This window comes from Bacillus sp. B1(2022), assembly GCF_040259625.1.
Lineage (GTDB): Bacteria > Bacillota > Bacilli > Bacillales > Bacillaceae > Bacillus > Bacillus velezensis.
Genome location: NZ_JANIFO010000003.1, coordinates 57672 through 173014, shown reverse-complemented (window position 1 = coordinate 173014; position 115343 = coordinate 57672). Strand labels below are relative to the sequence as shown.

The 115343-nt window shown below is 44.6% G+C and carries 78 protein-coding genes and 2 pseudogenes (2 of these 80 cut by a window edge); 19 read left to right on the top strand and 61 right to left on the bottom strand.

Annotated features, from left to right (window positions below; all coding sequences use genetic code 11):
* Positions 1–1079, bottom strand: the 5' portion of a protein-coding gene (gene typA, locus NQS30_RS06990) for a translational GTPase TypA (protein WP_015239792.1). It extends 760 nt beyond the left edge of the window; the window shows 1079 of its 1839 coding nt (coding positions 1–1079); it begins with the start codon at positions 1077–1079; its stop codon lies beyond the left edge, outside the window.
* A gap of 111 nt (positions 1080–1190) precedes the next feature.
* On the opposite strand from typA, the gene NQS30_RS06985 reads away from it, so the two are divergent.
* Together NQS30_RS06985 and NQS30_RS06980 are read left to right on the top strand one after the other, a co-directional pair.
* Positions 1191–1379, top strand: a complete 189-nt coding sequence (locus tag NQS30_RS06985; RefSeq protein WP_003154504.1) for a YlaF family protein — start codon at positions 1191–1193, stop codon at positions 1377–1379.
* 309 nt (positions 1380–1688) lie between these two features.
* The gene (locus tag NQS30_RS06980; protein ID WP_085341973.1) at positions 1689–2306 is read left to right on the top strand and encodes a hypothetical protein; all 618 of its coding nucleotides are present in this window, start codon (positions 1689–1691) and stop codon (positions 2304–2306) included.
* A 38-nt stretch (positions 2307–2344) separates the two neighbouring features.
* Here NQS30_RS06980 and NQS30_RS06975 read toward each other — a convergent pair whose 3' ends face one another.
* Together NQS30_RS06975 and NQS30_RS06970 are read right to left on the bottom strand one after the other, a co-directional pair.
* Positions 2345–2638: an anti-sigma factor family protein gene (locus tag NQS30_RS06975; RefSeq protein ID WP_025284687.1), complete on the bottom strand. Its 294-nt coding sequence runs from the start codon at positions 2636–2638 to the stop codon at positions 2345–2347.
* Positions 2635–2769 (bottom strand): annotated as a pseudogene (locus NQS30_RS06970) (RNA polymerase sigma factor); the annotation flags it as partial. The pseudogene NQS30_RS06970 and the gene NQS30_RS06975, both read right to left, overlap by 4 nt.
* A 366-nt stretch (positions 2770–3135) precedes the next feature.
* Here NQS30_RS06970 and NQS30_RS06965 point away from each other — a divergent pair.
* Positions 3136–4701: a M4 family metallopeptidase gene (locus tag NQS30_RS06965; protein WP_025284686.1), complete on the top strand. Its 1566-nt coding sequence runs from the start codon at positions 3136–3138 to the stop codon at positions 4699–4701.
* Between the two features lie 51 nt (positions 4702–4752).
* Here the strand turns inward: NQS30_RS06965 and NQS30_RS06960 are convergent, their stop codons facing one another.
* The 3 genes from NQS30_RS06960 to NQS30_RS06950 all read right to left on the bottom strand — a co-directional run bounded on the left by NQS30_RS06960 (position 4753) and on the right by NQS30_RS06950 (position 6311).
* Positions 4753–5205 (bottom strand): GNAT family N-acetyltransferase, encoded by a 453-nt coding sequence (locus tag NQS30_RS06960; protein ID WP_060561733.1) that lies wholly within the window; start codon positions 5203–5205, stop codon positions 4753–4755.
* Positions 5192–5989 (bottom strand): inositol-1-monophosphatase, encoded by a 798-nt coding sequence (gene suhB, locus NQS30_RS06955; RefSeq protein WP_007409670.1) that lies wholly within the window; start codon positions 5987–5989, stop codon positions 5192–5194. Before suhB ends, NQS30_RS06960 begins: the two co-directional genes overlap by 14 nt.
* A gap of 133 nt (positions 5990–6122) precedes the next feature.
* Positions 6123–6311: a hypothetical protein gene (locus tag NQS30_RS06950; protein WP_007409669.1), complete on the bottom strand. Its 189-nt coding sequence runs from the start codon at positions 6309–6311 to the stop codon at positions 6123–6125.
* 236 nt (positions 6312–6547) lie between these two features.
* Here NQS30_RS06950 and NQS30_RS06945 point away from each other — a divergent pair, with 236 nt between their 5' ends.
* Complete coding sequence (locus tag NQS30_RS06945) at positions 6548–7180, top strand: DUF1054 domain-containing protein (RefSeq protein WP_007409668.1); 633 nt, start codon at positions 6548–6550, stop codon at positions 7178–7180.
* 34 nt (positions 7181–7214) lie between these two features.
* Here NQS30_RS06945 and NQS30_RS06940 read toward each other — a convergent pair whose 3' ends face one another.
* Positions 7215–7481: a UPF0223 family protein gene (locus NQS30_RS06940; RefSeq protein WP_007409667.1), complete on the bottom strand. Its 267-nt coding sequence runs from the start codon at positions 7479–7481 to the stop codon at positions 7215–7217.
* Positions 7482–7660: 179 nt separating this feature from the next.
* Between NQS30_RS06940 and NQS30_RS06935 the strand changes: the two genes are divergently transcribed.
* Entirely contained in the window at positions 7661–9133 is a 1473-nt protein-coding gene (locus tag NQS30_RS06935) for an aminotransferase class I/II-fold pyridoxal phosphate-dependent enzyme (RefSeq protein WP_076424075.1), read from the top strand.
* A 47-nt stretch (positions 9134–9180) separates the two neighbouring features.
* On the opposite strand, the gene NQS30_RS06930 is transcribed toward NQS30_RS06935, so the two are convergent.
* Both NQS30_RS06930 and NQS30_RS06925 read right to left on the bottom strand, forming a co-directional pair.
* Positions 9181–9300, bottom strand: coding sequence for a GapA-binding peptide SR1P (locus tag NQS30_RS06930; RefSeq protein WP_003154518.1), 120 nt, complete (start codon positions 9298–9300; stop codon positions 9181–9183).
* Between the two features lie 113 nt (positions 9301–9413).
* The gene (locus NQS30_RS06925; RefSeq protein ID WP_094032414.1) at positions 9414–10214 is read right to left on the bottom strand and encodes a polysaccharide deacetylase family protein; all 801 of its coding nucleotides are present in this window, start codon (positions 10212–10214) and stop codon (positions 9414–9416) included.
* 247 nt (positions 10215–10461) lie between these two features.
* On the opposite strand from NQS30_RS06925, the gene NQS30_RS06920 reads away from it, so the two are divergent.
* Complete coding sequence (locus NQS30_RS06920) at positions 10462–10836, top strand: hypothetical protein (protein ID WP_007409664.1); 375 nt, start codon at positions 10462–10464, stop codon at positions 10834–10836.
* Between the two features lie 47 nt (positions 10837–10883).
* Here the strand turns inward: NQS30_RS06920 and lpdA are convergent, their stop codons facing one another.
* The 14 genes from lpdA to NQS30_RS06850 all read right to left on the bottom strand — a co-directional run bounded on the left by lpdA (position 10884) and on the right by NQS30_RS06850 (position 70672).
* On the bottom strand, positions 10884–12296 hold the full coding sequence (gene lpdA / locus NQS30_RS06915) for a dihydrolipoyl dehydrogenase (protein ID WP_007409663.1): 1413 nt from the start codon (positions 12294–12296) through the stop codon (positions 10884–10886).
* 4 nt (positions 12297–12300) lie between these two features.
* The gene (gene pdhC / locus NQS30_RS06910; RefSeq protein ID WP_012117474.1) at positions 12301–13629 is read right to left on the bottom strand and encodes a pyruvate dehydrogenase complex dihydrolipoyllysine-residue acetyltransferase; all 1329 of its coding nucleotides are present in this window, start codon (positions 13627–13629) and stop codon (positions 12301–12303) included.
* 123 nt (positions 13630–13752) lie between these two features.
* The gene (pdhB, locus tag NQS30_RS06905) at positions 13753–14730 is read right to left on the bottom strand and encodes a pyruvate dehydrogenase complex E1 component subunit beta (protein WP_059367064.1); all 978 of its coding nucleotides are present in this window, start codon (positions 14728–14730) and stop codon (positions 13753–13755) included.
* A 3-nt stretch (positions 14731–14733) separates the two neighbouring features.
* Complete coding sequence (gene pdhA, locus NQS30_RS06900; RefSeq protein WP_007611171.1) at positions 14734–15849, bottom strand: pyruvate dehydrogenase (acetyl-transferring) E1 component subunit alpha; 1116 nt, start codon at positions 15847–15849, stop codon at positions 14734–14736.
* A 470-nt stretch (positions 15850–16319) separates the two neighbouring features.
* Entirely contained in the window at positions 16320–17411 is a 1092-nt protein-coding gene (locus tag NQS30_RS06895) for a serine hydrolase domain-containing protein (RefSeq protein WP_082997962.1), read from the bottom strand.
* A gap of 32 nt (positions 17412–17443) precedes the next feature.
* The gene (locus NQS30_RS06890) at positions 17444–21295 is read right to left on the bottom strand and encodes an alpha/beta fold hydrolase (RefSeq protein ID WP_124693054.1); all 3852 of its coding nucleotides are present in this window, start codon (positions 21293–21295) and stop codon (positions 17444–17446) included.
* A gap of 50 nt (positions 21296–21345) precedes the next feature.
* Complete coding sequence (locus NQS30_RS06885; protein ID WP_144463970.1) at positions 21346–28737, bottom strand: SDR family NAD(P)-dependent oxidoreductase; 7392 nt, start codon at positions 28735–28737, stop codon at positions 21346–21348.
* On the bottom strand, positions 28737–34448 hold the full coding sequence (locus NQS30_RS06880; protein WP_218791621.1) for a type I polyketide synthase: 5712 nt from the start codon (positions 34446–34448) through the stop codon (positions 28737–28739). Before NQS30_RS06880 ends, NQS30_RS06885 begins: the two co-directional genes overlap by 1 nt.
* 18 nt (positions 34449–34466) lie before the next feature.
* Entirely contained in the window at positions 34467–41471 is a 7005-nt protein-coding gene (locus NQS30_RS06875; RefSeq protein WP_218791620.1) for an SDR family NAD(P)-dependent oxidoreductase, read from the bottom strand.
* On the bottom strand, positions 41464–50172 hold the full coding sequence (locus NQS30_RS06870; RefSeq protein ID WP_218791619.1) for a type I polyketide synthase: 8709 nt from the start codon (positions 50170–50172) through the stop codon (positions 41464–41466). Before NQS30_RS06870 ends, NQS30_RS06875 begins: the two co-directional genes overlap by 8 nt.
* 47 nt (positions 50173–50219) lie before the next feature.
* Positions 50220–54992 carry a type I polyketide synthase gene (locus tag NQS30_RS06865; protein ID WP_218791618.1) on the bottom strand — a complete coding sequence of 1591 codons (4773 nt, stop codon included), beginning with the start codon at positions 54990–54992 and terminating at the stop codon, positions 50220–50222.
* Positions 54992–67249 (bottom strand): SDR family NAD(P)-dependent oxidoreductase, encoded by a 12258-nt coding sequence (locus NQS30_RS06860; RefSeq protein ID WP_218791617.1) that lies wholly within the window; start codon positions 67247–67249, stop codon positions 54992–54994. The genes NQS30_RS06865 and NQS30_RS06860 overlap by 1 nt, the downstream gene beginning before the upstream one ends.
* Before the next feature lie 21 nt (positions 67250–67270).
* Positions 67271–69577, bottom strand: a complete 2307-nt coding sequence (gene fabD / locus NQS30_RS06855) for an ACP S-malonyltransferase (protein WP_167340641.1) — start codon at positions 69575–69577, stop codon at positions 67271–67273.
* Between the two features lie 456 nt (positions 69578–70033).
* Positions 70034–70672 (bottom strand): YkyA family protein, encoded by a 639-nt coding sequence (locus NQS30_RS06850; protein WP_167340984.1) that lies wholly within the window; start codon positions 70670–70672, stop codon positions 70034–70036.
* Positions 70673–70916: 244 nt separating this feature from the next.
* Between NQS30_RS06850 and NQS30_RS06845 the strand changes: the two genes are divergently transcribed.
* A complete protein-coding gene (locus NQS30_RS06845; RefSeq protein WP_007409651.1) occupies positions 70917–71096 on the top strand; it encodes a YjcZ family sporulation protein in 180 nt (59 codons plus the stop codon).
* A 112-nt stretch (positions 71097–71208) separates the two neighbouring features.
* On the top strand, positions 71209–71763 hold the full coding sequence (gene def / locus NQS30_RS06840; RefSeq protein WP_003154544.1) for a peptide deformylase: 555 nt from the start codon (positions 71209–71211) through the stop codon (positions 71761–71763).
* A gap of 34 nt (positions 71764–71797) precedes the next feature.
* On the opposite strand, the gene NQS30_RS06835 is transcribed toward def, so the two are convergent.
* Positions 71798–72571: a Cof-type HAD-IIB family hydrolase gene (locus NQS30_RS06835; protein WP_015239775.1), complete on the bottom strand. Its 774-nt coding sequence runs from the start codon at positions 72569–72571 to the stop codon at positions 71798–71800.
* A 354-nt stretch (positions 72572–72925) separates the two neighbouring features.
* Between NQS30_RS06835 and NQS30_RS06830 the strand changes: the two genes are divergently transcribed.
* Complete coding sequence (locus NQS30_RS06830) at positions 72926–73135, top strand: DNA-dependent RNA polymerase subunit epsilon (protein WP_003154548.1); 210 nt, start codon at positions 72926–72928, stop codon at positions 73133–73135.
* Between the two features lie 5 nt (positions 73136–73140).
* Complete coding sequence (rnjA, locus tag NQS30_RS06825; RefSeq protein ID WP_007611151.1) at positions 73141–74808, top strand: ribonuclease J1; 1668 nt, start codon at positions 73141–73143, stop codon at positions 74806–74808.
* 33 nt (positions 74809–74841) lie between these two features.
* On the opposite strand, the gene ade is transcribed toward rnjA, so the two are convergent.
* The 5 genes from ade to NQS30_RS06800 all read right to left on the bottom strand — a co-directional run bounded on the left by ade (position 74842) and on the right by NQS30_RS06800 (position 80020).
* A complete protein-coding gene (gene ade, locus NQS30_RS06820; RefSeq protein WP_043021212.1) occupies positions 74842–76575 on the bottom strand; it encodes an adenine deaminase in 1734 nt (577 codons plus the stop codon).
* Positions 76576–76723: 148 nt separating this feature from the next.
* Positions 76724–77389, bottom strand: a complete 666-nt coding sequence (gene ktrC / locus NQS30_RS06815) for a Ktr system potassium transporter KtrC (protein WP_003154554.1) — start codon at positions 77387–77389, stop codon at positions 76724–76726.
* A 40-nt stretch (positions 77390–77429) separates the two neighbouring features.
* Positions 77430–78257, bottom strand: coding sequence for a gamma-glutamylcyclotransferase family protein (locus tag NQS30_RS06810; protein ID WP_015239773.1), 828 nt, complete (start codon positions 78255–78257; stop codon positions 77430–77432).
* A gap of 1 nt (position 78258) precedes the next feature.
* Positions 78259–79563 carry an ATP-binding protein gene (locus NQS30_RS06805; RefSeq protein WP_007409646.1) on the bottom strand — a complete coding sequence of 435 codons (1305 nt, stop codon included), beginning with the start codon at positions 79561–79563 and terminating at the stop codon, positions 78259–78261.
* A 172-nt stretch (positions 79564–79735) separates the two neighbouring features.
* Complete coding sequence (locus tag NQS30_RS06800; protein WP_003154557.1) at positions 79736–80020, bottom strand: transcriptional regulator AbhA; 285 nt, start codon at positions 80018–80020, stop codon at positions 79736–79738.
* A 270-nt stretch (positions 80021–80290) separates the two neighbouring features.
* On the opposite strand from NQS30_RS06800, the gene mreBH reads away from it, so the two are divergent.
* The 3 genes from mreBH to NQS30_RS06785 all read left to right on the top strand — a co-directional run bounded on the left by mreBH (position 80291) and on the right by NQS30_RS06785 (position 82837).
* Positions 80291–81298, top strand: a complete 1008-nt coding sequence (mreBH, locus tag NQS30_RS06795) for a cell shape-determining protein MreBH (protein ID WP_003154558.1) — start codon at positions 80291–80293, stop codon at positions 81296–81298.
* A 71-nt stretch (positions 81299–81369) separates the two neighbouring features.
* Positions 81370–81504, top strand: a complete 135-nt coding sequence (locus tag NQS30_RS06790; protein ID WP_003154559.1) for a protein YkpC — start codon at positions 81370–81372, stop codon at positions 81502–81504.
* Between the two features lie 100 nt (positions 81505–81604).
* Positions 81605–82837, top strand: coding sequence for an aminopeptidase (locus NQS30_RS06785; protein ID WP_007409644.1), 1233 nt, complete (start codon positions 81605–81607; stop codon positions 82835–82837).
* Positions 82838–82868: 31 nt separating this feature from the next.
* On the opposite strand, the gene NQS30_RS06780 is transcribed toward NQS30_RS06785, so the two are convergent.
* Positions 82869–83777 carry a ketopantoate reductase family protein gene (locus NQS30_RS06780; RefSeq protein ID WP_218791616.1) on the bottom strand — a complete coding sequence of 303 codons (909 nt, stop codon included), beginning with the start codon at positions 83775–83777 and terminating at the stop codon, positions 82869–82871.
* 112 nt (positions 83778–83889) lie between these two features.
* Positions 83890–85509 (bottom strand): ABC-F family ATP-binding cassette domain-containing protein, encoded by a 1620-nt coding sequence (locus tag NQS30_RS06775; RefSeq protein WP_007409642.1) that lies wholly within the window; start codon positions 85507–85509, stop codon positions 83890–83892.
* A gap of 162 nt (positions 85510–85671) precedes the next feature.
* Between NQS30_RS06775 and NQS30_RS06770 the strand changes: the two genes are divergently transcribed.
* Positions 85672–85941, top strand: coding sequence for a hypothetical protein (locus tag NQS30_RS06770; protein WP_015239771.1), 270 nt, complete (start codon positions 85672–85674; stop codon positions 85939–85941).
* 37 nt (positions 85942–85978) lie between these two features.
* On the opposite strand, the gene sipT is transcribed toward NQS30_RS06770, so the two are convergent.
* The 14 genes from sipT to NQS30_RS06700 form a co-directional block, all read right to left on the bottom strand.
* The gene (gene sipT / locus NQS30_RS06765; protein WP_369719103.1) at positions 85979–86596 is read right to left on the bottom strand and encodes a signal peptidase I sipT; all 618 of its coding nucleotides are present in this window, start codon (positions 86594–86596) and stop codon (positions 85979–85981) included.
* 94 nt (positions 86597–86690) lie between these two features.
* Complete coding sequence (locus tag NQS30_RS06760; protein ID WP_015239770.1) at positions 86691–88595, bottom strand: PTS fructose transporter subunit IIABC; 1905 nt, start codon at positions 88593–88595, stop codon at positions 86691–86693.
* A gap of 14 nt (positions 88596–88609) precedes the next feature.
* Entirely contained in the window at positions 88610–89521 is a 912-nt protein-coding gene (gene pfkB / locus NQS30_RS06755) for a 1-phosphofructokinase (RefSeq protein WP_007611129.1), read from the bottom strand.
* Positions 89518–90273, bottom strand: a complete 756-nt coding sequence (locus tag NQS30_RS06750) for a DeoR/GlpR family DNA-binding transcription regulator (protein WP_007409639.1) — start codon at positions 90271–90273, stop codon at positions 89518–89520. Before NQS30_RS06750 ends, pfkB begins: the two co-directional genes overlap by 4 nt.
* A 282-nt stretch (positions 90274–90555) precedes the next feature.
* Positions 90556–91749 (bottom strand): ABC transporter permease, encoded by a 1194-nt coding sequence (locus tag NQS30_RS06745; protein ID WP_020955752.1) that lies wholly within the window; start codon positions 91747–91749, stop codon positions 90556–90558.
* Entirely contained in the window at positions 91746–92438 is a 693-nt protein-coding gene (locus tag NQS30_RS06740) for an ABC transporter ATP-binding protein (protein ID WP_007409637.1), read from the bottom strand. The genes NQS30_RS06745 and NQS30_RS06740 overlap by 4 nt, the downstream gene beginning before the upstream one ends.
* Positions 92439–93575 (bottom strand): efflux RND transporter periplasmic adaptor subunit, encoded by a 1137-nt coding sequence (locus NQS30_RS06735; protein WP_060561748.1) that lies wholly within the window; start codon positions 93573–93575, stop codon positions 92439–92441. It lies immediately after the preceding gene.
* A gap of 1 nt (position 93576) precedes the next feature.
* Positions 93577–94275, bottom strand: a complete 699-nt coding sequence (gene yknW, locus NQS30_RS06730; RefSeq protein WP_085341956.1) for a YknW family membrane protein — start codon at positions 94273–94275, stop codon at positions 93577–93579.
* Positions 94276–94598: 323 nt separating this feature from the next.
* Complete coding sequence (moaD, locus tag NQS30_RS06725) at positions 94599–94832, bottom strand: molybdopterin converting factor subunit 1 (RefSeq protein ID WP_218791615.1); 234 nt, start codon at positions 94830–94832, stop codon at positions 94599–94601.
* Positions 94829–95299 carry a molybdenum cofactor biosynthesis protein MoaE gene (locus tag NQS30_RS06720; protein ID WP_218791614.1) on the bottom strand — a complete coding sequence of 157 codons (471 nt, stop codon included), beginning with the start codon at positions 95297–95299 and terminating at the stop codon, positions 94829–94831. Before NQS30_RS06720 ends, moaD begins: the two co-directional genes overlap by 4 nt.
* Positions 95300–95821 carry a molybdopterin-guanine dinucleotide biosynthesis protein B gene (gene mobB, locus NQS30_RS06715; RefSeq protein ID WP_007409631.1) on the bottom strand — a complete coding sequence of 174 codons (522 nt, stop codon included), beginning with the start codon at positions 95819–95821 and terminating at the stop codon, positions 95300–95302.
* Positions 95782–97074 carry a molybdopterin molybdotransferase MoeA gene (locus tag NQS30_RS06710; RefSeq protein WP_069007530.1) on the bottom strand — a complete coding sequence of 431 codons (1293 nt, stop codon included), beginning with the start codon at positions 97072–97074 and terminating at the stop codon, positions 95782–95784. Before NQS30_RS06710 ends, mobB begins: the two co-directional genes overlap by 40 nt.
* 17 nt (positions 97075–97091) lie before the next feature.
* Positions 97092–98111, bottom strand: coding sequence for a molybdopterin-synthase adenylyltransferase MoeB (locus tag NQS30_RS06705; protein WP_007611113.1), 1020 nt, complete (start codon positions 98109–98111; stop codon positions 97092–97094).
* A gap of 51 nt (positions 98112–98162) precedes the next feature.
* Positions 98163–98765 (bottom strand): molybdenum cofactor guanylyltransferase, encoded by a 603-nt coding sequence (locus tag NQS30_RS06700; RefSeq protein WP_025284661.1) that lies wholly within the window; start codon positions 98763–98765, stop codon positions 98163–98165.
* 145 nt (positions 98766–98910) lie between these two features.
* Here NQS30_RS06700 and NQS30_RS06695 point away from each other — a divergent pair, with 145 nt between their 5' ends.
* On the top strand, positions 98911–99903 hold the full coding sequence (locus tag NQS30_RS06695) for a coiled-coil domain-containing protein (protein WP_043021218.1): 993 nt from the start codon (positions 98911–98913) through the stop codon (positions 99901–99903).
* A gap of 20 nt (positions 99904–99923) precedes the next feature.
* On the opposite strand, the gene rok is transcribed toward NQS30_RS06695, so the two are convergent.
* Both rok and NQS30_RS06685 read right to left on the bottom strand, forming a co-directional pair.
* On the bottom strand, positions 99924–100520 hold the full coding sequence (rok, locus tag NQS30_RS06690) for a transcriptional regulator Rok (RefSeq protein WP_012117447.1): 597 nt from the start codon (positions 100518–100520) through the stop codon (positions 99924–99926).
* 452 nt (positions 100521–100972) lie between these two features.
* Positions 100973–101431 carry a TlpA disulfide reductase family protein gene (locus tag NQS30_RS06685; RefSeq protein ID WP_095353001.1) on the bottom strand — a complete coding sequence of 153 codons (459 nt, stop codon included), beginning with the start codon at positions 101429–101431 and terminating at the stop codon, positions 100973–100975.
* Positions 101432–101717: 286 nt separating this feature from the next.
* On the opposite strand from NQS30_RS06685, the gene NQS30_RS06680 reads away from it, so the two are divergent.
* Entirely contained in the window at positions 101718–102524 is an 807-nt protein-coding gene (locus tag NQS30_RS06680; RefSeq protein ID WP_218791613.1) for a mechanosensitive ion channel family protein, read from the top strand.
* 33 nt (positions 102525–102557) lie between these two features.
* On the opposite strand, the gene NQS30_RS06675 is transcribed toward NQS30_RS06680, so the two are convergent.
* The 14 genes and pseudogenes from NQS30_RS06675 to fadH all read right to left on the bottom strand — a co-directional run bounded on the left by NQS30_RS06675 (position 102558) and on the right by fadH (position 112856).
* A complete protein-coding gene (locus tag NQS30_RS06675; RefSeq protein WP_003154596.1) occupies positions 102558–102803 on the bottom strand; it encodes a YkuS family protein in 246 nt (81 codons plus the stop codon).
* Between the two features lie 60 nt (positions 102804–102863).
* Positions 102864–103988 carry an N-acetyldiaminopimelate deacetylase gene (locus NQS30_RS06670; RefSeq protein WP_046702332.1) on the bottom strand — a complete coding sequence of 375 codons (1125 nt, stop codon included), beginning with the start codon at positions 103986–103988 and terminating at the stop codon, positions 102864–102866.
* A 70-nt stretch (positions 103989–104058) separates the two neighbouring features.
* Positions 104059–104769 carry a 2,3,4,5-tetrahydropyridine-2,6-dicarboxylate N-acetyltransferase gene (gene dapD, locus NQS30_RS06665; protein ID WP_012117443.1) on the bottom strand — a complete coding sequence of 237 codons (711 nt, stop codon included), beginning with the start codon at positions 104767–104769 and terminating at the stop codon, positions 104059–104061.
* Positions 104770–104850: 81 nt separating this feature from the next.
* Positions 104851–105306, bottom strand: a complete 456-nt coding sequence (locus NQS30_RS06660) for a flavodoxin (protein ID WP_124693069.1) — start codon at positions 105304–105306, stop codon at positions 104851–104853.
* 26 nt (positions 105307–105332) lie between these two features.
* Positions 105333–106226, bottom strand: a complete 894-nt coding sequence (locus NQS30_RS06655; protein WP_015239761.1) for a WD40/YVTN/BNR-like repeat-containing protein — start codon at positions 106224–106226, stop codon at positions 105333–105335.
* Positions 106216–106689, bottom strand: coding sequence for a flavodoxin (locus NQS30_RS06650; protein WP_025284659.1), 474 nt, complete (start codon positions 106687–106689; stop codon positions 106216–106218). Before NQS30_RS06650 ends, NQS30_RS06655 begins: the two co-directional genes overlap by 11 nt.
* Before the next feature lie 113 nt (positions 106690–106802).
* Positions 106803–107684, bottom strand: coding sequence for a transcriptional regulator CcpC (gene ccpC, locus NQS30_RS06645; RefSeq protein WP_007611101.1), 882 nt, complete (start codon positions 107682–107684; stop codon positions 106803–106805).
* 140 nt (positions 107685–107824) lie between these two features.
* Positions 107825–108268 (bottom strand): cyclic-di-AMP-binding protein CbpB, encoded by a 444-nt coding sequence (cbpB, locus tag NQS30_RS06640; RefSeq protein WP_003154608.1) that lies wholly within the window; start codon positions 108266–108268, stop codon positions 107825–107827.
* 143 nt (positions 108269–108411) lie between these two features.
* The gene (gene abbA, locus NQS30_RS06635; RefSeq protein WP_007409618.1) at positions 108412–108603 is read right to left on the bottom strand and encodes an antirepressor AbbA; all 192 of its coding nucleotides are present in this window, start codon (positions 108601–108603) and stop codon (positions 108412–108414) included.
* A gap of 140 nt (positions 108604–108743) precedes the next feature.
* Positions 108744–109262 (bottom strand): ribonuclease H-like YkuK family protein, encoded by a 519-nt coding sequence (locus tag NQS30_RS06630; RefSeq protein WP_020955744.1) that lies wholly within the window; start codon positions 109260–109262, stop codon positions 108744–108746.
* Positions 109263–109384: 122 nt separating this feature from the next.
* Positions 109385–109624 (bottom strand): YkuJ family protein, encoded by a 240-nt coding sequence (locus NQS30_RS06625; protein WP_003154613.1) that lies wholly within the window; start codon positions 109622–109624, stop codon positions 109385–109387.
* Positions 109625–110068: 444 nt separating this feature from the next.
* Complete coding sequence (locus NQS30_RS06620; RefSeq protein ID WP_007409615.1) at positions 110069–111289, bottom strand: EAL domain-containing protein; 1221 nt, start codon at positions 111287–111289, stop codon at positions 110069–110071.
* Between the two features lie 141 nt (positions 111290–111430).
* Positions 111431–111927 (bottom strand): annotated as a pseudogene (locus NQS30_RS06615) (hypothetical protein).
* Between the two features lie 164 nt (positions 111928–112091).
* Complete coding sequence (gene fadH / locus NQS30_RS06610) at positions 112092–112856, bottom strand: 2,4-dienoyl-CoA reductase (RefSeq protein ID WP_122503878.1); 765 nt, start codon at positions 112854–112856, stop codon at positions 112092–112094.
* A 144-nt stretch (positions 112857–113000) separates the two neighbouring features.
* On the opposite strand from fadH, the gene NQS30_RS06605 reads away from it, so the two are divergent.
* From NQS30_RS06605 to NQS30_RS06595, 3 genes are all read left to right on the top strand, one after another.
* Positions 113001–113864, top strand: a complete 864-nt coding sequence (locus NQS30_RS06605) for a metallophosphoesterase (protein ID WP_085341949.1) — start codon at positions 113001–113003, stop codon at positions 113862–113864.
* Between the two features lie 74 nt (positions 113865–113938).
* Positions 113939–114433, top strand: a complete 495-nt coding sequence (locus NQS30_RS06600) for a L,D-transpeptidase family protein (protein ID WP_095284082.1) — start codon at positions 113939–113941, stop codon at positions 114431–114433.
* A 75-nt stretch (positions 114434–114508) separates the two neighbouring features.
* A protein-coding gene (locus NQS30_RS06595) for an MFS transporter (protein WP_015239757.1) crosses the window boundary here: on the top strand, positions 114509–115343 show its 5' portion. It continues 458 nt past the right edge of the window; the window shows 835 of its 1293 coding nt (coding positions 1–835); the start codon lies at positions 114509–114511; its stop codon lies off the right edge, out of view.

Below are 115343 nucleotides of genomic sequence, written 5' to 3'. Positions count from 1 at the left end.
ACAACCCATGCGTCAGGTGATGCAGTCGGTTCGACACGAAGACTGACGTCTGTTTGAAGCTGCGCGTTCAGACGCTCTTCAATTTTGCGGGCTGTGACATATTTGCCTTCACGGCCTGCAAACGGGCTGTTGTTTACGACAAATGTCATTTGAAGCGTAGGCTCATCAATGCGCAGAACCGGCAGCGGCTCATGGTGGTCAGCCGGACAAACCGTTTCACCGACATTGATGTCTTCCATGCCCGAAACGGCAACGAGGTCTCCCGCTCTCGCTTCTTCAATTTCCACGCGTTTCAATCCTTGGAAACCGAAGATTTTCGTTACGCGGAATGATTTTACCGTTCCGTCAAGTTTCATCAATGAAACCTGCTGACCCACTTTCATCGTGCCGCGGAAAACGCGTCCGATACCGATACGGCCGACATAATCATTGTAATCAAGCAGCGCCACTTGGAATTGAAGAGGCTCTTCGGCGTTATCTGCCGGGGCAGGGACATGTTCAAGAATCGTTTCATACAGTGATTCCATATTTTCGTCCTGCTTTTTCGGATCCAGACTTGCCGTTCCGTTAATCGCAGAAGCGTAGACGACAGGGAACTCAAGCTGTTGTTCGTTTGCGTCAAGCTCGATGAACAAATCAAGCACTTCATCAATGACTTCTTCCGGGCGGGCAAAATCACGGTCGATTTTGTTTACGACGACAACCGGATTTAAGTTCTGCTCAAGGGCTTTTTTCAGTACGAAACGGGTTTGCGGCATGCAGCCTTCATATGCGTCAACGACTAACAGAACGCCGTCAACCATTTTCATAATCCGTTCTACCTCTCCGCCGAAGTCGGCGTGTCCCGGAGTGTCCAAAATATTAATGCGTGTATCTTTATAGTTAATCGCAGTATTTTTCGCAAGAATTGTAATACCGCGTTCACGTTCAAGATCGTTTGAATCCATTGCGCGTTCGGCAATATTTTCGTTGGCACGGAATGTTCCGGCTTGGTGAAGCAATTGGTCTACCAAAGTCGTTTTCCCATGGTCAACGTGGGCAATAATCGCGATGTTGCGAAGATCGTTTCGAAGTTTCACATTTTCATCTCCTAAAAAAATTAGATAACTTTCATATTATACCACACATCCTCTTTAAAAGCGTTACGTTTTTCTGTAAACTGAAAGTATGACGTTAAAGGGGATGGAAATATGAAAAAATTGAATTGGCTCTTATTATTATTTGCATTCGCAGCAGTCTTCAGCATGATGCTGATCGGCGTATCAATCGCTGAGAAAAGCGCATGGGGCATCATCGGAAGCATTGTTCTCGTTATCGCCATGATGGGAAGCGGTTTCACCGTAAAGAAAAAAATGCGCGAACAGGGACTGCTTGATTAAAAGCATGACCCTTTGCAAAATTCCGTAAACATGGAAAGAAAATATCTAATGAAGCCTGAATCAAAGATTCAGGCTTTTTTACATCCTCAAAACAGGCTGAGATGTAAGGCTTATCTCCCCCGCCGCCTAGTCAGGAAGCCGGAAATGACAGCTCCCATTCTAGTTACATCAGCAGATTCCCTCAGAATATGCAGTCTGAAATAGTCCGGCATCGTTATGCAGAAAATACCATACCTCCTATTTCAATTCCATCATTGTCTTTTTATACTTGTGGCTGTAAGCAAATACACATGACAAGGAGAGAACGAAATGAAAACACCTTTTTTGAAGAAAACCGCTGTAACTGCCGCCGCAACCGCCTCAGCCGCCTTGCTTGCATTCAGTCCGCTTGATTCTGCCGGCGCAAAAACGATTCAGGCAAATGAACCGCATGTCCTGCAGGCTTCCGCAGAGAAAACACCGGAAGACGCGGCAAAACTCATTGACATCATCAGCCAATCGATTTACGAAAAAGACGGTGTCTATTATTTTGACGGCGAAAAAGCGGTTGAATTGGGATTAGATCAAGAACAAGCCCAGATCATTCAAAAGCTGTGGGACAGTTCAACCGAATTTTTAACCGTACTTTCCCAATGTATTGAGAAAACGGACGGCGAATATACATTTAATAAAGAAAAAGCGGTGGAGCTCGGCTTTACGGAAAAAGAGGCCCTTATCGTTGATCAGCTGTTCACCGCTTTTTCCCAAAGTCTTCATATCCTTCAATCTGCGCTGATTGAAGAAGACGGTGTGTATACATTTGATCAGGAACTTGCTGAAAAAGCAGGAGCAGGAAAAAAAGAAGCAAAGCTGTGTGCCGGATTCTTTAATTCACTGCCCCAGGAATTGCTTGAAGGCATTTATACAGCCTTTCATCCGGCTGAGTAAACGGATTAGAACGCCCGGTCATTCAGCCGGGCGTTTTTTTAAATCAGCAGTTTAAGGACCAGCATGATAAGAAATACAGCGCCGAACAAACAGGCTGCTTTTATCAGCAGCTTTCCGTAATACCGTTCCTTAAACCGCCTTTCTTCTTCTGCATAACAGGCTGGCGCCTTCATCTCAGGGCTGCCGAGGTCAAGCGGCTCCTTCATCATATGATATAAACTCCCGCACTTACCGCATGATTCAAGATGGCGGGAAATAAACCGCTCCGTTTCTGTTTCACAATCGCCTTCAATATATAAAGGGAGTAAATCTCTCACTAAACAGCAAGTCATATCTGTCCGTCCTTCCTTTTTTCCCCAAAGTGCTGTTTCAGCTGCATTCTCGCCCTGTACAGGGTGCTCTTCACCTTCGAAAGACTCCAGTCCAAAACATCAGCAATCTCTTCGTAAGACAGCTCTTGAAATACCTGTCGAAATGCTGAATAAAATGACTGAAAATCTCTGACATCTGAAACAATCCTTTTCGTTTATTAAGGCCTCACCCGTTTAGACAAACGGCTATAAAAAAAGTTTTACAGATCGGAACATTTTTCCCCTATCATTTTTCCCGACTTCATTTGTCATTTTTTTCAGAATAAATCGCATCATTCGACTCATGTCTGATTCAACACGTGCCTCTCGGCTTATCCCCCAATGCTGGCCGCCGGAAGCCTTTCCGGGACGATTCTATCAATTCATCAGCGGAGTCTAGTTTTATATTGCAGAATGAGAGAATGCTGGTTTATTATAACAATATAAGTTTTCATTATTTTCAAAAAGGGGGATTTATTGTGGGTTTAGGTAAGAAATTGTCTGTTGCTGTCGCCGCTTCCTTTATGAGTTTAACTATCAGTCTTCCAGGTGTTCAGGCCGCTGAGAATCCTCAGCTTAAAGAAAACCTGACGAACTTTGTGCCGAAGCATTCTTTGGTGCAGTCTGAGTTGCCTTCAGTCAGTGACAAAGCAATCAAGCAATACTTGAAACAAAACGGCAAAGTCTTCAAAGGCAACCCTTCTGAGAGACTGAAGCTGATTGACCACACGACCGATGATCTCGGCTACAAGCACTTCCGTTATGTGCCTGTCGTTAACGGTGTGCCTGTGAAAGACTCGCAAGTCATTATTCACGTCGATAAATCCAACAATGTCTATGCGATTAACGGTGAATTAAACAACGATGCTTCTGCCAAAACGGCTAACAGCAAAAAATTATCTGCAAATCAGGCGCTGGATCATGCTTTTAAAGCAATCGGCAAATCACCTGAAGCCGTCTCTAACGGCAACGTTACAAACAAAAACAAAGCCGAGCTGAAAGCAGCGGCCACAAAAGACGGTAAATACCGCCTCGCCTATGATGTAACCATCCGCTACATCGAACCGGAACCAGCTAACTGGGAAGTAACCGTTGATGCGGAAACAGGGAAAGTCCTGAAAAAGCAAAACAAAGTGGAGCATGCCGCTGCAACCGGAACAGGTACGACTCTTAAAGGAAAAACGGTCTCATTAAATATTTCTTCTGAAAGCGGCAAATATGTAATGCGTGATCTTTCTAAACCTACCGGAACGCAAATTATTACGTACGATCTGCAAAACCGACAATATAACCTGCCGGGCACACTCGTATCAAGCACTACCAACCAGTTCACAACTTCTTCTCAGCGCGCTGCCGTTGATGCGCATTACAATCTCGGCAAAGTGTACGATTATTTCTATCAGACGTTTAAACGCAATAGCTACGACAATAAAGGCGGCAAAATCGTATCTTCCGTTCATTACGGCAGCAAATACAATAACGCGGCCTGGATCGGCGACCAAATGATTTACGGTGACGGTGACGGCTCATTCTTCTCGCCTCTTTCCGGTTCAATGGACGTAACGGCCCATGAAATGACACACGGTGTTACACAGGAAACAGCCAACCTGAACTATGAAAATCAGCCGGGCGCTTTAAACGAATCCTTCTCTGATGTATTCGGATACTTCAATGATACTGAGGACTGGGATATCGGTGAAGATATTACGGTCAGCCAGCCGGCTCTCCGCAGTTTATCCACTCCGACAAAATACGGACAGCCCGACCATTACAAAAATTATCAAAACCTTCCGAACACTGATGCCGGCGACTACGGCGGCGTGCATACAAACAGCGGAATTCCGAACAAAGCCGCTTACAACACGATTACAAAAATCGGCGTAAAAAAAGCGGAGCAGATTTACTATCGCGCACTAACGGTATATCTCACTCCGTCATCAAACTTTAAAGATGCAAAAGCAGCTTTGATTCAATCAGCGCGGGACCTTTACGGCTCTCAAGACGCTGCAAGCGTAGAAGCGGCCTGGAATGCGGTCGGCTTGTAAACAAGAAAAGAGACCGGAGAAATCCGGTCTCTTTTTTATATCTGAAACATTTCACAATGGCTTCACCATGATCATATATGTCTTTTCACGATCGTCTTTTTCAAGCTTAAGCTGTTCAAAGCCGCATTGGCTTAAAAACAAAACCCATTCCTGCCTGTCCAGGGGAACGGCTGAAAACATCGCTTTATGCTCCCCTCTCAGCCGGCCCGCAATCTCTTCAATGACCGCGCGTCCGATTCCTTTCTCTTTTGCTTCCGGAGCGACGGCCACGGTTCCGAGCCACGGTTTTCCGTTTGAAGGCGCCCATTCCAAATGAAAACTGACGGCGGCAGGAGCGCCGTCAATCTCCCATACGAGCCATGTTCCATTGTACATGGAGTATGCAAGCATAAACTCCGCCGCATTTTTTGTTCCGAACTCTTCGTTTTTCCACACCGGGTGTGATGTCGCCAGCTGCTCCAGAAACCCGAGATCTTCTTCTTCAAAATCTCTACCTGTCAGCATGTAAATAGTCGTCAAAGATAATTTTATGTATTGCCGGATTGCCCGCAAGCACGCTGTGGTTGTCTAAAAACGTAAACGGTTCGCCGTCTGTGGTCGTGTAAATGCCCCCGACTTCGTTCAGCAGCACGCAGCCGGCAGCGTAATCCCACGGCGCGAGCCTCATCGTAATGTATGCGTCAATGCGGCCGGCCGCAACACTGGCCAGCTCAAGTGCCGCCGAACCGTAGGAACGCGTTCCTCTGACCCGTTTTACGAGCGGCGCCAAAATACTCGGGTCAATCCTTCTGTTTTCCGTCACCCATGTGGCATTGATTGCAATAATGGCTTCTTCAATGGAAGCTTCTTTTAAAGGAGCAAGCGGCGTGTCGTTCAGATAAGCCCCTTTTCCGCTGAATGCGTGATACAGTTCGTCCTGCATCACATCATAAATTAAGCCGATTTTGCCTTTTCCGTCTTCAAAGATGCCGATGGAGATCGCGAAATGCCGCTTTTGATGGACAAAATTCATCGTTCCGTCAATCGGATCAATGATCCAGACGATTCCGTCAAGGGAGCGGAGCTTATCTCCCTGCCCTTCTTCTCCGAGAATCCGGTGTCCGGGAAAAGTTCCCTGTATACGGTCAATGAAAAAGCGTTCCGTCTCTTTATCAATATTTGTGACTAAATCATTCGGATTTGATTTTGTTTCAATCGTCAAGCTTTCCTGCATGGATTGTCTGATTCTCGTTCCGGCTTCTTTTACCCATTGTTTTGCGATATCATCAATTTCCGTCCAATTTGTCATACCGTGTACCTCTTTTCTATGTATAGCTTATTCTATAGCATACTGATAAAGGCGATGAAAAAGCAAGGAAAATGAAAAAAATGCCTTCTCACGTAAAAACGAACCATTTCCTGCGGTTCGTTTTTACTATTCTTTATCCGTTAAGCCGAATCCATTCTTTTCTGAGACGTTCCAGTTTTCTTTTGCTGAGATCGATTTGATCTGCATTCTCTTTTTGCATGGCCTCATACAGGGTTGCCAATTCATAATCAACCTCTAGTCTCCAGACAGCTACACGGTTATTTTTTTCCTCCCTGAATCCTTCCTTCACCACTTGCCTCATTGTCTTTCGCCCCTTCCAGAGATCATTTGTTAAAAAAGCATCCCATTTTTCCAATTTATTAATGATACTTCTTATATCGTATGGAAACTTATATTCGGCTGTAACAACATTCTTAAAATTGTGTGTTTACCTATTCGTTTTTTACCACCAATCCTCTCGGCTCAAACGTTCTCAATGTTTTTGCGGCCGGCGGCGGCTGTGGTAAAATATGAATACTTACGATAAGGAGGAAAAAGATGACTCAGATGCGTTTTACAAAAGAAGACTTCGATACATTTACAATAGAAGGTTTAGATCCGCGCATGGAGGTGTTAAAAGAACAAGTCCGCCCGAAGCTGACCTTGTTAGGAGAGCATTTCGCACCGACATTGTCAGCATTGACAGGCGATGAAATGTTCCCGCATGTCGCCAAGCACGCGAGAAGATCTGTCAACCCGCCGGCTGACAGCTGGGTTGCCTTTGCCAACAGCAAACGCGGGTATAAGAAACTCCCTCACTTTCAGATCGGTTTATGGGACACCCATATGTTTGTATGGTTTGCCATCATTTATGAATCTCCGATAAAAGAGGAATACGGCAGATTGCTGGAAGCGAAGCAGGAGGACATCACAAAACAGATTCCCGGTCATTTTGTATGGTCGCCGGATCATACGAAGCCAGGGGCGTACAAGCAGTCCGACATGGATCAGGAGCAGCTGAAAACATTATTTGAACGCCTGCAGACAGTGAAAAAAGCAGAGCTTTTGTGCGGCATTCAGCTGCAAAAAGAAGACGTGATCAACATGAACAACAATGAATTCCTGCAAACCATTGAAGATGCTTTTAGGAAGCTTTCCTTTTTATACACACTGACTCAGAAAGTCTCATAACATAAAAAGCGGGCCGATTGCCGGCTCGCTTTGTCTACATTTTGATAATCGCTTGATCTGATTGTTTCGCCTGTTTCACAGTCCGATACGGGGAATAGGTGCTGTCAGCTTCAAATTGGCTGCAGATTTTCTTTTCTTCCGCTTTCCCGGGAACGATTTCTTTAAAGCGGCGGTACGCATTCAGAAGTCTGTCTCGGTCAGCTCCTTTTTCATAGGCGTTTTCCACCTGCTGAAAAAAAGCAATGACATCCACGGCCTCCTCTGTCGTCCAGTCCTCATTCATCGGATATTGATATTCCAAATGTCTTCACTCCTTTATAATCATGCTCAAAATAAGCATCTTCCATAGATCATAAATTGTTCTTTACTTTCTTTCAAGTTCATAATATAATTCATTTGTTTTACGTTTAAAAAACGGGTAATAAAACTGAATGTAATACAAACTAATCCGTAGGTATTATGATAAAGGTGGGAAAACAATTGCCGCAACATGAAACACCCCTGTACAGCGGACTGAAAAAGCACGCGGACAGACAGCCTGTCCAATTCCACATTCCGGGCCATAAAAAAGGCGCGGGAATGGATCCGGAATTCAGACAATTTATCGGAGAAAACGCGTTAAGCATAGATTTAATTAATATCGAACCTCTGGATGATTTACATGCGCCAAAGGGCATCATTAAAGAAGCCCAGGATCTGGCCGCGGAAGCATTCGGCGCAGACCATACCTTCTTTTCCGTACAAGGGACGAGCGGCGCCATTATGACGATGGTCATGGCCGTATGCGGACCCGGAGATAAAATCATCATCCCGAGAAACGTTCATAAATCCATTATGTCGGCCATTGTATTTTCCGGAGCGGTGCCGATTTTTATTCACCCGGAAATTGACGATGAGCTCGGAATTTCTCACGGCATTACGCTTGAGTCCGCCGAGCGGGCTTTGACGGAGCACCCTGACGCAAAAGGCCTGCTTGTCATAAATCCGACGTACTTCGGTGTGGCAGCTGACTTGAGCAGCATTGTAAAGCTCGCGCATTCTTTCGATGTGCCTGTGCTTGTCGATGAAGCGCACGGCGTGCATATTCATTTTCATGATAAGCTTCCTCTGTCCGCCATGCAGGCGGGCGCTGATATGGCAGCCACAAGCGTGCACAAATTGGGAGGCTCCCTGACGCAGAGCTCCATTTTAAATGTGAGAGAAGGTCTTGTTTCCAAAGAAAGAGTACAGTCGATTTTAAGCATGCTGACGACAACGTCAACATCCTATCTGCTTCTCGCTTCACTGGATGTCGCAAGAAAACGCCTCGCTACAGAAGGCCGCGACCTTCTTGAAGATACGATTCTGCTGGCGGATCAGACACGGAAACGCCTCAATCAAATTGAAGGCATCCGCTGTGTCGGCGAAGAAATCACAGGGTCTAAAGCTGCATTCAGTTATGATCCGACTAAATTAATCATTTCGGTCAAAAACCTCGGCCTGACGGGTCATGACGTTGAAAAATGGCTCCGCGAATCATATAATATCGAAGTCGAGCTGTCCGATTTGTATAATATTTTATGTATTTTCACCCCCGGCGACAGAGCGGGAGATGCCGACCGTCTTGTAAGCGCGCTTACAGACATTTCAAAGCAGGCTTCCGACAATGACTATGCTCATCAGCAAACCGAAGTTCTGCTTCCTGAAATTCCTCTGTTAGCGATGACGCCAAGAGACGCGTTTTACGCAAATACGGAAGTCATTCCGTTAAAAGAATCCGCGGGACGGATCATCGCAGAGTTTGTCATGGTGTACCCGCCGGGAATTCCGATCTTTATTCCGGGCGAGATCATTACTGAAGAAAATATCAGCTACATTTTTAAAAACTTGGACGCCGGCCTTCCTGTGCAGGGTCCCGAAGATGCAACGCTTGAAATGATCAGAGTCATCAAAGAGCAAAAAGCCATCCAATAAACATAAAGAAGCCCGAAACGAAATCGTTTCGGGCCTTTTTACGCTTTTTACTCTTCTTCAAGATGACACTGGCATTGTCCGCAGCATGTTCCGTATAACGTCGTGACCTTCTCATCCTCAAAGTAATGAATCGCTTCGTTACAGTCTTGGCAAACAATTGTACCCATCTGTCATTCCCCATTTCTCAGAATTTGAAAACGCTTAATTTTCACTTGTTGTTATTATATTATTATGTCACATTTAATATGTCAACTGATAAATTGTATAACACATTTATTTTTTACGGTCTTTTTATAGCTCGAGGATCAATCACAGTATATCCTTTATGACGCAATCCTTTTACAATGTCCGGCATGGCTTCCGCCGTCCATTTCCGGTCATGCATCAATATGTTGGCCCCGTCCCGCAGATAAGGACTGCTCAGTGTGATATCGGTAAGCGCTTTTTTGGATTGATATTTCTGATCCCAATCATACCCGAAGGTCCAGTTCATTTTCACCATACCTTCTTTTTTTATAAGTCTGTCACTGTAGTCCGTATTGCTTCCGAAAGGCGCCCTGAAAAATGCGGGTTTCTCTCCTATTACCTTTTCAACCGCTTTATTGACGCCAATGATTTCTTCACGTTGTTTTTGTTCGGAAAGATCTTTTAAGTTTTGATGAGTCATTGTATGATTACCGATCATAAAACCTAACTCATGAATATGCTTAAGCGCTTTCTTATTTTCATCTTTTTTCAAAAAATGTCCGTTTACAAAAAAGATCGCTGACGCATTGAGATCGTGCAGTTTGTCCGCAATCTCAGCGGCATGCTGATCAGGCGCGTCATCGATCGTTACCAATGCGATCGGTTTTTTCTCTTTCTGTTCATCCATTTTTTCCACAGAAAAGCTATTCGGATTGATATAGTAACGGGGCTCCGCCTTCTGTTTTTTCTGTTTTTCCTCTTTTGTATGGTGGTTTTCCCGTTTGGCATGATTGGCCGCGGCTTGAGAATGGGGTTTGTTTGTTTGCATCTTTTCATTTGATTGGCAGCCGGCGAGTAAGCACATACATATGACAGCTGCAGCGGCTTTATACATGACAATCCCTCCTGATATGGTTTTGCTCCCAGTATAACGAAAAAACAGCGCTCTCACGAAAAACAATGTGCCTTTTTTACACATCGGCTGCGCAAGTTGTCACACGTATTATTTCTTCATTAAAAACGGTTTCAATTATATAACAATTCAGTAACAAGCCTTAGGTTTTTCACCTCTCGTGATACACTTGATATAGGCTTATAAATGGATGAACCCATATATTATATAAAACAGAGGAGTAAGATAGATGCGCTACCGTACGGTGATTCCCTTTTTTTTGATGCTGTTCGTTCTGTCAAGCTGTTCGGTTTCTACTGTCAGTCCATTCACAAAAAACCGGATCGACAGCATTCATCACACTCAAATCTTGTTTTTTTCCGATGAAAATCATATAGATAAAGAAGTGCCTTATTACGATGCGATTCTTGATTTAGAAAAGAAATATCCCCATCATGTCGATCAAATGAAGGTTTATGACAACAGAAAGGGATGGGAAGAGGAAATCAACACGTTCCCTGCGCTGATGGTGATCAATCATCGGCATGTGGTCATGAAGATTGAGGGATCCGTAAAGAAAAAAGAGGATATCATCAAACCTATGCAGCATGTGCTTGCACAATAAAAACAGCCCCCGCTTTTACAAACGGGGGCTGTTTCTTTGTTACATTATTATTTTACGATATGGATCGGGCTTCCGATTGCTACTTCGGCAGCTTCCATAGTGATTTCGCCCAATGTCGGGTGAGCGTGAATTGTCATTGCGATATCTTCAGCAGTCATTCCGCCTTCGATCGCCAGGCTCAATTCAGAAATCATGTCAGAAGCGCTTGCGCCGGCAATTTGCGCACCGATTACAAGACCGTCTTCTTTACGAGTGATCAGCTTCATGAAGCCGTCAGTTTCGTTAAGAGACAGCGCACGTCCGTTTGCTGCAAACGGGAACTTAGCTGCAACGACTTCAATGCCTTCTTCTTTCGCCTGTGCTTCAGTGTAACCGACAGAAGCCAGTTCAGGCTCAGAGAATACAACCGCCGGAATACCGAGGTAATCGATTTCAGCCGGCTCTCCTGAAATAGCTTCGGCAGCGATTTTACCTTCGTAAGACGCTTTGTGAGCCAATGGAGGTCCGTCAATGATGTCACCGATTGCGTAAATGTTCGGTACGTTTGTGCGGCACTGCTTGTCTGTTTTAATGACACCGCGGTCAGTCATTTCGATACCGACTTGCTCAAGGCCGAGCTCATCAGTGTTCGGACGGCGTCCGACAGTGATTAATACGTAATCAGCATCAACCGTTTTTTCTTCGCCTTTTACTTCGAATGTAACTGTTACGCCGTCAGGTCTTTCCTCAACGCCTTTAGCCATGGCGCTTGTATGGATTTCAACGTTGCCTTTTTTCTTCAGTCTGCGGGTAACGAGAGAACTCATTTGTTTTTCGAAGCCAGGAAGAATTTCATCTCCGCCTTCTAAAATAACCAATTCAGTTCCGAAGTTCGCATACGCTGTTCCAAGCTCAGTACCGATATATCCGCCGCCGATAACAACGAGCTTTTTCGGAATTTCTTTAAGCGCAAGTGCGCCTGTAGAGTTCAGAACGCGTTCGCTATATTTGAAGTTTGGCAATTCGATAGGGCGAGAACCGGTAGCAATGATTGCGTTTTTAAATGTGTATGTTTGCGCAGAGTTCTCATCCATTACACGGACAGAGTTGCTGTCTACGAAATAAGCTTCCCCTTTTATAACATCCACTTTATTTCCTTTTAAAAGACCTGCAACACCGCCGGTAAGCTTATTTACAACAGAAGCTTTCCATTCTTGGACTTTTGTAAAGTCAACCGTTACGTTCTCAGCAGTGATTCCCATGTCATCTGAATGTTTTGCATTCTCGTAACGATGGCCTGCATTGATGAGCGCTTTTGAAGGAATACAGCCGACGTTCAGACAAACGCCTCCAAGAGTTGCTTTTTCAACGACTGTTACTTTTTGTCCAAGCTGAGCAGCGCGGATGGCAGCTACATAGCCGCCGGGTCCCGCACCAATCACAAGAGTATCTGTTTCAATAGGGAAATCTCCTACTACCATAACATTACGCCTCCATTAAAATAAGTTGTGGATCGTTCAGTAAACGCTTGATGTGGTTTAACGCATTTTGTGCAGTTGCTCCGTCAATCATACGGTGGTCAAAGCTGAGAGAAAGAGCTAAGACAGGAGCAGCTACAATTTCACCGTCACGGACGATCGCTTTTTCAGCAATACGGCCGATACCGAGAATCGCAACCTCTGGATGGTTGATAACCGGTGTGAACCATTGGCCTCCGGCAGAACCGATATTTGTGATCGTGCAAGAAGCGCCTTTCATTTCCGCAGGTGCAAGCTTGCCTTCACGCGCTTTTGTTGCAAGGCTGTTGATTTCATCAGAGATTTCGAAAACGGCTTTACGGTCGGCATTTTTCACTACCGGCACAAGCAGGCCTTTTTCGGTATCCGCTGCAATTCCGATGTTGAAGTAATGTTTTTGGATCACTTCATCTGTTTTATCATCAATAGATGTGTTTAAAACAGGGAATTTTTTCAAAGCGGATGTTAATGCTTTGACGACGTAAGGCAGATAAGTCAGCTTGATGCCTTGATCAGCAGCAACTTGTTTGAACTGTTTGCGGTGAGCAACAAGATTTGTTACGTCAACTTCATCCATAAGAGTTACGTGCGGTGCAGTATGCTTAGAGTTCACCATTGCTTTCGCGATCGCTTTACGGATACCGCTCATTTTTTCGCGTGTTTCAGGGAATTCGCCTTCAGGAGCCTGAGCCGCTGCAGGTTTAGCTGTTTCCTGAGGTGCAGCTGTTTCTTGCGGTGCCGCTTCTTGAGCCGCTCCTCCATTTGCAAAGCTGTCGATATCTTCTTTTACAACACGTCCGTTATTGCCTGAACCTGTTACTTTACGGATATCCACGCCTTTTTCACGGGCATATTTGCGTACGGAAGGCATCGCGATCACGCGTTTGTTCGGATCAGCTTCCACTTGGTCCTGCTGTCCTGCGCCGGTTTCTTTTGCAGGCTCTTTAGGAGTCTCTTCTTTAGAGATATCCTGCCCTGCTTCAGCAGACGACTGAACTTGAGCTTCAGTTTTCGCATCTCCTGAATCATGGCTTCCTTTAAATTGAAGATCTTCGTAACCAGGTGCGTCAAACGTAATAATCGTTTGTCCAACAGTTGCAACTGTTCCCTCTTCAACTTTTAATTCTAATACTTTTCCTTTAACAGGTGAAGGAATTTCTACCACTGCTTTATCATTTTGCACTTCAGCCAGAACATCGTCTTCTTCTACCTCGTCGTTCGGCTTAACAAACCATTTTACGATTTCGCCTTCGTGGATACCTTCCCCGATATCCGGAAGTTTAAATTCAAATGCCACAGTTTTCGACCTCCTAGTTGATTAAGCAAATTTTAGTTATGCATTCGCAAGCATTGAACCTAGTAAACAGACTCCTTCATATAAGAGAAAAGGACTCTCTTTACCGTCTTTTATGATGCCTGATTAAAATTCAAGAACTTTTTTCGCAGTTTCAAGAACGTCTTTATGGTTTGGAAGCCATACGCTCTCAGCAAGCGAGAAAGGAAATACTGTATCAGGCGCCGCAACACGCAGAACCGGAGCTTCCAGGCTCAGAATCGCGCGGTCATTGATTTCAGCTACAACGTTGGCAGCGATGCCGGCTTGTTTTTGAGCTTCTTGCACGACAATTACGCGGCCTGTTTTTTCAACAGAAGCAATAATCGTATCAATATCAAGCGGACTTACAGTGCGAAGGTCGATAACTTCAGCAGAAACGCCTTCTTTTTCAAGCTCTTCAGCAGCCTTAAGCGACTCATGAACCATCGCGCCGTATGTGATGATAGAAAGGTCAGTACCTTCGCGTTTCACATCAGCTTTGCCTAGCTCAATTGTGTATTCCTCCTCAGGAACTTCCTGACGGAAAGAACGGTAAAGTTTCATATGCTCTAAGAAAACAACCGGATCATTGTCTCTGATAGAGGCAATCAGCAGTCCTTTTGCATCGTAAGGAGTGGATGGGATAACAACTTTAATACCCGGCTGCTGAGCGATAAGGCCTTCCAAACTGTCAGCGTGAAGTTCAGGTGTATGAACCCCTCCGCCGAATGGAGAACGGATTGTCACCGGAGAAGTCCAGCGTCCGCCGGAACGGTAGCGGAGACGAGCCATTTGTCCTGAGATTGAATCCATTACTTCATATACGAATCCGAAGAATTGGATTTCCATAACAGGACGGTAATCTTGCAGGCCTAAACCGAGAGCCAGACCGCCGATACCGGATTCAGCAAGCGGCGTGTCAAATACGCGGTCCTCACCGAATTCTTTTTGAAGGCCTTCAGTTGCACGGAATACGCCTCCGGCAACGCCTACATCTTCCCCGAAAAGCAGAACGTTTTCATTGTTTTTCAGTTCTGTGCGTAACGCATCAGTGATCGCTTGAATCATTGTCATTTGCGCCATGGCTTACTTCGACTCCTTCGCTTTGTAAATTTCAAGTTGTTCTTTCAAGTTGAACGTCGGCTCTTCAAACATATTCTCAATCAGCTCTGTTACTTTCGGTTTTGATTCGCCGTCAGCCTTTTTGATAGCTTGTTTGATTTCTTCTTTGGCCTGTTCAATCACTTTGTTCTCTTCTTCTTCAGACCATAGTCCTTTGTTTTCCAAGAACTTGCGGAAACGTACGAGCGGGTCTTTTTGCTCCCATTCATTTTCTATTTCTTTCGTACGATATTTAGTCGGATCGTCACCGGACATTGTATGAGGTCCGTAACGGAATGTAAGAGTTTCAATCAGAGTCGGACCTTCACCGTTAATTGCGCGCTGGCGTGCTTCTGCGGTTGCAGCGTAAACGGCAAGTGCATCCATTCCGTCTACTTGAACACCTGTAATACCGACGGCAACTGCTTTTTGGGCAATTGTCTGTGCGGATGATTGCTTTTCTACAGGAGTTGAAATCGCATAGCGGTTATTCTGAACAACGAAGATCGCTGGCGCTTTAAATGCTCCGGCAAAGTTCATTCCTTCATAGAAGTCACCTTGAGAAGCTCCGCCGTCACCAGTGTAAGTAATAGCTACCGCTTTTTTACCGCGCTTTTTAAGACCTAAAGCTACACCTGCGGTTTGGATAATTTGAGCACCAATAATAATTTGAGGTGATAAAGCATTTACTCCCTCAGGCATCTGATTACCTTTAAAATGGCCTCTTGAGAACAGGAATGCCTGGTGTAAAGGAAGACCGTGCCAAATCAGCTGAGGAACGTCACGATAACCCGGAAGGATAAAATCGTCCTGTTCAAGCGCGAAGTGTGATGCAATTTGAGAAGCTTCCTGGCCCGCTGTCGGTGCATAGAAACCTAAACGTCCTTGACGGGAAAGAGAAATTGAACGCTGGTCTAAAATGCGGATATACACCATTCTTCTCATTAATTCCTTTAACTGATCATCTGAAAGATCAGGCATTGCGTCTTTATTTACGACTTCTCCTTCAGCATTTAAAATTTGGAACGTTTCAAACTGCTTATGAATAGCATCAAATTGTTTTTTGCTATCAACAATTGAAGTTTTTGTCTTTGCAGCCATTTTTTAAACCACCTCTTCTTTTGATTTAACAGGGTTAGGATACCGTTTAGCCATCCGTATTAAAAACAGTCTTATCATGCTCTGCAATTCTAAAATTAATCATTCAGAAATTCACATAGCGCTTAAGCAAAGATAATGACGTTTAAACTGTACTAATAAAAAAAGATTTTTTATTAGTACAATATGATCAACAACCATAGTTTACAGTAATTAAACAAAGCCGTCAATCATTTATAACCTCATTTTGAAACCGCTTATAAAACTTAAGATCATATTGCGCCAAACTGTACTATAAAAGACTTTAAACTGTATTATAAAAATGCTCTACTGTACTATAATTAAAAAAAATTACAAAGTGTAAATTAAGTTATTTAACTTAGGGGCGGGCTTTGAAAAGATGCCGCGGGATAAAAACGGGCAGTTAGCAATCGTCCCGCCTGCCGAACAGACGGGACGATGCTTTTGTCTAATTATTCAATACCCGCCCACACGATATTCAGCGGCGTCAGCACGGCATGAGGATGAAACTCGGAAATCGGAGTGAAAAATACATACGTAAAATCTTCGGCTGGATCAGAAAACATGCCGCACCACCCCATTCCAAGATGTGAGAAGGTGCCTTCTGTCATGAAATAATGGTCACCGGCCGGCCACAAATTAATGCCTAAACCAAAGCCGCCTTCCTCTCTGGGCGCTCCGAAGAAGTAAAAAGGAAGACCGGGCTTTATTTGATTTCTCAGCATCGCTTCGACTGTTTTTCTTCCAAGCAGCTTCTTATCTTTCAATCTGCCTTTATTTCTAAACATTTCAGCTAACTTCCAAATATCTCGCAATGAAGAGTACAGACCGCTTGTCGCTTTATTCGGAAAATACGGGTGATGACTTTTTTCCAGCTGTACGCACTCGTGCTCATTGATCACACAAACTTCTTCTTTTAAAGCATCAGGCACATAAAAATACGTTCTTTCTAATCCGAGCGCTTCAATAATATGCTTTGTTACATACTGTTCGTAGGATACGCCTGTTACTTTTGAAATAATGATGCCAAGTATAACAAAGCCGGTTCTGGAATAGTTCCATGCTTCATCCACTCCGTACTCCAAAGGCGTACGAACCAGATAGTTTATCCATTCTTCCTCATTCGTTAAGTCAATGCCTTCAGCCTTTTGAATATCCAGCTCAAAACTTAATCCCGCCGTATGAGTCAAAAGGTGCAAAATTTTAATTTCTCCGAAACCCGGTTTATCAAACGCTGGCAAAATGAGCTTGACCGGCATTTTCAGATCGAGCAAACCTTTTTCGACGAGCTGCATGACGGCTACAGCGGTAAACACTTTTGTCAAAGAACCGATTTCTCTGATTGTATCAAGCTGAAATGTTTGCTTTTCTTTTTGTCCGCCGGTAAATTCCCCTAACGACTCAGCTGCAAAAACCTCACCTCCTCTTGACATCATATAACTCGCACATTGCAGATCTCCATTGTCTATCATCGTCTGATAATGGCCGTTAAGAGCGTTAATTTGTTTCATATCAAATGCCGGATTGCTTAATGTTTGTTTCATTGTTTTCTCCCCCTGTACTGTATGTATCGTTTTCATCCCTTACTTACTGATTTCTTGATGAATTCTGACACCGCTTTATTAAATTCTTCCGGATGTGTGATGTTCGGAAGATGCCCCGCTCCCTTAATTTTCTTTAATTCTGCATTGCTCAGCAGTTTCCGCAGCCTTTTTGTTTCTTTCTGATCAACTACGCTTTCCTTCTCACCCGTAAGGATAAGCGTTCTTGTATGAATGTCTTTTAAAAAGCCGATCGTAGAATAGCCTTCTTGTTGATGTATCTTCATAAAACGTTCAATAGAAGCATTTAAGAATTGATTACTGTATAAACTTTCATATTCATGCGACTTTCCTATAGCTATAAAATCATTTTTCAGTTTTTCCTCGACACTGCTTTCAGGGTCTTCTTCGTATGCGGTGTAACTTCCGGAAAGAATGAGCGTTTTTACTTTTTCAGGGTATTCATAGGCTATCCTCTGCCCTATCATGCCTCCCCAAGAAGCTGCCGCAATGTGGATCGGCCAAGCAACCCCTATCTCGTTCAGCACTTCGATAAAAGTCTGAGCCAGCCCGCTCAGTGTAAAATCGGCGCTCCCCTCACTCAGCCCGTAACCCGGTGTGTGTATGACAATTACATTAAATTGATCTGCCCACTCCTTCATTTGTTCTTTCCACATGTAAGCAGTGGTAGCAAAACCGCAAATCAGTAAAATTGTTTCACCCTTACCGCTCATCAATATTTCCATATGCCGGGCATTTTCTGTGTTTGCCAGAAAATGAACGGTTTCCGTTTCTTCTGTCTGGTAAAAAGCGATGAGTTTTTTTGCGGCATCGCTTTGATTGTGCTGAAGGGCTCCTTTCTTCAGTCTGCTCCAATAATGCAAATAATCGTCGAGATGACGATTGGAAGCCGTGCCGAGTATTCGGAAAGGACTCTCGGCTTCTTCCGTAACGACTGACGAAGCATCAAAATCGGCTGCAATCGCTGAATCTCTTACCAGAGGCGGTGCTGAACGGGCGGATAACGGCTTGAAATCGTTTTGTATTTTTTCTTTTTCTCCGTATAACACGATCAGCTGGTGGCCTCGGCCGAGAAGCGAGTGTTCAAAAGCTTTGATTCCGGCAGTATTTTCTAATGGGTGAAGTCCGTACTCCCTTTTCATAATATCTTGAATGCCGGGATCAACTGACATGCCTCCGTCTTTCCAGAAAGGCCAATTTACAGCGATGGTTTTTCCTGATCTTCCCCCCGCCTTTCTCATACATTCCCTCCACTCGGCAAAATGCTCCAGAAAACGATTGGCGTAAGCGTAATCGGCTTGACCCAGACTTCCGATTTCTGAGGAGATGGAAGAAAACAAAACAAAAAAGTCTAAAGGCATATCTCTGAGCGCTTCATCCAAATGAATCACACCATTGACCTTTGATTGCAGCACCGCTTGAGCTTCCGCGTCTGTTTTATTCATAATGAGAGAGTCTTTTAACACGCCTGCACTGTAAATGACCCCGTTGATTTCGGAAAAATCAGCACGAATTTTTTCCGCTAACTTGATGACCTGCTGCTTATCTGACATGTCAGCCTGGATATAAGAAATGCTTGCCCCGTCATATCGGATGCTGTCTAATTTTTCTTCCATGTCTGCTGTCATTTTCGATCGCCCGGCAATGATAACGCTGGCTCCGTGATTTGCATAAAGAAACGCTGAAATAATCCAGCCGATGCCGCTTAATCCTCCGATGATGAGATACACCCCGTTTTTTGCAAACTTTGCGGCCTTTTGTCCTGTTTGCAGCGAAGCGTCTTTGTATGCTGTCACCCGCCTTTTTTGATCGCCGTCATATTTCACAGCCTGATGATGTCCGGCACTTAATTCATTGAGAAGCAAAGGTGCTTTTTCAATGGTTTGTCTTGAAGAAATCTCAACCGTTTTACACTTTATATTCGGCTGCTCCGCATTCAGCGTTTTAAAAAAGCCTCCAATCGCGGCGTAAACCGGATTTGTATATTGACCCTTGTCATGTACGTACAGAATGTTGATGTTTTCTTTTACTTTTTGATGGATCAAAGCTTTACTCAAATAAAGAATTGAATAAAAGCTGTGAGTCAGATCTAACGCTGCCTCAGTATAAGCTTTTTTTGACAGGTAATGAATGATTGACGCCGGAAATGCTCCGGACTTTTTCATATCTTCTAACAGTCTGGAGTAATGAGCAGACTGCTCCGGATTAAATTTATAATGCTTTTCATTTACCATTTCATATTCAGCGGCGGCTTCCGCATAAATAACATTTTCACTGCCGATGTACTTTCGGATTTCATCACTCAATGAACTGTCGAAATCGAAAATCAGTGTATTTTCCTTAGGTACTTCTCCGGACTTTAATGGCGATTCTATCCATTCTTTTTGTAAATATAAAGATTCAAGCACCGGCTTTTCAGACGGCTCTTTCGTTTGCGTTTTTTCTTTAAAAGCTGCGGCCGGCGTATTACGCACATCATATTTTTCTTCTAAATAAGCCGCTAAATCATGAATATTGTTATAATCAAAAAGCAATGTCGGATACAATTGTGTATCCAATCTTTCCTCGAGCATTTTCGATATATGCAGCAGCTGTTTTGAGTCAAGACCCAGTTCGTAAAAAGATTGGTGTTTGTCCGCTTTATTTGGCGGTGTGTTTGTAACCTCTCCAATAATGGATGACAGCTCATCTGTTAATGTTTTATGACTGTCTTGGTGCTGAACTGTATCAGAGATAGAGTCTGTAATGTTAGCTCCGTATTTCTCCTGCAGAAATTCCGTCAATTCACCGATTGTGGAGTAATCAAATAATAAAGTCGGGTACAGCTTTGAACCTAACATCAGTTCTAATTTTTTGGATAAGTCTAATAATTGTTTAGAATCCAAGCCCATCTCATAAAAGGAAATATCATTCTTCACTGTTTCAGCAGGTTTTTCAATCATGCCGGCTATCTCTTGGATCAAATTATTTCTGATCATTTCTTTATTGTTCGCTACGCTGCCGACCTCTTTAGCTTTTTGGGAATGCTCCAGCCTTTGTATTGATTTTTCATTTCTGACTCTTTTCACACCGAATCGCTCATAATAAAAAGCAAGCTCTCCATCAGGCCTGTATACTTCTATGTCCGCATATAAAATGTCTTTAGAAGGCGGCTGCGTTATACTGGTTTTATTAATATACACAAAACAAGACCCAGTTGTTTTATGCAGTGCCCGGAATGTCTCAATATATATAGGGATAAACGCATTTGTTCCTTCATCCGGCAAGTCTGATGTAAGGATTCCCAACAAGCTGAGAGACCCATCCAAAAATGCGGGATGCATGTAAAAGTCATCTGTATATTCTTTTGAAAGTCCGCTTAAACTGACCTCTCCCAGAATATAATTTTCACCTTCATATACTGTACCTTCCAATTTCATAAAATCTTTATGAATCAGGCCGCCCCTGCGCAAATTACGATAGGCGGATTCAGCATCCGAAGTCCGGACGGCCCCTTTCTTTAATTCTTCGATTGAAATTGTCTTTTCTTTTATCGCATTTTTTCTTATGATTTCCGCCTGCAAGTTGACTGACGCTTCACCTTCCGCCTTTTCAGCGACCCATTTCCTGCTTGTTGTTTCAACAAGCCAGCCGTTTTCTTGTTTCGTAAACTGGAAGGTGACTTTTTTATCAAAATGGACTGACGTCGCAACAGGTTCACGGAATAAAACATGTTTGATTTCAAAACTTCGGGGTGATATCCCTTTCTCAGCTAAAAATCGTGTTATTAAATCCAGATACGTTACGCCGGGTATCGTACGCACTTGATGAAGGACATGGTCTGAAACAATATAATCGTCATGTTTGACTAATACGCTGAACCTCATGCAACTCGACAACCTTTCTTCTTTTACAAAGTAAAGAAACAGAGCAGGTGCTACTCTGTTTCATCAATAATTTCAAGAAGCCGTTTTTTATTCTGTTTGATTTGTTTTTTCCGATTTGAATCCGGCCAGTACTCTTTTCTGACAAACTCAGCAGGCGGCAGCGGAGTTCTGACGGAATGATATGAATCATCCAGGCCGCTTACCAAAAGGTGGGCGTTTGTTCCGCCAAAACCGAAAGCGCTGATGCCCGCCCTCCGTTTTCCATCCTTCCAGCTTCTCAGCTCTGTATTCGGATAAAAAGGCGACTTTTCAAATTCAAAGCGCGGATTTGGCGTTTCACAATTCAATGTAGGCGGGATTTCCTTATGCCATATTGATAAAATCACTTTAATGAAACTTGCCGCTCCGGCAGCGCTTAATAAGTGTCCGATATTGGTTTTCACACTTCCTACTCCGCAAAATTGCGTTTTGTTTGTGTCTCTTCGGAATACTTTTGTCAGAGCCTGAAGCTCAATCGGATCTCCAATCATCGTGCCTGTGCCGTGAGTTTCGACGTAGCTGACTGATCCGGGAGTGATATCGGCTTTTTCAAATGCATCTTGAATAACCTGCTCTTGAAGCTTAGGATTGGGGGTCGTAATTCCCATTGTCGCACCGTCGTTATTAATAGCTGATGCTTCAATGATACCGTATATCCGATCACCGTCAGCTTTCGCTTTCTCCAGCGGTTTTAACAGAACAGCGCCAAAACCCTCTCCGGGTACAAAACCGTTTGCCCTTTCATCAAAAGTAAAACACTGACCGTCCGGCGAAAGAGCTCCTCCTTCTGTTAACATCAGGTAAGGAATTTCATCCAAAAGCAGATCCGCTCCTCCTGCCAGCGCCATCTCTGAATCACCGTTTTTTATGCTTTGGCAGGCTAAATGAATGCTGACTAATGAAGAAGAACAAGCGGTATCAGAAACCATGCTTGGACCGTGAAAATTAAAGAAATGCGACACATGTGAAGCAATAAAGTTTTGACTAAGCCCGACGATGTGGCTGCTGCTTTCTTTCGGCAGTTTGTGACCGTAACCGCCCATTCTGGAACCGACAAATACGCCGACTTTTTTTCCCGATAATTCCGTTTCTTCATAACCGGCATCCCGTACAGTCTGTACACTCGTTTCTAAGAAATGTCTTATCAGCGGGTCCGTTTGGATGGCTTTCTCCTCTTCCATGCGGAAATACTCCGGATCGAAGCTGCCGATTCCATTGATAAATCCTCCCCATTTGCTGATGCTTTTTCCCTTTTGTTTGACCGGAGAGTAATTTTCTTCTATATTCCACCGGGAATCAGGTACTTCTTTAATATGATTCTTCCCTTTTCTCAGATTGTCCCAAAATTCCTCTTTATCAGCCGCTCCAGGGAACTTACATCCGATTCCGATAACAGCTATCTTTGCAGAGGAAGCCGTCTGCGGTTCTGTATTTCGGCTCGTCACAGACTGCATATCTTGCATATCTTGCTGATTGCTGCTTTGAGAATCAGTCTGTTCGATTTGTTTCTTCAACGGCGGCGCCGTCTTACCGATATATTCCGCAAGACCATGAACCGTGTTGTGTTCAAGAAGCACAGTAGGGTCAATTTTTTTCTGAATCATTGCTTCTATTCGATGTATAATGCTGACAAGAAGTATAGAATCCACACCGTATTCCTGAAAATCCGTATTTGGGTTAAGCTTTTCAAGGGGAATGCTCAATTCCTCGGCAAATACGGCAGAAAGTTCACTGACAAGCCCTTCTGAATGATCAAAAGTGTCGGGAGTCTCCTGTCTTCGGACTGGAACCGAAGCTCCGCCGGTTTTATTGATGTTCAGGAGACTGTCTGCATGAAACACTGTTCCTTTTTTCACGATAGGAATGATATTGGCCGATTTTTTCTCCAGTGCATGATACAAAATCGCCAGTCCTTCCCGTGTGGAAAGAGAGTCCAATCCCAATTCATCATATAAAGGACTCGTCACAGTACCCATTCCGACTTCTTTCCAGCTCGGCCAATTGATGGACGTGAAATACGTTCTCCCCTTTTGAAAATGATAAACCGCGAAATAGTCCATATATGCGTTTGCAGACGCGTAATCAGTCATTCCTTTCGACAGTTTGGGTGACTGTGCTGCAATTGATGAAAATAGAATAAAGAAATCCAGCGGCCTATTATTAAAAATCCGCTCCAAATTCTGAAGTCCAGTGACTTTCGGCCCGTACACCGTCTTAAATTCACTCATTCTTTTATGAATAAAGGCCGGATTTCCGCCGCTGTGCAGTCCGGCACAGTGTATGACACCGCTTATATCTTTAAATTCAAGGCTTACTTGGTGAAAGAATGAACGCAGCTTCTCTTCATTTGTGAGAGAACCGCTGTAATACAGATAGTTGACACCTTTCTCTTCAAAACTTTGAAACAGTTTTATATTGCTGACTGTCTTTTCGTCCTGTCTGCCCTCTTTCAGCAAATGATCCCATTCACTTCGCAAAGGTAATGGACGCGTACCCGTCAGCACGAGTTTTTTCACTCCCCGTTTCACCAAATCTTCAGCTATTGCTCTGCCAATGCCCCCTGTCCCGCCGGTAATCACGATGGCTTTATCCGCAGGAAATGAAACAGGCGCGCCGGTATGGATTCTTTCTTCTTCAAAATACGGAACATATCTGACGCCGCTGCGGTAGCATACTTCATTCTCTCCGGTACATTGCGCCCTTTCATTCTCAAAGATTTGTTTCAGCTCATGCGTTTCTTTCATGCTGTCTATATCTATTGTTTTCACATGAACAAAGCCGTATTCCGCAGAAAGGGCTTTCAGAAAAGCCGCTGATTCTGCACCCGTCAGCTTTGGTTTTTCCGCTTTAAATACCTGCAAGCCATTGGTGATTTGTAAAATGGATAATGGTGTTTCCTTTTTACTCCGCTTAATTATTTCTTGTATAAATAAGAATTTACCATATGGGATGCCGTTCTGATTGTCACTCTGGTTTCCGATATCTGAGAAATCAAATATATTTTGGACCTGCCGCTCACCGCCCGAGAAGATCTCACGGATAACGTCGTATGCGTGGTTTTCATCTAATAAAGAACACTCAAACATTTGATCAGAGTGTTTTATAAATGAAGAGTGATGTTTTATGACAATCAGATTCTCCTGATCTATATCCGAACAAATGGTGCGGGCAATTGATTCTGTGTCTTGATTTACAAATGCTACTGTCAGTCCGTACTCTTTTGTTTCGGATGGATTAACAAACGGATTTTCCCTCCATTTTTTTTGCAAGTGATGTTGAAAAGAATGCTGAGGGATCTCTGTCTTCTCAGTCCTGAACGGAACCCAATAACGTTCTTTTGCAAACGGATAAGTCGGAATTGAGATCCGTTTACCCGGCTGCTTTAAATGTTGATGAACGGATTTCCAGTCGATATCCGCCCCCCAAACCCATAATTGAGCCAGCTTTTCCGCTTCACCGTTCTCAATAATGGTCTTTACAAACAATTCACCTGCTGTGCCTTCCGTTAACGCCTTCATTTTTTCAGCAAATGCATCTGCTGATTGCTGATGAACATATACGCCTGGAACTTGCTTGTCACCGCGGCAAAACTCAAATAATTTATCTTTCATTTCTTTAAGAGAGGTACCGATAATCGCCGCTCTGGCCTCCATCGCTTCTCTGCCCGATTGTGTAGTGTATGCCAGATCCCGTAAAACGACGCTTTCCGATTGGCTGCCTTCCATCACTTCATTCGGGAACAGGTTTCTTATCGCTCCGGCATATTCCTTCAATACGTATTCAGTAACCGCTTGAATGGAGGGGCAATCAGTTAATTCATACATCGTGAGTTCAATATGAAACATTTCGTTAATAAAATCCGCCATCCGGCTTAATTCCAAAGGCCCTACGCCAAATTCACTCAGGTGATCAGCAATATTAATTTCTTCCGGATGGATATGAAGCAATTCCGAAACAAACGGTTTGAGTACTTCATACACCTTTTCTTTCATATCAGGCTGCTTATCCTTTACTTCAGGACTTAGTGAACGCTGGATAAAATCTCTCATGTTTTCGGCATACTCAAGAAGACGTTCATTGTCTTTGGCAGATAACAGGACAATATGCGGTTCGTTCTCAACATGTTCTGTTGAGACGTTTGTTTCTTCATATTCTTCTATAATGATATGAACATTCGTTCCTCCCGCTCCGAATGAGCTGATCCCCGCTCTTCTCGGAACAGTTACTGTTTTTCCGTTTTCCTGCAGTTTTGGTTTCTTCCAATCTTGCAATGACCGCTGTACATAAAAGGGAGATGCTTTAAAATCGATATTTGGATTCAACGTCTCCGCATGTATGGAAGGAAACAGTTTTTTCAGTTTCATTTGCAAAAGAACCTTTGTCAAACCGGCAATTCCCGCTGCGGCCTCAAGATGGCCGATATTTGATTTGACAGAACCGATGGAACAATATTGAGTGTGCTCCGTAAATTCCCGAAACGCTTTTGTTAACCCGGTGATCTCAATCGGGTCTCCAAGAGAAGTTCCCGTTCCGTGAGCTTCAATATAACTAATTGTACGAGGGTCAATACAAGCTTTCTGAAGCGCGTCCTGTATCAGTTCAGACTGACCATTTGGATTAGGAACCGTAAAACCGTTTGTTCTCCCTCCGTGATTGACTGCTGTCGCTTTAATCAGCGCATAAATATGATCTCCGTCCCTTACCGCTTCCGCCGCCGGCTTTAAAAGTACGGATCCCACTCCTTCTCCCGGTACATAACCGTCACCGCCCTCGCCGAATGTCCGGCATCGGCCATCACTTGCAAAGAAGCGGCTTTGATTTAATAATGTATATTTATTCGGATGAAGCGTAAGATTGACCCCGCCGGCAACAGCAAGTGTGCTTTCTCCTCTTCGTATACTTTCACAGGCTAAGTGAATGGCGTTAAGAGAGGATGAACACATTGTATCAACCGCCATACTCGGCCCCTTAAAGTTAAAGAAATACGATATTCTGTTTGCTATTGCAGAAAATGGAGACCCGACGGCCAGTTCATTTCCTTTAAGTGATTCTTCAACGCCGAAAAATTGATAGCTTCCATATGTGACGCCTGCAAATACTCCGACCTTTTTGCGGGTCAGATCTGAAGGTTTATAACCCGCATCCTCTATGGTATTGTACACTGTCTCTAAAAAGAGACGTTCCTGAGGATCAAGAAAAGCCGCTTCTTTCGGTGATATCCGGAAAAATAAAGGATCAAACCGGTCTGGATTTTTCAGAAAACCTCCCCACTTATAGCAGCTTCCCTCCAGCATTTCTTTCCGGTCATCGGGAATTTCGCTTACGCAATCCTGTCCATTCATCAGCACATTCTGGAACTCCCTGATGTTTTCCGCACCCGGATACCTGCCGCTGACACCGATAATGGCTATATCAGCAGAAAGGGAATCGGCCGCCATGTGCTCTTTTGAATCTTCTCCTTCAGAGCGTACCGGCGCTTTTGTTTCCACTGGTTTTCTTTTTGGCTTTTTTTGATATGAGACAAGTTCAGATGTGCCGGCCGGTTTCAGCAGTTTCATCATTCGTTCGCTGTGATGACTCAGGAAATATTCAGCTAACTGCGATATTGAATGATATTCAAAAAATAATGTTTTCGACAATCTGCCGATACTTTGCTCCAGCTTTTTGGTCAGACGCATGATCATCACTGAATCAATGCCGTATTTCTCCAGATATTGTTTTTCATCTATGAGTGAGGCCGGTAATTTCAATTCCTCTGACATTATATTTTTCAGATAACTGATGATATTTTGTCTTAATTCATCGTTTTGCAAATCGGCATCTTCCTGCTGGTCTGAATGTAAGCTGATTGTGCCGGCACGCTTCAGCACATCCTCAATCTTTTCTTTACGGCCTTTCAGGGCAATCAGCTGTTCAGATGATTGACACAAGCTGTTCTCCAGAGCCTGTATTCCGTCACCGTCATCTAACGGGTCAAGACCGAGTTCCTGTTTCATGTAGGATATTCCTTCATCGTCAATATTCATCCCGCCGGAAGTCCATAGCGGCCAATTGACTGACACTACCCTTCCGGCAGACTCTTTTGCGGTCATAACTGCTGCATACTGATCCAAACAGGCATTGGCGAAAGCATAGTCACATTGGCCGGCTGAGCCGAAGACTGCCGATGTGGATGAAAACAAGACAAGTAATTCAACTTTCATTTTTTTGATTTCTTCCGCCAGCCACAGCGTGCCATAAACTTTCGAACCTGTGACTTGATCAATTTCTTCTTTTGTCTTTCTTAAGATAAAAGAGTCACGGAGTACGCCGGCACTGTGAAATACTCCATGTAAGGTGCCGAACTGCTCTTTTGCAAAAGCAAACATCCGTTCAGCATCACTTTGTTTTGAAACATCAGATCGGATATATTCAACTGTTGAACCTGAACTTCTTAAATATTCGATCTTTTTCTCCTGCTCTTCAGTTAAATCAGAGCGCCCTGTCAATATGAGATTCGCTTTCCATTGTTCCGACAGATGTTTTGCCAGAATATAACCGAGACCGCCCAGGCCTCCTGTAATCAGATAGTTCCCATGATGTTTCAGCGGCTGGGTTAAATCGAATGAGCCGGCTTTATTATAGCTTTTCGTAAAACGTCTCCCGTTTTCATAGCGCACTTCAAAATGGATATCCCGTTTTTCGTCACACTCTCTCTGATATATATCCGCTATCGCTGGAAGAGCGGCTCCCTCACCCTCTGATTGCGTGATATTGATAATCTGATAGTGAAAATTGGGGTGTTCCTGGTGAACGGTTTTCACCAATCCGCCGAGAGCATGATGCAGCGGCAGTTGTTCTTTATTCTCTGTTTGAAAAATATGCGTCAGCTTTATTATCTTTTTCCATTTTAGTTCAATCAGCGCCTGTGTAATATACAGAAGAGAAAACAATCCGTTTTCCAATTGTTTCTGTATACCTCCCTTACTCATGTCAGCCTGAGAATCAGACCACAAGTGAAGAATCTTTTCGGGCAGCTGATAATGATCATGAATGTATCGGAACAGCTTTAGATAATCGTCTTTTTTCACGTGGTTCATACAAATCGCATCATCATGTAAAACAGCAAATTCTTTTCCGCGGATGACAAACAAGAGAGTACAGTCCTTAAACAAACCGCTCAATTCTTGTATTTGCCGTTCATTTTCTGCAAAAATCAGGAGCAATCCCGTCAAGGGTACGCTCTTCTTACTCGGAATGAACGATTCTGTCCATTCCGGCTTGTAATATAAAAGCGGATGGTTCGATGCCCGTGATTTTTGATTCTGAATGGATGTCACACGGGCATAGCCTTCGTCAGCCGACATTTGTCCTGTTTGAATCAGATCAAGAATATCGCTGAGTTGTTCACGTTTTCCGTTCATCATTCTTCCCCCATTAATTGTTTCAATACAGCCTTCTGATCAATATCATTGGTTTCCAATTGACGCAGGAGACGAATGAGTTCGTCGTCCGTCTGAACAGTGTCTTTTTCATGACCATATCTGAATCTCACATCTCTGCACTCTGCCAGAATGCTTCCGTTTTTATCTGTAAACGTCATATGACACGTTACATCACGGCTGTTCTGCCGGTTCTCTTTTTGAGTATAGACATAAAAATTTTGAGCGAGAGGGTGATAGACATCCGCCGCTCCCATTCCGATCAATTCCGGGAAGGTTTCTCCGCTGACAAAAAACGCACTGGCTTGAATCGCGGACTCAAGCGCTTCAGGAGAGATCGTAAAATTCTCTCTTTTTGCATAAAGCTCATCCGGCAATGAATGAAGCGACAGCATTCCGTCACTGTTTTTCGCTGATTCAATGACAAAAGGCGCTTCAGCAGGATGTTCAGTCATTTTTGATTTGACTTCAGCAATATCAAGCGCTTCAGGAAACATACCGCTTTCAGGCTTAGCAATATGCGCATTTCCCCTGGCAAGACGTACTTTATTCTCATTTTTTGTGTTTGCATATATGTCAAACCGCGCAAAGTCGCGCTCAGGCGTCAGCGTAATCATCAGTTCCCGTATATCAGTTATTCCGTTCATGCTTTCGGTCCACAATAAATCAGTCAATGTATGAACTGGTTGTCCAAATGCCGCCGCTGCATTGACGATAGCCATTTCAGCCAAAGATGCATAAGGGAAAAAGGACACGTTTCCTTCAGACAGACTTAGTGCGAACGGATGATTACGGCTGATTTTTTTCGTGAAACTGAACTGATTAAAATCGGACGTGTTACTCCCCAAGAAAGGGTGAGTCGGCTTACTCACATCCGCTGAAACAAGTGCTTCCCCTTTTTCCGCTATCCAATACCGCTGTTTGATCAGCGGTTGTCCCGGAATAGAAATCCTGCGAGCATTCCGATTCACCTCAAAAGTCTCCCAATCTATCTTTCTTCCATTTACCCATTTGGATGCTGCTTCGGCGTAATCTGAACAAACGTGAGGCATTTCATTGTGAACTTCTGATTCGAATGTATTACCGGTATGACTGAAGTTGCTTTTTTCACCCCTGATATAAGCTGAAAGCTCTTCAGCAATGACCCGCCCGGAATCTGCCACTATCGCCAGCCGTTCTTCCATATGATCGCGTCCCGTCTGAAGTGTATAGGCAATATCCTGAAGACGCAGTTTATGATTGTTATCCTTCGATTCATTTTCTGATAGAAAATCAGCCATAACCTTTGCATATTTTATCAGCCGTTGTTTGTCTTGAGCCGATAAAACAAAGATCACTCGGCCGCTTTGATGATCAAAAGCTTTTGGCGGCTCATACGCTTCCAATATAAGATGCGCGTTTGTTCCTCCTGCCCCAAAAGCGCTTACCCCGGCTCTCAAAGGATGAACAGCATTGCTGTTTTGCGGAATATTCCATTCAGCCGCTTTCCGCTGCACTTGAAAAGGAACCTGATCAAAATCTATAAACGGATTAACAATATCGGAATGCAGAGAAGGAACAAGCTGCTTATTCTTCATTTGGAGAAGCACTTTCGTTACCGCAGCGATTCCTGCCGCAGATTCTAAATGTCCGATATTTGATTTCACCGAACCGATGGCGCAAGGATGGTTCAATTGATAGGAATCTTTCAGTCCTTGAATTTCAATCGGATCGCCTAATGACGTCCCTGTTCCATGTGCTTCAATATAATTGACGGTATTCGGATCAATGTCAGCTTTACGAAGCGCTTCTGAAATGACCTCCGCCTGCGCATCCGGATTCGGTATGGAATATCCGCTCGTCTTTCCTCCATGGTTAACGGCGCTTCCCTTAATCACACCGTATATTTGATCTTGATCTTCTATTGCTTTTTTCAATGGTTTTAACAATACGGCTCCGACTCCCTCACCGGGAACATAACCGCTTCCGTCTTTTCCAAAACTCCGGCATCTGCCGTCACTTGATAGAAACTGTCCCATACTGAGGAACTTATATTTATTCGGATGTATTGACAAATTCACTCCGCCGGCTAATGCCATATCGCTCTCTCCGCAATGTATGCTTTGGCATGCGTAATGAATAGAGGTCAGTGATGAAGAGCACATTGTATCCAGAGCCAAACTCGGACCTTTTAAATGAAAATAATAAGACACCCGATTGGCAATTGAAGAATAGACGGACGCCGGCGAGAAAGCCACTCCATTTTCTTCTCCTTCAAATAGTTGATATTGGCCCCACATTGCACCGACAAATACACCGACTTTCATCTTTTCCAGCATGTTTCTCGGGTACCCTGAGTCTTCAAAACAATGTTTGGCCGTTTCTAAAAAGAGCCTTTCCTGGGGATCCATAAGTTCTGCTTCCCTTGGGGAAATATGAAAGAAAAGCGGATCAAATTGATCGGCTCCGCTGATAAAACCTCCCCACTTGCTGTAAGACTTCCCTTTCATATCTCTGTCTTCGCTGAAGAAATCATCCATATTCCAGCGGTCAGGCGGGATTTCTGTAATACAATCTTTTCCGCTCTTTAAATTCTCCCAAAATTCAGGTAAGTCTTCAGCCATCGGATACTTTCCGCTTAATCCGATAATGGCAATGTCCTCATGCCTTGTATCAGCTGTTTCATTTATTTGGATCTCACGGCTTTCATCCTCTATGAAGGTATCTTGAAGTGCAGATTCCAATTTTTCTTTGTCACCTTTAAACACAATCAGCTGTGATGCGTTCAGAGAGAGTGAATCTTGAAAAGCTTTGATCCCATTGGTTTTACTAAGAGGAACCATACCGATTTTTTGTTTCATCCATTTTTCAGTTTGTTTATCCACTTTCATGCCGCCGTCTTCCCATAGCGGCCAGCCGATGGCTACTGAGACGCCGGAGCGTTCTTTTTTCCGCCTCATTCCTTCACGCCACTCAGCGAAAAGATCGATGAACCGGTTGGCCAATGCGTAATCCGTCTGTCCGATATTCCCGTACATCGAGGTGCTTGATGAAAACATCACAAAGAAGTCCAAAGGTTCGGTTTGCAGCAAGCTGTCCAATAAGACCGTCCCATTTATTTTCGGAGCGATTACTTCCTGAATTTCATCTTTTGATTTTTGAATCAATAAAGCGTCGTGCGTCACACCGGCACTGTGTATCACACCGTTGATTTCTCCGAATTGCCTTTTAATGGTTTTTATGATTCGCTCTGCATCACGGCTATCTGAAAAATCACCTCTTATATATTGAACCGAAGAACCGCCTGCTTTCATTCGGCTGATTTTGTTCTTTTTGTCTTCCGTAAGTTCAGAACGGCCCGCTAAAATAATATTGGCTTTCGTTTGGGCTGCGATATGTTCAGCAAATATAAGGCCTAAGCCGCCGGCCCCTCCTGTAATCATGTATACTCCGTTTTCTTTAAAGGAGAAATCTGAGTTTGGAGCCGGTTCCGCTTCCCGTAAGGCACGGACCCAGCGCACATTTCCTTCATAATAAAGATCGGTTTCTCCCGGATGAGCTTCCGTAGATTCGACTCTGATGATTTCAGCTGTAAGTTCCGTCAACGATGACTTGTCTGAAACTGATATCCCGATTGTCTTAAGGGCCAGTTTCGGGTTCTCAAGCACAATAGACTGCCCTGCGCCATGGACTGAAGCGTAAAGCGGCTGATCATTTTTATGGTCCGCCGGATAAAGGAAAAGCGATACAACCTTTTTTTCCGTCTTGCTGCGCATCAATGCCCGGCTGAAAAAGAATAGCGGATAAGCCCCCTTAGAAAGCTGTTCACTTATTTTTTCCGGGCCGGCAAATGACCCTTCCGGCCACCCGTAAACCACGGTGTCGGGCATTTGCCCCCTTTTTTTCAGATCAGCTGCAAGCCTGTCAAAGTGAGCTTCCTCCCTGTGATCTATCTCATAAACACCGTCTCCGTGATAGGAGAAACGATTCCCTGATAAAACGAGAATGATCTGTGTATTTTCGAATCCATTTTCAGCATTTTCCCGCATAAAATGAAAAAGCTCTCTGTCATATTGAAACAGCAGGCATGTTCTTTTCTTTTTATTTCCGCAATTCGGGTCCCAAGCGGCAGCCTTTTGTCTCCAATGCGGCGTTAAATAGGTCAGAGCCGTATGATTCTCTCCATGATGAAGAGGGAGGTCTTTTTCAACGGAAGTTTTTTCGCCGCTCTCTGCAAAATAGTTTGCAAGTTTTTGAATCGTCGGATACTCAAACAATAAAGTAGGGTACAGTTCCCTGCCTGTTTTCTCTTCCAATGCCTTTACGGCTTGCACAAGTGTTACGGAATCGAGGCCTTGTTCATAAAAACCTTTTACCACAGAGAGTGTTTCAGGGGCAGTCCCTTTGATATCTGCGATCAGCTGCTGAATGTCTCCTTCTGTTATAAGAGCGGAAAGATTTTCGTTCATACTTTCTTTCATGTCAGGCTTTTCAGCTGATTGATTTCGCGTTAAGAAATAACTGGACATTTTTTGATTTTCTTTAATATACGCGGCGAGTTCCCGGATCGTTTTCTGCTCAAACAGGAGTGTAGGATACAGCTGTTCCCCTGTTTTGTTTTCAAGTTCTTTGACAATGGCAAGCAAAGAAGCTGAATCCAGGCCCTGTTCATAAAAACCAATGTCTGTCCTTATGTCACGCAGATCTATATTTGAAACCCCGGATATTAATTCTTTAAGGTGTGTCTCAATGCTTTCGCTTCGATTTATGATTGAATCTTTTCTGATCAGGCTGTCTTTTGGCTGAGAAGCCGCTTCAGTTTCCAAACGAGTCTGCTTCAGATTTTCAATTAAATCTTTTGAGCGAATATGTTTCACAGACAGCCGCGTAAAATAAGCGATCATCTCCCCGTATGCATCGTACAAACCGTAACTTACTTGGATGACATCCCCTGAATCATGATTTTGGTCTTGCTTCTCTATGTACACATAACACCTGTCTTCCAGGCGCTTCGTCATACGGAAAGATTCAATATGAATGGGAATATACGTCTTCATCCGGCTTGCCGGAGATCCTTGTGTAAAATATTCGGGACATGCCTGATAAAGGATCGATATGATGGTAGACGCATCAAGAAAAGTGGGATGCAATTGAAAATAGCCGGTATATTGATTGGCAATTTGGCTGAGCGTCAACTCTGCAAGTACAGAATGATCAGACGCATAAACCTTCCCCAGACTCTTCATAAATTCAAAATGCTCTATATCAACCTTTTTTAAATAGTCATAACATATCTCCATATCAGCTTCACGGGCGGAGGCATGTTTAATTTCATCAATATTGATTGAACTCATGCTTTCCGGGAATTTCTGCATGAGCCTGCAGGTCATATTCTCATCCCAGCTTTCATCCAGAATGCGGTCATCTTTTACCTTTCTGCTCTTCGCCTGAATTCCCCATCCCTGTTCCAATCCCTGAAAACGGATGCGGATTTCTCTGTCAAAGGTATCCGATGTTGCTACAGGTTCCAAATACAAAATATTCTGACATTCGAGTTCTTCAATAGGCAAACCTTTGCTCAGCGCCATACGGTATATCATATCTAAAAATGTGACACCGGGTATAATCCGGGTGCCATGCACCCGGTGATCCCTGACAATATAGTCCGTATGTTTAATTGTTAATGTGAACTGATAGTTTTGATTACTGGCCACCTGTCTCATTCCTTTTCTTTATAATTCTTTGAAATCAAGTAAAGGAATCAGCAATTCTGACTCTTCCTTTTCTGGAGTTTCTCCATTGTCGATCCAGCATTGTTCCTTATTGAATATAATCGGAGAAAGCGGGTGTCTTTTTGTCTCTCCATATCCTAATGTGAGATGGCTGTCGCTCAATATCATATGTGCGTTCGTGCCCCCGAATCCAAAAGAACTGATTCCGGCTCTCAAAACCCCTTTTCTGGGACGCCATTCTTTTAAAGACGTGTTCGGAAAGAATGGCGACTGATCAAATTTAAAACGCGGATTTGGCGTTTTACAATGTAATGTCGGCGGGAGCATCTGATTTTTTATGGATAAGGCAACCTTTATAATACTCGCTATCCCCGCTGCGCTCATTAAATGTCCGAAATTCGTTTTTACGCTGCCTACTCCGCAAAATTGCCTTTCTTCCGTAACCTCCCGGAACACTTCTGTCAGCGCTTTTAATTCAATAGGATCTCCTATCATCGTACCGGTGCCATGCGTCTCGACATAACTGAGAGTATCTGCATCAATTCCGCCTTTTTTCAGGGCTTTTTTTATCACTGCGCTTTGCGCTTTCGGATTAGGTGTTGTCATTCCCATTGTCTGTCCGTCATTATTAACCGCGGATGAGTCAATTACCGCGTAAATTCTGTCACCTTCGGCAAGGGCGTCATCAAGTCTTTTCAAAAGGACTGCGCCGCATCCCTCTCCCGGTACAAATCCATCTGCCTTCTCATCAAATGTATGACATTTTCCTTCAGGTGAAAGCGCCCGAGCCTCACTCAGCATGACGTAAGGCTTTTGATCCAGCAAAATGTCAACTCCGCCCGCAATCGCCATATCTGACTCTTTTAACATCAGGCTTTGACAAGCGAGATGGACGCTGACCAATGAAGAAGAACAAGCCGTGTCTACAACCAGATTCGGTCCTTTCAGATTAAAAAAGTGTGAGATATGCGCGCCTATGAAATTTTGTCCTATACCCACGATCGTATTTTTTGAAGGGGAACCTATTTTGGACATAAACGTCCCGGTCCGCGAACCGATGAAGACGCCGACTTCTTTGTTTGATACTTCTTCTTTTGTATAGCCGCCGTCTCTCAATGTCTGGACACTGACCTCAAGGCATTTTTTGATTAACGGATCAAGCTCTGATGCCTCACTTTTGTTCATATTAAAAAACGCGGGATCGAAAGACTCAATATCTTGAAGAAATCCGCCCCACTTACTGATACTTTTTCCCTTTTCATAGGTGTCAGAGTAGTATGAAGAAATATCCCATCGCGACGCCGGGACTTCGCGGACACTATTTTGTCCTTTCTTCAAATTTGTCCAGAACGTTTCTGTGTCCGGAGCATCCGGAAACTCACAGCCCATTCCGATAATAGCGATTTGGTTCAGACTGGTTTGTTGTATTTGAGATCCGCTGTCCCGTACTTCGGAAGCATTTTGATTTATATGTTGCTCTTTTTTCCGAACCTCAATGTTTTCTGAATCAATTTGAGGACTGATCCCCTCACTTGCAAATAATTCGTTGAAATAGACACCCAGTTGTGAAAAACTCGGATACTCCAGAAAAGCTGATGGTTCAATTTTTATTTGAAATGCAGCTTCCGCTTTTTTGACAAGCTGAACCAGTAAGATTGAATCAACACCGTAATCCGTAAAAGACGTATCCTGATCTAAATTCTCATAAGGTATTTTCAGCTCCGCGGAAAAAATCTCCATTAACTTCCTGATCATAGCTTCATTGTCTCCCTGACCAGAGATCTCTTTTTCTTTAGCATCCGGGTTATTTATAGCAGCTTGAATTCTTGTCTGAAGCAGCTGCTCCAGATTGAATTTCTCCGGATGTGTCTTTGCCGGCATAAGGCAGGGGTATCCGTTTATCGTCATCATTTCATCCAGCATGGCAATACCTGTTTCTGTTGAGTGTGAAAGTAAACCAAGTGCCTGATATGATGGACTGGTCACCTCGCCCATCCCAATGTCCTTCCAGCTCGGCCAGTTAATTGATTGATAATACGTTCTGCCGGCTGCATGCTGATACGCCGCAAAGTAATCCATAAAAGCGTTCGCTGCGGCATAGTCACTTGTTCCGGCGCCTAATAAAGGAAAGGCGCTCGCAACAGATGAAAACAAAATGAAGAAATCAAGTTTGTCATCAATAAAAATGTCATGAAGTACCTGCATCCCCTGTACCTTTGGCTCAAATACTTCTCTTATTTCTTGATCAGATTTATGAATAAAAGCCGGATTCGAATGATTGGCTGCACCAGCGCAATGAATCACCCCGCCGATTTTGCCGAACTTCAGTCTCACCTTTGAAAAGAAGCGTTGTAATGTTTCTTTTTCCGTGAGCGGCCCGGAATACACTTCCACCTGAACTCCCTTTTGATCCAACTCATGCAGCAGTTGTAATTTCGAATAAAGAGATGACTTTTCATCGGTGTCTTTTAACATGCCGGCTATTTTATCAGATTCCGGAAGGTCGGTTACTCCCATCAACACAAGTTTTTTGACTCCCTTGCCGGCATAATGTCTGGCAAGTTCTGCTCCGATCCCTCTTGTTCCCCCTGTAATAATCAGGGTTTGATCCGTACGGCATACTGGCAGACCGGATAGTTTCCGGTTTATTTCCGCTGCATGTAATTTCTCGACGTATGGAATATAACGTTCACCGTTCCGGTAGCAGATTTCACTATACAGCCCGTCAGCGTAAGCTTCATCTGTGATTACCTGTCTCAATTCCGCCGCAGTCCCGACATGACCGTCTACATCTATTGTTTTTGATTTTATCTTTTGATACTCCGCACTCAGCATTTTATATAGTCCGGCTGTTTCGGCTCCGGCTAACGACGGCTTGTCATTCAGAAATGTCTGCAGCCCTCTGGTCACATGTAAAACGAAAAGCTGTTTACGTGTCTTTATGATTTCCTGCAGCAGTGTCAGCTTCCCGATTGTGCCGGTGCGTGCCCCGTTTTGATCACTCCGCAAATCTGACAGGTCAATCATGCCGATGATTTCCGGATTTTCTTCTATGACCGCTAGAGCCGTTTTTTTGGCTTCCCCATCCGAATGATCCCAGTTATCTGCGCAAATGACAGCGGATTCAATCAGAGGATCTGAATCAAACAATTCGAATGCAAGCCGCTCACTTTCACTATTAGCCAGGATCATCACCTGTCCTTTCGTAAAAGCGGAGGGCGCAGCCTTTTGTTTTTTCCACGATTTTTTATATACATCAAATGGTAAGTGAGTCGGTGCGTGTGGCAGACTCTGCGGTACGCCTGTTTTTTTCTGTTTCTGTGCAGCTTTTGCGGCAGGCACCCAATATCTGTTCCGTTCAAAAGGATATGCAGGAAGAGAGACAAGCTTCGGTAATTCCGCAGTGTACATCTCTTCCCATTGAACGTCTCCTCCGTTCACCCAGTGAATGGCCATTTCTCTTGCACTTTTAAAGCGGGCGGCTGACAGGGCATCCTTTTGACCAGCGTCTCGGCGGGCCTTTCCCCTATATAAACCGTTTAACTTATGATCTGACCGCAAATACATCGTCAGCTTATTGCGAAGATCGTCAATGCTGCTAACCTCAACAGCGAGCCGCTCTTCCATAGCGTTTCTCCTGGTCTGCGAGGTGTACGCGGCATCAGCTAGTGACGTTTTTGGCCCCAGTTCATTTATATATGCATCAATCAAGAGTCTGAGCCGTTCTTCATTTTTGGCAGAAAGCAGAATAATTTGCGTCTTGTTGCTCTTTACCGTTTCCATCTTTTCTTCATTCTTATACTCTTCGATGATAATGTGGGCATTAGATCCTCCAGCGCCGAAAGAACTGATGCCTGACCTTCTGGCTTGATTTTGCGGCGTCTCCCAATCGGTCAGTTCAGACTGCACGTAAAACGGTGTTTCCTCAAAATCAATATTAGGATTTAAGTTATCGGAATGAAGGGAAGGAGCAAGCTGTTTATACTTCATTTGCATCAGCACTTTTGTGATAGAAGCAATTCCCGCCGCAGCCTCTAGGTGTCCGATATTTGACTTAACCGAACCAATTGCACAACGATAATCGCTTTTCGAGCTGTGCAAAGCTTTGGTTAAACCTGAAATTTCAATCGGGTCTCCCAAAGATGTCCCGGTGCCATGCGCTTCAATATAACTTATGCTGTCTGCATCAATCCCCGCCTTATCAAGAGTTTCACTGATGACGTTTGCCTGCTCGCCCGGATTTGGCACAGTGTATCCGTTTGTTTTTCCGCCGTGATTTACAGATGTTCCCTTAATCACACCGTAAATCCTGTCCCCGTCAGCCTTCGCGGCAGAAAGCGATTTCAAAAGAACGGCCCCGACTCCTTCTCCCGGCACATATCCGTCTCCTCCCGCTCCAAAGCTTCTGCAGCGCCCATCACTTGAAACAAAATGGTTTTGTGAAAGCAAAGTATATTTATCCGGGTGTAAGGATAAATTCACTCCTCCGGCTATAGCGAGGGTGGATTCTCCTCTTTTTATACTTTCACATGCAAAATGAACAGCAGAAAGTGAGGAAGAACACATTGTATCAATTGCAAGGCTGGGTCCGTGCAGGTCAAAGAAATATGACACCCGGTTTGCGATAGACGAATAAGAAGACAAGAGCGCCTGACGTTCCTCATCATCTGAAGCACCGGCTGCAAATAACTGATAGTGGCTGTAGGTGACACCGACAAATACACCTGTCTTATGCCGTTTCAACTTTTTCTTTGTGTAACCCGCATCTTCAAACGTGTGCCATGCTGTCTCTAAAAATAACCGTTCCTGAGGATCAATTAACTCGGCATCACGAGGCGAAATTGAGAAGAACAGCGGATCGAATTTATCAGCGTCTTTTATAAAACCTCCCCATTTGCTGTCATGACGGGCATTGTCACCTGTGTGATAATATTTCCGAAAATCCCAGCGCTCTTTCGGTATTTCCGTTATACAATCTTTTCCGGAAGAAATATTTTCCCAAAACTGTTCCACATCTTTCGCCATCGGGTAGCGGCCGGCTATACCGATAATTGCAATATCTTCCTCGGAAGGTGCGGATGGTATGCGGGAAACGGAAAGCTTCTGCCGTTTCGCCGGCGCCGAATGATCAATTCGCTGTTCGGCTGCCGGTAAAAACGCCTTCTGCAACTCATGCTGATAGTGTTCAAGAAAATACTCTGACAGCTCTTCAACACTGCTGTATTCAAAGAAAAGAGTCTTAGACACTCTTCCAAAATACTTTTCCAGACGGGAGTTAAGACCTAAAATCGTTAGAGAATCAATTCCGTAACGGTCAAACGTATCCTCGGGTAAAATACTGTCCGCCGGTCTTCCCGTTTCCGCTCCGACGATCTCTGTCAAAAGACGGACCGTTTGCTTTTTCAGATCTTTTTCATGTAATTGCGGCAGATTACTGTTGTTTTCAGGCACAGTCTCTATCTTTTTATGGTCAGTTGAGAGTAATTCACTTATTCTATCTTTGTCTCCGCTGATAACAGCCAGCTGAGAAGCAGAGCGGCTCATACTGTCCTGAAAAGCGGCAAGCCCTGCTTGGGCGGATAAAAGTTCCAGCCCTGCATGTCTTAAAGCCTGCAGCTCTCCCGGCCCGACTGTCATATTGCCCGCATCCCATAACGGCCAATTAATAGAAAGTGTTTTCCCGGGACGTCCCTTAATGCTTCGATACTGGGTGAATCCGTCCATACATCCGTTAGCGAAGGCGTAGTCGCTTTGACCCGCATTAGGCAGAACGGCCGAAAGGGATGAAAACATAACGAAGAAATCTAAAGGCTCTTCTTCAGCTGCTTTATCCAGCCAAACGGTTCCGAATACTTTAGGCGCTATAACTTCTTCTATGCTTTCTTTCGTTTTTTTTATGATAAATGCATCCTTAACAAGTCCGGCACTGTGCAAAATTCCGTTTAATTCTCCGAATGTCTGCTTAATGTGCTTAATCAAAGCGTCCGTCTCTTTTTCCTTTGAAATATCTGCCGGGACATATAAGGCTTCAGCGCCGAGATTTTCAAGAGCACTTAATTTTTGCGCCGTTTCACGGGAGGCCGGGGAACGCCCGGTTAATATCAGCTTGACTTCTGCCTGTTTCGCCAGATATTCAGCAAACAGATACCCGAGACCGCCGGCTCCTCCCGTAATTAAATACACACCGTTCTTTTTTACACTGAAACTATGTTTCTCCCCATCTTCTTTTTTTACTCTTTGAAGCTGCCTTTTATAATAATGCCTCGGCTCATAACAGGTAAAGTGGTCCGTCTTACATTGATTGTTCCATTCAAAAGAGATGACATCTGCAATATGCTGCTTTGTAAACGGCTCGTCAAACATTGATTTCAGCTCTGCAGCCTTACATGTGAAATTCGGATTTTCGGCCTGTACGGTCTTAAGAAAACTTTCAACCGCGTTATAAATCGGCTGAACCTCGCCCTCGGCATTTTCATACAGATACAAAATTTCTGCTTTCGGACAAAGTTTGTTCGCCATGAAGGCCTGAAACATTTGAAACAAGGAATACAGACTTTTATTGAGCTGCTTTCTCATTGCATCTTCTGTATTTTTGAAGAGCCCGGCAGCCAAAAAATGAATAATATGGCGGGGTCTTATATTTTGAGAACGCAGAACCCCGCATAACGCATCATAATCCTCACCTTTTGCAAAGTTCATTGTAAAACGACCGTTCCGGCAATCTTCGAAACGCTCGCCGGAAGTCACGTAAATGAAAGGCGCCTCATAACCTTCAAGCTGTCTCTTCATTACGGTATACATGCTGTCGTCTTCGCAAAAAAATAAAATTGGCTCTTTCGTATGCGGGAATTTTTTACTGCCTTTAAATTCATGTCTATCCCATACCATTTCATATAGATGGGTTGTCCCCAAGCTCTTAATTAATTCCAGCCCTTCTTCAGGCGTCAGGCTGCATTCTTTCACCTTTTTCACGATTTGCTCAATTTGCATCGTTTTTTCATTCATGGAAAAGCAACTCCTCTATCAGCTCTGACGTCTCTTTCGTATTCATCTCACCTGTTTGTGCTTTTTCAAGAAGCGACATGATTTCTCCATCTGCTGTATCTTTATTTGAGTTGTGAAGCTCAGTGTTCGAGAAAGCCTCAGCCTTCTGCGCTTCATCTTTATTTAAATGAATCCAATGTCTGTTCTTACTGAAAGGATAGAGAGGAAGAGACAGTTTAACCGGTTTGAGTTCCTCCTCATACAAGTCTTCCCAGCTGATTTCACAACCGATCGTCCACAACTGAGCCAGTTTGGCCGGCTTGTTTTGCTGAATCAGTGATTGTACATATGCATGACCTTCGGGGCCGCCGAATAAAGGAGCGTACAGACTATCAAAATCCGTTACATTTCCTTCATAAACACCTTGCAGCCTGCTCCCCTGGATGTAACCGTTTAATTTTTCAAGAAGATCTCCTGTATTCGAGCAAGTGATCGCAAGGCGGCATTCAAATGGTTCCCTTCCGGTTTGCAGCGTATATGCTATTTCTTCAAGACTGATTCCGGACTTCTCTCTAAAATTGCCCTTATACGGTTTATCAGCTGATCGATTCCGGATGCTGCTGATATAGCGGCACAGCTCGCTCAGTGTCTTTAATTCCTGAAATATGTCAAGTGATATTTCTGTGCCGTACATTTGGTTTATAAAAGAGATTAATTCGGAATAAGCCAACGGATCAAATCCGAATTCCGAAAGAGGTGTCTTTGCATCTATATCTGCGGTATCTAAACGCAGGATACCCGCTGCCGCTTCCCGAACCGCCTCTTGCAAATCACGTTCCTGCACCTCTTGCTGACTGAATTGAACTGATAGTTCTTCATGTAAAAACGTTGTTAACTCTTTGGCTTTAACCATCAGTCTTTCCTTTGTTTTGGCCGATAGAACAATGATTTGTTCCCGCTCGCCAGTTACTGCTTTATCTTGTCCGTATTCAAATTCTTCCACGATGACATGAGCATTTGCCCCGCCGAATCCAAAGGAACTGACTCCGGCACGGCGCGGAATTTCATTTCCTTTTCGATCTATTAATCTGGCCCACTTCATAGTTTTATTGACAATATGAAACGGTGTTCCGCTTAATTGAATGTAAGGGTTCAGTTCCTTGACATGAAGTGTGGCAGGCAGTGTTTTATACTTCATGGATAGTAATACTTTAATCAGCCCCGGCATTCCAGAGGCGGGCTCTAAATGACCGATATTCGTTTTTACTGAACCGATGCCGCAATATTGATCATGATTCTTTCCTGGATGCGGCTCAAAAGATCCAAACGCTTTTTTCAAGCCTTCAATCTCAATCGGATCTCCCAGTTCTGTCCCGGTTCCGTGTGCTTCAATGTAAGATATCGTATCAACAGGAATATCGGCATTTTTGTAAACAGACGTTAACAGTTCTGCCTGAGCTTCCGGGTTCGGAGCGGTCAATGAAGCAGATCTTCCTCCGTGATTTGCTCCGGTTCCTCTCAGAACTCCGTAAATATTGTCTCTGTCATTCATTGCCGCTTGCAATGGTTTCAATAACAGAACAGCTGCACCTTCACCGCGGACATAACCGTCGGCAAGTTTATCAAACGTCTTACACCGGCCGTCCCTAGACAAAATACCGAGTTTATCAGTATACATATGCGTGACTGGATCTAAAAGCAGCGAAACCCCGCCTGCTACCGCCAGCTCACTTTCACCATTTTGAATCGAGCGCACAGCTCTGTGGATTGCTACAAGACTGCTTGAGCAGGCTGTATCAATGGACTCACTCGGACCTCTGAAATTAAAATAGTGGGATACACGATTGCTGATGAGCGCCTGGCTGTTTCCGGTTCCCGCAAACGCGTGCGCCCCGTCCGAATGCCTCATCAGCAGCTGGCGGTAATCATTAAATTGAATGCCCGTAAACACCCCGATATTTTTGCCAGACAGCTTTGAAGCTTTGTAACCCGCATCTTCTATCGCTTTCCAGGTTTCCTGCAAATAAATTCTGTGCTGAGGATCCATGAGTTCTGCTTCCCGCGGATTAATATTGAAAAACGCCTCATCGAATTTATCGGCATCTGTGATAAAGCCGCCCCATTTCGAATATACTTCGTTGCTTCCTTTGCCTTCGGCGTATTTTTTCCAATCCCAGCGATCCGGGGGAATTTCCTGGATCAAATCTTTTTCATTGATTAAATTGAGCCAAAACTCATCTGCATTTTTTGCTCCCGGAAAAACACAACTCATCCCGATAATGGCAACTGGCTGCTTCTCCGGATGATGGTCAGCCTGTCTTGTTGTCTTTTTTTCAAACGGAAAACTTCGCGGCGGCTTCACGGTTTTCCCCGTGGTTTTCCCAGCGTGCACTACTTTCCTTTTTTCAGAAATGTTTTTTTCTGCATCTGTATTCCCTTTTGCAACAGTACGCAGTTCACTGTTCAGAAATTCTGAAAGAGACTTAATATGGCTGTAAGTAAAGAAAACGGCAGGTGTCAGCTTTAGTTTGTATTTTTTATTCAGTCGGACAGCTAATGTTTTCAAACTGATAGAATCAAAGCCGAGATTGCCGAAATTCTCTGCCGTATCCAGCTGTTCAATGTTAATTTTCAATAATTCCGATACCATTTGCTTCAGTTCTTCCAGGACATTGTCTGTATAAGCCGGTGCTGTATAAGAAATTTCCTCTTGACGAACCGGAAGCGTATTTACTTTTTGATGCGGCAGATCTTTTCTTGCTGGTGTCGTTTCGGCATCCCCGGTAACAACCGAAATTTGCGGGCAGTCACTTGCCAAAATCGTCTCAAAAGCCGCTATCCCTTCTTCCGTTTCCAAATAATCAAACCCGGATGCGGAAAGATATGCTTCTTCAGCTTCTTTGTTTAAATGCATTCCGCCTTTACGCCACAACGGCCAGTTAATCGAAATGCTCTTGCCTTGTCTCTCTTGCCGGCGGCTCTGTTCGGATCTCCAATTTATATATTGATCTTGAAAATAATTGCCCAACGCATAGTTAACCTGTCCAAAATCTCCGAAGACCGAAGAAATAGAAGAAAATACGATAAAGAAATCAAGCGGCTCATCTTTCGTTAATTCATCTAAACATACCGTGCCTTCAATTTTAGCAGTCATGCCATCTGAAAAATCAGCCAGATTCATCTCTGTAAATAACCGATCATCGGCATGACCAGCTGAATGAATAACGCCTTGAATGGAGCCCCAAGTCCGTTTCGTTTCTTCTATGACCCGTCCCATCGTCTTTTGATCTGCGGCATCAGCTTGATAATATACCGCATCTCCTCCAAGCGCCTGCAGCCGGTCAATGTTATGGCGTTTATCAGCTGTTAACGGTGACCTTCCCGTCAATACTAATTTTGCTTGATATTGAGAGGCCAAATATTTTGCGAAAATCAGGCCCAGACCGCCCAAACCGCCCGTTATGAGGTAAATCCCTTCCTGTTTCAGCTGATGAGAGTGCTCTGTATGATTGAATACATAGTCTTTTAATGTCTTAACATACCTCTTGTCATTAATATATTTAACTTCTTCAGCCTGCCGTTCCGCGCCTGAAACCATTTCGTTAAGACAAAATTCAGCCATTTTTTCAATTGATATACGTTCTGAAAAACCGATTGACTTCACATTCTCTGCGGATGGCACCAACATATTTGCCGTTTTTAAACAGCCTGCAAGAGCGCCCGTATACGGATCATTCACGCCTTCTTTAAAAGAGTGAACAAGAAGCAGAGAATGAAGATAAAGAGAGGCGTCACTGCGGGCGCTCAGGGCTTTTAATAAATAAAAAATTGATTCCAGGCCGCTGAGAAGGCGGTCACCCGCGTAAAATGTTTCTCCCGTGTGCAAGATGACATCAGGAGCAACCCCCTTTTTCTCCAATTCTTCGAATAAACGAATGTAATCTGAAGTCACTTCCGGTTTTACACAGAATGTCAGCAGATTTTGATCGGTCTGCCGCTGATCCGGCGTGACGAGAATGACACGGCTGTCTGATTGATTTTTCAGAGCTTCAGCTAATGCTTCATCTTTTGCAAAGACCAGAATTGTTTTTGGCTCCCTATCTTTGATTTCAATCAGAGGGTTTTTTTGATCCCACTTATGCTCATAAAAACGTACATTTTTATTAGGCTTTTCGCCAAAAACCAGCCCGCTCAGCTCCATCAAAATCCCGCCGGCATTGTCTAATACATACACATCATAAGCCGAATCGCTTTCTTCAGTTTGTTCTGCATATACATAAACGGGTTCAGTCTCATGATCAAAAATCGTACATTCCTTAATGTTTTCCGGGAGCTCTCCGGCATTTTCCCCCGCAAGGTATATGACGGCTTGATATACGCTCTCAATAACTTCCGGTTTGATTATGCACCCTTTCGGCCCGGCCTTTGCTTTTATTTTTAAAAGTACCTGTCCGTTCCTGCTGACGCAGTACTCTGCCGCTTTCAGACTGTCACTGCAGCTGTATCCGAATTCGGCAAGCCGCTGATAAAACGCTTCGTACGGTATGCGGTCTGCGCGCTGAGACAGAAACGGCTCAAGATGAACATTTCCGTTCTCGTACGCCCCGCCTTCTAATTCGAGCCGCCCTGAGGAATAAATGGATGAGTCGCTCTGTTTTTCTATAGAATACGATGCACCCTGATTATCCGGGGTTAATACAATCCGGATCTGCTCATTGCTTCCGCTTTGTAACATCGGTTCTCTAAAGGAGAGCTCTGTTAATTTAATAATCGGATTCCCTGAAGCCATCGCTCCGGCAGCTCTCGCCATTTCAATCTGGCTGAGAAACGGAAACATTTCCTTGTCTTGATACTTTGTTTTTATATACAAACCGGTATCGCTTACATTGATAAGAAACTTCTGTGCTTTAAAATCAGATATATTGCATGAAATGTAAGGATGCAGATCGTTATTAACGTTCATCCGGCGGCTTCCCATATTTTGCGCATCTATTCTGCATAGCTCTTTGGCAAATGGATATCCGGGTGCTGATACCCGTCTCAGAGTGTCATCTTTATAAAGTGACGGCCAATCTACCCCGTTACCGCCAACCCAGTATTCAGCAATCTTCAAAAGATCCCTGTTTGCGGCTGCTTCTTCAATTTCAACTTTATTCATCCTTTGAGCTTCTGTTGTGTCTTTGCCGCTTGTAAAAATATGATCCGTCGCGTTTCCGAGAATATAGTCTGTCAGTCTTTTAAGCAATTCATCTCTTGTGGAGGCGATAACAGCCAATCTGTGCGGCATTTCTTCTCTGCCGGTTTGTAAAGTAAATGCTGTATTTCTAAGTGTTTCTAATGGATAATCTCTGGCTGCTATATGTTCTTTTGCGCGTTTTGCGTATTCTGCCAGCCTGTCGGCATTTTTTGCAGAAAAAACAAATAAAAGCTGTTCAGGTTCTTCAGCCGCGAGAGGAGAGATAGCTTCATCCGCAAATTCTTCTAAAATAACATGGGCATTAGCTCCTCCTGCCCCGAAAGAACTGATTCCGGCACGCCTGGGAACGGATGACTCCCATTTTTCGGCACTGTCCGGTACATAAAAAGGTGTTTTTTGAAACGGTATATTTTCATTCAATTCAGCAGAATGAGTCAGTGACGGAACAATCGTTTTATGTTTCATTTGAAGAATAACTTTCGTAATGCCCGCTATGCCTGCAGCAGCCTCAAGATGTCCGATATTTGATTTAATCGACCCGATCGCGCATGTTTTCTTATCGCGTTCGGCACCTGAAAATGCTCTGGTCAGACCGGTGATTTCAATCGGATCTCCTAACGCGGTGCCTGTTCCGTGAGCTTCTATATAGCTGATGCTGTTTGGATCAATAAATCCTTTTTTTAAGGCTCTCGTAATGACCTCACTTTGAGCTTTGGGATTCGGCACGGTATATCCATTCGTCTTAGCACCGTGGTTGATGGCTGTTGCCTTAATAACTGAATAAATCTGATCACCGTCCGCAATAGCCTTTTTTACAGGTTTCAGCAGCACGGCACCTGTCCCTTCTCCCGGCACATAGCCGTCTCCTCCGGAACCGAAGCTTCTGCACCGGCCATCACTGGATAAAAATCCGCCTTGAGTCAGGAGTTCATATTTATGAGGATGAATGGATAAATTGACGCCTCCTGCAATTGCAATTTCACATTCATTCCTGATTAAACTTTCACAGGCAAAATGAACAGCCGTTAATGATGAGGAACACATCGTGTCCAAAGCAATACTTGGTCCGCTGAAATTAAAGAAGTACGATACCCGGTTGGCGATTGATGCATATGAGGAAGAAACGGCCGCTTCGTGACCAACGCTGTACAGCTGATATTGGCCGTACATAACCCCTGCAAAAACACCGACGTTTTTTCGTTCAAGCGTTTTCTTTGCGTACCCCGCATCTTCTATGGTGTGCCAAACCGTCTCTAAAAACAGTCTCTCCTGCGGATCAATTAATTCAGCTTCGGCAGGAGAGATATTAAAGAACAACGGATCAAAATGATACACATCGTCAATAAATCCCCCCCATTTGCTTTGGTTTTTTACTTCGTCGCCCGCCGCAGGCTGATAGTGCAGCCCCGAATCCCACCGATCCTCAGGTATCTCAGTTATACAGTCTTTACCGTTCAATAAGTTTTCCCACAGAGTATCAAGATCATTTGCCATCGGGTAACGTCCGCTGATACCGATAATCGCGATATCATTGTCATGATACTTCTCCTGCTGCACCTGATTTTTCATCTGGATTTTCTGTTTCCCGTTAACTTCGGCTGTCTGTTCATGATCTTTTTTCTTCTGAGATGGGGTGCTGCTCCCGTTTTCTCCTAACCGGAGTTTATGAAGAAGAGTATCCCTGTGCTCCTCAACGAAATACTGTGACAATTCTTCCGCAGTCTGATATTCGAATAACAGCGTTTTTGAGAGCGCGCCGAAATGTTTTTCAAGCTCATTCGTCATATTGATAATCATAACGGAATCAAGTCCGTATTTTTCCAATGCCTCTTCTGCATCTATTTTGTCCGCAGGCATCCTGAATTCTGCAGCAATCACTTTTATGATGAAATCAGATGTTTCAGCTTTCAGTTTCTCTGAATCAAATGATTCGATATTTCTCCCTGTTCCTTCATCTGCCTGAATATTGTCTTTTCGTTCATATAATTGCTGAACATGATTGTCAATTTGCTCATCTCCGTAAAATACAGTAAATTGCGAAAAACCGGAGGACAATGCGACTGCAAACGCTTCTTTACCTTCCTCTTTTTCTAAAGGATAAAAACCCGCCTTTTTCATTGTCTCTACCGTGCGCTCATCCACTTGCATGCCGACTTCTTTCCACAGCGGCCAGTTCAGAGAGAGAGAAATCGTATCAGAATCCCGGGCAGAACGCATATTCATGAAATGATCCATATAACTGTTTCCGAACGCGTAATCAGATTGCCCGACATTTCCCAACACTGCGGAAGTAGAGGAGAAGCAAATGAAAAAGTCAGGATTTTCTTTCTCAACGGCATCATTCAGCCACATCGTACCCAATACTTTCGGTCTGATTACCTGATCGAATTCCTCTCGTGACTTGTTAAGAAGGAAAGAGTCACGAATGATTCCCGCGCCCTGAATGACCCCGTTTACTTTTCCATAAGAAGTTTTGGCTGTTTTGACTACATATTCGGCTTCTTCCTTATTGGTAATATCAGCCTGAACATAAAGAGCTGACGAACCGGCATCCTCTAATCGTCTCAGCTGTTTTCTTATATGATCTGAAAGCGGAGATCTACCTGTTAGAACAAGGCAGCATTTTGTTTGAAAAGCCAAATATTCTGCAAAGGTAAATCCTAATCCGCCCGCGCCTCCTGCGATAATATATACTCCATTTTCTCTCAGCGGCACATCTCCGCTTCCGGAATTTTTTTCGGGTTCATACGTTTTGAGCTGTTTAACATAACGCTGCATGTCTTTATAACGAATCTCTACATCTGAAGGCTGGAAATCACTCAGCTCATTGCGTATGATATCAGCTGCGTGAACAGCTGCTATTGACTGCTCCATCTCAATGCTTTTTGCTGAGATTAACGGATTTTCCAGCTGCAATGTCCGCAAAAATCCGCTTGCCGCCGCGTAAAGAGGCTGTTCTCCAGAAAGATGCGAAAAATATCCATATAACAGCTTGATCGGTTTGCGGCAGTTATTTTTGAAGAGCGCCTGTTGTAGAAAAAACAAAGAATAGACTCCGCTGTCGCATTGTTCACGAATCGCTCTCTCTGTCTTTTCAAACGGCATGTCTGACCACAAATGCACCGCTTCCCGTATATCTGACTTCTCTTCTTCTATAAGCCATCCTAACAGGTTTATGTAATCTCTTTCAGAGCGGGGGTCGATTTCAAATACACCGTCCCCGGTTTTTCGAAACTCTTTCCCCGGCTTAACCAAAATAACCCTTGTATCATGCAATGCAGCAAGTTCTTTACTCACATCTTCATTTTTATCAAATAATAAAAGGCTGCCCTCGCGTCGGCCGCCTTTTACATGAATGCTGAGATCTGTCCGCTGCCAGATCGTCTGATAATATATCGCCTGTCCGTTACCCCCTGCGGAATGAGAACCAAGCTGCTGTATCCGCTTTACTCCTTCTTCCAAAGAAATGATGCCGCTTTCTATGTCAGAAAGTACTTTTTTTCTAATATGACGGGCTTCTTTCATAAAAATCTTCATCCCCTTTACAAATGGCGCTTCCGCAAAATGATAAACTAATCCTGCATACGCTCCAGCGCATAATCTGCTTCCTCCGCAGTCAGTTCGCCCGCTTTTAATTGTCTGAGGAGCTCTTTTACTCTCTCGTTCTTTCCATTGGAATCCGCTGTTGCACGAGTCTGTGCCTCCGCGGAAAACGTTTCTTTTTTACGAATGGTTACATCCTTCAAACCTGCAAGTCTTTCTCCTTGTTCATTAAGCAGCTGAATATCGTAAATAAGCTCGGATTGACCTTTTTGGCCTGTTTTACGCGCATAAACCCAGCATTCTGCTGAAACTTTTTTCCGAATCGTAATCTCTCCTATTGAAAAAGGAACATAAACAGATGCCTCTTCTCTTCCGTCGGTAATTCCGAACAAAGATTGCAGAGCCCCATCAATTAAAGACGGATGCAATGTATAATGTTCAAGAGCATATTCGGCTTCTTTTGGCAGCAATAAGTGTGCAACCGCTTCCGTTTTTCCGCCCCATAAACGTTGAATCGGCTGAAAAGCGCGCCCATACAGGAACCCGTTTTCCCGAAAATACTCGTAACATTCATCTTGTTCACGGACAAAAGCACTTCTGTTTATGATCTCTTGTCTGTCGATGTTCTCTATATCATCATCACTGTAATGATGATCATAATCTAATTCCCCCGTCACAAATCCAGTCCTTACAGCAGCATCCTCGTCAGGTGACATGTTAAATAATATGCTGCCGTCTTTTACGGAAATGTGAGTGTAAATGGTCAGGCTCTCTTGCAAAAGCATGGCCGGTCTGGCAAATATCACGTTTTTTAAACGAGTGACCTTTTTCTTTCGATATGACCGCGTTCCCGCTGCGCATGCCATTTCAAGAAAAGCAGCTGCCGGGAGAATGCTCTTGTTTTTTACGATGTGGTCTTTTAACCAAATCTCTTTTTCTCTTAATGTCGTTTTAAAAAACTGCTGTTCCAGAGTAGATTCATTCGAATCCAGAAGCGGGTGCAGTGAAGACTGCCGCGGCAATATTTCCGGAAATGTTGCACTTTGGTTTCGAGGCACCCAGTAAGACTCCTCAGCAAATGGATATAAAGGAAGCTTGACCTTTTGCGGGGTATATTCTTCATATAACTCTCTCCATTGAATATCAGCCCCGAAAGACCATAATTTTGCAAGAAGATTCAAGTCCTTTGTCTCCATCATCACCTCGAGGAATTTATCTTTCATCTTTTGATCATGAAAGATAAAGACTTTATCAAAATCTTTCGTAACATTCCCTTTGTATACGCCCTCCCCAATTGTTCCTTCAGTACAGAAAGTTCTCAGTTTCTCCTTAAGTTCCGGCAAATCGGAAGCTACAACAGCAAGTCTGTCTTCCATCGGTTCCCTGCATGTCTGCAATGTAAAAGCGATATCAGCTGCCGAGGCCTTTGTCTCCCGCTCTGTGAATTGCAGAAGGCGCCGAGCGTATTCTTTCAGCCTGTCTTCATTTTTGGCAGAGAGAACTGCGGCAAACGGACCGCTTATTGTTTGTGTGTCCGCATGGTTTTGATATTCTTCCACAATGACATGGGCATTTGCTCCGCCCGCTCCGAACGAACTGATTGCTGCTCTCCTGCGGGAGGCGCCTGATTCTTTCCGCCACTCTTCTTCTTTCTGCTGAACGTAAAAAGGCGTCTTTTCAAATCGGATATTTTGGTTCAGCTGTTCCGAGTGAATGGATGGCGCCAATTTCTGATGCTTAAATTGTAAAAGAACTTTTGTAAGGGCTGCTATACCTGCAGCAGACTCCAGATGTCCGATATTAGACTTCACTGAACCTATGGCACAAAATTGTTTATCGTCCGTAAATTTCTCAAACGCTTTTGTCAATCCTGCAATCTCAATCGGATCTCCGAGCGAGGTACCCGTTCCGTGTGCTTCCAAGTAGCTGACGGATCGCGGACTGATGCCCGATTTCTTGAAATTTTCAGCAATCAGCTCAGCTTGTGCATTCGGATTCGGAACCGTAAATCCATTGGTTTTTCCGCCATGATTTACAGATGTTCCTTTAATTACTCCGTATATATGATCCTGATCAGCAATTGCTTTTTCCAAAGGTTTCAAAAGGACGGCGCCCGAACCTTCTCCCGGGACATAGCCGTCTCCGCCCTCTCCGAAACTTCTGCACAATCCTTCGGTGGAAACAAAATTACCTTGACTCAGCCAAAGGTATTTGCTGGGGTGTATGGACACATTAACGCCGCCCGCAAGCGCAATTTCACTTTCCCCTCTTTTAATGCTCTCACATGCCAAGTGAATGGCCGTCAGCGATGATGAACACATCGTATCCAGTGCAATGCTCGGACCGGAGAGATTAAAAAAGTATGAAACCCTGTTCGCAATAGATGAAAAGAAGGAACTGAGCGCAATCGGATTGCCCCGCGCAGTTTCTTCTGCGCCGAATAATTGATATTGTCCGTACATGGCTCCGACAAACACACCGGCTTTCATACCGTTAAGCTTCTCTTTTGTATATCCTGAATCTTCAAACGTATGCCAGGAGGTTTCGAGAAAAATTCGCTCCTGAGGGTCCATCAGCTCAGCTTCTTTATGAGAAATGTGGAAAAACAGCGGATCGAATTGATCAACACCGCTGATAAAACCGCCCCACTTACTGTTGATTTTCCCCTTCTCCATTCTGTCGGGACTGTAATTCGATCTGAAATCCCAACGTTCCTCAGGGATTTCAATAATACAGTTTTTCCCTCCGGCAATGTTTTCCCAGAACTCCTCAAGAGTATCGGAATTCGGATATCTTCCGCTCACACCGATAATGGCAATATCCTCACCCGGCGGAACCATGCTCGGTGCAGCTGCAACCCTCTGCTGCCGATGCTGTTTTTTACTCAGATTTTCTCTTTTCTTTTGCACTCTTGTTACCGGAGCTGCCCCTGCGGACTTAAGCACTTTTTCTTTAAAAGATGTTAGGAAGAAGTTTGAAAGCTCTTCAATGTTCTGATATTCAAAAAAGATTGTTTTTGGAAGATCCCCGAAAGTATCTTCAAGCTTTGAAATAAGTGACATGATCATAAGTGAGTTGATTCCGAATTTCTCAAAAGAGTCCTTCGCATTTATTTTATGAGCTTGGATTTTCAAGACACCGCTGATGATCTTGATTAAATAGTCATTGACTTTTTCTTTCGCAGCGTGTTCCTCTTCTTCATCGTGTTCCGCCGTGAGTGTATCATGATCTGCTGCAGCTGTATTTCTTTGAATAGAAAGCGCTTTTATCATTTTATCCCGCTTTCCTTCTGCAGGCATTAAGCTGGTAAATGAAGACCGCAGCATTTTCAGAAACGCTTCCAAAACAGAGGAAGTTCGCATCGGAGTCATTCCGTATTTTTCTTTTATTTGGTTGATTCCATTGCTGTCGAGACTCATCCCGCCATCTTTCAATAACGGCCAATTGATTGAAAGGGTTTTTCCGTTTCGGGAGAGCTGGGATCGAAGCACTGCAAAACTGTCCATAAAATGATTTGCGTACGCATAGTCACTTTGGCCGGCATTTCCATAAGCGGAAAAAGAAGAAAAGAGAACAAAAAAATCAAGATCTTCGTCTTTTGTCAGCTCATCCAGCCAGATTGTCCCGTAAACTTTCGGTTTCAGTACGTCCGTAAAATCACTGAGACTTTTATTTACAAGAAATGAGTCACGAAGGATGCCGGCAGCATGAATGATCCCGTTTATGCTGCCGTACCGCTGTTTAACGCCGAAAATGAATCGCTCTGCCTCTGTTCGATCTGTGATGTCCGTCCGCTGATATTCAACAATAGAGCCGCTCTCATTAAGCTTACTGATCCGTTCTTTTTGATCAGCGGTTAAAAAAGAACGGCCTGTAAGTATAATCACGGCTTGGTTTTCTTTAGCGATGTGTTCCGCAAACAGCAGCCCGAGTTTTCCCGCTCCTCCGGTAATGATATATATACCGCCTTTTTGATACGTTACAGATCCGTTATCGTGTTCCGGATTATCAATATGCTGCAGCCCTTTCACATAACGGGTATGTGAGTCTATTAAAACCTCACATTCATCCGTTCGAAAGCGCTGTATTTCACTGATTGCAGCATCCCACATCTCGGAAACCGGAGGATTTTTGTCAGAATCCTCATGGCGAATCTGTATGGTTTTCGCTTGAAGCTTGGAGCTTTCCATGTTTACCGTTTTCATGAACCCTCCGACAGCTTCCTGAAACGGCTGATTCAGACCGCTTGTCCAATAAATATGCAATAATGTAACAGGTTCGTTTCTCCGCATTAAAGCTTTTGATAATAAAAAGAGCGAGTTGATCCCTCTGCGAAGAGTTTCATTAACGGATTCTTCAGTGAATTCTCTGATTTCTTCGTTCCATAAATAAAGCACGACATCAGGTGTAAATCCGTTTACAGCCAAATCAGACAGCAGCATTTCGACATGATTTTCATCAGAAGGATTGATTGTGCATCTATTCCGTTCAATTCTATAATCAGAATCGGGCGTTACGAGAATGACACGGTTATGATCTCCATTCATCATCTCGGCATGCTGAAACAGACGGTTATCCTGATCAAAAATCAGCATATTCCCCGGTGCCTGCTGATTCGGCATATCAATGTTATTTGTCCTTACCCAATCGTTCTTAAAAAAAATGGTTGGGGACGGAGCTTGTGATTCCGGCTCCGCCTTTTTTTCCATTTGTTCTTTTCTGTAAGTGCGAATTAGCTCCAGTCCTGCATCAGGAGACATTTGCTGTTCTTCAATTAAGGAAAGTATTTGTTTGATCTGCACTATTTTCCCTCCAGCAGCTGATAAACTTGGTCAGCAGAAAGTTCACCGTTTTTCAATTGTTCTAATAAGAAGAGAATTTCCTGATCTTCATTTTTACGTCCTGCGGTTAATTCTCCCCCGGTCACTTTTCTGACAGAAAAGTCTTTCATGCTCACGGCTATTTCGCCGCTCTCGTTAATAAAATCAATGTTATACGTATAAAAACCGGTTTCTCTCACCGAGACATGGCATCGGGCAGTAAGCGCCCTCTTAATGTGAAGCTCTCTAAGTGAATATGGAACAAATAAGCCGTCTTTCTCATTATCTCTTAACAAAAATGCCGCCGCTTGAAAACCGCCGTCAATTAATGAAGGATGGAGTGTAAAATGTGAAAACCCGTTCGCTAAATGAGCCGGAAGCTCCAATTCTGCCATTAACTCCATATCACCGCGATATACGGCTTTCAACGTTTGAAAACTGCTATGATATGTCAGGCCCATACGACTGAAGCAGTGATAACACTCTTCCCGGCTTATGACAGCCTTACTGCTGCGTTTGAACTTATCAATATCGACATACTCAGCATTGCTGTTTATGTCCCCGAATACTGTTTCACTTTGTGTGCAGATTTGCTGCACGCCATCCGGACCCTCTTTACATATCGTTACGTTCAACTTATCTTGTTTCATTTCCAAGTCGGTATAAATGTGCAGCGTTTTTCCTTTATATAATATAGGTCTGTTCCACATCACGTCTTTTATTTTATATACTTTACTTTCTCCGCTTATTTCCGCACAAACAAGAGCCATTTCAAGCGAAGCGGCTCCTGGCAGCACATAGTCTCCTGAAACAAGATGATCAGTGACGAAAAATTCAGTTCCGGAAATAACAGTTTTAAATGCTTGTTTCTTTAATGTTGAGACATTCTCGCTGATTAATGGGTGAAGACTTTTGCTATTAACCTCGCTTTTGTTCTTTTTCGGGGTGAACCAATAACTCTCTTTTGCAAACGGATAAGTTGGCAGCGGCACTCTATTCAATTTCTTATTGCCGATTGTCTTCCATTCAAACTCGGCTCCATTGGCCCACCATTGTGCGAGCAGCTCCTCTTTTCCGCTTTGAAGAGCCTCCTCAATCATATATTCAGAAACAGCTGTGGGCTCTTCAGTGTTTTCACTTATAAATACGCCTTTTTGCACCTTGCTGTCATCAAGAAAGCTGACGTATTTATCTCTCAGCTCAGTCAGACTCGCTGCACATACGGCAATTCTTTCATTCATTGCTTCCCGGCCGTTTTGTAATGTAAATTCCATGTCACTGGCATTAACGGTCATGTCACCGGCAATCATGCGCTCCAAGTACTGAACCATATGCCGGATATACTCAAGTAATTGATCTTTGGTTTTCGCAGATAAAACAAAAATATGTGTGTTACCGTTGTTTTCCGGCACTTCTTTTTGAGGTTCCCTATATTCCTCTAAAACAATATGCGCGTTCACACCGCCGAATCCGAATGAGCTGACACCCGCTCTCCTCGGCAGATCGTTGTTCTCTTCATCTTTTATCGGATTCCACTTTTGAGCGGTTTCTGTGATATAAAATGGCGTATTTTCCAGTTTGATGTATGGATTGAGTTCTGAAAAATGGGCGAGTCCCGGAAGTTTGCGATATTTAAAAGCCAGTAACACTTTCATCACTCCGGCTATTCCGGCAGCGGTTTCGAGATGGCCGATGTTTGTTTTCACAGACCCGATTCCGCAGCATTTCTGTTTCGCAAAAGGAATGTCCCATTCTTGATATAACGTTTTAAATGCCTTTATGATGCTGTTCACTTCAATCGGATCGCCAAGACTTGTCCCTGTGCCATGCGCTTCTATATATCCCGCAGTGGCAGGGCTGACACCCGCCTTCCGCCAAGCTTCGGTTAATAAGTCCGCCTGTGCGTTCGGATTCGGAGCTGTCAAAGAATTGGCGCGGCCGCCGTGATTTACAGCTGACCCTTTAATCAAACCATATATATGATCACCGTCTGCCTGTGCTTTGCTGAGCGGCTTAAGCAATACTGCAGCCGCCCCTTCACTCCTTACATAGCCGTCAGCGCTTTTATCGAACGTTTTGCACTTTCCGTCTTTGGAAAGCATACCTGCTTTATCAAAAGCTATAAACAGAGTAGGACTTGTCATAATATGCACTCCGCCTGCAATCGCCATTTCAAAATCGCCTCTTTGAATCCCCTCAGCCGCACGATGGAGTGCAACTAACGAACTTGAACAGGCAGTGTCAATCGGTTCGCTCGGACCCGTCAGGTTCAGCTGGTAAGAAATACGATTTGCCAATATACAATGATTTAAACCGGTTGCGGTCTGCGCCTGAACAGAGACGCCATTTTCATTCAGACGTTCAGCATAATCCGTTGTGGCGACCCCTGCAAACACCGCGGTTTTCGTCCCTGCCAAATCAGACGGCTTATAGCCCGCATCTTCTATTGTTTTCCATACAGTCTCCATAAAAATTCTTTGCTGGGGATCCATTAATTCTGCTTCGGCGGGAGAAATCCCGAAAAACAACGGATCAAAACTGTCCGCGCCTTTGATAAATCCGCCTTTTTTTATTTTTGTTCTATTGACGTCCCTGATCGGATCGCCGTCAAACTCTTTCCAGTCCCAACGATCTTCAGGAATGTCTGTAATAATATCCCGCCCTTTTTCAATTCCTTCCCAAAAGTCTTCCAGCGAATCTGTTTGGGGGAAACGGCCGCTTATTCCCACTATTGCAACCGGTTCATTCATATGTCTTTCCTCTTGCCTGGTTTTGTTTTCAGGCTCAAGGGAATGTTCATAGGTTTCCGGCGGAGGCGTGCTGTACAATGTTTTTTCGTCAGCTGCAGAAAAAGATTCTGTCTCAGCAAAAAGGATTTCTCCGTATTGCTCGATTACATAATCAGTTATTTCAGCCAGTGAATTGCATTCAAAGAAAATGGACGGCAATAATTCCGTACCATATTGTTGATTGATTTCATTTCCGAGTCTGGTAAACGTAATAGAATCAAATCCGTACTCGCCGAATGAAGTCTCTTCTTCTATTTCCTTTCTGTCAATCTTCAAAATACTTGACATCATCTTTGCGATGCCCTCAATCAGATTTTCTCTCCGGTCTTTCGCCGCAGATTCATCTGAAGAAAAAGAACCGCAGAGATGAAGCTCCTCGGAATACTCACTCTTTAAAAACTCAAGAAGTTCATTAAAATCAGTAAGACCGAAAAAATCTGACGGCATCATTGATATTCCTAATGTTTCGTTTAATTCGTTGCCCAGCATTGTAAACATAATTGAATCAAATCCGTATTCACTTATCGGCAGTTCAAAATCAAATTCCCGTTCTTCAATTTTTAATACGCCGGTGATGATGCGCGTCAAAGTGCTTTTTAAAGATTCAGTTATTGACAGCTCTTTCGGTTCGTGATTTTCGTCGGCGATTGCCGGATCACTTTTTCCGCTGTCAATCGTTATCATTCGTTCCAGCTTTAATTCATTACCGCTAAATACCATTATTTGATGTTCACACCCTGTCATTGCTTGATCAAATGCTGCAAGGCCTTCCCGTTTTCCCAGAGGCAGCATTCCGAAACGGTCATAAAGGAACTTCTCTGAATGAATATCAATTTGCATACCGCCTTCTTTCCATAAAGGCCAATTAATCGAGACTGTTTTTCCAGGTTTATTTTCCGCCGCTCTCATTTCCGCAAAATAATCCATAAACCGGTTTGCATAAGCATAATCAGTTTGTCCGGCATTCCCGATTATTGCGCTGATAGATGAAAACATAACAAAAAAGTCCAGAGGTTCTCTGTCTGTATACCGGTCAAGCCATATTGTTCCGTAAACCTTGCTGGCCAAAACTGAATCGAGATCCTCTTCACGCTTATTGATGAGTAATGAATCTTTTATCACACCGGCGCTGTGAATAATTCCTTTAACAGGACCTAATTTGTTTTTGACGAGTTTTATCAGGTTATTGACATTTTCCTTATCAGAAATATCGGTTCTTACATAAAAAACCTCTGATCCGTTTTTTTCGAGCTCTTTTACATTGCTTACGGCTTCCTCAGAAAGCTCTGACCTGCCGATAAGGACAAGTTTTATTCTACCTTTTCGCACAAGATGTCTGGCGAAAATCAGTCCCAGACCGCCTGTTCCTCCTGTAATGAGGTAAACTCCCCCTTCTTTTACTTCCATCTTTTCGGGGGGCTCGGCACTTTCAATTTCTGCAGAGTGCTTTACCTGCCTGATTCCATCTCTGTATCTGATTTCTGAAGTATCATCGCTGATGATTGTTTCTTTCACAAGGTTTTTTAATTCAGGCAGACCGGTGTTCAGCTGTAACTGAATTTCGTCGCTTTGTATTTCAATATTTTTACCGGACAACATTGGATGTTCTAAATGAAGCGACCTAAAAAAGCCGCTGATTGCCATTTGATAAGGTAAGATTTGATTTTCCCTTGTGAAAAATACATGTGATATCAGGATTTTATGTCTTGGGATTGTTGCTAACAGAGCTTTCGTTACATTGAAAACCGGCAAAACAGCCTCTTCCAGCTTTTCACGAATGTTATGCTCAATTCCCGTTTCAGGGCTCTTCCCGATTAAAATGACGCGGTCAATTGTCACTTGTCTTTCTTTAAGAATCGCCAGCAATTTCTGATAGCCGTCAAGTTTGACGCTGTTCAATTCAAAGGAATCAGCTTCTTTTTCTTGAAAACTGCTGCCATGGCGGACAAAGATCATGTTCAGGCCGATATCTTTATATGCCTGGCGGATCAGCGGTTCTGATATATCCCGACGGAGTGAAATCACAAGGCAGCTGTTTAAACCGCTGGCTTCAGGCTGATGAAGCAGAGGGGCCCGCTTCCACATATCTGTGTAATACTTAACTGAATGCCGCTCATCCTGAGTCTGCGGTGCAACCCTTAATGCCTTCAACGCTAAGTTTTTTATTTTAAGACTTACAGATCCGTTTTCATCCATAAATAGTATATGAAACCTTTTGACATCATCATGTTGTCTTTCATCGGCAGCTGTAATGTAAGCATAGCCGTTTGCCGAAGGTGCCTGAAGAATCTCCAACTCACCTAATTCAAAAGGCAAATATGCGGTGTGATCGTCTTGCTGACCGAACGTAAACCCTGTTGTGGATTGAAAGATGCCATCCAATAAACACGGTTCCAGCAGCGTGCCGGATTTTTTATGAATGCTCTCAGGAAGTGATATTCGTGCAAGAACAGCATTTTCATGGATAAACAGCTGTTTTATTACCTGAAAGCTGGCTCCATATTCCAAACCGCTCTGCCGGAAATCCCTGTAACACTCAGCGCCGCTGATTAATCTTTTCTGTCCGGTTAACCAGCTGTCCAATTGAAAATGCTCTGTATGAGAGGCATCTTGATCTCCGCATGTGATAATGTTTCCTTGGCAGTGAACTGCCGCTTCAGGGTGCATATCGGTTTTCACCACAAATCTGCCGTCTTTTTGATTCGGCAGCAGATCTATCATTATCGTCTTTTCTTTTTCAACGGTTATCGGAACCGCCCATACAACCTGACTCAGTTTTATGACTGATTTTCCGTACAGCCTCTCTCCCGCTTCTCTGGCCGCTTCGATGATTGCCGCTCCGGGCAGAACCGTTTTCCCATGTACAACATGGTCTTTTACATAATATTCAGAATCCGAAAGCGTTTTATAAAATCGGCACTCACCTGCTGAAAAATCAAATAAAGGAGCTGTACCGGCTGCTGATGTTGTTTGCGCCTTATTTGACACCCACAGTCTGTTTTTTAAGAAAGGGTAAGTCGGCAGGGCAATTTTTCTCGGTTTTCTGCCGGTGCGGAAGTCATCCCAGCTTAAATTGCCTCCTGATACCCAGAATTCAGCCATTTCGGCTAATGTGGTGCTGCCGGATTTGAGCGGAAGATCCGATTGCTGCTGTCTGCGTTTATGATTCAGTTTTTTCCCTCTAAATATTTCGTGATCATCAATTCCATTATAAAAGTGATTTAATTTCAACATCAGATCATCGATATTATTTGAAATGACAGCAAGCCTTTCCGGCATGGCTTCACGCCCTTCAAGAAGGGTATACGCAATATCAGAAAGGTGAAGCGGCTTGTTTGTTCCCGCTTGGTGTAAAAACTCGCCCTGCTTATGACGGGCCTTTTGAAGATATTCCTCCAGCTGTTTTGCTGATTCCCGTAAACTCAGTGAATGCTTGGCTGAGAGTACGATAAGTTCCTCACTTTCCTCACGCCTCGTATGACAGTCAGCAGCAGACTCATACTCTTCCACAAGGATATGAGCATTTGCCCCGCCCGCTCCGAAAGAACTTAATCCCGCACGCCGCGGATATTTGCTGTCAGAATGTTTTTCATTCGCGGGTTTTATCCAGTCGGCGGTTTCCTGCTGGAGGCAAAAAGGTGTCTCTTCCAGATAAAGATCCGGATGCACCCGTTCAGCATGCAGTGTTGCGGCTATTTTTTTATACTTCATTTGTAAGATAATCTTTGTCAGGCCGGCAATACCCGCGGCCGCTTCCAGGTGGCCGATGTTAGATTTAATCGATCCGAGAGAGCAATATGAAACATCTTCGGTATAAGCTCTAAACGCCTTGGTCAGGCCTCGGACTTCAATCGGGTCACCCAGCGGCGTTCCCGTGCCGTGGGCTTCAATAAAGCTGACACTTCTGGCGCTCCAACCGGCCGCTTTAAGAGCTCCTTGAATTAAATCCGCCTGTGCGGCAGGATTAGGCACCGTATAGCCATTTGTCTTTCCGCCATGATTAATTGCCGTTCCTTTAATGACGGCGTACACAGTATCATTATCACGTATGGCATCTTTAAGCGGTTTAAGAATAACAGCCCCGACACCTTCCCCGGGCACGAAACCGTCGCCGCCTTCTCCAAAACTTCTGCATTTTCCCGATTTTGAAAGCATCCCCATCTGACATCGGTATAAATAGTCAGAAGGATGAAGATACAAATTTACTCCTCCCGCAACCGCAACCGAGCACTCACCCTTTGTTAAACTTTGGCAAGCCATGTGAATTGCCGTTAAGGATGAAGAACAAGCCGTATCTACAGGGACACTGGGACCTGTAAAGTCAAATGTGTAAGACACTCTGTTCGCGAGAGACCATGGGAATGAATTTGGAAGTACATCGTTTTTGTCCGTCGGTATTCTTTCGCCGAGCAGCTTGTAAGAATTGGTCGTCACTCCCGCAAATACACCGACATGTTTTTCGGTCTGCTTTCTCAACCCTTCAATGGTATATCCCGAATCTTCAAATGCTTTCCATACGGTTTCGAGAAATATTCGTTCCTGAGGATCCATCGCTTCTGCTTCTCTCGGCGATATTTGGAAAAACAAAGAATCAAATGATTCAGCATTCTTTAAAAATCCGCCCCATTTGCAATAAATTTTCCCCTCATGCGCTTTAGCGGGGTCTGGATCATAGTAGGTCTCATAATTCCATCGTTCTTTCGGAATTTCTGTGATTGCGGTTCTCTCTTTTGATAGAAGCTCCCACAATTCTTCGATATTTTCAGCCCCGGGATAACGGCCGCTGATACCGATTACCGCTATCCCGTCAAGATGTTCTTTTTCCTCCGCCGCAGGTGCAGTGATGTTTTGTTCCGGCCTGGCGGGGGTAATGCTCTGAATCTGTTTTCCTTTTTCCTCCCGTGAAAATAAACGCCCCAGCCGATCCGGATATTCCTTTACAAGATGATCTGCTAAATCTCTGATTGTATGAAATTCAAATAAAAGCGTTTTCGAAATTGCTCCCAGTGACTGCTCCAGCTTTGTGTTGCATTGATGAATCATAACCGAATCCATTCCATATTCAGCCAGATGCACATCTTGATCGATCTCTTCCCGTTCTGCACCGATCTCAGAGGAGATGATATTGGTTAAAAACAAAACTGTCTGATCCAAAATATCGCCTTGAGCCAAAGAAATGGCACTGCCTGTCTCTGTTTCGTCCGTCAAAAATCTCTGCCGCATAAATTGTTCAAAACGCTCATGGTCACCGCAGACTGCAATATTATGCAGCTGACCCGAAGTTACAATCCGCGAAAACCATTGCGTTCCGTCTTCAGCAGGAAGTTCTTCGAGCCCGGAACCATGAAAAAGAGACGTCCGCCCTTGACCTGACAGGTTCGCCCCCATTCCGATGTCTTGCCATAAAGGCCAATTGATTGTCAGCGTGCGGCCGCTGCGCAGAGAATTTTGCCGTTTCTGTTCCCGATATTCGGCAAAATGATCTAAAAAGCCGTTTGCATATGCATAATCACATTGGCCTTCGTTCCCTGCAATAGAGACGACTGAAGAAAAAACGGCGAAAAAATCCAATTCGAGCGACTTCGTTGCATGATCAAGATTCAATGTACCATGAACTTTCGGAGCCATCACCTCTGAAAGTTCCTGCTTTGTTTTTCGAAAAAGCAGCGAGTCTCTGATAACGCCTGCACAATGAATGACGCCATGAAGACCTGCATGCTGATCGGTAATACCGTCAATCATTTTTTTTACCGCTTCTTTATCGGATATATTCGCCTGTATATAATAAACCTTGGCTTTAAAGCTGTTCAGGTATTCTAAATGTTTCTGCTTATCTTCGTTTAAAACAGATCGCCCTGATAGGATAATGGTGGATCTTTCAGTTTTCGCGCAATATTCAGCGACTTTACTGCCAATCCCCCCGAATCCTCCTGTAATTAAATATACTTTATCTTTTTCAGGGTATTGAATGGTCTTTCTGTTTGTTTCTCTCTGCTTCACTAACATCCGTGCATATCTTACGCAGCCTCTGTAAGTGATATGAATATGCCGACCAGGCGCTGTGTTTATTTCTTTATAAAGAATGTCAGCCTTCTCTGGAAATGAAACGGATGCAGAATCATGTTCAAAGCAAACCGTCTTACAATGAAGCTGCGGGTATTCTTGTTTTACCGATTTTAAAAAACCGTTCACACCTTCAAAATACGGCAATTTTTCTTTTTGATCTGCGCTGAATGTATAAATGAACGTTACTTTGTTTATAAGGTTCTCGCTGATTAAAGCCTTAGTCAGATAAAACACGGAATAAATTCCTGATTCGAGTGTTTCTTCCAGTTCAGGCTGTTTTTCAGACCACGTATGCAAAATTGCATCGGGCGCTGCGCCTTTTTCCTTTAACAGACGAATAACACCTTGATAATCTTCGGGACGCTGCCTGTTGATCGTGAAAACACTGTCGCTTATCTGCTCTAAACGCTCACCGGGCATAATAAGATATGCGGACGTATTCTCTCTTTTTTTCAGCTCTTCAAAATAGTCTTTATTCCCGGAGAACAACAAAATAGTACAGGCTTGTCGGCTGCCCGCTTCATTCTCAAGTGCGGTTTCTTTCCATACCGGCGTATAAAGTGCCTGATTCTTCTTTTCTGAAAAAGCCGCGTCTGATTTTACCGGCTGAGGGTTTAAAGAAAATTGAGAGCGCTCAAACGGATAAGGCGGAAGCGGTGCTTTTCTTTTATGATAATCACCTAGTTTCGCCCATTCAATCTCTTCTCCTGAAAGCCACATTTGCATAAATGAATGATATAGAGCCTCATCGGCTGGTTTGTCCGCTTCAAAAGCAGCCGCTTTGTTTAGTTTTGCTGATGGAGGGAGCGATCCGAATTGAAAAACTGAAAAATCAGAAATATTCACATCCGGCTCCGTTCCCTTTTCTTCCGTGTGAAGCGGCATATGGTCAGCTATCTCCTGAGACACGGCATCCATTTGATTGTATTCTGTCATCAACGGAAAACGAGTTTTATCATAAAAACCTGCCGGCTGCTCATTAATACAAGCAACAGCCTGTTTAATTCCGTCTTGCTTTTTCAATAACATGCTCAGAAAAAGTTCTTTAGACAAGATTCCTTCATCCAGTAAATTTAATATTTCCAGAACATAATCATTATTAAAGAATCCATCATAATCTGTTAAATCCCATCTCTTATACAGTCTTCTCATAGAGGCAAGGATAGCCATGATCGCCGCTTCCTCATCAGCCGGCAATGCGTTTCTTTTATCCGCCGTGCGATTCACAATATAAGATAAAATCTCGATTTCCTGAGTCTTTCCCGCTTTATCCCACTCTTCTAAAAACCCTTTAAACGTATATTGGTGCTCAAGAAGCAGCCGTGTTTTCCCGTACAGGCGGTCTGCAAAATCAGCCGGGAAGCTCAGACCGTTCAGCAGCATCCTTACATATTCTTCATTTAATCGAACCGGCGGGTACGTTTTTGAAGTGTACGGATTGACAAATGGAATGGACGGCGGCTTACAGGATATGCGCGAAGGTTTTTCAGCGCCTGTGATTACAGAAATGGCCTTTTCAATTTTGATGATATCCGCTGCTGCAAGAGCGACGTAATATCCGTCTCCGGCGCCTGTAATGAGGCTTGGCTTAAAACCGGATGCCAGGATACTTTTTATGATTTCCGTATTGATAACTAAAGAATACAAGCGGATTTTCTCAGGTGTCCATTTTCTTTTAAATGAACTGTGCAATGTTGGTATACCCTTCAGCACCGGCCTTACGTTCTTTTCTAAATCAGGGAACACCCGTTTCAAAACGGCAAATTGTTTATAACTTTCCCATTTGAAGTCACCGATGGCAAGCGCCCATTCAGAATCTTGTTTCCTCCGAAAACTCAATCCCTCTTTAAGCTGATTTTTAAATTCCTCCTTGCTGCCTGCCAATAAACCAGCCCTGTAATCAAACGATGTCCTCCCCGTTAAAAGGGTGCTGCTGATCACTTCATTTGATATTTTGCAAAATTCCTCTGAATCGTCAGCAAAGGTTCTCCAATGATGTATCATTTGTTTCATGCTTTCTTCACTTTTAGCGGAAAAAAGGAAGGGTACCCTTCCTTTTCTGTCAGATTCGTCTTTTGTATGTATAAATTCTTCGATGATGACGTGAGAGTTGACACCTCCAAAACCGAAGGAGCTGATTCCCGCCCTGAGCGGAGCCCCGTCTGCCGCCTTCCAATCACTTGAATCAAGCGCCGGCCTAAACGGTGTTTTTTCAAACTGTATAATTGGGTTTACCGTATGTACATTCAGGCTTTTCGGCACCCTCCGGTGTTTCATCATCATTAGAACTTTTATCAATCCGGCCATTCCCGCCGCTGCTTCTGTATGACCGATATTTGTTTTCACACTTCCGATCCTGCAATATTGAGTATCCTCAGTATATTGCCGATACGCTTTTGTCAATGCTTCTATTTCTATCGGATCGCCCAGAGATGTACCTGTGCCATGTGCTTCTACATAAGAAACCGTCGCAGCATCGACAGCAGCGTTGTGTAAAGCTTCTGAGATGACCCGGCACTGCGCTTCTGCTCTGGGAGCGGTTATGGAACGGGATTTACCGCCATGATTAACAGCTGTCCCTTTTATGATCCCGTATATATGGTGACCGGCTTTTACTGCATCACCAAGGCGCTGCAGCAATACAACGCCTGCCCCTTCTCCGGGAACGTACCCGTTCGCTGCTGCGTCAAAGGTTTTACATTTGCCGTCAGGACTCAGCATTCTGGCTTTGGAAAAAGAAATATATTTTCCGGGTTGGAAATTCAAGTTTACTCCCGATGCGATTGCATAATCGCTTTCTTTTGTCCGCAATGACTTAACCGCTTCATGTAAAGCAACAAGCGATGATGCACAAGCGGCATTTACAGACATGCTTTTTCCGGTCAAACCGAATGTGTATGAAAGCCGGTTGGAAAGCATAGCTTCGAAACTTCCTAAGCAGGCATAACTGTCGATTTCCGATTCAGCATGACCTGTCTGCCGGTAGTCAGAATTCATAATACCCGCAAAAACAGAAGTGGTTTTACACTGGAGATCCTGCAAAGAAACCCCGGAATCTTCGATGCACCGCCAAGTTTCTTCTAAAAGGATTCTTTGCTCAGGATCCATGTTTTTCGCTTCCCGGGGAGAGATATTAAAAAACTTATGATCGAAATGGTCAGCTTTATGAATAAAACCTCCCCACTTGCTGATTGTTTTGTTCGGTATACTGATATCAGCTGAATAATAAAGATCGGGATCCCACCGTTCAATCGGCACTTCCCGGATGGAATCTTTGCCGCTATTTATGTTTTCCCAGAATTCATGATAATGATCTGCATCGGGGAATCTGCAAGCAACCCCGATTATCGCGATATCCGCACTCTGTTTATTCAAATGAACCATTGGCCTCCACCCGCCCCTTCTTTAGTGTAGAAATAACGTATCCAATCTGCGCCTTAGCAGACTTTCGGTCTCATTCATCAATTTTTCACCAATGTCATCGACATGTCTGTTTCTCCATGATTCCAAATCCGTGCCCTTTACCCAATGATTAAAAGCGCCTAAAGACGGGCCGCAATGAACTTGGAAATTCACCTTTTGTTCTTCCTGCCCTTCCAAAGCAAGCAGACATCCTCTCTGCAAATACCACTTAAATAGTAACAGCATCTTATATTTTTGATTGCGCTCAGCTTTTTGGGCGAGGTTCGGCTGTTTTTCTATTAAGCTTTCGTAGATTTCATCAAAAGTTTTGTTAAAATAATCATTTTCGAGCTGAATCTTTGTCTTTTCATCTATCTCACTCAAAGACTCATATTGTTGGTAGATTTGAAATAATTTATTTGCCCTGACCGGAAACAGCGTGCCCTTTTTCAGCACCTGAACTTTTGTTCCGAACTCAAACAGAGTCTCCGAAGGCGCATAAGCAGTATCGCATATTCCTGTCTCACTCAGCATTTCTTTAACAAAACCGCTTGTTTCGGCTTCAACTGTACATTGATTAATGGATCCCGTCATAATAAAATCAGCGCCCATTAAAAAAGCAGACGCGGCAGACTCGGGAGTTCCGATTCCTCCCGCAGCCCCGACCCTTATCTTCCTTGCGTATTTGTGTGTTTCCATCATTTCATCCCGCAGCTTAACAAAAAACGGCAGCATCGCTGGCAATGAGCCCTGTTCAGTATTACTTCCGCAATCTGCTTCAATAATGATATCGTCTGCTGCCGGAATACGGCTGAGCCACTCCGCCTGCTCTTCCGTCAGCATACCGTGCTGACACATTCTCTTTACGATACTTTGAGGAGGCGGACTCAGAAATGCGGCCGCAACTTCCGGCCGTGAAACTTTGGCAATGATCCGATTATGAGGTATGACCCTGCCGCTTTTGTCTATCTTCAACTGATGCGCTTTGTAATAAATTAATGGTGCGCTGACAGAAAGATACGAAGACGCTTCTATTACTCGTACGTCATGCTTGATATATAAATCTATCAATTCCTTTTCTCTATCTTGATGATCCGGCTCAAATCGCAGATTCATTCCGTAGGGCTGGCCATTTTTGAGTGTCTTCTTAATAGAAATAAGGGCCTGTTCAATTTCCCTTATAGGTAAACCCGCTGTGCCAAAGAACCCCAGCATTCCTTTCTTCCCGAGGCGGATCAGCATTTCAGCGGAAGAGATCCCTCTATGCATCGCACCTGCCAAATACGCGTATGTCAAACCGTAATCTTCTTTGAAAGATTGATCACCCAATCGGGACACCGGTGAAGCTGCACCGCTCTCTATATTTTCGGCCAAGAGGCTATGCTCTTTCCCGCTTTCCGAATTGTCCGTGTTCCCTTCAGAAAAAAAGAGACTGTCTTCCGGCGCACTGATAGTAAGCGGTTCCTCATCTCTTTGTATGGTTTGAATTAATTTAGTCAGAATGTTTCCAGGACCGATCTCTTCAAACACAGTTACGCCTTGTCCCATTAGATACCTGATGCTTTCAGTCCATTTTACCGAGTTTGTTATTTGTTCAATTAAATTCCGTTTGATATCTTCTTGTTTATAAGGTCTTGCCGTATAGTTAGAAATGACTGGGAAATTCAATTCAGAAAAATGAAACTCCTCGATAAATTCCGCAAATTCACGCTGTGCACTTTCCATGAAACGAGAATGAAAAGCTCCGCCGACTTGCAATACGATATAAGCTTTCGCCCCTTCTTTTTCAAAAAAAGAGGCTGCCCGCTTTATCTCTTCTGCAGCCCCTGCTATCACAATTTGTGAAGATGTATTGTAATTGGCGATATCTATTTGGCCGAATTCATACTTTTGAAGTATTTTTTTTATGTGATGCTCATCCAGTCCGATCACGGCAGCCATTCCGCCCTCGGAAGCCTCACTCATTAACTCGCCTCTTTTAGCAACCAGCCGGAGACCTGTTTCAAAATTAAAAACGCCGGCCGCAAAAAGCGCAGTATATTCACCAAGACTATGTCCTGCAACAGCATCAGGGCGTGTATGACCTTCTTTTAAACCCTTTAAATATTGCAGTGCGCTCACTGTATAAATTGCAGGTTGTGTATACTTCGTATCAGTCAGCCTCTCTTTTTCATCTGAAAGGCATAAATCCTTTATGGAGTATCCTAAAATATGATCTGCCTTTTTAATGAGCTCACTGAATTCATCGAATAAGTCTCTGCCCATTCCTTTAAACTGCGCTCCCTGTCCGGGAAAGACGTAAGCAAGCATTTGTTTTCCTCCTGTTCCGTATTTCTGCCGTTTCTTTTCGTTCCGATTTTGATTAACGTTTTTCACTTCAATTTTAAAATTGTCGTTTACTCTCAGCACCCTTACTTAATAAGCGTTACGAAGCAAAATAAAAAAACCTTTATGCCGGATAAAGGTTTAAAAGCAAAAAGCATGTACAAATATCATATCGCCGTAAATATAAATAGATAGAATTTTCTGATAATTAAAATCACATTTTCATTCTGTTTTATATATATCAATATAATAAAAACATTCCAACGTGCCGAAACAACGATTGGTTTTATGTGAATATTTCCCTAAATAAATACTATACCATGATTTACTTGTTGTCAATGGGAAACACACGTATATACCAATTCTTCAGCCGCCTTTTTACAGGCGGCTGAACTCGGTTGTTATCAGTTCATCAGCCCATGCCGATATGCCTTCACTATACTATTTGCGGAATAATAGTTCTTTCTCTTTGTTGTAGTCTTTAGTAAATTGATTGAACTCATCTGCTTGTTTATGCACCTTTTCGTAAACTGAGTTTACTTTGCTGATTTGCTCTTCCAGCTGCGCTAATGTGAGCTTTTTATCTTTAATCAGTTTATAAAGGTCCTTATCAAGTGAAATGGCTTTTTCGTACTTTTTGTACAAAAGATCATAAGATGCATACCTTTTCTCCATTAAAGCGACAGCATGCCCGGCTTTTTCTTTTACTTTCTTATCTTTTATTTCTTGAGAAGTTTTTTTTGCGGATTCAAACGCTTTTTTTGAATCATCAATACTGTCTTTTTCTGCTTTCAGATGTTTTTTTCGCTGATTTGCATTGCTCAGAGCCTGATCAGACAGTGTGACAATTTTCTGGTAATCATCTATATTCAGTTTAACCGCGCTGTCGTATAGCTTATGCTCTTTTTTCTCCAATTTTTCTAATGTTTTCTGCTCTTTTTGAAACGGTTTTTCCGCTTGAACGGCTTTTTCCATCGAGTCATGAAGCGATTCAACCGGATCTTTTCCCCCGCAGCCGGCAAGCAGCATACTTGCGGCGCCGAGCGCTCCGATTCCTGCTAATACCTTTTTTTGAATCATATTCACTTAAAATCCCCCAATCTTGACAATTTCCACTATAGAAGCCCGAACGCTTTTTGACAATAGCTGAGCTGTAATTGGCATGACCGTGTAAAGACGCTTACGGTGCTTTCAAAGAATACTTGCGTAAAAAATTGAGAAAACAGGGCGGATGACCATACATCTTTTTGGCTTTTACATAGTTTATAGTAGACGCCGGCCCTGCTGACAGAGGGTCAGCGTAATTAAAAGAGGAGGTTTTTTTATGTACGGATATGGATTTGGCGGCGGATTTGGCGGCGGTTGTTGCGGCGGCGGATATGGTTATGGCGGCGGTTACGGTTACGGCTGCGGCGGCGGATACGGCCGCACATTCGCATTAATCGTCGTATTGTTTATCTTATTAATCATCGTCGGTGCCGCTTATTTAGGCTGCGGCTGCTGACATTATACACCATGAACATCGGCCGGCCTGCTATGGCCGGCCAATTGTTTCGTTGCGCCACGATAAAGAAATTCGCTATAATTTACATATTAAGCTTTAGGAGTGAAGTTTCTTGATTACTATGGAAAATATTGTACGCGACGGACATCCCGCGCTCAGAGAGATCGCTGAAGAGGTTCAGCTTCCCGCTTCTGACGAAGAAAAACAGCATCTTGCTGATATGATTGAGTTTGTGAAAAACAGCCAAAATCCTGAATTAGCCGAGAAATACAAGCTTCGTCCGGGCGTCGGTCTTGCCGCTCCCCAAACAGACGTAAAAAAACGGATGATCGCCGTCCATGCAGAAGATGCGAAAGGCACTTTATACAGCTATGCTCTTTTTAACCCTAAGATCGTCAGCCACTCAGTGGAAAAAAGCTACTTGACGAGCGGAGAAGGCTGCCTGTCGGTAGACGAACCCATTCCCGGCTATGTGCCGCGCTACGCCCGCATCCGCGTAAAGGCGGTGACGCTTGAAGGAGAACAGATTGACATCCGCCTCAAAGGTTTTCCGGCCATTGTGTTTCAACACGAAATCGATCATCTGAACGGCGTGATGTTTTACGACCATATCGATAAAGAAAATCCGTTCAAAGAACCTGAAAACGCCATTGCCATTGACCGTTAAAAATAACCGGCACTTCCCAAAGTGCCGGTTTTCTTTATTTCAAAAGGCCCAGTTCTTTGACGGCCCAGCTGATTCCCTCTTCATCCACCGGCTTTGTGACGAAATCGGCGGCAGCTTTTAATTCCGGAACCGCATTTCCCATCGCCACCCCGGTGCCGACAAAACGGATCATCTCAAGATCATTTAGTCCGTCGCCGAATGCATAAGTGTCACTTACGCCGTACGGAAGCCGCTCAAGCACTCTTTTAATGCCTTCCGCTTTTGAACCGCCTTTCGGAAGCACATCCGTTGACAATTCATGCCAGCGGACATAATCAAACTCCGGAAAAGCGGCATATGCTTTTTCTTCATGTCCGCGGCAGAATAAAAGCAGCTGATAAATTTCTTTTCCTTTATAAAAAGTTTCATCAACTTCGGGATAAGGCGCTTTCAGACTGCCGATTCCTTCCGAGACGTGCGGATGTCCGGGGACGGTCGTTTTCATCGTGTCTTCCGCCATAAATACGACGGGGTGCTCCCCTTCTGCCGCCTGCTTTAATAAACGCGCAACCGCATCTTCAGGAAGCGGATTTTTATAAATGACCTCACCTTCAAAAACGACATACTGGCCGTTGTATGAAATAAATGATTCAATCTCCAGCTCTTCCAGAATCGGTTTTACCATAAACGGGGACCTTCCGCTGGCGATAAAAACGTGATGGCCAGCCTCTTTAAGCGCCTTCACGGCGTTTCTTGCGCTATCGGGAATATGTTTATCATGGTCATAGATCGTGCCGTCAATATCAAAAAAGATCAATTTTGGTTTCATGTCAATTTCTCCTTTTTCCCGTTTATCAGTCGTGTCTTTTTCAATATCATCATACAGAAAGTTTTTCTTCCGGAAAACCGCCTTGATGAAATTCCAGTTTTACCCACGAAAACAAATTCATTTTTTCCGCATACTACTGCTATAAAGGGCTTTAAAGGAGGTATACGATGCTGCGCCGATTACGGAAGAAACTCAGAAGACAGTGGGGCGGAATGCTCCGGAAAAAAGTCATCGCGTAGAAGGGATCTTTCGTTTTTTGAAAGTCCCTTTTTTGCTCGAGACTTTCCTTATAATCCGTTTTCGAATATAATAGAATAAGCGAGTCTAACATACGGCATTTAAGGAGAGATTTGGATGATTTATAAGGTATTTTATCAAGAGAAGGCTGACGAAGTACCTGTTCGGGAAAAAACAGATTCACTTTACATTGAGGGCGTTTCAGAACGGGACGTCAGAACGAAACTGAAAGATCAGAAATACAACATTGAATTTGTTCAGCCTGTGGACGGTGCTTTTTTAGAATATGAGAAGCAGAGCGAAAATTTTAAAGTATTGGAGTTATGAGCGGAATGAAATTTGTAAAAAATGACCAGACTGCCGTTTTCGCCCTCGGCGGATTGGGCGAGATCGGGAAAAATACGTACGGGGTGCAGTTTCAGGATGAAATTGTACTGATTGATGCGGGAATCAAGTTCCCGGAAGATGAACTTCTCGGCATTGATTACGTAATCCCCGATTACACGTATTTAGTAAAAAATGAAGATAAAATTAAAGGTCTGTTTATCACCCACGGTCACGAAGACCATATCGGCGGTATTCCGTACCTGCTCAGACAAGTAAATATTCCCGTTTACGGCGGTAAACTCGCGATCGGCTTACTTCGGAATAAACTTGAAGAGCACGGGCTGTTAAGACAGACCAAATTAAACATCATCGGTGAAGACGACATCGTGAAGTTCCGCAAGACGTCAGTATCCTTCTTCAGAACGACACACAGCATTCCGGATTCATACGGAATCGTCGTCAAAACACCGCCGGGCAATATCGTACATACCGGGGACTTTAAGTTCGATTTCACACCGGTAGGCGAACCGGCAAACTTGACAAAGATGGCTGAAATCGGGAAAGAAGGCGTTCTGTGCCTGCTTTCTGACAGTACAAACAGTGAGGTTCCTGATTTCACCATGTCAGAACGCCGCGTAGGCGAAAGCATTCACGATATTTTCCGAAAAGTGGACGGCAGAATTATATTTGCGACATTCGCTTCGAATATACACCGTCTTCAGCAGGTGATTGAAGCAGCCGTTTTAAAAGGCAGAAAAGTTGCCGTATTCGGACGCAGTATGGAATCGGCTATTGAAATCGGACAAAATCTCGGCTACATTACCTGTCCTAAAAATACGTTTATTGAGCATAACGAAATCAATCGTTTGCCTGCCAATAAGGTAACAATTTTATGTACGGGAAGCCAAGGTGAACCGATGGCGGCGTTATCACGCATCGCTAACGGGACGCACCGGCAGATTTCCATTAATCCCGGAGATACGGTCGTCTTTTCTTCTTCTCCGATTCCCGGAAACACAATCAGCGTAAGCCGCACCATCAACCAGCTGTACCGTGCGGGCGCAGAAGTCATTCACGGTTCATTGAATGACATTCATACATCCGGACACGGCGGACAGGAAGAGCAGAAATTAATGCTCCGCCTGATCAAACCGAAGTTCTTTATGCCGATTCACGGTGAGTACAGAATGCAGAAAATGCACGTCAAACTCGCGACTGATTGCGGGATACCTGAAGAAAACTGCTTTATCATGGATAATGGCGAAGTGCTGGCCCTCAAAGGCGAAGAAGCCGCTGTGGCAGGCAAAATTCCGTCCGGCTCCGTTTACATTGACGGAAGCGGAATCGGTGATATCGGCAATATCGTGCTCCGCGACCGCCGCATTCTTTCAGAAGAAGGCCTTGTTATCGTTGTTGTCAGCATCAATATGGACGACTTTAAGGTTTCGGCGGGGCCTGATTTAATCTCAAGAGGTTTTGTATACATGAGAGAATCCGGTGATTTGATCAATGACGCGCAGCAGCTGATTTCGAACCATTTGGAGAAAGTAATGGATCGGAAAACAACGCAGTGGTCCGAAATTAAAAACGAAATTACCGATACGCTTGCTCCGTTCCTATACGAAAAAACAAAACGCCGCCCGATGATCCTTCCGATCATTATGGAGGTCTAAAAAAAAACTGCACTCATTACGAGTGCAGTTTTTTTATTGCAGCGGAATATGCTGAAAGGCTTTGACATCAAACAGACCGGCTGCTGTCATTTTAATATCCGGAATCACCGGAAGCGCTAAAAACGATAGTGTGAGAAACGGATTGAAATCACCGGTGAATCCGAGCAGAGGAAGCTTTTCATGAAGCACGCCCAAGCTGTCATTGACCCATTCCGCCGACTTATCAGACAAAAGCCCGGCGATCGGAAGCGGAACGGAATGAAGCAATTCTCCGTTTTTCACGGCTGTTAATCCTCCTCCGGTGTCACGGAGCCTGTTGATTGCTTTTGCCAAATCGGCATCGTTTGTACCGACGGCGATGATATTATGGGAATCGTGAGAAATGGTTGTGGCGATGGCGCCTTCTTTTAACCCGAACCCTTGTACAATCCCGAGTCCTATCATTTTTTCGCCGCTGTGCCGCTCTGCGACGGCGATTTTTAATAAATCATTTTCTGTATCAGGACAAAACGCGTCAGCAGACGGTGCAGGCACTTCTTTTTTTCTCGTCTCCAAATGATTCGGTATCATTTCGATTACATTCATTTTCTTGCCCTCTTGAATCGGTATATGAAAATCCGATTCAGTCAGCGGCGCTTTCAGCCGCACTGTATCCAACAGCGCCTGGTCCGGCGAATAGGAACCGGCAGACTGTTCATAAACCGTGCGTCCGTTCTCGGCAACGGTCCGGCCGGCGACCATGGTCTTCGTGACGGCAGCCTCCCGTACATCTGAAATAAACAGCAGATCTGCGTCAAAACCCGGCGCTACCGCCCCTTTTGTTTCAAGACCGTAGCACTCAGCCGCATTTAAACTGGCGAGCTGATACGCAAGGAATGGATCAAGTCCCGCCTTTATCGCCATTTTGACTTGGTGGTTCACACTTCCTTCTGAAAGCAGATCATCTACATGCTTATCATCCGTGCAAAAGAAAAAGCGCCGCGCGTTTTTTTCATTCACCGCCGGCAGTACATTGAGCGTATTTTTTGCCACCGATCCTTCGCGCAGCATGACATACATTCCCCGTCTGATTCTGTCCAGCGCTTCTTCTTTTGTCGTCACTTCATGATCATTTGACACCATTGCGGTTCTGTATATATTGATGATATCTGAAGACAGTCCGGCTAAATGCCCGTCGATCCGTTTTCCGTGACGCTTGGCATCAAGCAGTTTCTGAAGCATATCCTCTTCACCTTCCGCCACAGACACATAATCCATTACTTCCGCAAGTCCGAGCACCTCTTTCTCCTGATAAAAAGGCTTTAAATCCTCGGCTTTTAATACGGCTCCTGAGCGTTCAAAGCTAGCGGCGGGAACACAGGAAGGAAGCATGAAACGGATGTTCAGCGGCGCCTTTTTCGCCTGCTCTATCATAAAAGAAATGCCTTTTGCTCCGGAAACGTTCGCAATTTCGTGAGGATCAGTAATGACAGTAGTCACTCCGTGTGGGAGGACGGCTTTAGCAAATTCAATCGGAGTAACCATAGAGGACTCGATATGAACATGTCCGTCAATAAAGCCCGGAACGATCATTTGACCTTCTGCATCAATGACTTCTTCCCCTTCATATTCGCCCAGCCCGACGATCACTCCGCCCGTAATGGCGATATCTGCAGAAATCCATTCCTGGTTAAATACATCCATGATTTTTCCGTTTTTAATGACGGTATCGGCTTTTTGTCTGCCGGCTGATGCATTCAGCCGTTCAGCCAGTGTTTCTTTGTTCAAAATGAGGCCTCCTCTTTTTCTTTATATGGTACAATATGCTATCGGATCGCCTGATCATAGTCAATAAAAATTGCAGAAAATACCGCTTACACGATAAATGTCTTTCTATTCTGACATAATAAAAGACCGTCCTTTTACGGACGGCTTTTCACTTTGTGTGAAGCACTCTTTTTTCAAATCGGGAAATGTCCGTAAGAGAGCCGATAACGATGAGAATATCTTCTTTTTGGATCATTTCAGTCGCCAGCGGAGATACGATCACTTCTTTTTCTCTCTTGATGGCCACGATATTAATGCCGTACTTCGCCCGGATGTCCAGATCAAGCAGTGTGTTGCCCGCAAGCCTGCTGTTGGCCACGATCTCCACAATGCTGTGTTCGTCGGACAGCTCCAAATAATCAAGCACATTATTTGATACGATGTTGTGGGCGATGCGTTTTGCCATATCACGTTCAGGGTGGACGATGTGATCGGCCCCGATTTTCGCAAGCACTTTCTCATGATAATCGTTCTGCGCTTTAACAGTGATCGTGTTCACGCCGAGTTCCTTTAAGATCAGCGTCGTTAAAATGCTCGCCTGTATATTTTCGCCGATTGCCACAATGACGTGATCAAAGTTGCGCAGCCCTAAGTTTTTCAGCACCGATTCATCGGTTGAATCGCCGATGACCGCGTGTGATGCGATTTTGGCGTATTCATTTACTTTATCTTCATCAATATCCATCGCCATGACCTCAAGGCCTTCTTCACTTAATGCTTTGCAAATACTTCCGCCGAAGCGTCCGAGACCGATAACGGCAAACTCTTTTCTCATAACAGTACTCCTTTAAACAATATCTCTAATAGGAATAGTATCACATTTTCGGCAATGAGTTCATATAGCGTTTAAGCTTTTCTGAAAAGGCGGGCGATAAATACAGGTCCGCTCCGCGTTCGATTTCTTCCTGATAGTGACCCGGAGGCGCAATTTCCTCAGCTTTATCAAGAACGAGAAACGTCAGGACGCCTCTGTATACACGGCCGCCGGCACACACTTCTATGAACGCGGGACGGTATGTGTGGTTATCAACACCTTCTCTTTTGTACAGATAGGTTGCCGCTTCAAACGGGAGCTTGTACAGCACGCCTTCAGTTCGTCCCCCGTCTTCAACAAGATCGGCTCTGGAACCGTCAGGACGCCTTAATGTGAATCTCGTCGAATACCCTTCAACAACCGCCCCTCCGACCGGCTCAGCAAAAAAGTGGTCGACCCCCGCCTGTTTAAACCGGGCATTGTCCATACAGGAGCCGTAAGCGAAATAATAAACCGGACTGTCATCCTCCCGTTTCATAAAACGGTATTCTTTCCAGTCTCCGCTTTTGATACGGCTGAATGAGGCACACTGGTCGGGCTTTACGACATATGCGAAGGCGGTTTTATTCCCGGCATCCGTCGTCACGGCAACCTCTTTTCGATCAAAATCAGCATAATACGCATCCAGCTTACGGATCATCTGATGATCTGTTTCATACAATTCCCCGTACACAAAAGCTGTTTCTGCTAAAGACGCCGCAGGCTGACCTTTATCCGTTTCGTACAGCACGCCGTTTATCGCAGCCTGCTCGCACACACACGGAGCGCCTTTCAGCAGTTCATGGTTTTCTTCACGCTTCCGTAACAAACCGTATACAAAAAGAAGCAAGTTATTTTTCCTCCTTTTGGACAGCAGCCGCTTCTAACGGCAGAATCACCTGAAACGTACTGCCTTCTCCATTTTTGCTCTTAATGTTAAGTTTACCATTATGCTCCTTCAGAATTCGTAAACAAATCGGAAGCCCGAGACCCGTTCCCTGATCTTTTGTTGAGAAAAACGGTTTCCCGATGTTTTCAAGCTTTTCTTTCGACATGCCGTTTCCTTCATCCTGTATGCTGATCACCGCGTATTCTTCATCCCGTTTTGTATAAATATGAATATTCCCGCCGTCAGGCATCGCTTCAATCGCATTTTTAATAATATTGATAAATACCTGTTTCAGCTGGTTTTCGTCACCGTTGACCATACAGGACTCAGTCTGCCTGAAATCCTTCTCAATTACAGTGTTCGACAGCACCGCGTTCGTGTCAAGAAGCGTCGCCACCTGCCGTAAAATATGGTTGAGATGATGAGCGGTAAACGTCACGGTCTGCGGCTTGGCGAGCAGAAGCAGCTCCCCCAGCACAAGGTCAATCCTTTTAATCTCCGAAAAAATAATATCAAAATAATCCGTTCTTTCCGGATACTGGGCTTTCATCAGCTGGAGAAAGCCGCTGACTGACGTTAAAGGATTTCTTACTTCATGGGCGATTCCTGCCGCAAGCTCCCCGGCAATGGCCAGCTTTTGAGATTGCATGGCAAGGCGTTCGTTCGTTTCCAGAAGCTCGTCGACCGCTTTTTTCCGTTCACTGATATCAGACATCGTCCCCAGGCTTCCGACAAATTTCTGTCTGCGGTCATAATACAGCTTATAATGGACTTCTCCCCAAAAGATCGAGCCGTCTCTTTTAATATATTTGGCCGTAAACATTCCTGACGGGGACTGCTGCTTGATTTGGGAGATAATATAATCAATGATATGTTTTTCTTTTATAAAATAATCATTATACATCGTACCCATACATTCGCTGATGGAGTGGCCCGTAATCGCCGTCCAGGCCTGATTCAAATATGTAATATTCCCTTGAGCATCCGTCTGAAAAACGATTTCCTGCAGATTGTCCATGATCCGGTTTTTCTCATCTGAAAGCGCCTTTGCTTTCTGCTCGCTGTCCTTCAGCTCCGCCAGCAGCTGCTTTTTATTATCCACATAATAAGCCAGCAGCCAGACGCTGATTAATGTGACGGCGGTAAAGGTGATGTCAACGGGCCAATTAATTGGATTCCGTTCAATCATATAAAATAAATAATCCCAAAACATAATAAAAATCATTGCCAAGATTAAGGAAATGATACGCGCTTGATATTTTCCCATAGTCCCACCTGCCGCTAGCATTTCTACATATATTGTAACATTGTTGACTGCATTATTGACTAAAAAATGATAACTATTCCCAATTAATTGAGCAGGTTCGCTTACTTTTCCCGTGAGTTTTTGCACAAGTTCATAATAAAAGGACGGAATGATGCTCCGCCCTTTTTGCTGATTATGATCTATCTTTTAACGCTTCCTCGATTTCCTCAAGCAGCATTTTCGCTCCTTCAGGACTTAAAATAATTTTGCCGTTGCCGTACTCCTGATTTTCGGGAGTAATTTCCCCCGTCATTAAGCAAATGCCGTGCGGCTTGTATTTTTTTAAGACAATTTTGTCTCCGTCAACAAAAAATTCAATACTATCTTTAATAGCGATATCCAATGCTCTTCTCAATTCAATCGGCATGACAATACGCCCGAGTTCGTCTACTTTTCTTACTACACCAATTGATTTCATAGAAATCCCCTACTTCCTTTAATGTCTCTTCTTTATGTCCAAGGAAAATCCTTCATAAACGTAGACGAAAGGAACGGAGCAAAAGTTTCTCAGCATCCGGAACTGAATGTTTTTTTACAGAAGAAAATCTTTTTGAAATATGGGATACAGACTTTCCCTCCTTTTTTACAAAAACATTTCATTCCCGGCGGAAACCCCCAAAAATCGTGGTTTTTCTCAGAAACTTTAAATGTAGAATCAATTAAATCAGGATAGGGATTGGGTGAAAACATGTTTCAATCAACTGAGATCGGAATCGACTTAGGAACCGCTAATATACTTGTTTACAGTAAAAATAAAGGAATTATTTTAAACGAGCCTTCCGTTGTCGCTGTAGATACAACAACGAAAGCGGTGCTTGCCATCGGAACGGATGCCAAAAGCATGATCGGAAAGACGCCGGGGAAAATCGTCGCCGTTCGGCCGATGAAAGACGGTGTCATTGCTGATTATGATATGACAACTGACTTATTAAAACACATTATGAAAAAAGCCGGAAAAAAAATCGGCATGACTTTCCGCAAACCGAATGTCGTCGTCTGCACGCCTTCAGGCTCAACAGCCGTTGAACGCCGCGCCATCAGTGACGCTGTCAAAAACTGCGGAGCGAAAAACGTTCACTTGATTGAAGAACCCGTAGCCGCTGCAATCGGGGCCGACCTCCCTGTTGACGAGCCGGTCGCAAACGTCGTCGTAGATATCGGCGGCGGTACGACTGAAGTCGCCATCATCTCATTCGGGGGCGTCGTATCCTGCCATTCGATCAGAATCGGCGGCGACCAGCTTGATGAAGATATCGCCTCGTTCGTCAGAAAAAAATACAACCTGCTGATCGGGGAACGTACGGCAGAACAAGTGAAAATGGAAATCGGTTTTGCATTGATCGAACATGTGCCGGAAACGATGGAAATCCGCGGGCGTGACCTTGTAACCGGTCTGCCGAAGACAATCAGACTGCAATCTAATGAAATTCAGCACGCGATGCGTGAATCGCTCCTGCATATTCTTGAAGCGATCAGAGCGACACTTGAAGATTGTCCGCCGGAGCTCAGCGGTGATATCGTTGACCGCGGAGTCGTGTTAACCGGCGGAGGCTCCCTTTTAAACGGGATGAAAGAATGGCTGACAGATGAAATCGTCGTTCCCGTTCATTTGGCGGCAAATCCGCTTGAATCAGTGGCTATCGGCACGGGGCGTTCCTTAGACGTCATCGACAAGCTGCAAAAAGCAATTAAATAATAAAATTGTGCTTCTTTTTTCTCCGCCCGGCTCATATTGTGAGAACTGGAGAAACATTAAGGAGGAAGCATATGCTTAGAGATGTGGGAAGACGCGTAGCAGTAGCCGTCATTTTAAGCGGAATTATTTTGGGGGGTATGAGCATATCACTGGCCAATATGCCCCATTCTCCGGCCGGCGGCGCCGTAAAACTGAATCACCCGTAAAGACGCAGCAAAAGCTGTGTCTTTTTCGTTTGTGCTCCTTTCTTTCCTTTATGAGGCGATATTTGATATGATGAGAAAAACCGATGAGGAGGAATGAACGATGAGTTCGTTTACTGAAAAGTTACATACATATGCTCAGCTGGCGGTAGAAGTCGGCGTCAATGTCCAAAAAGGACAGCATGTCGTAATCAATGCCTCAACTGATGTTCGGGAACTTGTCAGACTGCTTGCCAAACATTCTTATGAAAAAGGCGCTAAAAACGTCACCGTAAATTGGCAGGACGATGAACTGTCCAGATTAAAATACGAGATGGCACCTTTTGAAGCGTTTGAAGAGTATCCTGAATGGGAAGCAAAAGGCAAAGAAGAGCTCGCGAAAAAAGGGGCTGCGTTTATTTCTGTCGTCTCATCCGACCCCGACCTGTTAAAAGGCACTGACGGCAAACGGATTGCAGCGTTCCAAAAAGCCGCCGGAAAAGCATTGCATACATACAGACAATATATTCAATCAGATAAGGTCAGCTGGACGGTGATCGGAGCGGCTTCAACAGGCTGGGCGAAAAAAGTGTTCCCGGATCAGCCGGAAGAAACAGCCGTTCAGCTTTTATGGGAAGAAATTTTCAAAACGACCCGCGTAAATGAAGAAAACCCTGTGGAAGCATGGAAAAAACATGATCAAAACCTTCATGAAAAAGTGGAACACTTAAACAAAAAACATTACAGCGCCCTGCATTATCAGGCTGAAGGAACAGACTTAACCATTGAACTGCCGAAAAAACATGTATGGGCAGGCGCGGGAAGCGTGAATGAGAGCGGGCACGAATTCATGGCCAACATGCCGACAGAAGAGGTTTTCACCCTCCCGCAGCGTGACGGGGTGAACGGCACCGTTTCCAGCACGAAACCGCTGAGCTACGGCGGCAACATTATTGATAACTTCACTCTTACCTTTGAAAACGGCCGCATTGTTGATGTGAAAGCTGAAAAAGGCGAGGAGATTTTAAAAGGCATCGTCGAAACCGATGAAGGCTCACACTATCTCGGTGAAGTGGCCTTAGTGCCGTACGATTCACCGATTTCACAATCAAATATTTTATTTTACAACACACTGTACGATGAAAACGCCTCTAACCACTTGGCGATCGGCAGTGCGTATGCCTTTAATATTGAGGGCGGCAAACAAATGACACGGGAAGAGCTTGTCAAAGAGGGCTTAAATGAAAGCATTACACACGTAGATTTTATGGTCGGTTCCAAAGATATGAATATCGACGGCATTACGGCGGACGGCAAAAGAGAACCGATCTTCAGAAACGGAAACTGGGCATTTTAATAAAAAAAGGAGGCGATCAGGCCTCCTTTTTTTATTTCGCTTCATACATTTGCAAGTTGGCGCAGACGGTTTCCAAAACAGGTGTATCAACTGACAAGCCTTTCGCTTTCTCAAGCAAAAATCCGTGTAAATGATCACCTTCCGTCACCCTGCCCTTTTCCATATCTCTCAGCATCGACGATTTCATATGGTAAGACATGCTTGTCAATGTGCGATAACTCTCTTCTTCCAGACCAGGATCTTTCGGGATGCCGGCAGCCTTGAAAATGGCGCCGATTTCAGCAAAGAGGCGCTTTGCCGTTTTGCGGCCGCCTTCTGTTTCTAAAATCGGTCCGACCGGCTGTTGAAACAGAGTGGTCACTCCCGCCTGCGCGGCAATAAACATATATTTTTTCCAAATGTCCTTTTCAATATCCCGGCTGATGATGACATCCGCTTTCACACCTGCAAATGCGTTTTCCAGCTCGTTCATACGTTCTGTGCGTTCCCCGTTCCATTCACCGAAAACAAAGCGGTGGGCAGCGCTCGTATGAAGAATTTCCCCTTTGTCGTTAAGGGCGCTCTCAATAAAGCAGAGGCCGCCCAGCACCTGCCGTTTTGAAAAAGCTTCAAACAGCTGGTTATAGTGCCTGTATCCGTTTAAAAAAGGAATAATGACCGACGAAGGTTTGACAAACGGTTTGACATCCCTAATGACGTCCTGCAAAGAATACGCTTTTGAAGCGATGATAACCGCGTCAAATGCTCCTTCTTCGCCCGCCATGATTAATTTCGGCTTGATTGAAACATCACCTTTTTCACTTTTGACGGTCAATCCCGTCTCTTGTAATTGCTCCGCCCGTTTCTTGCGGACGAGAAACGTCACGTCATTTCCCTTTTCTGCAAGACGCGCGCCGATATATCCGCCCACTCCTCCAGCTCCGACAACTAAAAACTTCATGATGCATTCCTCCGTCTCTTTTCAAGTTATGTATTCATTTATTGTAACGGGAAGTCAGAAGATTGAAAACTTTTTTCATAAATAAAAAAGCAGAGTCTCCCCTGCTTCTTTATTACGCGTATAGCTCTTCAAGTTTTTTCTGTACATCCGCGTTTTCAAGAAATTCGTCATAAGACATTTGTTTGTCAACAATGCCTTTAGGCGTTAATTCAATAATGCGGTTGGCAATTGTCTGTACAAACTGATGGTCATGAGATGAAAACAGCATAGCGCCTTTAAAGCTGATTAAGCCGTTGTTAAGCGCCGTAATGGATTCCAAATCTAAGTGGTTGGTCGGTTCATCCAGAATTAAAATGTTCGCGCCGGAAAGCATCGCTTTTGAAAGCATGCAGCGCACTTTTTCTCCTCCGGAAAGGACGTTTGATTTTTTGTTGACTTCTTCTCCCGAGAACAGCATGCGTCCTAAGAAACCGCGCAGAAAGCTTTCACTTTGGTCATGCGGCGAGTATTGGCGGAGCCAGTCAACAAGGTTCGCGTCGCTGCCGTCAAAATATTCGCTGTTGTCTTTAGGGAAGTACGCCTGAGAAGTGGTCACGCCCCATTTAAATGTGCCGCTGTCAGCTTCCATTTCCCCGGAAATGATTTTAAACAATGTCGTAACGGCAAGTTCGTTGCGTCCCGTAAAAGCGATTTTATCTTCTCTGTTCATAATAAAGCTGACGTTATCAAGCACCTTAACCCCGTCAATCGTTTTTGTTAAGCCTTCAACCCGCAGCACGTCATTTCCGATCTCACGTTCCGGCGTGAAATTGACATAAGGATAACGGCGTGATGACGGTTTGATATCATCAAGCGTGATTTTATCAAGGAGTTTCTTTCTTGATGTCGCCTGCTTTGATTTAGAGGCGTTGGCGCTGAATCTGGCCACGAACTCCTGAAGCTGTTTAATCTGCTCTTCTTTTTTCTTGTTGGCCTCCTGAGAAAGCTTTAAAGCAAGCTGGCTTGATTCATACCAGAAATCATAGTTGCCGACGTACACTTGAATTTTATTAAAATCAAGATCGGCGATGTGCGTGCACACTTTATTTAAAAAGTGACGGTCATGGGATACGACGATGACTGTGTTCTCAAAGTTGATTAAAAACTCTTCCAGCCACTGAATCGCTTTCAGATCCAAGTGGTTGGTCGGTTCATCAAGCAGCAGAACGTCCGGCTTGCCGAACAGCGCCTGCGCCAAAAGCACTTTCACCTTTTCTGAACCGCCTAAGTCCGCCATTTTCTTCGTATGCAGGTCTTCAGAGATGCCCAGGCCCTTTAACAAAATAGCGGCTTCACTTTCAGCTTCCCATCCGTTTAATTCCGCAAACTCTCCTTCAAGCTCAGCGGCGCGGATGCCGTCTTCATCTGAAAAATCAGGCTTCATATAAATCGCGTCTTTTTCCTGCATGACTTCGTATAAACGTTTATGTCCCATAATGACGACTTTCAGCACTTCGAAGTCTTCATATTCAAAGTGGTTCTGCTTCAGAATGGCAAGACGTTCGCCCGGGCTCATATGGACATCGCCGGTCTGCGGCTCCAGCTCACCGGATAAAATTTTCAAAAATGTTGATTTTCCGGCACCGTTTGCGCCTATTAATCCGTAGCAGTTGCCCGGCGTAAATTTAATATTGACATCTTCAAATAACTTGCGATCCGCAAAACGCAAGCTCACATTATTTACAGCAATCATTTAGAATCCTCCATCGTGTCTATCATCATTAAAAGTATACCATGAATAAAGGGGAAGAGAAATGTTTCCCTGCGAATATACGGGTTTGAAAAGATGCAGGCGTCAAACCCGGAGCGCTGTGATACAATAGATATATATACATATTCATCACGGAGGAACAAGTTGAAGCTTTTAACACTCACAGAATACTGTCTTATGATTTTCTTCACCGGGGTTTTTCTGGCCGTCACAGGCTTTACGGCCCGTGACATCGGCTTGTACGTCGGAATCGCCCTCATTTATACGTTTTCGCATCTCTTTTCAAAACGGATGCTTGAAAAACGCGGCAAAGAGAAGCAGCAGGTGAATCTTTTTTTCAGCGTTCTGGCCATTGTCGGATCAGTGCTGGCCACGGTAATGTTCATCGCCATCGCCGCCTCGTTTGCCAAATAAAAAACGCCTGCTGTCCAAATCGGGCAGCGCGGCGTTTTTATTTTGTCTGACGCATATCATGAAACGGGAAGAACACAAACTTCGAGGTGCCGACGATCCGGTTTTCGGCAATTAAACCGAGTCCGTTCCGGCTGTCCATTGAGTTCAGCCGATTGTCGCCCATGACGAAGTATTTGCCTTTCGGAACCTTTACGGGGCCGAAATCTCCCGTGAGGTTGACTCCCAGTTTTTTAGCTTCTTTTTTATTGCTCGCGAGGTACGGTTCTGCGATTTTTTTGCCGTTTATATAAAGCGTGTCATTTTTCATTTCCACCGTTTCTCCCGGTTTTCCGATGAGCCGCTTTACATAATGGACTTTCGATGTATCGCCGTTAATAATGACGATGTCCCCCCGCTCGATTTCTCCGATATAATTGACGCTTTTGTTGACAAACAGCCTTTCACCGTCATGTAATGTCGGGTACATTGATGATCCTTCCACTAAGTACGGTTCAAACAGGAAATGGCGGATTAACAGCGCAAGTGCAACCGCTATAATGATGGCCTTTCCCCATTCCCAATATGTGTTGGATTTTCTTTTTACCGATTTTTCAGAAGTAGGTTTTTGTTCTTCAGTCAACGTGGTTCCTCCTAGACGATCACTGTTTCGGTTCATGTACCATCTTTACTTTATCATAACTCATCATAAAATACATAACGCTTCTATGCGCACATGATTGAAAAAAGCGCCCGTAAAGGACGCTTTTTGCTTATTTCTCTGCAACCGGTTTTTTGACGATTCCCAAGATAACCGCCGTTACAATCGCTCCTATCACGATGCTCATTAAGTAAAGCAGCGGATGGTTCGTAATGAATGCAACGAATATTCCTCCGTGCGGTGCAGGAAGCGTTACCCGGAAAAACTCTGTCAGTCCGCCCGCTACCGCAGAACCGACAACGGCTGCAGGGATGACGCGAAGCGGATCAGCCGCTGCAAACGGGATGGCGCCTTCTGTAACGAAAGCTGCTCCCATGAAGTAGCACGTAATACCGGCTTCACGGTCACGTTTAGAGAATTTGTGTTTAAAGAATGTTGTCGCCAGTGCGATTCCAAGCGGCGGAGCCATTCCGCCCGCCATGATGGCCGCATGCGGCGCATAGTTTCCGGCCCCGATCATCGCGATACCGAAAGTGAACGCCGCTTTATTGAGCGGGCCGCCCATGTCGATAGCCATCATACCGCCTAAAATAATACCCATTAAAACAAGGTTTCCAGTTCCAAGGCTTTCAAGCCAATTTGTTAAGAAATTCATGAACGCTGCGACAGGTGTGTTTATGACAAACTGCATCAGGACACCGGTGATAAAAATACCGAGCAGCGGATAAATCAATACAGGTTTTAATCCGTCAAGAGTCTGAGGAATAAAGACAAACAGCTTTTTCAAAAGGACTACGACATAACCTGCTAAGAATCCGGCAATCAGTCCGCCCAAGAATCCGGCATTCGCCTGCGTAGCCATAAATCCGCCGACCATACCCGGCGCAAATCCCGGACGGTCCGCAATACTCATTGCGATGAATCCGGCAAGAACTGCAACAATCAGCTTTAACGCATTATCGCCGCCGATAAAGTTCAGCGCTGCGGCAAACGTGTTGTATGTCGGGTCTTTCGGATCAGCTGAATGAATTCCCCAGAAGAATGAAATCGCAACGAGAATTCCGCCGCCGACGACAAATGGCAGCATGTTGCTGACACCGCTCATTAAGTGTTTATAGAAAGTACTTCCGATACTTGTGCCTGATTTCTGTTTCGGACCGTCTTCATCTGAAGCGGAAGATCCTCCGCCGCTGCCCTCGTAAATCGGCGCATCTTGGTTAACGGCTTTTTCAATCAGTTCCTGAGGACGTCTGATACCGGCCGTCACAGGCACTTGAAGAACATGTTTGCCTTTAAAGCGTTCCATTTCAACCTGTTTATCAGCCGCCACAATGATCGCAGGCGCTTCTTCAATTTCCTGAGCCGTCAGCTTATGTTTGATACCGCTTGAGCCGTTTGTCTCGACTTTAATGTCAACGCCGAGCTCTTTCGCCTTTTCCTTCAGTGCGTCAGCTGCCATGAACGTATGGGCGATACCTGTCGGACATGCCGTAACGGCAAGGATTTTGCCTTTTCCTGACGGCGCTGCCTGTTCTTCCTGCTCTTCTTCTTCCTCATCGTCATCTTTGTCATGCTGATTGATGATGTCAATGATCGCATCTTCTGATTCAGCTTCAAGAAGCTGTTTGCGGATTTCCTCACGCATGAGAAGCGTTGAAAGTCTTGATAATGCCTCAAGGTGCGTATTATTCGCTCCTTCGGTTGCCGCAATCATAAAGACCAGGTGTGCCGGCTGACCGTCTAATGATTCATAATCCACACCATCTTTTGAACGGCCGAATGCGATGGCCGGGTTAATGACGCTCGCCGTCTTCGCATGAGGAATGGCAATGCCTTCGCCGATTCCCGTTGAGCTTTGGCTTTCACGATTTAAAATGGCTGCTTTGTAAGCCTCTCTGTCATTTAATCTGCCGGCTTTGTCAAGCACTGTCACCATTTCATCGATAACGTTTTCTTTCTCTTTGCTTTCTATATTGAGATGAATTGTATCTCTTGTTAACAGCTCAGTTATCTTCACTTTTCTTTCCTCCTCTATAGACGTGTGACTTTAACTTCAGGAAGAAGCTGCTGTACAAACTCTTCAGTTCCGAGTTCTTCAGAGAATGCCGTCGCGCTTCCGGAAGCAACTCCTAAACGGAACGCATCTTCCAAAGGCAGCTGTTTTGAAATTCCCGCAAGGAATCCCGCGACGACGGAATCACCCGCGCCTACCGAATTGACAAGCTTACCTTTAGGAACATTGGCGAGGAAAACCGCCTCTTTCGTAAATAAAAGCGCACCGTCGCCAGCCATCGAAACAATCGCATGTTCAGCGCCTTGTTCAATCAATTTTTTACCGTAAGGAACGGCAGCTTCGGCTGAATCAATGACCGTATTGAACATTTCCCCAAGCTCATGATGATTCGGCTTCATCAAAAACGGTTTCATTTCTGTCGCTTTCATCAGCGCTTCACCAGAGATGTCCACGACTACCCGGGCATTCTGCTTTCTGCATGCCTCAGCAATTTTTTCATACGTGTTATGCGGCAGGGAAGAAGGAATGCTTCCCGCTAAAACGACGATGTCTCCCTCTTCCAGAGCGGAGAACTGTTCTAAAAAGGTATTGAACACTTCGTCTGAAATCGTCGGGCCCTGCCCGTTAATTTCCGTTTCATCGCCCGTTTTCAGTTTTACATTTATACGCGTGTCTTCATCTACCTCAGAAAAAGCCGTTTCCAGACCTTCCTGATGCAAAAATGACGTAATATAATTTCCGGTAAATCCGCCGACAAACCCCAATGCTTTTGACGGCACATGGTGTCTTTTCAGTAATCTCGAAACGTTGATGCCTTTTCCGCCGGGATACTTCGTGTCATAGCTGGAACGGTTTAAACCGCCTACGGCAAAATCTTCAACGTGAACGATATAGTCAACAGACGGATTGAGGGTTACAGTGTAAATCATGGTTTCACTACCTTTACGACAGTTTTTTCTTGGTAATTATCGAATGCAAGTTCTTCAGCTTCAGTGGTAATGATAGCTGCATCGCCCAAGGCGGCAAACGCTGCGAAAGAAATCTCTCCGAATTTAGAAGGATCGGCTAAAACATACGCATTTTTCGCCTGTCTCACAGCCTTTGTCTTCAGAAGAGCCTCATCCGGATCGGGTGTTGTAAAGCCGGCTTCAATGTGCACGCCGTTCACCCCGAGGAAGCTTTTGTCAAAACGGTACTGGCTGACCGCCGTTAATGAGGCGCCGCCGATCATCGCACCTGTTCTATGCTTCACATATCCTCCGAGAAGATAAAAGGGGATCCCTTTCCTTATTAAAGCGTCGATATGCATAACTCCGTTTGTGACAACCACAATGTCCTTAGAGGGATCTATAAAATCAATCATGTGCAATGTAGTTGTTCCCGCATCAAGATAAATACAGTCACCTTCTTCTAATAAAGATGCCGCTTCTTCTGCGATCTTCAGTTTATCCTGAAGGTTTTTGGAGGATTTTTCAAGCATATCGGGTTCTTGCCTGCTGTTGGAAAGTTTAGACGCCCCGCCGTGAACGCGTTTTAAAAATCCGCGCTCTTCAAGTGTTGATAAATCTCTTCTGATCGTTGATTCAGAAGCATTTGTCATACTTATCAGCTCTTGAATCTTCACCACATCACGCTTTTCAATCTGATCCATAATCAGCTGATACCTTTCAGGAGTGAGCATATTCCGCCTCCTTTGGAAACGTATTCATTTCGGCTGCAAGATAATTGTAAACGCTTTTTTTACTTCTAGCAACTAAAATCACTCAAATTCATTCAATAACTATCAAAATCTTTCACATTTGTTCATATTAACGTATGTACATAGGGTTTGTAAACTGTAAATTCGACAAAAAGGGGGACAATTGTATGACATTTTCTTTTTATCATAAATGAAAAAAGTCTATTATATTCATTCAATCATTAAAACACAAAAAAACCCCATGCAGACTGCATGGGGTACGGGTTATTCATACCGTAACGCTTCAATCGGATCTAAGCGTGATGCTTTGTTGGCGGGCAGCATACCGAAAATGACACCGATCAGCATACTGAACAGCACGCCGATACAAACCACCTGCCAGGAAACGAGCGACGGCCAGCCTGCGATAAGGGAAACGAGTGATGCTCCCCCGTAGCCGAGACAGATTCCGATTAAGCCGCCGATTAATGTAAGCACAACAGATTCAATTAAGAATTGTGTCAGAATCTGTCCTCTCGTGGCACCGAGCGATTTGCGGATGCCGATTTCTCTTGTCCGTTCCGTCACTGATACAAGCATAATATTCATGACCCCGATCCCGCCGACAATGAGAGAAATACCGGCGATCGAACCGATGATCGTCGTCATAACGGTCGTGACCTGGCCGATGCCCGCCGCGATTTCTTCCATATTCATGACTTGATAGGCCTCTTTTGTACCGTGATTGTCATTTAAGAGACGGGCCGCTTCTTTTCCTGTTGATTTGATTTGATCAGCTGACTCCGTCTGAACGGAAACGTTGCTGTAGTCGTTAGTACCGAAAGACGTTTTCAGCATGTTGAACGGCACATACATTTCACTGAGTCCTAACGATAAAAAGCCGCTCTCTTCTTTCAGTACGCCGATTACTTCAACGGGCTGTCCGCCGGCCCAGACGATTTTTCCGAGCGGAGACGTTTTCCCGAACAGCTTTTCAGCCATTTTTTTCGAGATGATTCCCGCTCTTTTCCCGGAAAGAAAATCATTATCCGTAAATGTCCGTCCATCTTGAACATCCAGTTTTTTTACGTCCATGTAGCCGCTGTTAATGCCGTTCAGCGTAATATCCGTGTCTTCTTCATGGTAACGGGCCGTCATGGATTTTACCGCGGAAGCGACAACCTGCTTTACGCCGTCCACTCCTTTTAATCCATTAATATCTTCTTCTGTAAAACTCGCTTCCTGTAAGGCGTTCGGATTGGCTGTTAATTCTTCATCACTGGGCATGTAAAACAATTCAATCGTATTGCCCGGCCCGCTGATGGATTGCTTCAGCATTTGCTCTCCGCCCTGGCCGACAGCCACAACAACAATTACTGAACCGACGCCGATAATGATTCCGAGCATTGTCAGAATCGATCTCAGCTTGTGAGCTCTTACGGAACTGAGGGCCATTCGGAGATTTTCTAACAGGCTCATTCCCCCACTCTCCTCTGCTCAGCATCGCGGGAAACGATCATGCCGTCACGGACGAAAATCACTCTGTTTGTACAGTCCGCCACTTCAGGCTCATGAGTGACGAGCACCACGGTCACGCCCTCTGCATTAAGCTCTGTGAACTGCTCCATAATGGAAATGCTTGTTTTCGTATCCAGCGCGCCGGTCGGTTCATCAGCTAAAATGAGCTTCGGTTCGTTCACGATGGCTCTTGCAATCGCGACACGCTGCTTCTGGCCGCCCGACAGCTCATTCGGCATGTGACGCATCCGATCCGCCAAACCGACTTTTTCCAGCGCGTGCTCAGCCCGTTCCTCACGCTCTTTTTTGCCGATACCGGCGTAGATCATGGGGAGTTCGACATTTTTTCTTGCATTCAATCGCGGCAGCAGCTGAAACTGCTGAAAGACAAATCCGATTGATTTGTTCCGGACCGCCGCAAGCTCTTTTTCAGTGCATGAAGAAACATCTTCGCCCGCAAGCCTGTAACTGCCGGACGTCGGTCTGTCCAGACAGCCGATGATATTCATGATAGTAGATTTTCCCGATCCCGACGGTCCCATAATTGACACATATTCTCCTTCTTCAATCGTCAAGTCAATTGAACGGAGAACATCAAACGTCTCCTTGCCGATCTGATAGCTTTTTTTCACCTTTGAAAGCTGAATCATCTATGCTTTCACATCCGTTCCATCAGTCAAACCGTCAGCCGGATTCAGAATGACTTTATCATCCTTTGAAAGCCCCTCTTTTATCTCCGTAAGCTGATTTGCGGTATCGCCGACTTTAACTTTCACGCGTTTGGCCTTCCCGTCTTTTACCGTAAAGACCCAGTGCTCATCTCCGTCTTTTTTGACCGCGGAGGACGGCAGCGTATCGGCTTTCCGTTTGTCGGTTTCAATGTTCATAATTAATTTAAACCCCGGCTTGCCCTCCGGAAGGTTTCCGATCAGCTTAACCTGAAACGGATACTGCACAGCCTGTTCCGTGCTTTCCCCTGAAGCAGCGCTTGACTTTTGATCAGGAACGAGGCCGACAGCCGCCACTCTCCCTTTCCACGTTTTACCGGGGATGGCGTCTGAGGTAATCGTAACGCTTTGTCCCTTTTTCACTTTCAGCGTGTCGTATTCGGACAAATTGCCGGCAACGATCAGGTGTTCCGGGTCTCCTATATGTATAACCGGTTCTTGAATATCCGATTTTTTAGAAGCCGCTTCTTGATTTACCGAGATTACCGTCCCGTCCATCTCACTCTTAACATTGAGATTCGCCACCTGATTTTCAAGAGACTGCTTTTGCAAATCAGATTGCTTTAATTCGATTTCCGCCGTTTTTTGCTGAAGCTGCAGATCAGTCCGTTCGGATTCAATTTGTTTTTTGGCTTCCGCTTCTCCCACTTGTTTTGCCAGATCTTGTTCCTTGCTGTTTAATGCTCTGAGTTTTTCTTCAACTTGTTCGATTTGCATCCGTTTTGATTGTTCTGTCAACTCATTTTGTTCTTTATCAAGATTGAGCTGCTCATTTGTATACGTGACTAACGACGACCCTTTTTTTACTTTGTCGCCTTCTTTTACTTTCACTTTATCAAGAGTTCCTTTATCCGCTTCATAAAAAACATACTGTTCTTTAGAGAATTTAAGTGTTCCCGGAACCATAACCGTAGAGGAGATTTCTCTATTTTCAATGGTTCCGGTTTCGATTTTTTTCCCGGCGCTGCCGCCCGCGGGAGCGGCAGACTTATAAATATTGATACCGATGAATACTGCAACAATTACGGCGATGCCGATTCCGATCCAAATTTTTTTCATGTTATACACCTGCTGTCACTGACCTTAACAGTCCTCCGACTGCCGAAACTAAAAGCATAATAACAAACAGGACAATCGCGGAAGTCCAGGCCGCTTTTTTCGAAATGCCGCCTGTATAGCGAAGTCCCAAAGCGAGCAGAATATAGCTCCAGATGCTGAAAATGTCGAACGCGCTTAAAAAGACCGCGACGCCGCCTCCGGCCGGTATGACACTCGCCAAAGATGTAACGGCATACAATGAGCCCGCACCGGTAAAATAAGTGACAAGACCGTTAATAACTAAGCCGATATTGGTAATAAATGCCGTAAACAGGCTGAGTGAGAGCATTTTTTTGTAAGTTGTTACGCCGCCTGAAATTTTAACGCACAGCCAGTAAATGAGCGGAACGATAAACAGAGCGATAATGCCCCCGAAGATTCCTCCGAACATCGAGCCGAATTTAGCAATGGTTTTGGTCATTTCAATCTGATCATCCGACAATCCGTCAAGAGATGAGCTGTTCAGCACTTCTTCATAATTCATCCCCAATCCGCGCAAAATACTGCCGGCCGCGATGAGAATGATGACAATCAGGAGAGGAATGCCGATGACCGGCTTCTCTTTTAATCTTTTAAACTGCACAACAGGACTTGTAATGACGCCGAAAATTGACGGCTTTTCCGTTACTGCCGTATTGCTTTTTTCCAGGTTTGGTTCCATATTGCTGATGCCTCCTATGTATTATTCTGTTTATACGTACGCTTTAGGCTGAGAGAAGTTTCAATTTTTTTGCCGTTTGCGTATTTATGCTAAATTGTAACACAAATTCTCAGCTTTACGTTCCATAATTATGTAAAAAAAAGCATTGTCAGACCGGTATGACGGGAGGTTCAAAGCCTTGTGAAGGCACTGTCTTCAGCCTATTCATGCAGTCAAAACCAGCTCAATCGCAAATCCCTTTAAATCCCATTTAGATATTCTCTGGAATTCAGCGCCTATATACAAAAAAGCCGGATGGCAATGATGCACATCCGGCTCTTTTTTCACCCTCCGCTTACAGGAGGGATAAAGGCAATGGTATCACCTTCTGTTACGATGCTGTTGTCTTTTACATATGTTTCATTGATTGCGATCATGGCATTGTCAATCGTCTGAAGTCCGTACCGTTCCTTTAACAGTGTTTTTACAGCAGACGCCGCCGTCTCTTTTCCGTCAAGTTCAATGACCGGTGTTCCCGCCTGCTCCGCAAGCCCGGCAAACAATAATACTTTAATCATCGCGATTCCCCTTTATGCAAATCCGGTTTTCCGTTCGGATAGGGCGTTGTTTCCAGCTGATCGCCTATCCATTCTTCGCCGTCTTCCCAGATTTCTTTTTTCCATATCGGCACAATCTGTTTTATCCGTTCAATTGCATATTCATTCGCCTCATATGCCGCCTTTCTGTGCGGTGAAGACACGGCGATTACGACCGCTGCTTCTCCGATATCAAGGACGCCGACACGGTGAGTGATTGCAGCTTCGGCTCCTTCCCATTTCGCGCTGACTTCATCGCCGATTTGAGAAAGCATTTGAACAGCCATCGGTTCATACGCTTCATATTCGAGCCGCACCGTCCGCCGTCCTGCAGTCCACTCTCTGACCGTGCCGATAAACGTTGTGATGGCGCCGGCTTCACGCTTTTCAACTTTTTTTACGATATTTTCCGCAATGATAGGTTCCCTTGTAATTTGAAAACGTTCCATTTATGCAGATTCCCCTTTCAGCTGCGAAAGCACAAACATCATGGCAGCCGGATCGTCCGCATGGAATACGGGCATGCCGGCATCTGCCGGCATATGCTCCGTATTTCTGCTGACAACCGCGATCACGCGCTCCAAATGCTTCAGCTTTTGCCAATCTTCGCTGTCTTTGATCATAATGATTTTCGGATGCGGCGCATGTTTAAATCCCTCTATGAGAAGACCGTCAATTCCCAGACATTCATACAGACTGATCAAACCCGCCAGATCCCATTTTTTTCGCGCCGTAAGCTGCAGGACGCCGTCCCCTTCTACTGCCGTAACCGCGGCTCCGGCTTTTGAAAAACGCTCCGAGTCTTTTCCGTCAGAAAAAGGTTCCGGTTCTCCGCCATGTCCGTGATGTTTTAAACATCCAATATCGCACTCTTTCGGCGCCGCTTTCAGCACACGTTCAATAAACGTTGTTTTACCGCTGTTTTGAAAACCTACGATCTGGACGATCGGGAAAGAATTGACCACGGCCATTCACTTCCATTCTCATCACGGATGAGGAGCGCGTGAACCGTCCGGCCCGCTTCATATCCCCTCGTTCCTCCCGGCAGAAGGATAAACGCGTTTGCTTCGGCTAGAGATGTGACTGAGCTTGATTTGTCGAGGCCGACCGGTGACGCCATCATCTTTCCGTCCTTATGATAAACAAACGCCCTCACAAATCTCGTAAACGGATTCGGTTTCGGGAAGTCGTTTGTTAACACGGCTTCCGCCCATCCGGAATGAGGTTTTTCATTCAGAAGCCACGTCTGAATCATCGGTTTGACAAACAGTGTGAATCCGACATAACATGCGGACGGATTGCCTGAAAGGCCGAACAGCAGCATGTCATCGGCCCGGGCGACAGTTGTCACGCTCCCCGGGCGCATTGCCACTTTGTTAAAAAGAACTTCCGCTCCGAGCTTATTATAAATGTCTGGAAGAAAATCAAAATCGCCGACTGACACGCCGCCGGTCGTGATCAGAAAATCAGCTTTTTTCATAGCTTCCTTCACCGCATCATAGCTGTCATCAAAATCATCGGAAATTTTCCCTAAGTTCAGCGGCACCGCGCCCGCTTCAATGACCTGGGCATACACCATCGCAGCGTTGCTGTTGCGGATTTTCCCCGGCTCAAGCGGATCGCTGACATGAAGAAGCTCGGTCCCCGTTGCGATAATGCCGACAACCGGCTTTCTGACCACGGGAACGGAAGCATAGCCGAAGGTTGCTAAAAGAGCGGTTACGCCCGGCGTGATTTTCGTCCCTTTTTTTAATAGCGGGCTGCCTTTTTTCGCATCTTCTCCTTGATATGAAATATTATCGCCCGCATGGAAAGGGCGTTTCACTGACATGTAATTCGTCCCGTTTTCAGAAAACGTTCTTGTCAGCTCAAGCATCACTACGGCATCCGCGCCTTTTGGAATCTGCGCCCCCGTCATAATGCGGACCGCTTCATAAGGCCCGAGTTCTTTTTCTGACACGGCGCCGGCCCCGATATGGTCAATGACTTCAAAGGTGACGGCATTGTCACGGGAAGCCGTTTTTGAATCGCTCGCCCTGATGGCAAACCCGTCATACGGGGAACGGTTAAAGGCCGGCACATCATGATCCGCCTTAACATCCTCCGCCAAATAGCGGTGGAGACTGTCCTCAAGCGCCACCCATTCGGTATCCCCCTGTTTTTTATACCGGCTCACCCGGAGGACTGCTTCGTCCACCTGAATCGGCGTTCTTTTTTCAAGCATAGCAATATCTCCCCTTCCTACAGGCCGATCACCCTGGCCAGAACTGAATTTGCTTCTTTTATATCGTTTGTACCGTGAATCAAAGCCCGTCCGTCCTGAAAAATAACGATTCTGAAGCGCTCATACGCCATGTGCAGCAGAAATTCATTTGCTTCCACTTTACCGATCTGCTTCAGACGTTTGACAAGTTCTTCTTTATCCAGCCTCTTTAAGGCTTCCGATCTGATTTGAACGGTGTCTCTTCCGCACAGCACGCTTGCTTTCGGCCTGTTTTCAGGCTGCAGATACGGATATACGGGCTCCGCGCCGCAGGAAGGGCAATGATCCCGTTTGATCTGATCCACATTTATGCTCATATTGGTGTTATTCCACACGTCAAACGTGAAAAAGCGCCGATTTACCGCCGCATGATTTCCTGTCAGCAATTTCAGCGCCTCAGCCTGCTGATAAGCGGAGACGATATGAACCGCCGGAGGTATGATACCTGCTGTATCACATGTCGCTCCGCCCACGGGCATTTGCTCAAACAGGCAGGATAAACACGGCGTAACCCCCGGAATAATCGTCATGCACATTCCCTGACTGCTGACACAGGCACCGTAAATCCAAGGCGTTTTCGTTTTCAGCGCCAGATCATTGATGACCATTCTCGTTTCAAAATTATCTGTCGCATCCACGATGCAATCCGCTTGTTCGATCAGCGGTTCGAGCGTTTCCGCCGTACCTTCCGCCGCGTAAGCATCGATATGTATATCACTGTTTACCGCCAAAAGACGCGCCTTAGCCGCCATTGCTTTCGGCAGGCGCTGTCTCGCGTCTTCTTCTGTATACAGCTGCTGTCTTTGTAAATTGCTCCATTCCACATAATCCCGGTCAATAATCGCCATACGGCCCGCTCCGGCTCTTGCCAGGCCCTCTGCCGCGGCTGTTCCGAGGGCTCCGGCTCCGACAATCAGGACGCTGCTGTCAGCCAGCGCCTGCTGCCCTTTTTCCCCTATCGGCTTAAATCTTGTCTGCCGCGAATAGCGCTCTTCCATCTGTGTTGTCCCCTTGCATTTTTATTTCCATCATACCATGTTTCTTCCCGATCAGTCTTGATTTGAAGACTCGACATGCGCCAAAAGTCTGGTGTAATCGTCCGGTGTGTTGATATTAGCGAACTCCTCCGGCCCGGCGCCGATGTCTTCAGCCTGCACATAACAGACAGACAGCCGTTTCAGCGTGTCTGTCATTTTCAGTTTGTTTTGTGTCAGCTGATCAAAAAGCACATCCTGCACCCGTTTATGGTAAACCGCCAAGAGGGGCTGCTCTCTGTTTTCACAAACCGGTATGACAGCGTCCAGGTTTCCGGTCAGCTTCATTTCAAGCGCAGCCATCGTTTTTCTTGTCACGAGCGGCGTGTCACAGGATATGACCGTATATATTTCGCCTTCCGTTTGTTTCATTGCCGTATAGATGCCGGCAAGCGGGCCCATTGCCCGAAACCGCGGCTCATCGGCCAAAACATGCCGCTCCCTGTTTGATAAGAACTTTTTTATATGCTCAGGGCGGCTGATAATTACCGTTTCTCCGCCGCCGAAGGCTTTTTTCGCCTGTTCATAAAACATGCCGCCCTTCCACTTTGCAAAAGCTTTCGGTTCTCCGAATCTTCGGGAAGCTCCCCCCGCTAATATTACATTCACCCGTTTCATGTCATCTCTCTCCCATTCTATATAAAAGCATAGCAAACGCCTCAGCCGAAATACAATATTACGGTGCTTGTCTGTTTAATTAAGAGGAATAGCCGTTGATCCTTTCCCATATTGTAGTGTTAACATCATGAGGGAGATGGTTCTTATGAAAATATCTGGTCCGTTTTTCCACGACACTTCTCAAGAGAACCTTTACTTGAAATCCGAACTTTCCAGATGCAGAAAATTAATTTCAGAATTTGAAGCAAGCTACTTCCATCAGAAAAATAATAAGCTTCAGGAGGAAAACGCCAATATTAAAGAGCGGCTTCACAAGCTTTCTGACGAATTGGAAGCCATGGCTCAAAAACACAAACAGACAAGTGACACGGAACGTTCTTTGCATGAAATCAGAGCCGGGCTGCTCGATAAAATCGTCATTTTGCAAGAACTGCTTCAGCAGGAAACGTTTCGGCGGAAAAATGAGATGGAAGAAAAGCACCGTCTGCATCTTACAAATGTAAAATTTGAAGAAGAAAATAAAAACTTACATACCCGCATCCGCTCACTTGAGACCGCCATTCAAACTGAACGGACTTCTCACGAAGATATGAAACAGCGTTATCATGCCGCTGCAGACGAAAATACCCGGCTTCAAACACAAATGATAGAAAAAGAATACCAGCTCAAACATATTAAAATAGAAATTAATCATATGAGAGATCGAATACTAGAAACAAAAGAACGGCTTGTAGAAATAGAAAAAACGAAAGAAAAGTTATTTCAAGAAACCATTCTTTCGTATAAACGGCAGCTGGACGAAAGTGATGCTTGGATTGCCGGCCATTTTGCTGATATTGACAGCCGCACGGCGGAACCGGCGGAACAAGCTCTGGAAATCCCTTCTGTTTCCAAAGAGACTGTTCAGGCAGAAGACTTGCTTAAAGCCGTTACCGAACAAGTCATCTCCCTGCAAAAACAATTTGTACAATCAGAGTCACGCGATCAGTCGTTTGATGAAAAACTGGATGCGTTGAAAGAACGTGCTGACGGCGAAAAGCCTTTCCAAAAATATGTCGTCAAGCTTGAAAAAAAGCCTGGAAAAGAGGCGTCACTTCCGCAGAATAAGCGGGAAAACGCAAAAAAACTGCTTGAGTAACGCAAGCAGTTTTTACTGTTTTATTCAGCAGCCGTATCATTTGCCGTTTCTGCTGTTTCCTGAGAAATTTCTCCCTCAAGAATATATTGGCCGCGGTATGGTTTTTTCACTTCCGGATACATTTTAATTAAGCTTTGCATAAATGTTGTCATATTAGGAATTTCAAGGCCGCTTTCCTTTTCAATTTCCTTTTGCAGTTCGGAACTTTTAATCGCTGCATTGTGGCGTTTCAATGTTTTAATCGCTGCTTCGCGCAGTTTTGCCGCTTTTGATCCCGGTCTCGCCGTCCCTCTTCTTCTTCTTGTAGAACCGTCTGGAATGCCGGCGGGAAGAGACGTAATAGACTGCATCTGCGGCTGGGAGGATTGAGGCTGTGCCTGCGGCTTTTGATAGCTTCTCATTTCCTGTGCTGCAAGCTCTGCAAGCACCGGGAGAGAGTCACTTTTTTTCTCCGGACGAAACTCTTTTTTTGTATCGGACAGGCTGCCTGTATTGTCTAATTCTCTCAGTTTTGCATATATTTTATCACGTTCTATTTGATATTCACGAATGACTTTTACCTCTGCTTCGTTCAATTGTTCTAAACGTAAGCGCAGCGCTTCTCTTTCATTAAACATGTGTAAAACCCCCTGTCAAAAATTTAAACGCTTTTATTAAGATATTAGATTACAAAAGTAATTTTATCAACTATTATTTTATCATTTTACTATTTTATTTACTCTATGAAAAATTGCTTATTTTCTGAAAATGGTACTTTATATACAAAAATCCCTTGTCATATAGGGGATTCTGGACAAAATTCCAATTTATTCAACCATTTCAAAATATAACTTGAAATTACTTGTTTAATGAAAATTAGCGTGATATCTACAATTTTCGACTATAATATGTAAAAGATAATGATATCGATAAAACAAGCGGTACAGCGTGTTTACGGCTGTTTCTCTTATTTTTTAAGCCGCACATGTCATATTGGAATTTTTTATCCAATAGGCACAAAAAAACCCTGTTACCTAAACGGCAAAGGGTTTGCAGAACCGAGACAATAGTCCGACGGAGATTGTCCCGATTACTCAGAAGCCTGCTCCGTTTCTGAAAGTACTCGGCTGACGCGTTTTTCAAGCATTTTCATCCCGCTTCCTCCCGCTTGAAAATGGCGGAGCTGTCCGGTTTTATCGAAAAGGTAATAAGCCGGCACATATTCATTTTCAAATGCTTCAGTCAGCGTATGATCGCTGTCGACGTAAATCGGCTGAGAGATATCGTGTTCAGCCGCTGTTTCCTTGATTTTCTCAAGGTCAAGATCGTCTTCGGAACGGGGCATGTGAACGGCCACCACATTCAGCTGATCTTTATATTTATCACGAAATTCGTTCATCTCAGGCATCGCTTCTTTACACATGCGGCAGCTGGCGGACCAGAAGTGAATCAGTGCCGGCTTTCCGCCGACCAGCTGTTCCTTCGTGACTTCTCTGTTAATCCATGCTTTAGCGCCTGTCAATTCAGGCATTTGCTGACGTAATTTCATCTTATTTCCCTCCTTATGAAAAAGGTTTTTTGCCGGGGTTCAGTTTCGCCGGGCAACGTTCTCCTGTTTTCCCTCCAAAGGATATGATTTGGCTGAATCACCATGTTAAAATGAGTGTGGCGATTCCTTAGTTCATATCTTCACAAAAATGATGATATTGAAACCGGGCAATATGAACAAATCATAAATGAAATAACTGGTTTCTATTAAAAGGTTTATCTTATTTTAAAAACGGGTATATGACTTTTAGCTTTTTCCGCAAAAGACTTGAAAGGAAGACATCACTATGATTGATTTAAAACACTTTGATTGGGCCGGGCTTCTCACATCTGCCGGGATTTTCATCATAAAGCTGGCTCTCATTATTTTAGCGTACTTTATTTTCCGGGCGGCAGGAAAAAAGCTGATCAAGCATCTGTTTCAGAAATTCGAGCAACAAAACAACCTCTCCACAGGCCGCGCTTATACTTTGCGAAGCCTCGCGCTTAATGTATATGGATACATCTTGATTTTCGTTTTTATCGTGATGATTTTGGATTTATTTCACTACAATCCGAGCGCTCTCATTGCCGGCGCCGGCGTGGTCGGTCTCGCAGTCGGCTTCGGGGCTCAGGGGCTTGTCAGTGACATCGTCACCGGATTTTTTATCCTTTTGGAAAAACAGATCGACGTCGGCGATTATATTACGGTTGCCGGCTACAGCGGCATTGTCGAGCAGGTCGGTCTCCGTACGACGCAAATCCGGAGCTTTGACGGCACGCTTCACTATCTTCCCAACCGGGGCATTACGAATGTGAGCAACCATTCCCGCGGAACGATGCAGGCGCTTGTCGATATTAAAGTGCCGCTTGAAAAAAATCTTGATGAAACCATTCAAATCCTGCAAACCGCGTGTGACAAAGCAGCCGCTGAGCTCCCGCAGATTAAGGAAGGGCCGGACGTCATCGGGGTTCAGGATTTAAACACGTCAGAAATGGTAATCAGAATCATTGCCAAAACAGAAAATATGGAGCAATGGCGGGTTGAACGCGTACTGCGGAGAGAAATAAAAATCGCGCTCGACCGTTTTAAAAACGCCGCTTCCGCCGAATAGAAAAACCGAAGCGTAAGCTTCGGTTTTTTCTTTTTAATGAAATTTTTTTTCCACTTCGCTGCAGATTTCGTCGGCGGTCATTCCGGAAGCCGTAATGACGGGAGCCTGAGTTGACGTATCGGCAATTCCTTGGACATTGCTGTCAAGTCCGGTTACAACACAGCAGTCACAATTCTTCGCATCCTCAGGAGTCTTCATCATCACTACGTCATATCCTTTTTGTTTTAACGCCTGTTCTACATCCGATAAAGATTGTTCAATTCCAATTTTTTTCGTCATATTGAACACCTCCGTTATGTAGAATGCTCAATTTTTGTTAGATTATTCTTCTTTTCGGATTTAATTGGCATACTTCGAAAAATATCCGACCATGACATTTACCGCGGTTTCCATCGCATCTTCATCCGGGTTCAGCTTGGCGTGATGAAGCCCGTGGGATGAATCGGCCCCCAGCCAGAACATAAAGCCGGGATATTTTTTCAGCATATATCCGAAATCTTCTCCGGTCATCGCTTCTTTCGCCGTTCTCACGTCAGCCAGCTGATGATCGCTGACAAATTGCATAAATTCTTCGGTCAGGCCGCTTGTATTATAAACTTGATGATAAACGGACGGATACGTGACTTTTCCTTTGCATCGGAAGCCGATTTCAATTCCTTTGACAAGCTCTTCAATCCGCTTTTTCACCATACGCATTGATTCCTCGGAAAGCGTCCGGATGGTTCCCTCCAGATGAGCATGCTCTGCGATGATATTTTGCGCCGTGCCCCCGGTAATCGTTCCGACAGTGATCACAGCGCTGTCAAGCGGATCCGTATTTCTGGATATGACCGTCTGCAGCTGCGTGACAAGCGTGCTCGCGGCGACGACCATGTCGTCTGCTGTATGCGGATATGCCGCATGCCCGCCTTTCCCCTCGAGATCGATGACGAGTTCGCTCGTATTGGCAAACAGCAAGCCGCTTTTGGTGGAGATTGTGCCTACAGGAAGCTCAGGTGCTATATGGAGAGCGGTAATCAAATCCGGCGTCCATTTTTTCAGCACATCGCTTTCAAGCATCGGTTCCGCTCCGCCCGGTCCTTCTTCAGCCGGCTGGAATAAAAAGAGCAGATCATGTTTGACGGGATGATGGACAAAATGATCAATAATGCCGAGCGCAATGGTCATGTGCATATCGTGGCCGCATGCGTGCATAAAACCGGGGTGTTCAGATGCAAACGGAAGCCCCGTCTGCTCTTCAATCGACAGAGCGTCTATATCCGCTCTGTAGGCGAGCATTTTTTCCGGAGCCGTGCCGTTGACTTTGACAAAGATGCCGGTTCTCCAAGTTTCGATTTCAATTCTTTCCTCCGGATATTGGATCAATAGATTCAGCAGGTACTGTTGGGTTTTATATTCCTGAAAGCCGATCTCCGGAATGCGGTGCAGATCTCTTCGGATGGCAATGAGCCGCTCTTTTTCCATATGTATTCCTCCTTGAGATAAGAATAAGGCGTGGATTTTATCATCCACGCCCATTCTATCAAACCATTCCTTACAGCTGGCGTAATTCCTGTTTGATTTCTGTTTTGCCTTTTGTTTTTTCATCGATATCTTTGATTTTTTTCGCAGGTGTTCCCGCTACAACGGTATATGGCTCGACGTCATTTACAACGATGGCTCCGGCAGCGACAACCGCGCCTTTACCGATTGTTACGCCTTCAAGTACAACCGCATTTGCGCCGATCACAACGTCGTCTTCCACGACAACAGGCTTAGCGCTAGGCGGCTCAATAACGCCCGCTAATACAGAACCCGCTCCGATGTGGCAGTTTTTGCCGACAGTCGCGCGTCCGCCGAGAACAACGTTCATATCAATCATCGTACCTTCGCCGATGACTGAACCGATATTAATAGATGCACCCATCATGATAACGGCATTGTCGCCGATTTCAACTTGGTCGCGGATAATAGCGCCGGGCTCGATTCTCGCTTTAACATCTTTTAAATCAAGCATCGGGATCGCAGAGTTGCGGCGGTCATTTTCAATGACGTAATCCTCAATTTTGTCTTTGTTTTCTTCGATTACGCTTTTAATTTCAGCCCACTCGCCAAAAACGACGCCGGATTGGCCGTTCAGGAATGTTTTAGCGGAATCGCCAAAGCTGATTCCTTCAAGATCGCCTTTTACATACACTTTTACAGGCGTTGATTTTGTACTATTTTGAATAAATGAAATAATTTCATTTGCATCCATCATTTTCATATGTATTGTCCTCCTCTGATTTTCTACCTCATTACTGTAACAAAGGAAGGATACAAAGACAAGAAAAAAAGGAACAAGCCTTTATTCTGCCGGCTGGCTGCACAGCGCGGCAAACTGTCTTCCGAATTCCCGGAGCTCTTCTTCCTCACTGCCCTCAGGGTTGTTTTCAATTTTGACCGACGGCAGCACCACCCGCCCGCCGCGGGCCGTGATTACTTTTTCCAATTCGTCAACCGCCCCGCAAAAAAACTCATAGGACGTATCTCCGGAACCGAACAAAGCAAATGTTTTTCCCGTAAACTCCAGGTTTTCCATATCTTCAGCAATATCGAGCATTTCATCAGGAAGATCCCCGTCTCCCCACGTATATGTGCCTAATAAAATATACTCGTAATCATTAAAAAGTTCGGCATGAATATCCATCGCTTCATATCTTTCTACGGATGCTTGTGCTTCGATCAGCCCTTTTTCAATTAAATCCGCCATCGCCTCGGTGTTTCCTGACATTGTGGCGTAAACAAGCAATACATTCCCCATCTTCGTCTCTCCTTTATGCATAAAAACTAATGTGCGAGCCGAACCGCCTCATACGGTCTGACAAACTTACTTTCGTAAAGGCCCGCGCAAAAAAAGTTTTCTTCCCGGTTGGCCACCCGCCATCCGTGACCGCGGATCGTATCAAACCACTTTAATTCACCGGCGGCGAGATCAGCTTGATAAATACGCGAAAATCCGTTTTCGTCCTGTGTCGATGTGACATAAATAATCCCGTTATCCTCAGAAACGTCGAGAAATGATTTTTCCCGTACGGCGGGTCCGGCTGTAATGGCAAACTCCTCTTGCGTCCGCACGTTTCGGACGGCAACCTCCCCCCGTTCTCCCTTTGCCGCGCCCTTTGCTGCAATGAGCCAGTCATTCTGATACATCCTCATTGAAGCCGTCATGCGCTGCCTTTCGCGGCTTATACGCCGGATGCGGTCTTCCGTCAGATCATACGCCCAAATGCCGCCATGATTCATGTGAATCCGGGTGCCGATATAAATCGTCTGACCGTGTAAACAAAGCGAACGGATGACAGGCGGCTCCTTTAATTGTGAAAAGGGCTTAGCCACATGCCAAGTGACGCCGAAATCATCAGATAAGTAGAGGCAGTATGTGCCGTGCGCACAGACAAACCCGTCATTCCGCCCGGCAACGGCCCATACGGAGGCGCTGGTCGGAAACCGGGAGGCCGTCCAGGTCTTTCCCTGATCGGCTGATCTGAGGACGGCGCCTTTTTCTCCAGCCGCGAATATGTAGGGCCCTATGTAAGTCAGCACATGAATTCTGCTTTTCACTCGGAACAGTCTTTTCCAGCCTTCTTCCGCCGAAAAATGAAAAATACCTTCGCCTTTCACAGCCACAAAAAATCCCGAAGATACTGATGCCATGACAGCCGTCGCGCCTTTATGAAACATGGCACTTGTCTCCGTGGTGAGCGGCCCATGCAAGAAAACCGCGGACAAATTCTTTGCAGCATTCCTGATCCTCAGCCGTCTCGGGCGCCAGCTCAATTTTCAGCGTTTCCGGATATAAATTGGCTCCGGCCTGTTCAAACGCATCGCAAAACAGCGTGACCGCTTCGCAAAACTTCGGGTAGGCGTGATCGCCTGAACCGAAACAGGCCGTTTTCAGTCCGTTGAGCTGGCTGTGCAGAATATCTTCGTAAAAATCTTCCGCTTCGTAAGGAAGATCACCGTCCCCCCATGTGTACGTGCCGACAAAAACATAATCATATGCTTCGAGAGAATCCGCATCTGCTTCGTCCATGTCAAGACAGTCAACTGCTATCTGATGCCCGCTCAGTGTTTCTTTTATAATGCCGGCAATATCCTCTGTATTCCCCGACATGCTTGCGTATATCATTAATGCTTTCTGCATATGACCACCTCGTAATTGATAATGATTTTCATTAACATATATAACACTTTAAATGATAATGATTTTCATTGTCAATAAAAAAATAAAAAAAAGACAGCATGATTGCTGTCTTTCTAAAATGGGCGTTCCTGCTTCAGCATATCTTTAATGACAGAAACAAAAGCCTGCACCTGTTTTAATTCAAATGCCGGCTCATAACCGAGCAGCCATGTGTCACGGCCGATCGGATGGTCCTTTGTATCAAGCAGAGGCATTTTATTTACTTTGTCTTCCTCTTCTAAGGTGACTGACGGCAGAATGGCATATCCGATCCCGTGCAGCGCCATCTGCTTGCACGTTTCAATCTGATCGACAAGGATGGTCTGTTTCGGCGAGGTTTTGAATTTTTGATGCCACCAATGCTGAATTTCCTGAAAATATGTACTGTCACTTTTGAATTGGATGAACGGCCGGTCGGTATGGGCAATATCATCAATACAGGAAATTTCCGTATCGACCAAATATAAATGATCGGTCATTAAATAATCTTTCCGGCCTTTCCATTCCGGATTTCCCCGGATAATGCCGATATGTACCTGATCTTCATACAGACTTTTCAGCATTTCGCTGCTCCACCCTGTAATGAGAGAGACCTTTGCATTCGGATATCGTTCCACATATGTTTTTAACACTTTCGGAAGCCAGTGCTGCCCGATAATCGAGGCGACGGCAAGCTTTAATGTGCCGTGAATCTCACCCTCAAGTTCATCAATGTTTTCTCTGATTCTTTCTTGCCGATCCGTGACGTCATTTGCAAATTGTATGATTTTTTCTCCTGCCGGCGTTACCGTAAGTCCTTTTTGAGACCTAAGAAAGATCTTTGTTCCCCAGGCTTTTTCAATGGTCTGCAATCGCTGGGACAGAGCCGGCTGTGACACGAATAACCGTTCGGCAGCCTTCCTCATGTTTAATTCCTCAGCTAAAACTACGAGCATATGAAGCTCTTGAAGCTGCATGTCGTCCTCCTTTTCAATGCCTTTTCGTATTTCTTATCTACCATTCTAATAAAATAAAGGCTGCCGAGGCAAGCGCCACTCATATGTATGCGTTTTCTTTTTCCGGCATGCAAAAGAACAAATAGGCTGATCGTGCGAGCCTACTTATTCAATGATCTGATATGGCTGCTCAACTGCTTTAATACGACTCTTCTCGTGAAAATGCCTTCAAAGACGCCTTCATCATTTTCAACGCAGACAAAGCCGTTGTTAATGACCATGCTGAATCCTTTGATAATCGGATCATTGATGTGGAGACGGGGAATGTCTTTCAGCATGACTTCCTCAACCGTAATTTGATCCAGCTTCTCAAACTCGATCCGTTCAAGTCCGAAAATGCTGTTCATAATCATATTTGTCCCGATCAAACCGTGCAGACGGTACGAAGCGTCGAGGACGGGAATGGCGGTATAGCCGGTTTTCGTCAGCACTAATAGAGCATGTTCAAGGTTGTTTCCGACTTGAACGTGCGCCACTTTATCCGCCTCGATCATAAATTGTCCGACTGTTGCATCAAGAAGCTGATCTGATTGTAAGCTAATCATGTCACTTCGACCCCTTTACATTTTTCATCAAAGCATGTATTCCCTATATTGCAATAATATAAACATTATCATTTTTTGTCGAAAAGTTTCCGTCAATAAAAAAGATACTCTTTGCAATCGAGTATCAATTTATAGGCCGCTGATTAATTTTCATTCCGAAAACGGTCATAGAGCGTTACGAGTTTTTTATAAGTGGTTCCATCGACGCTTTTTGACCCTGCTTCTATATCGTTGATTTCGCTGGTCAAAAGCTCAATGGCATATTCTTGATTGATCAGGATATTCAGCAGAAGTTTCTGTTCTTCTTCCGTAAATCGTTCACCGATAAGACTCATACGTAATCAGGCCCCCTATTTTTAACTGAATACCTCCGAAAGCAACGTGAAATTTGCTTTCAGCTCTACCGCTAGAATAAGTAAACAGAAAAAAATCGTCAACCGCATAATTCGACATTTTGCGGATTCTGTATGAAATATTATTTTGTGTAACGATTGGCATAACTGAATGCTGTGCAGGAATCGGGCTTGATTTTCGCTTCAATGCCCATCGAGGTAATGCGGCCGGTCATTTCTTGTATCAATTCTTTTGTCAGCCCTTTTTGACCGATATCCAGATGCACTTCAAATGAAAGATCCGCCCCTTCATCCGCAAAAGGCAAGAGCAAATCTGTCAGTTCCATAAGACGGCCGTCGAGGATATGCGCAGCCATCTCCTGGCTGAACGCGGTTTCCAGCGAAATTTTTTCGCGAAGGCTATGTATCGGTCTTGCAAGATCGTGATTTTTCAAACAGCCCCAAGCTCCCTTGCCTGTACGGTGCAAGTGTATAGCCGTAATAAACTTTGTGAAGTCGCGGTAAACTTGTGAATCAGTCCCTACAGACAGCACGTATGCTGAACGGGGGTCTTTATTGACAAAGCGTTTCAGCCGCTCCGTCACGTCTTGAAAGGTCATCTGTGCCTCAGAAAGATTATAAAACAGAAAAGAATCAGCCATGTACGGACACTCCTCTTTCCAGAGTCTACAACCAAACGAACAAGCACGTTCCTTTGCATAATTTAATAAAGCTCCGCTTGCGGAAGACCGGAAGCTTGGTCAGCCTGAAAAATCAAATCAAATTACTGAAGGAGCTCAAAAATTTCAATAGAAATCATGTCAATGTTATCAAACGGATATGTGTTAGGTTTTTCACCTTTTTGGAAAACCGTCAGTTCAAACGTTTGATTTTTTTCGAAATATTTAACACTGCAAATTTTTTCGCCGTTAACTTCAAAATAACGCTGCATCGGCTCGTTAGCCGCTTCCGCTGTTTCTTGCAGACTTTGCAGCCGCGTGATGATACCCATTAATTGTGACATTCTAAAAAAAGACTCCTTTCAAAAAACAACTTCAAATCAACAAGTATTTATTATAATACAAGTTCTACAGAGCATCATACCATAAAGTAGACCGGGATGGCATTTTCCCGCTGGATTTTCAAAAAGAAATAAACGGGAAAAACCGTGTTTTCGAATAGTTTGAAGCTTTTTTCGGAATGTCATACACCTTTCAAAAATAATTTTTCGCTTTTTGAGCCGCCATTATCAGATGTATGTAAGGAGAAGCCCTTTTATGAGGAGACAGCATAAAAAAACTTGGCGGGGGTAGCGCCAAGTTTTTTCGGATCTTGATCTGATAGAGGGGTTGGGGAACAGAGAGTAACTTCTCTCTATAACTAAATGATAATGATTATCAGTATCATTGTCAATCGTTTTTTAAAACTTTTTTCAAATGAACAAAAAAAGCGGCATACAGCAGCCGCTTTAAAGTAACCCGTCCTGTTCATATAAATAAGAGTAAGGCAGATCGATAAATAAATACATATTGTCATCCATCGGGTATGAAAAGGTTCTGATCATCTCACCTGTCTCAATATCACTGTACAGGTCACTGAAAAAGCCTTTTCTTGAATTACGCATCTTCATGATATTTTCTAAAAAGTACGGACGCCAGCTCCAGTTTTTCTCCATGTATTCAGGCTGATAAAGCCATTCGCCGGACTGCTTGAACACATTTCCCGTCAGCTGATAGCCTTCTTCATCACACATATAAATTCTGAAGCAGCAGTCGGTCAGGTTTTCCGCCAGTTTTTTAATAAACTCATCGTCCGCCTGATGGGTTTTCTTCAGCTCGGAAACTGCCTGATTGACCCGCTTATAAAAATTCTCAGAGTGTTCATAGACCGTTTCCAGCTTCTTTTTTTCTCTCGTGATAAATTGCTGAAACTCCGTTTTCAAGCGTGCTTTTAACAGGCTCCGGTCTATAAAATCCCCGCTCGGCGCCTGCAGATAATAGCCTTGAAAAAATCGGCCTCCGTTTCTCCATGCGTACTGGAGCTGGAAATCAGCTTCTATATCTTCATACAGCAGCGCGGCGCCGATTTTTCTCGCCAGCAATGAAATGCTGTACAGCACATGCTCATATGATGGTGACGGCTGAGATACCTTCAGCGCCTGCAAATCTATTTTCAGAAGGTCCGGTGAAAGGAGCGCGATTCTGTCCAGGTTGCTGCTCTCCTTACCTATATTGTCCACCGCGATTTTAATGCCATATGTACGATAGTAGGCAAGCATATGGTACAGCTGTTCAATGTCGCCTTCGAAATTGTGCTCGGTGATCTCAAGCACAATACGGTTCAATTCAATGCCCTGCTCTTCGTATTCTTTCAAAAGCTCAAGAAAGCTTTCGCCGTGGTCAAGCATCAATACATTCGCATCCTGATTGATAAAAATCAACAGATCACGATCAGCTTCTTTAAACCTCTCCAGCGCCTGCCTGATGACTCTGTCATCGACCTCAAGCTTATATTCTTCCGGAATGCCGGAATCTAAGAAAAACGGCCCAAGGCTCTCAATCTCCGCATCTGCCAAAATCCGGCCAAGCACTTCGTAGCCTACGACTCTTTGTTCCTCAGCGTTAAAAATCGCTTGGTAATACGGAATGACATCATCAATATTCGTCAGTATATCAAGTGGGTCCAACATGTTATCACCTGCTTCTCTATCTTTGTCTGATTATACACAATTATATCAGCACCACAAATGTTTAGATTAGGGGAAAAGGAGGCAGTATGGCAGCAGCTTAAAATAAAAGGGGGGACATTTTAAGATCACTCTTCAGACCGGTTAATTAAGGACGTTATTCATTTGTTTCACAAGCACAAATAAAAGGATAAATATAAGAGCATTATAACCGGCATCTGTCCAAAAATAATGGCTCCAATCAGTGCTGTTAAATATCCAATCATCCTCATGTTCCAACTGAAAGAAAGTTCCTTTTTTATCTAAAGTGCCACATGTAAGAGTTGTTAACCCGCCAACACTCTTGGAAACGTCAACTCCATACATTGAACCGGCATGATCAGTATGATTTATTGGCATATACGTATAATCAGATAAAATCTTTCCGCCAGCTTGGTTGGCAGAGACACATATAATACAGCCGATGTATCGCCTCCGAGCCCACTCAAATACTCCCTGGCTTTAATAAATTTCGTTTCATCAGGAAAATCTATGTGAAATAGCTTTTCAAATCTGATTATTTCATCAGATGTAAGATTGGTATTTTGATAATACTCCGGAGTAAAAGCACAAATAATAAAGTACCAAATATTAAAGATGATAACGAAACTGCTTACAAATAGTACAACGAACCATTTTCATAATTTCTTCAATTAATCGCCCCTTAATCTTTCAAAATTATATCATAATTTTGAATAGAAAATAAAACAAGCGAACGGCGGCTTTAACGTTCGCTTGTTTTGCAAAATAATCAATATATGAAAAATTAAAACGGATAAGGATTCAGCCATTGCCCCCCGTCCATTGTGATACAGTCCCCGTTTATGTAGGACGCTTCATCAGAAAGCAAAAACGCTGCCAACGCGGCGATTTCTTCCGGTGTGCCCAGCCGGCCGAGCGGCACACTGTTCATAGTGCGGGACACCGCTTTTTCCGATTCAAACAGCTTCTCCGCACCGCCTGTCCGTTCAATCGGGCCTGGGGCTATCGCGTTTGTGCGGATGCCGTATTTGCTCCCCCATTCAACGGCCAGCGTTCTTGTCAGTGACAATACCCCCGCTTTGGCTGCAGCGGAATGAACGACACCCGCTCCCGCTCCCCATGCGTATGTAGCGGCCATATTTAAGATGACGCCCTTCTGCTCCTGCTCGATCCAATGCCTTGCCGCTGCTTGGCTGCAGAAAAATGTGCCGTTTAAAACAATCTCAATAACAGCTTTCCATCCATTGGGCGTCAGCTTCTCTGCCGGGCAAATAAAGTTGCCGGCCGCATTGTTAATCAGCGCATCAAGCCGGCCAAAGACTTTTTTCGCTTCTGTAATCATGTCTGAAGCGGCGGAATCAGAACGGACATCCATTTGAAAACAGGCGACCTGCCCCTCAAAGGTCTCAATTTCTTTTTTTGTTTCCTCAAGTGCTTCTTGGTTCCTCCCTGTCACCATGACGTGCCATCCTAATTCAGCCTGTTTTTTCGCCATTGCTTTTCCCATGCCGCTTGATCCGCCTGTAATGATTACCGCTTTCTTATCCATAACAAACCCACCCCTTTTTATTGAATGAATAATCATTCATAATTTTATCACAGATGTCTATCCGCGTCATTACATGCTGAGAAGGGATTTTTCAGCCAAGCTGATGATATAATAGAACAACTCTGACAAAGGTTGGTTTTACATATGGAGAAAATGACCAGAAGAACATTTTTAAAAAGAGGATTCGGCATTTTGGGTGCAGCTCTCGCAATGGCTTGCGGAGGTTACGGCTATGCCCGGTATATTGAACCGCGCATGATTGAGATCACCCGGCATACAATCACCAGCCGCCTGATCCCCCGCGGCTTTGACAATTTTAAAATCGTTCAATTCAGCGATACACATCTCAGTGATGTGTTTACATCCGGTGACTTGAATAAAGCAGCGGAAAAGATCAATCAGCTGAAACCCGATCTGCTCATCTTTACGGGAGATTTAATTGATAAGCCGCATTTATTTAATGATCACCAGCATGCACTCGCCGTGCTGCAAAATCTTGAAGCTCCCTTCGGCAAACTTTGTGTTTACGGAAACCATGACCACGGAGGCTACGGTACGAACACGTACAAGGCTCTGATGGAAGCGGCTGATTTTCAAGTGCTTCGAAATGGCTACCGTCAGGTGCAGCTGACAGACGGAAGCCGGATTGAATTCGCGTTTTTGGATGATGTAATGCTCGGAAAACCCGATTATGAAGCCACCCTGTCCCGCCTTTCCGAAGATGCGTTTTCCATTTTAATCGTCCACGAGCCTGATGCCGCTCTCAAGATAGGCGGATATCCCGTAAACCTCCAGCTGTCGGGACACACTCACGGCGGCCAGGTCCAGCTCCCGTTTTTCGGCCCTCTCATTACGCCTCCTTACGGAAAAACGTATACCGACGGCATGTATACGCTGCATGACACAGCCGTTTACGTCAATCGCGGGCTCGGTACGACAAGACTGCCGTATCGATTTTTAGCCAGACCGGAAATCACGCTGTTCACATTGAAAACCGAGCAAAAATAAGACTTTTATCCTGATGCACAGACACCCCCTCCGTAATATGTATATGGAAAAGAGCAAAAAGGAGGGTGATGAAACTGCTGACATATCAAGTGAAACAAGGAGAAACCATCTCAAGCATTGCGCAAGACTTCAGAATAAGCACTGCTGCTCTCCTTCAGGCAAATCCCTCAATCCAATCGGTCATATACGCGGGACAACATATTATCATACCGAATCTTCCCGACCCATCCACCATTCCCTACTCCATCATCGTGTATATCGGAGCGAAGAAACTGGAGTTATACCGCCTTGGCAGGCTCATCCGTACGTATCCCATCGCAGTCGGAAAAATATTGACGACCACGCCGACCGGAGAATTTTACATCGTGAACCGCCAGCCTAAGCCCGGCGGCCCGTTCGGCGCTTATTGGCTCAGCCTCTCTAAAATTCATTACGGCATTCACGGAACAAATAATCCTTCCTCCATCGGCAAAGCGGTATCAAAAGGATGCATCCGGATGTATAATCAGGACGTCACTGAACTTGCCGCTGCCGTTCCTAATGGAACAAGGGTGACTATTATAAGATAGAAAGATCTTATTTGTTAATGGAACGAGCTGATGATAATATATTACAGTGGGACCTCTAGGGTAAGGAGCGTGTTTATGGATATATTTAAAAATCGCAATTTTGTCCGTCTCTTTTTCGCAGCACTCGCTTCTCAAATGGGAACGACTGTAGGTAATATGGCTTTCGCTTTTTACTTGCTGGACCATTTTTCAAACCAGCCGGCATACACGACTTTGGCTGAGCTGATGTATTCACTGCCGACAGTTTTCGTATTTCTGATTGTCGGTGTCGCAGCTGACCGGCTTGACAGGAAAAAGGTCGCAGAGAATTGTGACTGGATCAGAGCCGGACTGACGATCGTATTGTTTGCCGCATTATACACCGGGAGCATCCCTCTCGTGTTCTGTATTTTGTTCATCAGAAGCGCCGTGACCAAGTTCTTTTTCCCGGCGGAAGCCAGCCTTGTACAAGCTATTCTGCCTAAGGAGCATTACGCGAAAGCGGCGGGACTTAACCAGATCCTGTTCAGCATCTTCATGGTATTCGGCGTCGGTATAGGCGCGTTTATGTATAAAACGATCGGTATTCACGGAGCCATTATCCTTGATTTTGTCAGCTTTATTGTATCAGGCTTTCTGATCCGCGCGTGCCGCATTCCGAAAGAAGCCCGTCAGCCGAACGGCCCTTTTAAATGGGGAGATTCGTTTCTGAAAGACTCGGTCGCTGATTTTAAGGAAGGGATCGTATATATTGTTAAAAACAAATTGCTTGCTTCCCTTATTTTCGGCTTTTTTATCTTTGGTTTTGTCAACGGCGGCTTTGCCGTACTGCCGATGTTTACGATGAAATACGGACTTGCGCCTGATCATTACGAATCACATACTTCCATCTTCACCGTCGCACTCGGCTTCGGCCTGCTTGCAGGAAGTG

Bases quoted from the DNA above. Each gene is read 5' to 3' on its own strand.
- NQS30_RS06605 (WP_085341949.1), top strand. From the start codon at position 113,001: ATGGAGAAAATGACCAGAAGAACATTTTTAAAAAGAGGATTCGGCATT.
- fadH (WP_122503878.1), bottom strand. From the start codon at position 112,856: ATGGATAAGAAAGCGGTAATCATTACAGGCGGATCAAGCGGCATGGGA.
- mobB (WP_007409631.1), bottom strand. From the start codon at position 95,821: ATGGCCGTGGTCAATTCTTTCCCGATCGTCCAGATCGTAGGTTTTCAA.
- NQS30_RS06775 (WP_007409642.1), bottom strand. From the start codon at position 85,509: ATGATTGCTGTAAATAATGTGAGCTTGCGTTTTGCGGATCGCAAGTTA.
- NQS30_RS06620 (WP_007409615.1), bottom strand. From the start codon at position 111,289: ATGTTGGACCCACTTGATATACTGACGAATATTGATGATGTCATTCCG.
- NQS30_RS06845 (WP_007409651.1), top strand. From the start codon at position 70,917: ATGTACGGATATGGATTTGGCGGCGGATTTGGCGGCGGTTGTTGCGGC.
- NQS30_RS06975 (WP_025284687.1), bottom strand. From the start codon at position 2,638: ATGACTTGCTGTTTAGTGAGAGATTTACTCCCTTTATATATTGAAGGC.
- lpdA (WP_007409663.1), bottom strand. From the start codon at position 12,296: ATGGTAGTAGGAGATTTCCCTATTGAAACAGATACTCTTGTGATTGGT.
- sipT (WP_369719103.1), bottom strand. From the start codon at position 86,596: ATGAACCGAAACAGTGATCGTCTAGGAGGAACCACGTTGACTGAAGAA.
- NQS30_RS06650 (WP_025284659.1), bottom strand. From the start codon at position 106,689: ATGCAGAAAGCATTAATGATATACGCAAGCATGTCGGGGAATACAGAG.
- NQS30_RS06785 (WP_007409644.1), top strand. From the start codon at position 81,605: ATGAGTTCGTTTACTGAAAAGTTACATACATATGCTCAGCTGGCGGTA.
- NQS30_RS06870 (WP_218791619.1), bottom strand. From the start codon at position 50,172: ATGAAAGAAGCCCGTCATATTAGAAAAAAAGTACTTTCTGACATAGAA.
- yknW (WP_085341956.1), bottom strand. From the start codon at position 94,275: ATGGAACCAAACCTGGAAAAAAGCAATACGGCAGTAACGGAAAAGCCG.
- NQS30_RS06980 (WP_085341973.1), top strand. From the start codon at position 1,689: ATGAAAACACCTTTTTTGAAGAAAACCGCTGTAACTGCCGCCGCAACC.
- NQS30_RS06860 (WP_218791617.1), bottom strand. From the start codon at position 67,249: ATGGTTCATTTGAATAAACAGAGTGCGGATATCGCGATAATCGGGGTT.
- NQS30_RS06960 (WP_060561733.1), bottom strand. From the start codon at position 5,205: ATGCTGACAGGTAGAGATTTTGAAGAAGAAGATCTCGGGTTTCTGGAG.
- NQS30_RS06890 (WP_124693054.1), bottom strand. From the start codon at position 21,295: ATGAGGTTCAGCGTATTAGTCAAACATGACGATTATATTGTTTCAGAC.
- NQS30_RS06670 (WP_046702332.1), bottom strand. From the start codon at position 103,988: ATGGAAAAAGAGCGGCTCATTGCCATCCGAAGAGATCTGCACCGCATT.
- NQS30_RS06695 (WP_043021218.1), top strand. From the start codon at position 98,911: ATGAAAATATCTGGTCCGTTTTTCCACGACACTTCTCAAGAGAACCTT.
- NQS30_RS06885 (WP_144463970.1), bottom strand. From the start codon at position 28,737: ATGAACGGAAAACGTGAACAACTCAGCGATATTCTTGATCTGATTCAA.
- NQS30_RS06790 (WP_003154559.1), top strand. From the start codon at position 81,370: ATGCTTAGAGATGTGGGAAGACGCGTAGCAGTAGCCGTCATTTTAAGC.
- NQS30_RS06950 (WP_007409669.1), bottom strand. From the start codon at position 6,311: ATGAGGCAAGTGGTGAAGGAAGGATTCAGGGAGGAAAAAAATAACCGT.
- NQS30_RS06750 (WP_007409639.1), bottom strand. From the start codon at position 90,273: ATGCTCACTCCTGAAAGGTATCAGCTGATTATGGATCAGATTGAAAAG.
- NQS30_RS06630 (WP_020955744.1), bottom strand. From the start codon at position 109,262: ATGGCTGATTCTTTTCTGTTTTATAATCTTTCTGAGGCACAGATGACC.
- NQS30_RS06700 (WP_025284661.1), bottom strand. From the start codon at position 98,765: ATGAAACGGGTGAATGTAATATTAGCGGGGGGAGCTTCCCGAAGATTC.
- NQS30_RS06740 (WP_007409637.1), bottom strand. From the start codon at position 92,438: ATGATTCAGCTTTCAAAGGTGAAAAAAAGCTATCAGATCGGCAAGGAG.
- NQS30_RS06745 (WP_020955752.1), bottom strand. From the start codon at position 91,749: ATGAGCCTGTTAGAAAATCTCCGAATGGCCCTCAGTTCCGTAAGAGCT.
- pdhA (WP_007611171.1), bottom strand. From the start codon at position 15,849: ATGGCTGCAAAGACAAAAACTTCAATTGTTGATAGCAAAAAACAATTT.
- suhB (WP_007409670.1), bottom strand. From the start codon at position 5,989: ATGACAAATTGGACGGAAATTGATGATATCGCAAAACAATGGGTAAAA.
- NQS30_RS06930 (WP_003154518.1), bottom strand. From the start codon at position 9,300: ATGGGTACAATTGTTTGCCAAGACTGTAACGAAGCGATTCATTACTTT.
- NQS30_RS06800 (WP_003154557.1), bottom strand. From the start codon at position 80,020: ATGAAATCAATTGGTGTAGTAAGAAAAGTAGACGAACTCGGGCGTATT.
- NQS30_RS06920 (WP_007409664.1), top strand. From the start codon at position 10,462: ATGCGCTACCGTACGGTGATTCCCTTTTTTTTGATGCTGTTCGTTCTG.
- NQS30_RS06875 (WP_218791620.1), bottom strand. From the start codon at position 41,471: ATGAATGAAAAAACGATGCAAATTGAGCAAATCGTGAAAAAGGTGAAA.
- NQS30_RS06945 (WP_007409668.1), top strand. From the start codon at position 6,548: ATGACTCAGATGCGTTTTACAAAAGAAGACTTCGATACATTTACAATA.
- NQS30_RS06625 (WP_003154613.1), bottom strand. From the start codon at position 109,624: ATGTCACAATTAATGGGTATCATCACGCGGCTGCAAAGTCTGCAAGAA.
- NQS30_RS06985 (WP_003154504.1), top strand. From the start codon at position 1,191: ATGAAAAAATTGAATTGGCTCTTATTATTATTTGCATTCGCAGCAGTC.
- NQS30_RS06680 (WP_218791613.1), top strand. From the start codon at position 101,718: ATGATTGATTTAAAACACTTTGATTGGGCCGGGCTTCTCACATCTGCC.
- rnjA (WP_007611151.1), top strand. From the start codon at position 73,141: ATGAAATTTGTAAAAAATGACCAGACTGCCGTTTTCGCCCTCGGCGGA.
- cbpB (WP_003154608.1), bottom strand. From the start codon at position 108,268: ATGATTAGCTTACAATCAGATCAGCTTCTTGATGCAACAGTCGGACAA.
- NQS30_RS06925 (WP_094032414.1), bottom strand. From the start codon at position 10,214: ATGTATAAAGCCGCTGCAGCTGTCATATGTATGTGCTTACTCGCCGGC.
- NQS30_RS06735 (WP_060561748.1), bottom strand. From the start codon at position 93,575: ATGAAAAAAATTTGGATCGGAATCGGCATCGCCGTAATTGTTGCAGTA.
- ktrC (WP_003154554.1), bottom strand. From the start codon at position 77,389: ATGAGAAAAGAGTTTGCCGTTATCGGTCTCGGACGCTTCGGCGGAAGT.
- fabD (WP_167340641.1), bottom strand. From the start codon at position 69,577: ATGCTTGCTTACGTCTTTCCCGGACAGGGAGCGCAGTTTAAAGGAATG.
- mreBH (WP_003154558.1), top strand. From the start codon at position 80,291: ATGTTTCAATCAACTGAGATCGGAATCGACTTAGGAACCGCTAATATA.
- moaD (WP_218791615.1), bottom strand. From the start codon at position 94,832: ATGATTAAAGTATTATTGTTTGCCGGGCTTGCGGAGCAGGCGGGAACA.
- pdhB (WP_059367064.1), bottom strand. From the start codon at position 14,730: ATGGCGCAAATGACAATGATTCAAGCGATCACTGATGCGTTACGCACA.
- NQS30_RS06660 (WP_124693069.1), bottom strand. From the start codon at position 105,306: ATGGGGAATGTATTGCTTGTTTACGCCACAATGTCAGGAAACACCGAG.
- NQS30_RS06805 (WP_007409646.1), bottom strand. From the start codon at position 79,563: ATGGGAAAATATCAAGCGCGTATCATTTCCTTAATCTTGGCAATGATT.
- ccpC (WP_007611101.1), bottom strand. From the start codon at position 107,684: ATGCAGCTTCAAGAGCTTCATATGCTCGTAGTTTTAGCTGAGGAATTA.
- pfkB (WP_007611129.1), bottom strand. From the start codon at position 89,521: ATGATTTACACTGTAACCCTCAATCCGTCTGTTGACTATATCGTTCAC.
- NQS30_RS06685 (WP_095353001.1), bottom strand. From the start codon at position 101,431: ATGAAATTACGTCAGCAAATGCCTGAATTGACAGGCGCTAAAGCATGG.
- NQS30_RS06780 (WP_218791616.1), bottom strand. From the start codon at position 83,777: ATGAAGTTTTTAGTTGTCGGAGCTGGAGGAGTGGGCGGATATATCGGC.
- NQS30_RS06835 (WP_015239775.1), bottom strand. From the start codon at position 72,571: ATGAAACCAAAATTGATCTTTTTTGATATTGACGGCACGATCTATGAC.
- rok (WP_012117447.1), bottom strand. From the start codon at position 100,520: ATGTTTAATGAAAGAGAAGCGCTGCGCTTACGTTTAGAACAATTGAAC.
- NQS30_RS06705 (WP_007611113.1), bottom strand. From the start codon at position 98,111: ATGGAAGAGCGCTATTCGCGGCAGACAAGATTTAAGCCGATAGGGGAA.
- NQS30_RS06720 (WP_218791614.1), bottom strand. From the start codon at position 95,299: ATGGAACGTTTTCAAATTACAAGGGAACCTATCATTGCGGAAAATATC.
- NQS30_RS06830 (WP_003154548.1), top strand. From the start codon at position 72,926: ATGATTTATAAGGTATTTTATCAAGAGAAGGCTGACGAAGTACCTGTT.
- NQS30_RS06710 (WP_069007530.1), bottom strand. From the start codon at position 97,074: ATGCTTGAAAAAAGAACGCCGATTCAGGTGGACGAAGCAGTCCTCCGG.
- NQS30_RS06675 (WP_003154596.1), bottom strand. From the start codon at position 102,803: ATGACGAAAAAAATTGGAATTGAACAATCTTTATCGGATGTAGAACAG.
- dapD (WP_012117443.1), bottom strand. From the start codon at position 104,769: ATGAAAATGATGGATGCAAATGAAATTATTTCATTTATTCAAAATAGT.
- abbA (WP_007409618.1), bottom strand. From the start codon at position 108,603: ATGAGTCTTATCGGTGAACGATTTACGGAAGAAGAACAGAAACTTCTG.
- NQS30_RS06895 (WP_082997962.1), bottom strand. From the start codon at position 17,411: ATGAAACAAACATTAAGCAATCCGGCATTTGATATGAAACAAATTAAC.
- NQS30_RS06655 (WP_015239761.1), bottom strand. From the start codon at position 106,226: ATGTTTCATAAAGGCGCGACGGCTGTCATGGCATCAGTATCTTCGGGA.
- NQS30_RS06850 (WP_167340984.1), bottom strand. From the start codon at position 70,672: ATGATTCAAAAAAAGGTATTAGCAGGAATCGGAGCGCTCGGCGCCGCA.